Annotated in this window: 101 protein-coding genes, 1 tRNA gene and 1 other RNA gene (2 of these 103 cut by a window edge); 53 read left to right on the top strand and 50 right to left on the bottom strand. The window is 45.3% G+C overall.

Going from position 1 to position 115,343, the window contains the following annotated elements; genetic code table 11:
• The 4 genes from cysI to cobA form a co-directional block, all read left to right on the top strand.
• A protein-coding gene (gene cysI, locus ABUE30_RS16500) for an assimilatory sulfite reductase (NADPH) hemoprotein subunit (RefSeq protein ID WP_408624933.1) crosses the window boundary here: on the top strand, positions 1-566 show its final stretch. The gene continues 1,117 nt to the left of window position 1, outside the view; 566 of the gene's 1,683 nt are visible here — the last part of the coding sequence; its start codon lies beyond the left edge, outside the window; the stop codon is at positions 564-566.
• Positions 559-1,320 carry a phosphoadenylyl-sulfate reductase gene (locus tag ABUE30_RS16495; protein ID WP_408624932.1) on the top strand — a complete coding sequence of 254 codons (762 nt, stop codon included), beginning with the start codon at positions 559-561 and terminating at the stop codon, positions 1,318-1,320. Before cysI ends, ABUE30_RS16495 begins: the two co-directional genes overlap by 8 nt.
• A 265-nt stretch (positions 1,321-1,585) precedes the next feature.
• On the top strand, positions 1,586-2,554 hold the full coding sequence (locus tag ABUE30_RS16490) for a 2-hydroxyacid dehydrogenase (RefSeq protein WP_408624931.1): 969 nt from the start codon (positions 1,586-1,588) through the stop codon (positions 2,552-2,554).
• 131 nt (positions 2,555-2,685) lie between these two features.
• On the top strand, positions 2,686-3,630 hold the full coding sequence (gene cobA / locus ABUE30_RS16485; protein ID WP_408624930.1) for a uroporphyrinogen-III C-methyltransferase: 945 nt from the start codon (positions 2,686-2,688) through the stop codon (positions 3,628-3,630).
• Here cobA and ABUE30_RS16480 read toward each other — a convergent pair.
• Complete coding sequence (locus tag ABUE30_RS16480) at positions 3,572-4,465, bottom strand: TIGR03899 family protein (protein WP_408624929.1); 894 nt, start codon at positions 4,463-4,465, stop codon at positions 3,572-3,574. The two genes, cobA and ABUE30_RS16480, sit on opposite strands and share 59 nt — an antisense overlap.
• 596 nt (positions 4,466-5,061) lie before the next feature.
• Complete coding sequence (gene ppa / locus ABUE30_RS16475) at positions 5,062-5,592, bottom strand: inorganic diphosphatase (RefSeq protein ID WP_408624928.1); 531 nt, start codon at positions 5,590-5,592, stop codon at positions 5,062-5,064.
• Between the two features lie 94 nt (positions 5,593-5,686).
• Here ppa and mpl point away from each other — a divergent pair, with 94 nt between their 5' ends.
• On the top strand, positions 5,687-7,045 hold the full coding sequence (gene mpl / locus ABUE30_RS16470; RefSeq protein WP_408624927.1) for a UDP-N-acetylmuramate:L-alanyl-gamma-D-glutamyl-meso-diaminopimelate ligase: 1,359 nt from the start codon (positions 5,687-5,689) through the stop codon (positions 7,043-7,045).
• A gap of 69 nt (positions 7,046-7,114) precedes the next feature.
• Here mpl and ABUE30_RS16465 read toward each other — a convergent pair whose 3' ends face one another.
• On the bottom strand, positions 7,115-7,735 hold the full coding sequence (locus tag ABUE30_RS16465; protein ID WP_408624926.1) for a TetR/AcrR family transcriptional regulator: 621 nt from the start codon (positions 7,733-7,735) through the stop codon (positions 7,115-7,117).
• A 306-nt stretch (positions 7,736-8,041) separates the two neighbouring features.
• Here ABUE30_RS16465 and hpt point away from each other — a divergent pair, with 306 nt between their 5' ends.
• From hpt to ABUE30_RS16420, 9 genes are all read left to right on the top strand, one after another.
• On the top strand, positions 8,042-8,572 hold the full coding sequence (gene hpt, locus ABUE30_RS16460) for a hypoxanthine phosphoribosyltransferase (protein WP_408624953.1): 531 nt from the start codon (positions 8,042-8,044) through the stop codon (positions 8,570-8,572).
• 116 nt (positions 8,573-8,688) lie between these two features.
• On the top strand, positions 8,689-9,633 hold the full coding sequence (locus tag ABUE30_RS16455) for an ABC transporter ATP-binding protein (RefSeq protein ID WP_408624925.1): 945 nt from the start codon (positions 8,689-8,691) through the stop codon (positions 9,631-9,633).
• Positions 9,630-10,403 (top strand): ABC transporter permease, encoded by a 774-nt coding sequence (locus ABUE30_RS16450; protein ID WP_408624924.1) that lies wholly within the window; start codon positions 9,630-9,632, stop codon positions 10,401-10,403. Before ABUE30_RS16455 ends, ABUE30_RS16450 begins: the two co-directional genes overlap by 4 nt.
• A 331-nt stretch (positions 10,404-10,734) precedes the next feature.
• A complete protein-coding gene (locus tag ABUE30_RS16445; RefSeq protein ID WP_408624923.1) occupies positions 10,735-11,046 on the top strand; it encodes a hypothetical protein in 312 nt (103 codons plus the stop codon).
• A gap of 131 nt (positions 11,047-11,177) precedes the next feature.
• Positions 11,178-12,179, top strand: coding sequence for a protein-methionine-sulfoxide reductase catalytic subunit MsrP (msrP, locus tag ABUE30_RS16440; RefSeq protein ID WP_408624922.1), 1,002 nt, complete (start codon positions 11,178-11,180; stop codon positions 12,177-12,179).
• Between the two features lie 8 nt (positions 12,180-12,187).
• Positions 12,188-12,769, top strand: coding sequence for a protein-methionine-sulfoxide reductase heme-binding subunit MsrQ (locus ABUE30_RS16435; RefSeq protein ID WP_408624921.1), 582 nt, complete (start codon positions 12,188-12,190; stop codon positions 12,767-12,769).
• A gap of 160 nt (positions 12,770-12,929) precedes the next feature.
• Positions 12,930-13,535 carry a PadR family transcriptional regulator gene (locus ABUE30_RS16430; RefSeq protein WP_408624920.1) on the top strand — a complete coding sequence of 202 codons (606 nt, stop codon included), beginning with the start codon at positions 12,930-12,932 and terminating at the stop codon, positions 13,533-13,535.
• Positions 13,535-13,846: a DUF3861 domain-containing protein gene (locus ABUE30_RS16425; protein ID WP_408624919.1), complete on the top strand. Its 312-nt coding sequence runs from the start codon at positions 13,535-13,537 to the stop codon at positions 13,844-13,846. Before ABUE30_RS16430 ends, ABUE30_RS16425 begins: the two co-directional genes overlap by 1 nt.
• On the top strand, positions 13,839-14,258 hold the full coding sequence (locus tag ABUE30_RS16420; RefSeq protein WP_408624918.1) for a Fur family transcriptional regulator: 420 nt from the start codon (positions 13,839-13,841) through the stop codon (positions 14,256-14,258). The genes ABUE30_RS16425 and ABUE30_RS16420 overlap by 8 nt, the downstream gene beginning before the upstream one ends.
• Before the next feature lie 52 nt (positions 14,259-14,310).
• Here the strand turns inward: ABUE30_RS16420 and panD are convergent, their stop codons facing one another.
• The 9 genes from panD to thpR all read right to left on the bottom strand — a co-directional run bounded on the left by panD (position 14,311) and on the right by thpR (position 21,166).
• Positions 14,311-14,691: an aspartate 1-decarboxylase gene (gene panD / locus ABUE30_RS16415; RefSeq protein ID WP_408624917.1), complete on the bottom strand. Its 381-nt coding sequence runs from the start codon at positions 14,689-14,691 to the stop codon at positions 14,311-14,313.
• Between the two features lie 29 nt (positions 14,692-14,720).
• Positions 14,721-15,566, bottom strand: a complete 846-nt coding sequence (gene panC / locus ABUE30_RS16410) for a pantoate--beta-alanine ligase (protein WP_408624916.1) — start codon at positions 15,564-15,566, stop codon at positions 14,721-14,723.
• A gap of 5 nt (positions 15,567-15,571) precedes the next feature.
• Positions 15,572-16,363, bottom strand: coding sequence for a 3-methyl-2-oxobutanoate hydroxymethyltransferase (gene panB, locus ABUE30_RS16405; protein WP_408624915.1), 792 nt, complete (start codon positions 16,361-16,363; stop codon positions 15,572-15,574).
• A 13-nt stretch (positions 16,364-16,376) separates the two neighbouring features.
• Positions 16,377-16,907: a 2-amino-4-hydroxy-6-hydroxymethyldihydropteridine diphosphokinase gene (gene folK / locus ABUE30_RS16400; protein ID WP_408624914.1), complete on the bottom strand. Its 531-nt coding sequence runs from the start codon at positions 16,905-16,907 to the stop codon at positions 16,377-16,379.
• A complete protein-coding gene (gene pcnB / locus ABUE30_RS16395; protein WP_408624913.1) occupies positions 16,907-18,280 on the bottom strand; it encodes a polynucleotide adenylyltransferase PcnB in 1,374 nt (457 codons plus the stop codon). The genes folK and pcnB overlap by 1 nt, the downstream gene beginning before the upstream one ends.
• A gap of 99 nt (positions 18,281-18,379) precedes the next feature.
• Complete coding sequence (gene gluQRS / locus ABUE30_RS16390; protein ID WP_408624912.1) at positions 18,380-19,252, bottom strand: tRNA glutamyl-Q(34) synthetase GluQRS; 873 nt, start codon at positions 19,250-19,252, stop codon at positions 18,380-18,382.
• A 38-nt stretch (positions 19,253-19,290) separates the two neighbouring features.
• Positions 19,291-19,737: an RNA polymerase-binding protein DksA gene (gene dksA / locus ABUE30_RS16385; protein ID WP_408624911.1), complete on the bottom strand. Its 447-nt coding sequence runs from the start codon at positions 19,735-19,737 to the stop codon at positions 19,291-19,293.
• Positions 19,738-19,863: 126 nt separating this feature from the next.
• Positions 19,864-20,571 (bottom strand): DNA/RNA nuclease SfsA, encoded by a 708-nt coding sequence (gene sfsA, locus ABUE30_RS16380; protein ID WP_408624910.1) that lies wholly within the window; start codon positions 20,569-20,571, stop codon positions 19,864-19,866.
• Between the two features lie 55 nt (positions 20,572-20,626).
• Complete coding sequence (gene thpR / locus ABUE30_RS16375) at positions 20,627-21,166, bottom strand: RNA 2',3'-cyclic phosphodiesterase (RefSeq protein ID WP_408624909.1); 540 nt, start codon at positions 21,164-21,166, stop codon at positions 20,627-20,629.
• Positions 21,167-21,355: 189 nt separating this feature from the next.
• Between thpR and hrpB the strand changes: the two genes are divergently transcribed.
• Entirely contained in the window at positions 21,356-23,827 is a 2,472-nt protein-coding gene (gene hrpB / locus ABUE30_RS16370; protein WP_408624908.1) for an ATP-dependent helicase HrpB, read from the top strand.
• Here hrpB and lsrK read toward each other — a convergent pair.
• Together lsrK and ABUE30_RS16360 are read right to left on the bottom strand one after the other, a co-directional pair.
• On the bottom strand, positions 23,822-25,396 hold the full coding sequence (gene lsrK, locus ABUE30_RS16365; RefSeq protein ID WP_408624907.1) for an autoinducer-2 kinase: 1,575 nt from the start codon (positions 25,394-25,396) through the stop codon (positions 23,822-23,824). The genes hrpB and lsrK overlap by 6 nt on opposite strands.
• 28 nt (positions 25,397-25,424) lie before the next feature.
• Complete coding sequence (locus ABUE30_RS16360; RefSeq protein WP_408624906.1) at positions 25,425-26,390, bottom strand: sugar-binding domain-containing protein; 966 nt, start codon at positions 26,388-26,390, stop codon at positions 25,425-25,427.
• 243 nt (positions 26,391-26,633) lie between these two features.
• On the opposite strand from ABUE30_RS16360, the gene lsrA reads away from it, so the two are divergent.
• The 7 genes from lsrA (at position 26,634) to ABUE30_RS16325 (ending at position 33,258) form a co-directional block, all read left to right on the top strand.
• Entirely contained in the window at positions 26,634-28,133 is a 1,500-nt protein-coding gene (gene lsrA, locus ABUE30_RS16355; RefSeq protein ID WP_408624952.1) for an autoinducer 2 ABC transporter ATP-binding protein LsrA, read from the top strand.
• Positions 28,134-28,181: 48 nt separating this feature from the next.
• Positions 28,182-29,165, top strand: a complete 984-nt coding sequence (gene lsrC, locus ABUE30_RS16350) for an autoinducer 2 ABC transporter permease LsrC (RefSeq protein ID WP_408624905.1) — start codon at positions 28,182-28,184, stop codon at positions 29,163-29,165.
• On the top strand, positions 29,162-30,199 hold the full coding sequence (locus ABUE30_RS16345) for an ABC transporter permease subunit (protein WP_408624951.1): 1,038 nt from the start codon (positions 29,162-29,164) through the stop codon (positions 30,197-30,199). Before lsrC ends, ABUE30_RS16345 begins: the two co-directional genes overlap by 4 nt.
• A complete protein-coding gene (lsrB, locus tag ABUE30_RS16340; protein WP_408624904.1) occupies positions 30,180-31,205 on the top strand; it encodes an autoinducer 2 ABC transporter substrate-binding protein LsrB in 1,026 nt (341 codons plus the stop codon). The genes ABUE30_RS16345 and lsrB overlap by 20 nt, the downstream gene beginning before the upstream one ends.
• A gap of 12 nt (positions 31,206-31,217) precedes the next feature.
• Positions 31,218-32,102 carry a 3-hydroxy-5-phosphonooxypentane-2,4-dione thiolase gene (gene lsrF / locus ABUE30_RS16335; RefSeq protein WP_408624903.1) on the top strand — a complete coding sequence of 295 codons (885 nt, stop codon included), beginning with the start codon at positions 31,218-31,220 and terminating at the stop codon, positions 32,100-32,102.
• 117 nt (positions 32,103-32,219) lie between these two features.
• On the top strand, positions 32,220-32,525 hold the full coding sequence (gene lsrG, locus ABUE30_RS16330) for a (4S)-4-hydroxy-5-phosphonooxypentane-2,3-dione isomerase (RefSeq protein WP_408624950.1): 306 nt from the start codon (positions 32,220-32,222) through the stop codon (positions 32,523-32,525).
• Positions 32,518-33,258 (top strand): beta/alpha barrel domain-containing protein, encoded by a 741-nt coding sequence (locus ABUE30_RS16325; protein WP_408624902.1) that lies wholly within the window; start codon positions 32,518-32,520, stop codon positions 33,256-33,258. Before lsrG ends, ABUE30_RS16325 begins: the two co-directional genes overlap by 8 nt.
• A gap of 69 nt (positions 33,259-33,327) precedes the next feature.
• On the opposite strand, the gene ABUE30_RS16320 is transcribed toward ABUE30_RS16325, so the two are convergent.
• Complete coding sequence (locus ABUE30_RS16320) at positions 33,328-34,605, bottom strand: O-acetylhomoserine aminocarboxypropyltransferase/cysteine synthase family protein (RefSeq protein WP_408624901.1); 1,278 nt, start codon at positions 34,603-34,605, stop codon at positions 33,328-33,330.
• A gap of 351 nt (positions 34,606-34,956) precedes the next feature.
• On the opposite strand from ABUE30_RS16320, the gene ABUE30_RS16315 reads away from it, so the two are divergent.
• A complete protein-coding gene (locus tag ABUE30_RS16315; RefSeq protein WP_408624900.1) occupies positions 34,957-35,163 on the top strand; it encodes a type II toxin-antitoxin system YafO family toxin in 207 nt (68 codons plus the stop codon).
• A gap of 95 nt (positions 35,164-35,258) precedes the next feature.
• On the opposite strand, the gene ABUE30_RS16310 is transcribed toward ABUE30_RS16315, so the two are convergent.
• A complete protein-coding gene (locus tag ABUE30_RS16310; protein ID WP_408624899.1) occupies positions 35,259-35,732 on the bottom strand; it encodes a hypothetical protein in 474 nt (157 codons plus the stop codon).
• Positions 35,733-35,847: 115 nt separating this feature from the next.
• Positions 35,848-36,078, bottom strand: a complete 231-nt coding sequence (locus ABUE30_RS16305; protein ID WP_408624898.1) for a hypothetical protein — start codon at positions 36,076-36,078, stop codon at positions 35,848-35,850.
• Positions 36,079-36,191: 113 nt separating this feature from the next.
• Here ABUE30_RS16305 and mrcB point away from each other — a divergent pair, with 113 nt between their 5' ends.
• The 3 genes from mrcB (at position 36,192) to ABUE30_RS16290 (ending at position 42,040) form a co-directional block, all read left to right on the top strand.
• Entirely contained in the window at positions 36,192-38,531 is a 2,340-nt protein-coding gene (gene mrcB / locus ABUE30_RS16300; protein ID WP_408624897.1) for a penicillin-binding protein 1B, read from the top strand.
• Positions 38,532-38,735: 204 nt separating this feature from the next.
• Positions 38,736-39,455, top strand: coding sequence for an OmpA family protein (locus ABUE30_RS16295; protein WP_408624896.1), 720 nt, complete (start codon positions 38,736-38,738; stop codon positions 39,453-39,455).
• Between the two features lie 692 nt (positions 39,456-40,147).
• The gene (locus ABUE30_RS16290) at positions 40,148-42,040 is read left to right on the top strand and encodes a methyl-accepting chemotaxis protein (protein ID WP_408624895.1); all 1,893 of its coding nucleotides are present in this window, start codon (positions 40,148-40,150) and stop codon (positions 42,038-42,040) included.
• A 53-nt stretch (positions 42,041-42,093) separates the two neighbouring features.
• Here ABUE30_RS16290 and hemL read toward each other — a convergent pair whose 3' ends face one another.
• Positions 42,094-43,374 (bottom strand): glutamate-1-semialdehyde 2,1-aminomutase, encoded by a 1,281-nt coding sequence (gene hemL / locus ABUE30_RS16285; RefSeq protein ID WP_408624894.1) that lies wholly within the window; start codon positions 43,372-43,374, stop codon positions 42,094-42,096.
• A gap of 219 nt (positions 43,375-43,593) precedes the next feature.
• On the opposite strand from hemL, the gene erpA reads away from it, so the two are divergent.
• Complete coding sequence (erpA, locus tag ABUE30_RS16280) at positions 43,594-43,938, top strand: iron-sulfur cluster insertion protein ErpA (RefSeq protein WP_408624893.1); 345 nt, start codon at positions 43,594-43,596, stop codon at positions 43,936-43,938.
• A 401-nt stretch (positions 43,939-44,339) separates the two neighbouring features.
• Here erpA and ABUE30_RS16275 read toward each other — a convergent pair whose 3' ends face one another.
• The 5 genes from ABUE30_RS16275 to gltB form a co-directional block, all read right to left on the bottom strand.
• A complete protein-coding gene (locus ABUE30_RS16275; RefSeq protein ID WP_408624892.1) occupies positions 44,340-45,152 on the bottom strand; it encodes a cobalamin-binding protein in 813 nt (270 codons plus the stop codon).
• 20 nt (positions 45,153-45,172) lie between these two features.
• Entirely contained in the window at positions 45,173-46,129 is a 957-nt protein-coding gene (locus ABUE30_RS16270) for a cobalamin biosynthesis protein CobD/CbiB (protein WP_408624891.1), read from the bottom strand.
• The gene (mtnN, locus tag ABUE30_RS16265) at positions 46,126-46,824 is read right to left on the bottom strand and encodes a 5'-methylthioadenosine/S-adenosylhomocysteine nucleosidase (RefSeq protein ID WP_408624890.1); all 699 of its coding nucleotides are present in this window, start codon (positions 46,822-46,824) and stop codon (positions 46,126-46,128) included. Before mtnN ends, ABUE30_RS16270 begins: the two co-directional genes overlap by 4 nt.
• A 269-nt stretch (positions 46,825-47,093) precedes the next feature.
• Positions 47,094-48,506, bottom strand: a complete 1,413-nt coding sequence (locus ABUE30_RS16260; protein WP_408624889.1) for an FAD-dependent oxidoreductase — start codon at positions 48,504-48,506, stop codon at positions 47,094-47,096.
• A 21-nt stretch (positions 48,507-48,527) separates the two neighbouring features.
• The gene (gene gltB / locus ABUE30_RS16255; RefSeq protein ID WP_408624888.1) at positions 48,528-52,991 is read right to left on the bottom strand and encodes a glutamate synthase large subunit; all 4,464 of its coding nucleotides are present in this window, start codon (positions 52,989-52,991) and stop codon (positions 48,528-48,530) included.
• 384 nt (positions 52,992-53,375) lie between these two features.
• Between gltB and ABUE30_RS16250 the strand changes: the two genes are divergently transcribed.
• The 3 genes from ABUE30_RS16250 (at position 53,376) to arcB (ending at position 58,990) form a co-directional block, all read left to right on the top strand.
• A complete protein-coding gene (locus ABUE30_RS16250; RefSeq protein ID WP_408624887.1) occupies positions 53,376-54,296 on the top strand; it encodes a TIGR01212 family radical SAM protein in 921 nt (306 codons plus the stop codon).
• Between the two features lie 282 nt (positions 54,297-54,578).
• Positions 54,579-56,423: a sensor domain-containing diguanylate cyclase gene (locus tag ABUE30_RS16245; RefSeq protein WP_408624886.1), complete on the top strand. Its 1,845-nt coding sequence runs from the start codon at positions 54,579-54,581 to the stop codon at positions 56,421-56,423.
• 224 nt (positions 56,424-56,647) lie between these two features.
• Complete coding sequence (gene arcB, locus ABUE30_RS16240; RefSeq protein WP_408624885.1) at positions 56,648-58,990, top strand: aerobic respiration two-component sensor histidine kinase ArcB; 2,343 nt, start codon at positions 56,648-56,650, stop codon at positions 58,988-58,990.
• A gap of 68 nt (positions 58,991-59,058) precedes the next feature.
• Here arcB and ABUE30_RS16235 read toward each other — a convergent pair whose 3' ends face one another.
• The gene (locus ABUE30_RS16235; protein ID WP_408624884.1) at positions 59,059-59,973 is read right to left on the bottom strand and encodes a lysine exporter LysO family protein; all 915 of its coding nucleotides are present in this window, start codon (positions 59,971-59,973) and stop codon (positions 59,059-59,061) included.
• A gap of 679 nt (positions 59,974-60,652) precedes the next feature.
• Here ABUE30_RS16235 and ABUE30_RS16230 point away from each other — a divergent pair.
• A complete protein-coding gene (locus ABUE30_RS16230; RefSeq protein ID WP_408624883.1) occupies positions 60,653-60,955 on the top strand; it encodes a hypothetical protein in 303 nt (100 codons plus the stop codon).
• 70 nt (positions 60,956-61,025) lie between these two features.
• Here the strand turns inward: ABUE30_RS16230 and ABUE30_RS16225 are convergent, their stop codons facing one another.
• Positions 61,026-61,670, bottom strand: a complete 645-nt coding sequence (locus tag ABUE30_RS16225; protein ID WP_408624882.1) for a hypothetical protein — start codon at positions 61,668-61,670, stop codon at positions 61,026-61,028.
• Positions 61,671-61,806: 136 nt separating this feature from the next.
• On the opposite strand from ABUE30_RS16225, the gene ABUE30_RS16220 reads away from it, so the two are divergent.
• On the top strand, positions 61,807-62,940 hold the full coding sequence (locus tag ABUE30_RS16220) for a GNAT family N-acetyltransferase (RefSeq protein ID WP_408624881.1): 1,134 nt from the start codon (positions 61,807-61,809) through the stop codon (positions 62,938-62,940).
• Here ABUE30_RS16220 and ABUE30_RS16215 read toward each other — a convergent pair.
• Complete coding sequence (locus ABUE30_RS16215; protein ID WP_408624880.1) at positions 62,937-63,455, bottom strand: DUF2937 family protein; 519 nt, start codon at positions 63,453-63,455, stop codon at positions 62,937-62,939. The genes ABUE30_RS16220 and ABUE30_RS16215 overlap by 4 nt on opposite strands.
• Positions 63,456-63,637: 182 nt before the next feature.
• Between ABUE30_RS16215 and ABUE30_RS16210 the strand changes: the two genes are divergently transcribed.
• The 3 genes from ABUE30_RS16210 to ABUE30_RS16200 all read left to right on the top strand — a co-directional run bounded on the left by ABUE30_RS16210 (position 63,638) and on the right by ABUE30_RS16200 (position 68,170).
• Positions 63,638-65,065, top strand: a complete 1,428-nt coding sequence (locus tag ABUE30_RS16210) for an FAD-dependent oxidoreductase (protein WP_408624879.1) — start codon at positions 63,638-63,640, stop codon at positions 65,063-65,065.
• 611 nt (positions 65,066-65,676) lie between these two features.
• Complete coding sequence (locus ABUE30_RS16205; protein ID WP_408624878.1) at positions 65,677-67,278, top strand: EAL domain-containing protein; 1,602 nt, start codon at positions 65,677-65,679, stop codon at positions 67,276-67,278.
• A gap of 127 nt (positions 67,279-67,405) precedes the next feature.
• Positions 67,406-68,170, top strand: a complete 765-nt coding sequence (locus tag ABUE30_RS16200; protein WP_408624877.1) for a tRNA-uridine aminocarboxypropyltransferase — start codon at positions 67,406-67,408, stop codon at positions 68,168-68,170.
• Here ABUE30_RS16200 and ABUE30_RS16195 read toward each other — a convergent pair.
• Entirely contained in the window at positions 68,150-69,583 is a 1,434-nt protein-coding gene (locus ABUE30_RS16195) for a M17 family metallopeptidase (RefSeq protein ID WP_408624876.1), read from the bottom strand. The two genes, ABUE30_RS16200 and ABUE30_RS16195, sit on opposite strands and share 21 nt — an antisense overlap.
• Positions 69,584-69,670: 87 nt before the next feature.
• Here ABUE30_RS16195 and ABUE30_RS16190 point away from each other — a divergent pair, with 87 nt between their 5' ends.
• Positions 69,671-69,805 (top strand): hypothetical protein, encoded by a 135-nt coding sequence (locus ABUE30_RS16190; protein ID WP_408624875.1) that lies wholly within the window; start codon positions 69,671-69,673, stop codon positions 69,803-69,805.
• Here the strand turns inward: ABUE30_RS16190 and glgA are convergent.
• The 3 genes from glgA to gpmA form a co-directional block, all read right to left on the bottom strand.
• Positions 69,802-71,259 carry a glycogen synthase GlgA gene (gene glgA, locus ABUE30_RS16185; RefSeq protein WP_408624874.1) on the bottom strand — a complete coding sequence of 486 codons (1,458 nt, stop codon included), beginning with the start codon at positions 71,257-71,259 and terminating at the stop codon, positions 69,802-69,804. The two genes, ABUE30_RS16190 and glgA, sit on opposite strands and share 4 nt — an antisense overlap.
• 229 nt (positions 71,260-71,488) lie before the next feature.
• A complete protein-coding gene (locus ABUE30_RS16180) occupies positions 71,489-72,586 on the bottom strand; it encodes an FUSC family protein (protein WP_408624873.1) in 1,098 nt (365 codons plus the stop codon).
• A 162-nt stretch (positions 72,587-72,748) separates the two neighbouring features.
• Positions 72,749-73,504 (bottom strand): 2,3-diphosphoglycerate-dependent phosphoglycerate mutase, encoded by a 756-nt coding sequence (gene gpmA / locus ABUE30_RS16175; protein ID WP_408624872.1) that lies wholly within the window; start codon positions 73,502-73,504, stop codon positions 72,749-72,751.
• 381 nt (positions 73,505-73,885) lie between these two features.
• Between gpmA and ABUE30_RS16170 the strand changes: the two genes are divergently transcribed.
• A complete protein-coding gene (locus ABUE30_RS16170) occupies positions 73,886-75,526 on the top strand; it encodes a LytS/YhcK type 5TM receptor domain-containing protein (RefSeq protein WP_408624949.1) in 1,641 nt (546 codons plus the stop codon).
• 8 nt (positions 75,527-75,534) lie between these two features.
• On the top strand, positions 75,535-76,296 hold the full coding sequence (locus tag ABUE30_RS16165; protein ID WP_408624871.1) for a LytR/AlgR family response regulator transcription factor: 762 nt from the start codon (positions 75,535-75,537) through the stop codon (positions 76,294-76,296).
• A gap of 104 nt (positions 76,297-76,400) precedes the next feature.
• On the opposite strand, the gene ABUE30_RS16160 is transcribed toward ABUE30_RS16165, so the two are convergent.
• Complete coding sequence (locus tag ABUE30_RS16160; protein WP_408624870.1) at positions 76,401-77,636, bottom strand: L-lactate MFS transporter; 1,236 nt, start codon at positions 77,634-77,636, stop codon at positions 76,401-76,403.
• 438 nt (positions 77,637-78,074) lie between these two features.
• Here ABUE30_RS16160 and ABUE30_RS16155 point away from each other — a divergent pair, with 438 nt between their 5' ends.
• Entirely contained in the window at positions 78,075-80,303 is a 2,229-nt protein-coding gene (locus ABUE30_RS16155; RefSeq protein ID WP_408624869.1) for a methyl-accepting chemotaxis protein, read from the top strand.
• A 705-nt stretch (positions 80,304-81,008) separates the two neighbouring features.
• Here the strand turns inward: ABUE30_RS16155 and ABUE30_RS16150 are convergent.
• From ABUE30_RS16150 to lptF, 3 genes are all read right to left on the bottom strand, one after another.
• A tRNA-Leu gene (locus ABUE30_RS16150) sits at positions 81,009-81,095 on the bottom strand.
• A gap of 202 nt (positions 81,096-81,297) precedes the next feature.
• Positions 81,298-82,368, bottom strand: a complete 1,071-nt coding sequence (gene lptG / locus ABUE30_RS16145) for an LPS export ABC transporter permease LptG (protein WP_408624868.1) — start codon at positions 82,366-82,368, stop codon at positions 81,298-81,300.
• Positions 82,352-83,464, bottom strand: coding sequence for an LPS export ABC transporter permease LptF (lptF, locus tag ABUE30_RS16140; protein ID WP_408624867.1), 1,113 nt, complete (start codon positions 83,462-83,464; stop codon positions 82,352-82,354). The genes lptG and lptF overlap by 17 nt, the downstream gene beginning before the upstream one ends.
• Positions 83,465-83,638: 174 nt before the next feature.
• Here lptF and pepA point away from each other — a divergent pair, with 174 nt between their 5' ends.
• The 7 genes from pepA (at position 83,639) to ABUE30_RS16105 (ending at position 93,267) form a co-directional block, all read left to right on the top strand.
• Positions 83,639-85,144, top strand: coding sequence for a leucyl aminopeptidase (gene pepA / locus ABUE30_RS16135; RefSeq protein WP_408624866.1), 1,506 nt, complete (start codon positions 83,639-83,641; stop codon positions 85,142-85,144).
• Positions 85,145-85,191: 47 nt separating this feature from the next.
• Positions 85,192-85,629: a DNA polymerase III subunit chi gene (locus ABUE30_RS16130; RefSeq protein ID WP_408624865.1), complete on the top strand. Its 438-nt coding sequence runs from the start codon at positions 85,192-85,194 to the stop codon at positions 85,627-85,629.
• Positions 85,630-85,679: 50 nt separating this feature from the next.
• Positions 85,680-88,535 (top strand): valine--tRNA ligase, encoded by a 2,856-nt coding sequence (locus tag ABUE30_RS16125; protein WP_408624864.1) that lies wholly within the window; start codon positions 85,680-85,682, stop codon positions 88,533-88,535.
• A gap of 39 nt (positions 88,536-88,574) precedes the next feature.
• Positions 88,575-89,765 (top strand): 1-acyl-sn-glycerol-3-phosphate acyltransferase, encoded by a 1,191-nt coding sequence (locus tag ABUE30_RS16120; protein ID WP_408624863.1) that lies wholly within the window; start codon positions 88,575-88,577, stop codon positions 89,763-89,765.
• A gap of 370 nt (positions 89,766-90,135) precedes the next feature.
• Positions 90,136-90,867: a glycosyltransferase family 2 protein gene (locus tag ABUE30_RS16115; protein ID WP_408624862.1), complete on the top strand. Its 732-nt coding sequence runs from the start codon at positions 90,136-90,138 to the stop codon at positions 90,865-90,867.
• On the top strand, positions 90,864-91,538 hold the full coding sequence (locus ABUE30_RS16110; protein ID WP_408624861.1) for a TVP38/TMEM64 family protein: 675 nt from the start codon (positions 90,864-90,866) through the stop codon (positions 91,536-91,538). The genes ABUE30_RS16115 and ABUE30_RS16110 overlap by 4 nt, the downstream gene beginning before the upstream one ends.
• Positions 91,539-91,542: 4 nt before the next feature.
• Positions 91,543-93,267, top strand: a complete 1,725-nt coding sequence (locus ABUE30_RS16105; RefSeq protein ID WP_408624860.1) for an ArnT family glycosyltransferase — start codon at positions 91,543-91,545, stop codon at positions 93,265-93,267.
• A 37-nt stretch (positions 93,268-93,304) separates the two neighbouring features.
• Here the strand turns inward: ABUE30_RS16105 and ABUE30_RS16100 are convergent, their stop codons facing one another.
• Positions 93,305-94,312: an NAD-dependent epimerase gene (locus ABUE30_RS16100; RefSeq protein WP_408624859.1), complete on the bottom strand. Its 1,008-nt coding sequence runs from the start codon at positions 94,310-94,312 to the stop codon at positions 93,305-93,307.
• A gap of 311 nt (positions 94,313-94,623) precedes the next feature.
• Between ABUE30_RS16100 and ABUE30_RS16095 the strand changes: the two genes are divergently transcribed.
• Positions 94,624-95,184 (top strand): DedA family protein, encoded by a 561-nt coding sequence (locus tag ABUE30_RS16095; RefSeq protein WP_408624858.1) that lies wholly within the window; start codon positions 94,624-94,626, stop codon positions 95,182-95,184.
• A gap of 739 nt (positions 95,185-95,923) precedes the next feature.
• On the opposite strand, the gene ABUE30_RS16090 is transcribed toward ABUE30_RS16095, so the two are convergent.
• The 9 genes from ABUE30_RS16090 to clcA form a co-directional block, all read right to left on the bottom strand.
• The gene (locus ABUE30_RS16090) at positions 95,924-96,097 is read right to left on the bottom strand and encodes a DUF3545 family protein (protein WP_408624857.1); all 174 of its coding nucleotides are present in this window, start codon (positions 96,095-96,097) and stop codon (positions 95,924-95,926) included.
• A 368-nt stretch (positions 96,098-96,465) separates the two neighbouring features.
• Positions 96,466-97,467: a peptide antibiotic transporter SbmA gene (gene sbmA / locus ABUE30_RS16085; protein ID WP_408624856.1), complete on the bottom strand. Its 1,002-nt coding sequence runs from the start codon at positions 97,465-97,467 to the stop codon at positions 96,466-96,468.
• Positions 97,468-97,753: 286 nt separating this feature from the next.
• Entirely contained in the window at positions 97,754-98,179 is a 426-nt protein-coding gene (gene ruvX, locus ABUE30_RS16080) for a Holliday junction resolvase RuvX (protein ID WP_408624855.1), read from the bottom strand.
• Between the two features lie 9 nt (positions 98,180-98,188).
• Positions 98,189-98,752, bottom strand: a complete 564-nt coding sequence (locus ABUE30_RS16075) for a YqgE/AlgH family protein (protein ID WP_408624854.1) — start codon at positions 98,750-98,752, stop codon at positions 98,189-98,191.
• Between the two features lie 35 nt (positions 98,753-98,787).
• Complete coding sequence (gene gshB, locus ABUE30_RS16070) at positions 98,788-99,747, bottom strand: glutathione synthase (protein ID WP_408624853.1); 960 nt, start codon at positions 99,745-99,747, stop codon at positions 98,788-98,790.
• On the bottom strand, positions 99,744-100,481 hold the full coding sequence (rsmE, locus tag ABUE30_RS16065) for a 16S rRNA (uracil(1498)-N(3))-methyltransferase (protein ID WP_408624852.1): 738 nt from the start codon (positions 100,479-100,481) through the stop codon (positions 99,744-99,746). Before rsmE ends, gshB begins: the two co-directional genes overlap by 4 nt.
• 3 nt (positions 100,482-100,484) lie before the next feature.
• Positions 100,485-100,991 carry a SprT family zinc-dependent metalloprotease gene (locus tag ABUE30_RS16060; protein ID WP_408624851.1) on the bottom strand — a complete coding sequence of 169 codons (507 nt, stop codon included), beginning with the start codon at positions 100,989-100,991 and terminating at the stop codon, positions 100,485-100,487.
• Between the two features lie 56 nt (positions 100,992-101,047).
• Positions 101,048-102,199, bottom strand: coding sequence for a methionine adenosyltransferase (gene metK / locus ABUE30_RS16055; protein WP_408624850.1), 1,152 nt, complete (start codon positions 102,197-102,199; stop codon positions 101,048-101,050).
• A gap of 93 nt (positions 102,200-102,292) precedes the next feature.
• The gene (gene clcA / locus ABUE30_RS16050) at positions 102,293-103,723 is read right to left on the bottom strand and encodes a H(+)/Cl(-) exchange transporter ClcA (protein ID WP_408624849.1); all 1,431 of its coding nucleotides are present in this window, start codon (positions 103,721-103,723) and stop codon (positions 102,293-102,295) included.
• 738 nt (positions 103,724-104,461) lie between these two features.
• On the opposite strand from clcA, the gene tkt reads away from it, so the two are divergent.
• The 4 genes from tkt (at position 104,462) to ABUE30_RS16030 (ending at position 110,242) form a co-directional block, all read left to right on the top strand.
• Positions 104,462-106,456: a transketolase gene (tkt, locus tag ABUE30_RS16045; protein ID WP_408624848.1), complete on the top strand. Its 1,995-nt coding sequence runs from the start codon at positions 104,462-104,464 to the stop codon at positions 106,454-106,456.
• 576 nt (positions 106,457-107,032) lie between these two features.
• The gene (locus ABUE30_RS16040) at positions 107,033-108,196 is read left to right on the top strand and encodes a phosphoglycerate kinase (RefSeq protein WP_408624847.1); all 1,164 of its coding nucleotides are present in this window, start codon (positions 107,033-107,035) and stop codon (positions 108,194-108,196) included.
• Positions 108,197-108,303: 107 nt separating this feature from the next.
• Positions 108,304-109,380, top strand: coding sequence for a class II fructose-bisphosphate aldolase (fbaA, locus tag ABUE30_RS16035; RefSeq protein ID WP_408624846.1), 1,077 nt, complete (start codon positions 108,304-108,306; stop codon positions 109,378-109,380).
• Positions 109,381-109,564: 184 nt separating this feature from the next.
• Positions 109,565-110,242, top strand: coding sequence for an SIMPL domain-containing protein (locus ABUE30_RS16030; RefSeq protein ID WP_408624845.1), 678 nt, complete (start codon positions 109,565-109,567; stop codon positions 110,240-110,242).
• A gap of 43 nt (positions 110,243-110,285) precedes the next feature.
• Here the strand turns inward: ABUE30_RS16030 and serA are convergent, their stop codons facing one another.
• The 6 genes from serA to zapA all read right to left on the bottom strand — a co-directional run bounded on the left by serA (position 110,286) and on the right by zapA (position 114,470).
• Positions 110,286-111,518, bottom strand: coding sequence for a phosphoglycerate dehydrogenase (gene serA / locus ABUE30_RS16025; protein WP_408624844.1), 1,233 nt, complete (start codon positions 111,516-111,518; stop codon positions 110,286-110,288).
• Between the two features lie 234 nt (positions 111,519-111,752).
• Positions 111,753-112,406 (bottom strand): ribose-5-phosphate isomerase RpiA, encoded by a 654-nt coding sequence (gene rpiA, locus ABUE30_RS16020; RefSeq protein WP_408624843.1) that lies wholly within the window; start codon positions 112,404-112,406, stop codon positions 111,753-111,755.
• Between the two features lie 31 nt (positions 112,407-112,437).
• The gene (locus tag ABUE30_RS16015; protein WP_408624842.1) at positions 112,438-113,043 is read right to left on the bottom strand and encodes a 5-formyltetrahydrofolate cyclo-ligase; all 606 of its coding nucleotides are present in this window, start codon (positions 113,041-113,043) and stop codon (positions 112,438-112,440) included.
• 59 nt (positions 113,044-113,102) lie between these two features.
• Entirely contained in the window at positions 113,103-113,783 is a 681-nt protein-coding gene (locus ABUE30_RS16010; protein ID WP_408624841.1) for a DUF481 domain-containing protein, read from the bottom strand.
• A 198-nt stretch (positions 113,784-113,981) separates the two neighbouring features.
• A non-coding RNA gene (gene ssrS, locus ABUE30_RS16005) (6S RNA) lies at positions 113,982-114,162 on the bottom strand.
• Between the two features lie 5 nt (positions 114,163-114,167).
• Positions 114,168-114,470 carry a cell division protein ZapA gene (gene zapA / locus ABUE30_RS16000; RefSeq protein WP_408624840.1) on the bottom strand — a complete coding sequence of 101 codons (303 nt, stop codon included), beginning with the start codon at positions 114,468-114,470 and terminating at the stop codon, positions 114,168-114,170.
• 193 nt (positions 114,471-114,663) lie between these two features.
• Between zapA and ABUE30_RS15995 the strand changes: the two genes are divergently transcribed.
• The gene (locus ABUE30_RS15995; protein WP_408624839.1) at positions 114,664-115,233 is read left to right on the top strand and encodes a UPF0149 family protein; all 570 of its coding nucleotides are present in this window, start codon (positions 114,664-114,666) and stop codon (positions 115,231-115,233) included.
• Positions 115,234-115,244: 11 nt separating this feature from the next.
• On the top strand, positions 115,245-115,343 hold the beginning of the coding sequence (ubiH, locus tag ABUE30_RS15990; RefSeq protein ID WP_408624838.1) for a 2-octaprenyl-6-methoxyphenyl hydroxylase. 1,092 nt of this gene lie beyond the right edge of the window; the window shows 99 of its 1,191 coding nt (coding positions 1-99); the start codon lies at positions 115,245-115,247; its stop codon lies beyond the right edge, outside the window.

The raw sequence follows: 115,343 nt of genomic DNA, 5'->3' as shown, positions 1-115,343 counted from the left end.
CTAAAGTGCATCAAGGCGATCTGCGTATGAGTGCCAACCAAAATATTGTCATTGCTAATGTCCCTGAAACAGAAAAAGAATCGATTGATCAATTGGCGCGTGAGTATGGACTCTTACGCGATGATCTCACCTGGTTACGCAAGCTTTCCATTGCTTGTGTCGCGCTGCCAACCTGTGGTTTGGCAATGGCTGAAAGTGAGCGGTATATGCCAGAGCTTATTACTCGGGTGGATGCGCTGTTAGATAAACATGGATTGAGCGATCTGCCGATTGTAATGCGGATGACCGGATGCCCGAATGGCTGCGCCCGGCCATTTGCTGCTGAAATTGGCTTTGTCGGTAAAGGCCCTGGTCATTATAACTTGTATCTGGGAGCCAGCCCCGTGGGAACTCGTCTGAATAAGCTGTATCGAGAAAATATCGATGAGGTGACAATTTTATCCGAGCTCGATGATTTATTTGCTCGTTATGCTAATGAGCATGAGGGAGATGAAGCTTTCGGTGACTTTGTCGTGCGCGTTGGTGTCATCGCGCCAGTGCACCAAGGGAGAGATTTTCATGCTTGAGACACTCGCCAAGCTGCCAGAACATTGGCAGCAATTAGAACATCTAGAACGGCAGCGTTGGCTTAGCGATATCAATGAAAAACTTGAGCGGCTGACACCACAAGCGCGTATCGAATGGGCTCTTGAATCGTTACCTGAAGGGCATGTTTTGTCGTCAAGTTTTGGTATTCAGGCTGCAGTCTTACTCAACATGGTCACAAAAATTCGGCCCGATATTCCGGTGGTGTTAATTGATACCGGCTATCTATTTGCCGAAACCTATCAGTTTATCGATCACTTAACGGATCAATTAAATCTGAATCTAAAAATATATACCAATCCGCTGAGTAGCGCTTGGCAAGAGGTGCGTTACGGCAAATTATGGGAGCAGGGAGTCGATGGCTTAACCCGGTACAATCAAATGAACAAAGTTGAGCCGTTAGAGCGAGCCTTTAAAGAATTAGCTGTCACCAGTTGGTTTTCTGGGTTACGCCGAGAACAGGCTAAAAGTCGAGCACATTTACCGGTGTTACAACTGCAAAATAACCGTTTCAAATTATTGCCGATTATTAATTGGAGTAATAAGCAGGTCTATCAATACTTGAAAGAACATGGCTTAAGTTATCATCCACTTTGGGAAAAAGGCTATGTTTCAGTGGGTGATTGGCATACCTCACAACCACTTCAACCCGGCATGACTGAAGAAGAGACCCGTTTTTTTGGTCTTAAACGCGAATGTGGCATTCATGAAGAGCACAATGGCAGTGGTATATAGTCGTCAATGATCTTCACCTTTGTTAACGGTTCTTAGAAAGGGAATAGCCTACAAGTTTGGTGGATTATATTGACTTCACCGCGTTCTTTTTATCATCAACACATTGGTCGATAACGGGGGCGCATTTAGAATATGGCGCAGGTTCATCGTGATGCTCAATGTGCAACATCGGGGGCGATTAAACGGCTAGGGGCAGCGCTCAGTTGGGCCTTTGGATAAAATGGTGTATGGTAAAATACTGTGTTGCGCCTGCAAGGTATATTGTATGAAACCATCCCTGATTGTATTAGTCGCATTAAATGATAGTCAGCGCCAGCGCCTTGATGCGCTGTTTGAGGTTCACTCTGGTAAACAGCTGTGTGATATCCCAAGTGAGCAACTCAGTGTTGCCCAAGGGTTACTTGCCCATGGTGGATTGACGTTAGGTGAAGAGCAGTTAGCGCAGCTTCCCCAACTCAAAGCCATCTCAACTATATCCGTTGGTTATGATAGCTATGATATTGAAGCATTAAGCCGTGCAGGCGTGACTTTATCGCATACACCTGGAGTGCTCGATGAGACAGTGGCTGATTCAGTGTTTGCATTGATGCTAAGCTGCGCTCGGCGCATTGTTGAATTGGCCGATTGGGTACGTGATGGTCAATGGCAGGGGAGTCTACCCAAATCTTACTATGGCTGTGATGTCCACCATAAAACCATCGGGATTGTTGGCATGGGGCGAATTGGGATGGCTGTTGCCAGACGTGCTCATTATGGGTTTGGTATGTCCGTGCTTTATCATAATCGTCACAGTAAACCAATGGCCGAGCAGCAATTTGCCGCGCGCTTAGTTGATCTCGATGAGCTGTTGCAAACCGCCGATTTTGTGGTGCTACTGACGCCATTGACGACTCAAACATTTCATTTAATCGCTGCTGCGCAGTTGGCGATGATGAAACCATCGGCAATTTTAGTGAATGTGGCGCGCGGGGATGTTATCGATGAAGCTGCGTTGATTGAGGCTTTGCAACAAAAAACGATTGCAGGGGCGGGGCTCGATGTTTTTCATCAAGAACCGCTGGCGAATGATTCAGCATTACTGAAATTGCCACAAGTGGTTGCGCTGCCACATATTGGTTCGGCAACCACTCAAACTCGAGCGGCCATGAGCGAGCTTGCGGTGACCAACATGATTGAAGCGCTCACCTTGCGCCAGCTCAATCACTGCGTCAACCCCCATGCGTGGCATCGTTAGCGATTTTTGGCACGCAGGGTGATTCAGCCGTGGTGATATAGCTACTGGGTATATTCGATAGATAAAGGTTCTTTCGTATTTACCAAGGGGCTGGGTATAGTGCCAATAAGATTTTTTATCAAAGCAGATAGATGGCATTATTTTCCGTTTTTTCTCGGTCGGTTATTGCTGAGCCTCGAGTTCGAATGCGTCAAGTCATGCGTTGGGCGGCGCGCGTCACCCACGATGTTCAGCGCTTTTGGCCACACGCTCAAGCGGTGATCCCAAATTACCTTCAACTGAGCCCGTCGCTAGGTGCTGGTGAAGTTGCTTTGGTTGGTTCAGGCCCTGGCGGGGTTGAATTGTTGACGATGGCGGCATTTCAGATGCTGAATCAGGCGGATGTGGTCGTCTATGACCGATTGGTTAGCGATGAGATTTTGCAACTGATCCCTGCAAATATTGACACCGTCTGTGTGGGAAAAGCGGCTTCTTTTCATAGTGTCCCGCAATCACGGATTAACGAGATATTGATTGAGCGTGCTCAGCGTGGTCAACGTGTGGTTCGTCTCAAAGGTGGCGATAGTTTCATCTTTGGCCGAGGCGGTGAAGAGCTTGAGCAACTGGCAAAGGCGGGTGTGATATTTCGGGTAATCCCCGGGATTACAGCCGCTTCTGGTTGCACCAGTTATGCAGGGATTCCGCTGACCCATCGAGATTATGCGCAGGCAGTCACCTTTGTGACCGGGCATTGTCAACACAATGGTCAACCACCCGATTGGCATTCATTGGTGGCGAGCAACCATACATTAGTGGTCTATATGGGGCGATTGAGTGCGACTAGCATCCAACAGGCACTCCTTGCACAAGGCATGAGTGAGCAGATGCCGGTTGCAGTGATTGAAAATGGTACGCGCAGCGACCAGCGGATCTTTAGTGGTACACTGATACAACTAGCCAAACTTGCCGAACATGCCGCCTCACCTGCGTTGCTAGTGGTTGGTGAAGTCGTCCGGCTACACCAAACTTTGGACTGGTTTAATACTGCAGCTCAAAAAATTCCTCAAGCAACTCAGCTAAGTCAGTTTGATAATTAACGATTGGGGAAGGTTCAATTAATTGAGCGAGTTCATCACCAATCGGCGTGAGCCGGTAGTAGATGAGTTTGCATTGGCGATAACGAGGTCGTAATAACCACATTTTACCGGACTGTTCAAAACTGAGATCAAATTGTGCCGCAAAACTGCTTTCAAGTTCACGCTCATAGAGCAGTCCTAATTCGGAAAGTTGCATGATTTGATTAAAAGCCAAGCGGTAACGCCCTAATGACAAACGTCGCACGCGACGGCGTTGTAATCCCAATCTGGCTGGCATCCGAATCGCCCCAAGTAGCAGTTTATGGCTCTGCTCACCGCCCATTCGGCTGGCGATTTGTACGGCTCGTTGAAACCACTGTGCTTCGCGCTGGGTCATTATCGTCAATGTTTGCAATGCGCGAACAGAGAATCGTCCTGGAGTAACAACCTCCATGGCTAATATTTGACTCCACAGCTGTTGCATCGTTACGGTTTGGCTATTTTTAGCCAGCTCTAAATAGGCGCTAAACCAGTCAGGATCGACCCGACTCCCCGCTTCATCACCGCAGATCTGTTCAGCGCGCGCGAGGATTTGTTCAAGATTCTTTTGCGCGCGCGCTTGCTCAAGACGGAGCCTTGCGGCGGCCCGCTGCGAAAAGCTCGTTTGCGGATGAGGTTCTTCAATAAGCGTATGTAAGCCATGGCGTCGAGCCAGCTCTAAAGTGCGCTGCTTCGCCGAGATGACCGACGATGAGTCTTGCTTAATGGGTGGGGTGCTCATAGTGCTATCGACCAGTTCCTTAAAATGAATCACCTTGCTATCTCGTATCGAGTTAAAGTCTGATGGTTGAGGCACACAGACCCTTATAGCTTATATCGGTTCTCTCTCAAATAACTTAATAATTATTTATGTTGCTAAATAACTGTTCCAAATATAGATCACGGGCTTGTAACAAAAAAAGGGAACTCGGTGGCGTTTGAGCGATTTGATGCGTCGTCAAACATACAAATCACAACTGTTCGCGAGTTCCTATCCTCAAGCGTGGTACTTTTTAAAAAATTAATCGAAAGAAAGCAGACTAAACGAGAATATTTCTCGGTTACTTATATGTGGAATATAAATTCCAAGAGATAACAATGAGATGGGTGGTAAAGTCGATCTGGCATGTACTCAATGATAAATTGCAATATCAATCAAATGTGTTAAATTAGTTGCCATTGTAATTATTTTGTTATCAAGTTTTATCGTAAAGGTTATGATGTTAAAAACTATAAGACGGGCCTCCCGTTATGCTGGGACAGTTTGTTTAGTTTGCGCGTATTTCGCAGCGTTAGTTATTTTGGCGATATTATTTTAGATAAAACGTATTTTTTTGTCAGCTATGGTGACATTGACTAACGCAATACCACGAAAAAGGGCCGTTAGAGCCCTTTTATCGTATCAGCATACCATTATTTATTTTGTGCACGTTCAAATGACGACACAATTTCAGCTTCTGCTGCAGCCTTGTTTTCCCAACCGTCAACTTTAACCCATTTTCCTGCTTCTAACTCTTTATAATGCTCAAAGAAATGAGTGATTTGTGCTTTGAGAAGGGCAGAAACGTCATCAATGTCATTGATGTGATCATACTCTTTAGTTAGTTTGCTCACAGGAACCGCGATAATTTTGGCATCTTCACCGGACTCGTCAGTCATTTTCAACACGCCGACAGGACGACAACGGATCACGCTACCAATTTGCAGTGGATAAGGCGTAGGGACTAACACGTCCACTGGATCGCCATCGAGTGACAGCGTATGGTTTACATAACCGTAGTTCGCAGGGTAGAACATTGGAGCGGTCATGAAACGATCAACAAAGACAGCACCGCTGGCTTTATCAACTTCATATTTGATGGGGGAGGCATTTGCTGGGATTTCAATGATAACATTGATATCTTCAGGCAGGCTTTTTCCTGCGGGAACGTCGTTCAGGCTCATGAATTTTCCTTACCAATTAGATGGATTGAATCAGTGAGCTTATTATAACGACCTTCGCAATAATCACCAGTCGCACGAGGCGAGCAATAACAATATGCATATTCATATCTTGGGAATTTGTGGCACTTTTATGGGGGGCGTTGCCAAACTTGCCATTGAATCAGGCCATCAGGTTACAGGCTGTGACCAAAACGTCTATCCTCCCATGAGTACCCAATTGCAACAGCTTGGAATTACCGTGATTAGCGGATTCGATCCGAGCCAATTAGATGACGCGCCTGATTTGGTTGTCATAGGGAACGCCTTAAGTCGAGGGAATCCCTGTGTGGAAGCGGTCTTAGAACGAGGACTCGCGTATACTAGTGGGCCGCAATGGTTGCATGATCATGTCTTGCATGGGCGTTGGGTACTGGCTGTGGCTGGAACTCATGGCAAGACCACCACCGCTAGTATGCTTGCATGGATATTAGATGATAATGGCTATGCGCCGGGTTTTCTTATTGGTGGTGTGGCGCGCAATTTTGACCAAACGGCGCGCCTTGGGAAAACACCATTTTTTGTCGTTGAAGCGGATGAATATGACAGCGCTTTTTTTGATAAGCGTTCAAAATTTGTTCACTACAACCCCCGCACCTTGATTTTGAATAATTTAGAATATGATCATGCCGATATATTCCCTGATTTAGCTGCCATTCAGCGTCAGTTTCATCATCTGGTGCGCACGGTAGCCAATATTGGGCAGATTATTCGTCCAGCCGATAGTCAATCGCTGCAAGCGGTAATGGATATGGGCTGTTGGAGTGAACAGGTCTTAGCGGGTGATAATAGTCCTTGGCAGATCAAGGCGCGGAGTGATGATTGGCAGCAGTTTGAGGTATCTTATCAAGGCGTAGTGCAAGGCCGAGTGCAGTGGCCGTTGATTGGTGTGCATAATGCCCAAAATGCACTGATGGCGATTATCGCTGCGCGCCATGTCGGTGTACTGCCTGAACATGCCATCGCCAGTTTAGCCCAATTTGAAGCACCTAAACGGCGTCTTGAACAGTTAGCCGTCATTGCAGGGGTGACGATCTACGATGATTTTGCCCATCATCCAACTGCGGTGAAAGCAACTTTAAGTGCCTTACGTGCAAAAATTGGTGCAAAGGCTCGATTAACAGCCGTTTTTGAGCCACGTTCAAATACTATGAAGCTGGGCGTACACCAACACAGCTTGGTTGAGAGTCTGACCCTTGCTGACAGTCAATTTATCTACACGGGTGATACTCATTGGGATATCGCACAATTATTTACACGCTTACCCTCAGCCCATTGTTATCGGGATCTCAACGCGTTATTGGTCGATTTGGTGAGTCAGTGTCAAGCTGATGAACATATTGTCTTGATGAGTAACGGTGGCTTTGGCGGGCTCGCTCAAAAGTTGATACAGGCCTTAAATAAGCAGTCTATTTAATAGCGTTATTGAGGCATAAAAAACAGCGCCCGGTTGGGGCGCTGTTTAAGCTATGTTATGATCGCCGTCTTAGTTGAGAGGACGAAGTAATGATGTAACATAATCGTTGACAAAATCGATGACGGTTTCCCGTGAAGGTTGGTCAGGACGATTAACCATCTGTACAGCCAAGTAGAATGAAGCTGTCAGTGCTTGGGCTGCATTGTTTGCATCCATTGCGCTAGCCAGCTCTTTGTCTTCGAACCCTTGCTGCAATGAAGTGCCGATAATTTCGTTGATTTTGGTTTGAACGTTGGTAAAACGAGGCCAAATATCTTCGCGTACAGATGAGCTCCACTCTAACCAGATATGCACGATATCGGTGTCATTGTAGGTAGTATCAACCAAAGAGCTGACAAAGTCGCGAATACATTCCAAAGGAGATTTCTCTTGAGTGAATGTCGATGTGATTAATGTCAGAATGCGTTGTTCAACTTCGTTTAAGACTTCATCGACGAGATCTTCTCGAGTGTTGAAGTAATTAAAGACTGTTGCGACAGAAACATTAGCGAGTTCGGCAATTTCAGCATGCCCTGCACGGCCGATGCCGCGACGGGAAAAGACCTGGGTTGCACATTCCATTAACTGTTTTCTGCGAGCTTCGGGGGACAAACGTGTCCGGCGGCGTACACCATTAGTTGTAGTATCCATAATTATTTTCTCGTTTAGTTACTTTAATTGATTTATTTATAATTGGCTCTTAAAGGCCTCTATCTGAGTACGTTGTGGGACGATTATTACAACCTGTGGCTGAAATATTATTGAATCTCACTAGGTACGTTGCTAATGATAGATTATTCACTACAAAAAAAACAGAATGAAATCTTGTAAACTACATACAAATACAATAACTAACTGATCGCTCAAAAATTAATTATGGCGTCTTACGTGAAATTTACCGGCGATAACATAAATTGACAGAGCATTTACATTTTTTGATTGGAATTGACGCTTATGATGAAGCATTCTATAGAACTTTTAATCGACGCCTCGCAAATTGCTGACCAGGTGAAACAGATCGGTGCACAGATCAGCCAACGCTATCCTGATCCTGAACGTCCTTTGGTGTTGGTTGGATTGTTACGCGGCTCTTGTCTGTTTTTAGCCGATCTGTGTCGGCAGCTTGAGCGGCCGGTTATTCTCGATTTTATGAACGCATCTAGCTATGGTAATGCGATGCAATCCACACGAGATGTTCGTGTACTAAAAGATCTCGATGATGATATCGGTGGTGCTGATGTGGTGATCGTCGAAGATATTATTGATACAGGCTATACCTTAAGTAAGATTCGAGAGATGTTACTGTTGCGTCAACCCCATAGTTTGGCGATCTGTACATTGCTGGATAAACCTTCGCGGCGCGAAGTTGATGTCCCTGTGGATTGGATTGGTTTTTCTATCCCTGATGAATTTGTGGTGGGCTATGGTATTGACTACGCGCAGCGTTATCGCAATTTACCATTCATTGGCAAGGTCATTCCTGAGTAGCTTCTTTGTTTAGCTTGAATGGCGCTAATGTCGATCAGTGATGAATGTGAACTCATTGTGTGAGTCCACCCACCTCTTTATTTGTTGGTAATCATAAATTTCAATAAAGGAGTCATATGAGTAGTCCAGTGGAGCATGAGCCACAGGCGTTGGAGATTACATCTTTACGCAAAACCTATAAAGGTGGTGTTGAAGCATTAAAAGGATTAACTCTAACCGTTCAAAAGGGGGATTTTTACGCCCTGTTAGGTCCAAATGGTGCAGGTAAATCAACCACTATCGGAATTATTACCTCGTTGGTGAATAAATCTGCGGGTCATGTCCGTATTTTTGGATACGATTTAGACAGCCATTTGGAGTTAGCCAAGTCACAAGTCGGTCTGGTGCCGCAAGAGTTTAACTTCAATCAATTTGAAACAGTGTTACAAATTGTTGTGCAACAAGCTGGCTATTATGGTGTGAAGAGCAATATTGCTCATGAGCGCGCTAAAATCCATTTGACTCGTCTTGGCTTGTGGGAGAAGCGAAATCAACGTTCTCGCGATCTATCTGGTGGGATGAAACGCCGGTTGATGATCGCTCGCGCTCTGATGCATAACCCGCAATTGCTGATTCTCGATGAGCCCACTGCTGGGGTAGATATTGAGCTGCGCCGATCAATGTGGGAGTTTTTGCGTGAACTCAACGAGCAAGGGGTCACGATTATTCTGACAACCCACTATTTGGAAGAAGCTGAAATGCTGTGTCGGCATATTGGTATCATCGATAGAGGCTTATTAGTTGAAAACACAACGATGCGAGCGCTACTGAGTAAGCTTAGTAAAGAGACCTTTATTTTAGACTTGGCTGAGCCCACTTTCACTCCCGAGTTACAAGGATTTGAATGTCGCATGACTGATAACACCACGTTGGAAGTTGATGTGCTTAAAGGTTCTGGTCTTAATGCCGTTTTCCAGCAGTTGTCAGAGCAGGGGGTTCAAGTCATGAGTATGCGTAATAAAGCCAATCGGTTAGAAGAGTTATTTGTCGCCTTAGTTGGCAATGGAGGGCGCGTGGCATGAATGCAAAGATCTATTGGGTAGCTTTTTGTAGTATTTTGACTAAAGAGATCCAGCGATTTACCCGAATTTGGGTGCAAACTATTGTGCCGCCGGCGATCACCATGTCGTTGTACTTTGTGATCTTCGGTAACATTATTGGCAGCCGCGTTGGGCAGATGGCCGGGGTTGGCTATATGCAGTTTATTGTGCCAGGGCTGATTATGATGGCCGTTATTACTAACTCTTATTCGAATGTTGCATCGTCTTTTTTTAGTGCGAAATTTCAACGCAATATTGAAGAAATGCTGGTGGCGCCCATTCCCAACTATGTCATTATTTTTGGTTTCATTGGTGGCGGTATGGTGCGTGGATTGTGCGTGGGATTGTTGGTGACATTGGTATCGCTATTTTTTGTGCCGTTTCACGTTCACAGTATTTTGATCGTTGTTTTCACGGTGCTGTTTACCTCTGCGGTCTTCTCGCTCGGTGGCTTGATCAATGCAATTTACGCACAATCTTTTGATGATATCAGCATTGTACCAACCTTTGTGTTGACGCCTTTGACTTATTTGGGGGGCGTATTTTACTCCATCACCTTATTACCAACTTTTTGGCGGGGGGTCTCTCACTTTAATCCAGTGGTCTATATGGTGAGTGCTTTTCGGTATGGTTTCTTAGGGATCCAAGATGTTTCATTGACGTTTTCATTTGCTGTTTTATCCGCATTTGTGGTTGGCTTATTTCTATGGGCTTACATATTAATCCAACGCGGTTATGGGTTGCGTAGCTAATCATTACCACTCACGTCCGGTTGTTTCAACGCAGCCGGATATTCATCCGTGGTTGCTTACGCCGGTGGAGCGTAATCGTTTGCATGATTTCCGTCGACCGATTGCCGCGCTTGCCTATTCGCCGCAATGGCTATTCCACCTCTCCAAGTCAACCCATTAGTTTAGGTTCCTGTTGCAAGGTGGGGCAAAGCACGAGGCAAATTGCTGTGTTACCCAAACGCGCGAGCCATTAGCATCGGCAAATTGGCGGCGCGATTACCAAGGCTATACTAATGGGCAGCTCAACTCCCGGTTAACAATACGTGTGCTGCTTTGTGATTTATGGCAACTCATGACGCATGCTAACATCCGTTTAACACACTATTTTCTGTTCTATCCCAGACCTTGGCTCAAACCTAGACAAGTGCAGCGACGTAGGTATGCCAGTAATGCGCTCCTCGCTCTGGTCGCCTTAGACGATCGGTTAGAAGTGCGTAGCCATTGGCTTTTACATATTCGTAAATATGCCCAAGCGCTACACTGTCATGGTATCGATGCAGCCATTAAGCTGCTACCTTATCTAGCAGAGCCTTACACACCATTTGAACGTGAATATCAGATCAGTGATCAGGCGTTTTGGCTGTTAAGCGCTGAGTTATCCTAATCGATGACTAAGAGCAATTAGGGGGATCGATAAAAAGTAATGGGTCAGTGTAATAATTTCATCTGACTGACGACCAATAGATAAACCTCATCGATATGTTATTACAAACTACTTAAGAAAAGGAACTGACTATGTTGATTAAGAAATCTACTGATCTTACTGAAGCAGATGTAACGCCAGAATCGATTTATCGAGCTCGTCGTCAATTTATGAAAGGGTCATTATTACTTGGTGCAGGTGCTCTACTGCCGTTTAATACAGCGCTTGCAAAACCCACCCAGGAAGCGGGACAATTTGGGCATGACGCACCAGCTTGGCTTAAAGCACAAATTAATGCAGCCTTACCGAATCAAGAACCGATTCACTCTGATATAACCCCTTATAAAATCGTCACTAGTTATAATAATTTTTATGAATTTGGCTATAACAAAGATGATCCTCAAGCCAATAGTAGCCAATTCATGCCCTTTCCTTGGCAAGTGGAGATCGCTGGTGAAGTGGCTAAACCGGGCCACTATCATTTAGACGATTTACTCAAAGGGATGACGTTGCAAGAGCGTATTTATCGATTACGTTGTGTGGAAGCTTGGTCGATGGTTATCCCATGGATTGGATTTCCCCTATCGGCATTACTCAAGCGTTTTGAGCCTACTAGTCGGGCGAAATATGTCAAATTTACAACCGTGTTACGGCCCAAACAGATGCCCGCTCAAGACAGTGCCTTTAGCAGTATCGATTGGCCCTATGTGGAAGGATTGCGCATGGATGAAGCGATGCATCCATTAACGCTGATGGCCGTTGGTTTGTATGGCAAAGATTTACCCAATCAAAGCGGTGCGCCATTTCGATTAGTGGTGCCTTGGAAATATGGTTTTAAAAGTATTAAATCGATTGTCAAAATCGAATTAGTTGAACAACAACCGCTTAATACGTGGCAAAAAATCGCACCGAATGAATACGGTTTTTATGCCAATGTCAATCCGCAGGTGGATCACCCGCGTTGGAGTCAAAAAGAGGAGCGGCGCTTGCCATCAGGGTTATTTCATCCCAACATCATTCCCACTCAGATGTTTAATGGCTATGCAGAAGTTGCCAGTTTGTATAAAGGCATGGATCTACATAAGAATTTCTAGAGGTCTTTATGCCTATTTTAGTTAGACGATTGCTCATCTTTATACTGGGATGTTGGCCCGCTAGTACATTAGTGTGGGGAGCCGTGCAACAGAATTTGGGCGGCGATCCTGCTCAATATATTCTGCTACAAACTGGTTTTTGGGCGTTGCGGTTTTTATTGATTTCATTGGCTGTGACCCCATTGGCGCGCCTTGCTAAGCAACGCTGGTTAATGGTTCATCGGCGCATGCTTGGTTTGTTTGCTTTGTTTTATGGGATATTGCACCTGTTATCCTACTACCAATTTATTTTAGGTGGGAATCTTGAACGATTAGTGAGCGAGACGATCAAACGACCTTATATTCTAGTGGGGGCGCCCGCATTATTGATCCTTATCCTACTAGGCGTCACCTCAACCAGAGGTTGGATGCGTCGCTTAGGTCGGCATTGGCAGCAGTTGCATCGATTGGTTTACCTGGCGCTGATACTGGCGTGGATCCATCTTTACTGGCAAGTTCGCTCGAGCTATTTTGATGCGGTGCTCTACGGTGCCATTGGTTTAGTTTTATTGTCATTCAGAGCTCGTAACTATCTAATTAAACGAATATAAATCCTTGTCTCTTACTGTAGACATCTTATCTTTTGAGTATCTATAGGTTTGTTTTTTTTAATATCTTTTAATTTCGATATATCTAAGCTTGATCATTTTTATATCTTCGGTTAATTTAGATATATCTTTTTATAGATATATCTAAAACTGAGGATTTCAAATGAGAGATATACAAAATACACATCACCATGAAGGGCACTGTGGATGCGGCAAAGAATGTACTGAACGTGGTGAACATGGTGGCGGGCGAGGGCATGGCCGTCGGCATAAGCTTGGACGACTATTTGCGCATGGGGATTTGCGTTTAATCATCTTAGCCTTTATTGAAAACCATCCAAGCCATGGCTATGAATTGATGAAATCTATCGAAAAGGCCAGTTCAGCATTGTATTCACCTAGTGCTGGTGTTGTTTATCCAACCTTAAATATATTGGAAGATCAATTGTTAATCGCGGTTCAAGAAGGTGCTGAAGGTGGGCGAAAAATTTATCAGTTGACACAACTTGGCCAAGAAGAAGTTGATTCTCAGCGCCCCTATATCGATAAATTAAAAGACCGTCTGACCCAAATTGGCAAACCGCAGAATACCCAACAATATGATCAGCTGAGCGAATCCATGCACCGAATTAAAAAAGCGCTACGCCAGCAGATGTTAAATCAGCAACCAAAGATGGATTTTTCGGTGCATATTCAAATCCTGACCAAGACTGCTGAGCAACTCGAGCAACTGAACGAACAAAATGAAAGTAAAGAGGGCACAAATTAATGGCCGGATATCGTTACGAAATTACGGTTAAACCGATTGAAGATCGTAAGGGTCACCCGATAGATAAACCAATTTTGGTTTTTGAAGTCTCAAATCATGATGAAATTTTATCGATTGTGGAAAAAATTCAATCTCGTTCAGATCTCGATTTTCCTGATGAACAGAAGACTGCATTTGCTGTTGGGCTAAAACTGTTCTCGGAAGTCATGCTCGAACATCGTAAACATCCTATTTTTGCGCCACTTCATGATGCGTTCAAAAATTTTATGATGGGCCTGAAAAAGGGCAATGGAGGGCGCAAAGATGAGTGATCCAATGATGTTACTCAGGCAGGCTCAGTTAAAGGTAACACAGCCACGCCTTGAAATTTTACGGCGGTTTATGGCTGAAGATCATCCCCATCAAAGTGCTGAGCATATCTATCAGAGTTTTTTAAAGTCAAATCATCCAATTGCTCTGGCTACGGTTTACCGGGTTTTGGAGCAGTTGACTCAAGCTGGATTACTCAAGCGGCATTATTTTGATGGCAAAGTAGCCTTGTTTGAGTTAAATCAGCATAGCCAGCATGTGCACCTTATTTGTAGCCAGTGCGGTGAAGTGATTGAATTTGAAGATGATATTATTTCAACGCGGTTAGCGCAGATCGCAGCATCTTATCAGCTTAATATTGTCGATCAGGCCGTTTATATCTACGGCGAATGCAATCGCTCGCAAGAAGTATGAATGAATAAAAAATTATTACTCATCTTAGGGCGTGAAAGATGAGCAATTCAGTCTAGGCCATCTGCATCTGTATATGATCAGTGGTGCCTTTCATCGCATTATTCTCATCAAATAGAACAATTTTGGGATGATGATCTTTGGCATCAGTTTCGTCCATTGTGACATAGGTACAGATAATGAGTTTATCTCCAACCGCAGCTTTGCGGGCTGCCGCCCCGTTGACAGAAATAATGCGCGAGCCTGGTTCAGCAGAAATGGCGTAGGTTGAGAATCGTTCACCATTATCCACGTTATAAATATCCAGTGCCTGATATTCTAAAATTCCAGCTGCTTGTAAAAACTCTTTATCAATGGCACAAGAGCCTTCATAGTTTAGCTCTGCCAGAGTGACCCGAGCGCGATGTAGTTTCGATTTGAGCATAGTTAACTGCATCAATAACTCCTTAAATCTTTGCTTACAAATTAAAGTTTGACGACCAAATTATCGATTAACCGTGTTTTGCCTAAATAGGCTGCAGCCAGAATGACAGCTCGTTGACTATTGGCGTGCAGTGGGCTAAGTGAGTCAGCATCAACAATATCGATAGCGTCGGTCTTAAATCCTGACTCATTGAGTTTTTGTGTTGTATGAAGGCTGACTTGTTGGGCGTTTACCCCTTTGGCTAACTGCTCGCTAGCCCAGCGTAATGTTTGGGCGAGTATGGGAGCGGTGGCGCGTTCTGGTTCGCTTAAGTGGCTATTGCGTGAACTCATTGCTAAGCCGTCAGGGTAGCGAACAATTGGCACCGAAATAATCTCAATAGGCAGCAACAATTCATGGGTCATTTGGCGAATAATGGCCAGTTGTTGGTAGTCTTTTTCCCCAAAACAAGCAACGTGTGGCTGAATAATGTTAAACAGTTTGGTGACTACTGTGGTGACCCCTTGGAAATGTCCAGGGCGCTGTTTCCCTTCAAGAACTTCGCTTAAACCAGGAACATGAACAACGGTGGCTTGCATTAAACCCTCGGGATAGAGAGTTTGCTCTTCGGGCGCAAACAACAGATCGATATTGGCCTCGACTAACAGTTGGCAGTCTGCATCAAAGGTTCGCGGGTAACTGGTGAAATCTTCAGTGCGATCAAATTGCAATGGATTAACAAAGATCGAAACGACGACTTTATCGGCGATTTGTTTGGCATATTGCACCAATTTTAGGTGACCCTGATGGAGATGGCCCATCGTTGGCACCAAAGCTACTCGTTGCTGGTTGGCTTTCCACTGTTCAACGGCTGCGTGTAATGCACTAATTTGACTAAAAGTTTGCATACTGATCAACTAAATGTGTGTTGTTCTGAAGGAAACAAACCGCGGCGTACATCCGTTATATATCGGGTGACTGCTTCAGGAATGCTATTGCTTTGCGCTAAGAAATTTTTGGCAAATTTAGGCAGCTGACCTTGGGTGATACCAAGTAAGTCATGCATCACTAAAATCTGACCGTCCGTATCTACCCCTGCACCAATTCCTATGACTGGAATAGTTAATGCCTGACTAAGCGCTTTTCCCAGCTGTGCTGGAATGCACTCGGCGACTAACAGCTGCGCTCCTGCTTGCTCAACGGCTTTGGCTTGGTTGAGCATTTCAGCCATGTCTGCTTCACTACGCCCTTGTACTTTATACCCACCGAAAACATTCACCGACTGCGGTGTTAACCCCATATGAACGCATACGGGCACGGCCCGGCGCACCAAGGCTTGAATGGTCTCACACAGCCATGCTCCGCCCTCTATTTTGACCATCTGTGCGCCTGCGCGCATCAGCGTGGCGGCGTTTTGTAACGTTTGCTCAAGGGTAGGGGTGCTCATAAACGGCATATCAGCGACGAGCAATGCATTGCCGTTGCCACGGGCGACAGCCTGTGTATGGTAAGCGATATTCTCAATTGTCACCGGAATGGTTGAATCGTGTCCTTGTAGCACCATACCAAGCGAATCTCCCACCAGTAACATATCAATACCGGCCTTATCAAAAAGAGCGGCAAAACTGGCATCATAGGCGGTTAAACTGGCAATCTTCTGTTGATTACGCTTCATGTCCATGAGTTTGGTGGTGGTGATCGGCATGGTAACGTCCTTGCTAATTATCGATAAATGCAGCGCTAGTGCCATTGACCCATTGCTTAGCGCTTAGACTGCAATACAATCTGTTAGTCGGGATTCGGGTGGCTAATTCGCGGACACTTTTGCCATTAGGCAGCACCAATTCTGGCGCAATTTCAGCTAATGGTATCAGCACAAATTCGCGTTGTTCTAGGCCGTAATGTGGCACAGTTAAGCGGGGTAAGTCGAGCGTTTCTTGTCCAAACAAGAGAATATCGAGGTCTAACGTGCGTGGCCCCCAGCGCTGTGCTTTTCGGACCCGACCTTGGTTTTGTTCGATATGTTGAGTGGCATCAAGTAAGGCCAGCGGTGTCAGTGTTGTGTCTAAAGACAATACGGCGTTGAGATAATCAGGTTGATCCTGTGGGCCCATCGGCTTACTGGCGTACAGCCCTGAAACGGCGAAAATCTGGCATTGCTTAAGTTGTGCTAGCGCGGCAATTGCCGCGACTAACTGTTGATGAGGCGATGCCAGATTGCTGCCTAAGCCTATATAACAGCGCTGCATCAGCTAGTCTCACCACTACGACGTTTACGTGGTGCGGAGCGGCGGTTACTTGAGCGGCGATTATTCCCCCGAGGGCGGCCACTGCCAAGTACTTTGCTCATATTAAAGCGCTCTTTGTCATTGGCTTTTTGAAACTGGGTCCACCAATCGGTGAGCGCTTGAAGCTGCGGATCGCCACTCGCTTTGGCGCGCAGTTCCAAAAAGTCATATGCAGCGCGAAAGCGTGGGTGCTCAAAACAGTGTTGCGCCCGTTTACCTTGACGGCGTTTAAGACGCTCTTGCAACTCCCAAATTTCTCGTACTGCACTGGTAAAACGTCGTGGTATTGCGACACTTTTACACTGAGTATCAAGGACTTGATTCATCGCCATTGCTAAGGCATCAGAGGTTGGTAGCGATAGCTCGGTTAAGAGTTCTTGGATACGTATCTCTAAAATAGGGTAGAGTATGGCAGCAAAAACAAAAGCAGGGGTGACGCGCTGCTCATTGCGAACTCGATGATCCGTGCTGGCTAATGCGAGGCTGATAAAGTCTAGCGACTGATTATGGTCAGTATTTGCCAACAAGGGCTTAAGCTGCGGAAATAGCGGCGTTAACAAGCCATATTCACGCAATGTGCTGAAGGTGTTTTTCCCCTCACCGGCTAAAAATAGTTTCAAGCATTCTTCAAACAAACGCGCCGCTGGGATTTCACGTAATAAACTGGCTAAACGTGGGATCGGCTCACGGGTCGACTCGTTAATGCTAAAGCCCAATTTGACTGCAAAACGAATGGCGCGAAGCATCCGCACGGGGTCTTCGTGATAACGGGTGTCTGGGTCACCAATCAGAGCCAAGCGGCGAGCTTGAATATCATCGAGGCCACCAGCAAAATCGACTAAGCTAAAATCGGCGATGTTGTAATAGAGGGCGTTGATGGTAAAGTCGCGGCGCTGTGCATCTTCATCAAGGGAGCCATAAACATTGTCGCGGAGCAACATGCCCTGTTCGGATTGCTGATGATTTGTCTGCTCCTCATCGGATTGGCCTTGGTCGTGATGGCCGCGAAAGGTGGCAACTTCAATAATCTCTCGACCAAACAATATATGGGCCAGTCGAAAGCGTCGACCGACTAACCGACAGTTACGGAATAATTTTTTCACTTCATCCGGTGTCGCGTTTGTGGTGACGTCAAAATCTTTGGGTTTTTTCCCAAGTAATAGATCGCGTACCCCCCCACCCACTAAGTAAGCGTCATAACCAGCTTTGTGTAAGCGATATAAAACTTTCAGTGCGTTGTCACTGATATCCTGTCGGGAAATTGTATGTTCAGCTCGCGGAATAATGGTTTTCCCTAAACCTGTTTGTTCCGGCTCGTGTTGCTGTTGCAGCATTTGACTGCATACCTTAATAATTCGGCGAAAAATAGCTATTCCTCCCCCTATTTAAATAGGTCGCTAATATAGCCCAGCTAAAGATAAATGAAAATGATCTCAAGATGAATGCTCAATCACAATTGATTGTTTATCCCAGATCTGTGCCATTTTACCCAATAATTGCCGGGGTGAGTTTTGTTGCCAAGTGGGTGGAACCGGATGGCCTAAAAAAGCCAGCGCCGCATGTAATGTTGGTAATACGTTAGCTTTATCCAGCGCCGGGGCGTGATTTTGTTTACTCAGCTTTCGCCCTGTCGCATCGCAGACTAACGGGAGATGCAAATAATTAGGCTCTTTAGCGCCTAACATGCGATAGATATTACACTGTCTGGCAGTCGGTTCTAGCAGATCGCAACCGCGCACCACTTCGTTAATCCCTGCAGCTTGGTCATCAAGTACCACCGCTAAATTATAAGCATATAATCCATCACGGCGATAGATGATTAAATCTTCTTGCGCTAATTCATAAGCAAGCGGGTGATAGCCACGTAATTGATCATAAAACCCACTCGCAGGATGTTCACAGTGTAGTCTAATGGCTAAATCTGGCGCAGCGGTTAATCCAAGTGTGCGGCAATGACCATCATAGAGCCCACCTCGTGCTTGGATCTGCTTACGGGTACATTGACAATAATAGGCATGGCCTTGCGCAAGCCATTGCTCAATTTGTTGCTGATAGCGTGGATATTGCTGGCTTTGATAAACGATCGGACCATCCCAATCAAGGCCAAAATCGTGTAGCTGCTGCACAATCATTTGAGCGGCGCCACTGACTTCACGAGGAGGGTCAATATCCTCGATTCTCAGCAACCACCGCCCTGCTACGCTGCGAGCTTGTAGGAAGCTACCTACGGCAGTCACGAGCGAGCCAAAATGAAGTGGGCCGGATGGCGAGGGGGCAAACCGGCCGATATATCGACTATCTTTCATAAGTCAATCAGATAGCTTTACTACCTGATCATAGAAAATTAACCTGCCATCTGCTTTTCTTTAATCTCAGCTAGCGTTTTACAGTCGATACACAAATCTGCAGTCGGGCGAGCTTCGAGACGACGAACGCCAATTTCGACACCACATGAATCGCAAAAGCCGAAATCATCTTCATCGATTTTTTGCAGCGTTTTCTCAATTTTCTTGATCAGCTTACGCTCACGATCTCGGGTGCGAAGTTCCAAGCTGAATTCTTCTTCTTGGGCTGCTCGGTCAACCGGATCAGGAAAGTTTGCTGCTTCGTCTTTCATATGAGAGACGGTGCGATCAACTTCTTCGCGTAATTGACGACGCCATGATTCTAAAATCACTTTAAAGTGAGCCAGCTGGCGTTCGTTCATATATTCTTCGCCGGGTTGCTCCTTGTAGGGTTCAACGCCTGCGATAGAAAGTACACCTAGCGTCTTTTTTTTGCCTTCAGGCATGCCTTCTCTCCTAACCTCGTCTTCGACGTATCGTCGTCGAAAATCCAATGGCCGCTATCTATACCAGAAAGCGAACGTCTGCGCAATTGAAAAAATAAGATTAATGATAAGTTCTGCTGGCTTATCTCACAATGTGAAAGAAATGATTGAATCAACTTCAATTCTTTCTGGATGGGGGGCAAACCGCTGTGCGATGACTTCTACCCCTGCATCGATAGCTCGTTGCAGTAACTGGCCATATAGTGCATCTATATGGTGGGCGATCGAGACTTTTTCAATCCCTGAGTGCATCACGGCGAATAATAAAACTGCACGTTGGCCTGCTTGCGCGATTGTGGTGAGCTCGCGAAGATGTTTTTGGCCGCGGGTCGTGGTTGCATCAGGAAAAAGCCCAACACCGTCGTCGGTTAGTAATGTGACACTTTTGACCTCAATATAGCAGTCAACACGCGATGGATCGCAAAGTAGCAAGTCGATGCGGCTATTTTCTTCACCATAACGCACTTCACGAGTGCACTGACTATAGCCTCGGAGTGACTCAATTTGATTGTTATTGATGGCCTCTGTGACAACTTCATTGGCCCGCGTTGTGTTGATGCAGATATAATTGCCTTGCGCATTTTCGACCAACTCCCAGCTGTAGCGACATTTGCGTTTGGGGTTTTGACTATCGCGCAGCCACACCTGCCAGCCCGGTTCTGCACAGCCCGTCATTGCTCCAGTATTGGCGCAGTGCGCGGTGATGATCGAGCCATCGATGAGCTCAACGTCGGCTAAAAAACGTTTGTAGCGGCGAACTAAACGCCCCGCAATTAACGGCGGATTAAATTTCATGGTGTATACTCGAGATTGATTGTAAAGGCAAAAATGACAAAGACGCTGATGCCTCTCATCCAAGTGTTATCCTTTGCATGCGTTGATACGGTGTGCCGCTGCCATCAGAGTGATAGAGATAGAACGCATTAACCGACCACGATGCATCGGGAAGTGGAAGCTCAGGCAGCGCATCAGCTGACAAAGCCCGCAGTAAACTTATGTGCGGTTGCCAGCGCTCACTAACATCCAACTGCGCTGCTAATGATGTTAACGGCGTGGATGGCTTTACCCCTATCCAGCCGGTTTTAGCGCGCGGGAAATAGCCAAGGTTGGCTAATTGTAAGGTAAAGGATTGGGCGCAGATTTTCCTAGAGCGTTGTTGCCAATGGCTAAGTTCATCGTCACTTAATGGCCCTAAAAAACGCAACGTGAGATGCAAATTATTGGCAATAATAGGGCGCACTTTGTCGCTTTGTCGCAGGGTTGTTAACCAGCGTGTTTGCAGCTCAGTGAGCTTTTCTGCAATGGGGCCTTCGATGGCGATGGCAAAAAACCAGCGGCCAGTACGTGTGGTATCGTCCATTACGACCTTATTTAACATTGAAACTGCCATGAAAAGTCCTCATACAACGACGACTATCTTAATACATATAAACGATATCACAGCGTAGCCCTCCTAGCTGATGTTTGTCTATTCTCGCCGAAGCCAAGAGATGGATCATTGATTGAGTCAGGTTTGTGCTGCTTGTGTAGGTGCTTTTTAATACACTATGCAGCGCGCTATGACTGACGGAGCCTTAATATGAATAATCTCCCTGTAATGACCCTCATCAATCCATTGCTCGAGGCCCTGTCGAATCAACAGCATGTACTGCTAGCGGCCCCGCCCGGCGCAGGGAAATCGACCGCAGTGCCGCTGGCAATTTTGCGACAAGCCAATCTTCCCGGATTAATCGTGATGCTCGAACCAAGACGGTTAGCTGCTCGGCATATTGCCGGATTTCTAGCCCAGCAATTGGGCGAGACACTTGGCCAACAGGTTGGCTATCAAATGCGCGGCGAAGCCAAACGCTCCAGTGTGACCAAACTGCTGATCGTTACCGAAGGTGTATTGACGCGCATGTTGCAAGATGACCCGATGTTAGAGCAAGTGAGTTTGGTGATCTTTGATGAATTTCATGAGCGCAGTTTACCCGCTGATTTAGGGTTGGCCTTGTGCCAAGAAGCCTGTGAGGTCAATGAATCATTAGCATTATTAGTCATGTCGGCTACTTTGGACATCAGTGCGTTGCAGCAAACATTGCCACACGCCCAAGTATTAAGTTGTGAAGGGCGCAGTTTTGCTGTTGAGATTGAGTATTCGCCGCTTCGCGAGCCCCGCTATTTAGTTGAGGAATGTGCCGCGCGCATTGCGGCGCTATTAACGCAAGAGACCGGCAATATTTTGGTTTTTCTGCCTGGTGTGGCAGAAATTCATCGCGTCAGCGCCGCCTTAGCACGGTTCGATATTCAAAGTGATGTGACGATTCATCCTCTTTATGGGCAGATGTCTATTCAAGCGCAGCGCCAAGCCATTGTGCCGCCGCCGCAAGGACAACGTAAAGTGGTGCTCGCCACCAATATTGCGGAAACATCCTTGACGATCGAAGGAATACGAGTGGTGGTTGATAGTGGCTTAGAGCGCGTCGCGCAATATGATGGTGCTAGCGGGGTGACACGGCTGATGACCAAAATGATCTGCCAGTCATCAGCGGAGCAGCGTGCTGGGCGAGCGGGGCGCGTGCAGGCCGGGCGTTGCGTACGCCTATATAGTAGTGAGTTATTGAACCATCGACCACGCTTTAATGATCCACAAATTTTACGCAGTGATCTCAGTGGGTTGCTACTGCAGCTCAAACACTGGGGAAGTCCTGTCGCGGATCTGAATTGGGTGGATGAGCCAGCGCCAGCGGCAATAGAGCGCGCCAGCAGTTTGTTGCAACAACTCAATTTGCTCGATGAAAACGACGCATTGACGCCCATGGGAAAAATGACTGGTCAATGGGGCTGTGAACCTCGATGCGGGGCTTTGTTGGCTAAAGCGCTCGAGATGGGCCAAGCAGGGATGATCCAAGCGCCAGAGCGAGGTGCGTATTTGGCTGCACTATTAGAGCAGCGCTTACCGAGCGTCGCATCGGCGCGATGGAACGATGCGCTGCAGCAGCTCGATAGCCACGGGCGTCGACAAGTTCGTCAACAGGCACTGAGATATGCTCAATGGATGGGAGTGGATACACTGATCAGTGATGATGAGCATCCTCTAGATGGCGAGCTGTTGGCGGCTGCTTTGCCCGATCGCATTGCCAAGCGGCGCGCCCAAGGACAACGCTATTTGTTGGCCAATGGTTTTGCGGTGCAGACAGATACCGTGACTGATGAGCTGCTGGTGGCCATCGAAGTGGGGTGGCAGGAAGGACGGGCGAATGGCCGTTTGTTTTTATATGCACCGATCGATGAAACACAGCTGCGAGCTTGTTATCCAGATTGGTTTGTTTGGCATTCTGTTTGTGAATTTGATGCCGATCGACAAGGGTTTATGAGTGAGCGTCAGCAACGTTTGGGGGCTTTGATCTTTGCTCGCCAGCCACTGAATAATCGTGCCTCAGCCGCGCTAGCGGCAGCTTGGCTGCGCGAGATCCAAAAGCGCGGGCTGAGCTGGTTACCGATGAGCGATAACGCCCAAGCCTTTCGAGATCGAGTCCTGTGCTTGCAAACGTGGTGTCCTGAACTATCGCTGCCTGATGTGACCGATGAGGCACTACTGGCTAACGTTGAACTGTGGTTGATGGGGTATCTGGGCAATCTGACTCAGTTCAAGGCGCTCAAATCACTCGATTGGCTGGCGATGCTTAAAGGTCTGTTTGATTGGCAACAACTGAATTTAATCGATACGTTGGCTCCTACCCATTACCGCGCGCCATCTGGGCGAACAGTGGCCATCCATTATCAAGTTGGACAGATGCCGCGACTCTCGCTTAAGCTCCAAGAGATGTTTGGTCAGCCGCAAAGCCCGACCGTGGCACGGGATGTGCCCGTGACCTTGGAGTTACTGTCACCCGCGGGTCGCGTGCTGCAATTAACCCAAGATCTCGCCAGTTTTTGGCAAAATAGTTATGCACAGGTGCGCAAAGAGATGCGTGGCCGCTATCCCAAACACCCATGGCCGGAAGACCCGATTGCCAGCATTGCGACCCATAAAACCAAGCGACAGGTACGCCGCGATGAATCGCTATAGGCCAGGAGCTTTCCATAGTGAGGTGGTCAAACCACTATCAACCAGCTGAAGTTGTTTTTGATAAATATCCAGCCATTTTTGTTTATGGTGTTGGTATTGTTCGTGGTTTTGCTGATTGGGCTGATACACTTTTTCGATCTGTACAAATTTTTTGCTGGTCTCTTGCAGCGAGTCAAATACGCCAATACCCACCCCTGCAACAATGGCGCAGCCCAAGGCAGTCGATTCTTTGACTTTGGGAATATGAACTGCAAGCCCCGTTACATCGGCTAAAATCTGTGACCACAGAGCCCCTTGTGAGCTGCCACCAGAGAAAATGATAGAGTCTAATTTTACCCCAGAGAATGCTTCTACTTGCTCCAGATTACATGAAGCGACGATAGCCGCGTTTTCTTCGAGAGCTCTAAACAGTACGGCCTTGTTACATTTTTCGGGATCGATCGACATATTGATAAACGATGGTGCGGCGTGATACCACGATTTAAAATGCATCGCGTCGGAGAAGATTGGCACGACATCGTTTGAGCCTAGTGGCACTTTTTGGGCCATCTGTTCTAAAAGCGTATAGGGGGAGATCCCCAACTTTTTCGCAACTAGTTTTTCCTCTTCACAAAAAACATCTCGAAACCAGCGCATCGTGAGCCCAGTAAAAAAGCTGATGGACTCTGCTTGAACCAGTGACGGAATGATATGGGGATTGATGCGCACATTCATATTGGGATCAGTAATCGGCTGAGGAAGGTTGACGACCTGCTGCCAAAATGTTCCGCCAATAATGGCCGCTTGACCGGGTTCAGTTAACCCCAAACCAATACAGCCTAGCTGCACATCACCGCCACCGACAATAACGGGTGTGCCTTGGCGAAGACCCGTTTGTTTGGCGGCAAGGGCTGTGACTTCGCCGAGTGGGGTCGTCGACTCTTTGACCGGCGACAAGATATTTGATTTCAACCCAGCCATATTCAGTAATTCAGGCTGCCAATCTCGAGTCACGAGATTGAGCATGCCTGTGGTCCCCGCATTAGAGGGATCAACGGCTAACTGGTCGGTGAGCATAAATCCCAGCCAGTCACTAATCATCGAGATGGAACTGGCTTTACGATAGAGGTCACCTTGATAGTGAGCCAACCAAAGCAGCCTTGGAATAGCACTTAAGGCCAGCGTTTGCCCTGAAATTTGGTAGAGATAGTTTTCAAATTGATGCTCGCGCAGCTCTTTAAGCTCGTTGACCTCACGAGTTGAACGCGCATCAACATTGCCACATGCCCAAATAGGCACTCGATTATCGTCATATAGAACAATTCCTTCGCGCATCGAGCAGCTAGAAACGGCAAGAATCGCTTCGTTGCTGATACCACTTTCAGATAAAACCCCCTGAATGCAGCGGCAGCTTATCTCCCAACTATAGGGCAGATCAAATGTCATGGAACCGGGAATATCTGGATCAACGGGGTGAATCCATTCCTGTTGATGACTGGCGATCTGCTCGCCTTGCAGATTGAAAATTACCGCCCGCATACTGCCAGTACCGGCATCTAGCGCCATTAAATAACCATGTTTATTCATCATTTGATCCTTAGGGCGGTGGCTGCGACTGTTATAATGATTTCGTTAAAATAGCTCCGGCGGTTTTTTCATCGGTCACTAGTGCATTAATATGCTTGGCACGCAACGAAGCTAAGATAGAGTCAACCTTATCGGGACCACCGGCGACACCAATGACAATCGGAATATTGGATAACCGCTCCAAAGGCAGGCTGATTAACTCATCATGTATTTTAAAGTCATTTTTGACCGAACCCTGTTCATCGATAAAATATCCGAGAATATCGCCAACAGCACCTGCATTTTGATACTGCTCTAACTGCGCTGCGTTATTGATATAACCGGTCTTGATTAATGTGGAACCTTCTCTTTGACTCGTTGAACCGATACCTAATACTGCTAAATCTGCCCTCTGAGCGGCGAGCATCATGTCGTTGACGCTATTTTCTTTTTTAAACATGTTTGCAGCGTTCACGCTCGATGCGCGAAGTGGCGTTGGGATAATATTGATGCGACATGACTCTTCAAGTTGACCAATACCACGCATGTAAGGACCAACGCCGCCAGTCAGGGTAATAATCTTTAACTGACTATCTTTGAAAAAGAAACTGCAATGTTGCATGGTTCGAATGACTGTATCGCCAAAGCCAATTGCGAGCACCTGTTCCGGTTGAACGATTTTAGCCAGCAGCTGTGCGGCGCCGACACCTAATCGTTCATTAAGCATATTCCCCTCTAGATGGGGTAATACTTTAATATGCTTAAGCGAGAAACGGCGCTTTAGTGACTCCTCTAGCGCAAAACAACCGGTAAATTTCGAGTTGATATATACTTTGATAATGCCACTCTTGCGCCCTTTATCTAGCAGTCTTGATACTTTTAAACGAGATAATCCAACGATTTTACCAATCTCTTCTTGAGTTAAATTATCGTGATAATAAAACCAAGCCACACGAGCCAATAATTCCTCTTCTGACGACGATGCTTCACTGACTGAAATTTGCGATTCATTCACCATAATGATATGACCTATGAAAACTAAACAAATGATATATTATTTATCAATTGTTCATCATAACATCTTTTTCAAATCGTGAGCCAGATCGAATGTACAGATAAAATCGGCTAATTTAACGATATTTTTACAATCTAGTGATGGTTATGTGACAAAAATCTGATTATTTATCTTTTTGATCATCTATAAAATGAACATATGATTTTAATTGTGACCAAATTATCAAATGGTTGTAGGATGAATATGATTGATAGTAATCAAAATACTCGAGTCGAAGTTCTATCGTTGACGGATGTTAGTAAATCCTTCTCCGGTATTGACGTATTAAAAAATATACGGTTTAAACTTTACGCGGGTGAAGTGCATGCCCTGCTCGGGGGAAATGGTGCTGGCAAATCGACGTTGATGAAGATCATCTCTGGGAATCTATCATTTGACTCGGGCCTGCTGACTATCAACGGTGAGAGCCATGCGCGCTTAACTCCAACTAAAGCGCATCGATTAGGGATTTATCTGGTTCCGCAAGAACCGTTGCTATTTCCGAATTTGAGCGTGAAAGAAAACATTCTATTTGGCATTGATAAAAAGCATCAACATATCTCCCAGCTTAAAGCCATTATCGAAGAATTTAATATTGATATTGATTTGAACGCGAGTTGTGGAGCCCTTGAAGTTGCCGATCAACAGTTAGTCGAAATATTAAGGGGATTGATTCGCCGTTCATCGATCTTAATTTTGGATGAACCAACGGCCTCATTAACACCTAAAGAGTCGCAAAAACTATTTATCCAGATGAAACGACTGACCCAAAATGGGGTCGGCATTATTTTCATCACCCATAAGCTTAATGAAGTATGGGAAGTTGCAGACTATGTCTCGGTGATGAGAGACGGATTTATATCGCTCTCGGATACGCTATCAAACATTAAAAAAGAAGATGTGATTGCCTCGATCACACCCGACTATAAAAATAGCAAACTCAGTGATGAGCAAAGTTTGTGGCTAGAGATGCCTGATCTCAAGCATAAAGAGAATTCACAGGTTGTTTTGCAACTCAAGCAATTAACGGGTGAAGGCTTTAAGGCGATTTCACTTGATGTTCACTATGGCGAGATTGTCGGCTTAGGGGGGGTAGTCGGCTCCGGTCGAACTGAGCTTGCTGAGACCATCTATGGACTGCGTCATGTGTATGGTGGCGCCATCACCTTTTTGGGGCAAGACTACACCCATCGCCATGCGCGTGAGCGGCTGGCTTCAGGCATTGTTTATCTCCCTGAAGACAGGCAGATTTCAGGGCTTCATCTTGATGCCTCGATCCTGTGGAATATCTGTGGACTGAGCTATCAAAACGCCGGTATGTGGCGCGATGGCGCGCGTGAGCAGGGAATTTTAGAACGGTATCGACGTGCACTTGGAATTAAATTTTCAGATAGCCAGCAATCGGTTCGAACTCTCTCAGGAGGCAATCAGCAAAAAGTGCTGATCGCTAAATGTCTACAGGCCCGGCCCAAATTATTTATTATCGATGAACCAACTCGCGGCGTTGATGTGTCTGCCAGAGAAGATATTTACAACATTATTAAAGTGATCGCTGGACAAGGTGTCGCCATATTACTGATCTCCTCTGATGTTGAAGAGATTGAACTGCTCTCTGATCGCGTCTATGTCATGAATGATGGGCAGGTCAGCGATAGTCTGAGCGGTTTAGAGATTACTAAAAGCAATATTATGAACATGGCTTATTAATTTATGAATTAATATTTGTGATCCATAGACTCTATTACAGGTGACCCCATGCTTGATTTTTTTAAAGATAAACGCGAACTCACATTATTAATGGCGATTGCACTGCTTTTTATTGCGATTGTCATGAGTCGTTCATTGAGCGTGTCCGATCTATTTATTATTTACAATTCATCTCAAATATTAATGCTCCTTGCTATCGGGGCAACATTTGTCATTATTACTCGTAATATTGATGTGTCCGTTGGTTCAACCATGGGGCTTTCTGCCGTTGTCTGCGGAACATTAATGGTTCATGGCAGTTCCGTGTTTGTTGCCATTCTCATGGCATTAGTTGTTGGCCTTCTTTGCGGGATTTTTAATGGCATAGTCGTCGCTGTTTTACGCATACCCGCTATTGTTGCGACATTAGGAACACTTGGCCTTTATAAAGGAATTATGCTGCTGATCACGCAAGGGAAATGGATTGAAGACCTGCCGAATACGATTAAGGTTCTCTCTTATAATCTATTGCCAAATGTGAATATATCAGGGTTGTTTACACTCATGATGGGGATATTATTTTATCTGTTGCTCTCTCGCAGTGCTCACGGCAGAAAGTTTTATGCGGTGGGTGATAATCTGCAAGGGGCGCGCTTAATGGGCGTTAAAACTGAGCAAACGATTATTCTGGCTTTTGCTATCAATGGCATGATGGCCGCTATGGCAGGCATGGTGTTTGCCTCCCAAATTGGTTTTATTCCCAATTCGACCGGCAATGGTATGGAGATGAAAGCCATTGCCGCGTGCGTATTAGGAGGTATTAGTTTACTGGGTGGCGTAGGCAGTTTGTGGGGAGCGATCCTTGGGGCATATTTTCTAACTCAAATTGATACTATTTTGGTGTTATTAAAATTTCCGGCTTATTGGAATAACTTTATTGCAGGCTTAATTGTGATTATGGTGATCGTTCTAGATGGTCGGCTTCGAATGATGGTGCAAGAGAGTATCAAAGCGAAAAAATATTCTCGGTTTATTCACGGAGGTGACCAATAATGAAACTAAAAAATATAAGCTGGGAAATATGGTTGCTGATTATTATTGTTTTAGAGATTGTTCTATTTGGTTTGTTTAACTCCAGAATGTTTAATTTGAACGTCTTACTATATGGCACAAATGATTTTATTTATATTGCCTTTTTGGCTGTTCCCTTAACCATGATTATTGTCTCTGGCGGGATCGATCTATCATTTGGTTCGGTAGTAGGGTTATGTGCGATCTCATTAGGTGTTCTATATAAAAGCGATATGCCTTTTTATTTGGCTGTTATTGTAACTTTTATAATTGGAGCTAGCTGTGGATTGATTAATGCATTATTAATCATCTTAACAGGTGTTAACCCATTAGTGATCACCCTCGGAACAATGTATTTATATTCTGGCGCTGCATTACTGATATCGGGAACTGCGGGGGCGACCGGATATGAGGGAATTAGTGATTTTCCAGCTTATGTCGATAGCATTGCCAATGGCGCGGCTTTAGGTATTCCTTTGCCCATTATTTATTTCATTGGCTTTGTGTTTATTTTTTATATCGTTTTACATCGATTGAATTTTGGCCGAAGTATTTTCTTTATTGGTCAAAATCTACGCGCTAGTCGTTATAGCACCATCAATGTTAATCGCATCACCCTTATTAGTTATATGTTGATGGGTATAAGTTCAGCGGCTGTGGCCCTGATGTTGGTGTCTTATTTTGGTTCTGCTCGCTCCGATCTAGGCAGCAGTTTTCTGATGCCAGTGATTACGGCTGCCGTCTTAGGCGGAGCGAATATCTATGGTGGTTCAGGGTCGATTTTAGGCAGTGCTCTGGCCGCTTTCCTCATCGGTTATCTTCAGCAGGGGCTGCAGATGGTCGGTGTATCCACCGAAATGTCGAACGCGGTATCAGGCGGGTTATTGATCTGCGTATTGATTGTTAAATCGGTAAGTCACTACAGCGACACCATAATGCACTATCTAAAAAAGTCGTTTCGTCACGTAAACCGTGAGATCAAAGGGAGTAATGAGCATGTTTATAAAGAACAGTAAACGTATCGTAGTTTCGGCGCTGTTATCGACCAGCGTACTGCTATCACTGCCCGCTTGGGCACAAGATAGAGTCGCTTTTATTCCAAAACTTGTGGGGGTAGGTTACTTCACCAGTGGTGGCGATGGAGCCAAAGCGATGGGCACACAGTTGGGGCTCGATGTGACCTATGATGGGCCGACAGAACCGAGTGTATCTGGCCAGGTCAGATTGATTAATAACTTTGTGAACCAGGGATATAAAGCCGTTGTTGTCGCTGCCGTATCACCGGATGGCCTATGCTCAACCCTTAAACGGGCCATGCGTCGTGGAGTGAAAGTGCTTACCTGGGACTCCGATACACGTCCGGAGTGTCGGAGCTATTATATTGACCAAGGCACGCCTGACCAGCTTGGTTCAATGCTGGTGAATATGGCTGCTGATCAAGTTCACAAAAAGAATGCCAAAGTGGCCTTTTTCTACTCAAGTCCAACGGTAACCGATCAAAATCAATGGGTTAAGGTCGCTAAAGAAAAAATCAAAGCAGAGCACCCCGGTTGGCAGATTGTCACCACCCAATTTGGTTATAACGATGCGGTTAAATCACTACAAACTGCGCAAGGTATCCTCAAAGCCTATCCTGATCTGGATGCAATTATTGCCCCAGATGCCAATGCGCTACCCGCGGCGGCGCAGGCGGCAGAGAATTTAAATCGCAAGGGGGTCGCGATCGTTGGATTTAGCACACCGAATGTGATGCGTCCTTACGTCAAACGCGGCACGGTCAAAGAGTTTGGCCTGTGGGATGTCGTGGAACAAGGGAAAATTGCGATTGCCATTACCAATGAACTGTTAAAAGGTAAATCGCTGAAAGTAGGTGAACAGGTGAATGTACCGGGAGTCGGGATGGTAAAAGTCTCTCCCAATAGTGTTCAAGGTTACCATTACCAAGCCAAAGGGAATGGGATCATCTTACTGCCGAAACGAGTCGTCTTTACCAAAGACAATATCGACAACTATCATTTCTAACAGGGGGCAATCATGGCCGATCTTGATGACATCAAAGATGGTAAAAACTTTCATGTAGGGACACCACAGTCTAATCGTGCCTTCTATCTCAAAGGTGCGGGGGCACTGGATTGGGGGATGCAGTCTCGATTAGCTAGAATTTTTAATCCTGAATCGGCTAAAACGGTAATGTTGGCCTTTGATCATGGTTATTTTCAAGGGCCAACCACAGGGTTAGAGCGAATCGATGTCAATATTGCACCACTGTTTGATGAGACTGATGTGTTGATGTGTACACGTGGGATCTTGCGAGATGTGGTGCCATCACAGGTGCGCAAGCCGGTGGTGTTGCGAGCTTCTGGGGGCAACTCAATTTTAGGCGAACTGTCTAATGAAACGGTTGCGGTCTCTATGGAAGATGCACTTAGGCTCAATGTGAGCGCGGTGGCTGCGCAGGTTTATATCGGTTCTGAGTATGAGCATCAATCGATTAAAAACATCATTCAGTTAGTCGACCAAGGGATGCGTTATGGAATGCCTGTGATGGCTGTGACCGGAGTGGGCAAAGAGATGGCCCGTGATCAGCGCTATTTCTCCTTGGCAACACGTATCGCCGCCGAGATAGGCGCCCAGATCGTTAAGACCTACTACGTAGACGAAGGCTTTGAAAAAGTCACCGCAGGATGCCCCGTTCCCATTGTGATCGCTGGAGGTAAAAAATTGCCAGAAAAAGACGCATTAGAGATGTGTTATCGCGCGATTGACCAAGGTGCTCAAGGCGTCGATATGGGACGTAATATTTTTCAATCAGAGCAACCATTGGCGATGTTAAATGCGGTGAAGCGTGTTGTTCATCAAGGTGAAAGTGTGGAACATGCGTACCAGTTTTTCTTGGATCAAAAAAATTACCAGGCTTGATAGGTGCCGAGCACTCAGCCTGTCATTGCCGCGAAAGCGGTTAGGTATGGGGGATGGGTGCTTGGCAACGCAACGCTCGCTAAGCTAACTAGAGGTTCACATCTTGAGGAGATAAATATGTTCGCCATGCTGGTAGAAATAAATGTTAAAGAAGGCAAAGAATCAGAGTTTTTAGAGGTGTTTACCCGTAATCACTTAGGGACTCGAAGTGAACCTGGTAATGTGCGTTTTGACGTGTTGCGTGATCCTATCGTCAAGACGCGATTTTACGCCTACGAAGTCTATCAAAGTGAACAGGCGTTAAGCGCACATCGGACCACTGCGCATTATCAGCGGTGTGTGGAAGAGCTTGAATCCCTGATGAGCAGGCCGCGTTCGAAGCGGGTATTTAACTGGGTTTTGCCGGAGATCCCTGATGAGTAATGAGTGTAAAAATCAGCTGTTGCAACGCTTAAAACGTCAGCCAATGAGTGCGGCGATTCTTGCTTCAGCATGGCAAGATTTGCGGGCGACACTCGCACTGTTGCAACAGCATCAGGTCAACCTGCTACATTTTGATATTGCAGATGGTTACAACTGGCCATTATTTACGACCTCGGAGACTGCATTGTGTCAGTTTGACAGACATGTCTTTAAAGATGTGCATCTGATGGTTCGAAATAACCTTGAGATGGCGCAAAAGTGCTATCACAGCGGAGCAAATGCTATCACACTGCAAATCGAAAGCGATCAATCTCTTGATGCTGCACTGACATTTCTCAAAGATAAAACTGCCGAGTTTCAAGGCGTAAACTATCCACTGCTTATCGGGTTAGCGATGATGCCTGCGAGCCCAATAGAAGAGTTTGCTCGCTATCTTGACGATGTTGATCTGTTTACACTCGTCACCTTTGATTTGCATACGGGCGAGAAACTCAGTGCTGGCGAGCTTGCTGTGCGCGTACAGCAACTGGTGAGTTTACTGGGGGCGCGGCGTAAAGATAAGATCATCGCCTTAGATGGTGGGATCAGTGATGAGAGCCTTGCTCATCTAAGTCAGCTAGATATTGATATTGATTGGTTAGTGGCGGGCAGTGGGCTGTTTCGCGCAAATGGATTAGCTGAGCGGCTAAAGACTTGGCCAAAGCGCATACAAACCATGCAGCAGCGTACTTAAAGCTTGTGGGGAGCCCATTAAAGCGCCCTTGAAAAACCAAGGGCGGGAATCGTAATGATGGAAAGCAAGTTAGGCTTGACTGGCACTCAGTGCTTGCTCTAAATCAGCCAGAATGTCGTCGATATGTTCAATCCCAACGGATAAACGTAGCATTTCGGGGCGAACGCCCGCTTCGGCTTGTTCGCTGTCGCTCATTTGTCGATGTGTTGTAGAGGCAGGGTGACAAGCTAATGATTTTGCGTCCCCAATATTCACCAGCCGCTTGAATAAGCCCAGCGAATCATAAAATTTTACCCCAGCAGCATAACCACCTTTTAAACCAAACGATAAAATTGATGATGGGTTACCCTGCATATATTGCTGCGCGAGTTGATAATAAGGGCTATCGGGTAAGCCTGCGTAGCTCACCCAGCCAACTAGTGGATGTGCTTGCAAGTAGTTTGCGACTTTGTGGGCATTTTCACAGTGGCGCTCCATGCGCAGCGATAATGTCTCAAGCCCTTGCATGAGTAAAAACGCATTCATTGGGGCCAGCGTTGCGCCAGTATTGCGCAGTGACACGGTGCGTGCGCGCGCCGCAAATGCGGCAGCCCCGAACTCTTCACTATAAACAACACCATGATAAGCGGCTTCAGGTTGGTTAAACTGAGGGAATCGTCTTTTATCAGCGGTCCAATCAAATTTACCCGAATCGATAATCGCCCCACCTAATGTCGTGCCATGGCCACCAATATATTTAGTGAGCGAATGCACAACGATATCGGCACCATGTTCAATGGGTTTACACAGCGCAGGGCTTGCCACCGTATTGTCGACAATCAGTGGCACGCTATGGGCGTGTGCCGCAAGACTAATCGCTTTAATATCGACAACGTTCCCCGCTGGATTGCCAATACTTTCACAATAAACTGCTTTGGTTTTTTCATCGATAAGCGCTGCGATTGACTCAGCACTGTCATCTTTGGCAAAACGCACCTCAACCCCTTGTTGGGGTAGCATATGTGCAAATAGTGTATAAGTGCCGCCATATAACTGCGGCGTTGATACAATATTATCCCCTGCGCTGACTAAGTTTTGCACCGCATAGGTAATGGCTGCCGCGCCAGAGCTGACCACTAAAGCGGCCACCCCGCCTTCGAGCGCTGCGAGACGTTTTTCCAACACATCATTGGTGGGGTTCATTATACGTGTATAAATATTGCCCGGCACGGCTAGATCGAAGAGATCAGCGCCATGCTGCGCATTATCAAATTCATAAGCGGCGGTTTGATAGATAGGCACTGCTACTGATTTTGTGGTCGGTTCACTTTGATAACCACCATGAATGGCAATCGTTTCGTCTTTCATCTCAACTCCTTTGCAAACTGCTGTGTTTATTGCTTTTATAAATAGATTTAACTTTACAAGTTTTCTTAGCAAATATCAGGCGTTATTTGATTCAAAACCTTTTACAACGCGTTTGTTCTGCGCAGTAATATTGTGGCTACTTTGCCATTGTTGAAAGCGCGCCCATAGCGATAACCCAGGTCCGCTGGTGGATTGCAATGTTGATCAAAACGAGTAAAGTTAAAAACATATAAATCAATGAATTAGTGATCTTTAACAAGATGGGAAAATCGCCAAAAAGTTGGTGAAAAAATTTATAGTGAAAAACATCGTATAAAACAATAATCTTGAAGAAGAGAGTTCCCCACGCCCGTGGGGATAAACCGTCAGTGGCGTTCCAAATTAGATCAATATAATAAAACCAGTGATCACCACCTAGTCTATTGCCAAGGCGCATCCAATCTGATGATCTACCTATTAATGGCTATTTTACGCCCGGATGCTCACCAAAAATCACTCAACCGCAACATCATGTACAACTTGGGAGTTATGGCAGAGAAGTTCCGGCAAAAATATTAGTTAACTTGACTTGGACTGATATGGAAAAACTTCTATTAAATATATAGATATTAAATTAAAAAGCCCTAAAAAATAAGGGCTTAATATATATAAAATTAATTCGCAACCGAAACAATAAACTGATGGGTGTCTGATTGTGATAATCGATACTCACCCAGTGTTCCATTTTTCGCATTTTCATCTGCAGTCAGCTTGTCAGATGCTAAATGCCAATTATTTTTTGAGCCCTGATGGCCCTGACCGAGACAAATATTAAAAGAAGTTCCATTAATGTCTAATACGCCCTTAATAGCAAAATTCAGATCATGCGGTTTGTTATCGCCGCCGCCAGTATGGATCATACGCGAATAGTCACCATCTACAGAACTATTGAACCAATCAGCACAGCGGGATGTACCGTGGCGACCTGCTTTGATAGTAATAGTCAATACGTCACTTACTGACTTAGTCGTTACGCCGTCAAAGGGCTGTCCATCAGAGACGATATAATCATTGCCATAAGTAAAAGAAATAGCCAAATCAGAAGGTTGAGCTTCAAATAGAAACTCATTGTCATGTACTTTAGTCATTATTTTTTCCTTAATAAAAAGTAAATATGAACAACTAACAACAAAAACGTTAATAATTCTAGCTTATAATTTTTCACTCCATTGACTAATTACATATCTTTACAAATCGCATAGATTAAGTAACCAACCTCGCCTCCGCAATCTCTAACTGCATCCGTTGATCCATCGCCAGAACTGCGGCGGTGCGTTCGTTGGCAATCCACTCCACTAACGTATCCACATAAGGTCGATAAGATTCAAAGGCATCAAACGTGATCGGGAGCTGTTCGTTGAAGAGTTCCCCACGCCCGTGGGGATAAACCGTTATAGGAGGCTCTGATGATTGTTCATATCCCGAGTTCCCCACGCCCGTGGGGATAAACCTCTGCGCTGATGATTTATCCTAGCCATGGTATCTGGCTTGCGCTTTGCGTATGATATTGTTTTCCAATAACGCCCAAGCTTTATTAATCTGACCTTATGGCGAAAACTCCGCAAAAAAAATCAACATCATCTCGTGCCAAATCAGCGACTACCCGTCGCAGCGCACCGCGTAAACCGTCTTCATCGTCTAAAAAGCCGCCGTTATGGCGGCGACGGTGGTTCTCTTTGGGACTTAAGCTGTTGCTGGTCATGGTTGCCATCCTAGGGGCGTGGGGTGTGTATCTCGATAGTAAGATCCGCTACCGTTTTGATGGGCATAAATGGCAGTTGCCGGCAGTGATCTATGGTCGTGAATTGAGCTTATATCCGAATATGCGACTGACTCGCGATGAGGTTGAGCGTGAGCTGAAACAGCTGAACTATCGTAAGGTAGTGCATCCGATGTCATCGGGGGAATTTTCGGTCTCATCGTCTAAGATTGCGATGGTGCGCCGGCCATTTACATTCCCTAATGGCCGTCAAGGGGCGGTACCTGTTTTATTAACTTTTTCACCAACTAGGCTGCTAAAGATCCAAAATCGTGACACAGGTTCGCCGCTTGATCATTTGCGTTTAGATCCCATTTTAATTGACCGGATCTCAACAGGCAGCAGTGAAGACCGCTTATTTGTACCGCTCTCGCAGATCCCATCGACACTCGTACAAGCGTTAATTCAAACCGAAGATCGCGATTTTTATCATCATGATGGGATCTCTATTACTGGGATCGCCCGCGCGCTGATTGTCAATGTGATGGCGGGGCATACCGTGCAAGGGGGAAGTACCCTCACTCAGCAATTGGCAAAAAATCTGTTTTTAACCCAGCAACGAACGCTTTGGCGCAAGCTGCAAGAAGCTTATATGGCATTGTTGATTAGCTGGCGTTACTCCAAGCAAGAAGTGTTAGAAACCTACCTCAATGAAGTGTATCTAGGGCAAAATGGCAACCGCTCAGTACATGGGGTGGGGCTGGCGAGCTACTTTTATTTTGGTCGGCCAGTGTATGATCTCAGTTTGGATCAGCAGGCCTTATTAGTGGCATTGGTGAAAGGCCCTTCTTATTATGACCCTTGGCGTCATCCACAGCGGGCTATTGCGCGCCGTGATGTGGTCTTGCGTTTAATGCTGCAAGCCGGGCGCTTAGATGGTGCAACGTATCAACAGTTACTTCATCGGCCACTTGATTTAGTGGATCGCGGCGCTATGGGGTATCAGCGTATTCCGGGGTTTGTTGAGCAGGTTCGCGGCTGGTTGGATACCCATTTGCAAAATTGGCAAAGTGCTAGTGGATTGCGAATTTTCACCACGCTTGAGCCGATTGCTCAGCGCCAAGCGCAGCAAGCCGTCAGCCAGCGCTTACGAGCTATGCACCAGAAGGCGTTGCAGGCAGCGATGGTGGTGACCGACCGTCATAGCGGTGCCATACGCGCTTTAGTTGCTAGTCGAAATGGCGATGATACGGGCTTTAACCGCGCTTTAAATGCGCGCCGTCAGGTGGGCTCATTACTTAAACCGTTTATCTATTTAACGGCTTATGAACTTGGCCACACGCCTGGGGAGCTTCTCGATGATAGTCCGTTGAGTGTGAAGCTTGCCAATGGCCAAATGTGGCAGCCGAATAACTACAGTCGTCATTTTGGCCCGCCAGTGATGCTTTATAAGGCGCTTGCTGAGTCGCTCAATGTGCCCACGGTGCGACTCGGGATGGCATTAGGGGTGAATAAAGTCATTGATACGCTTCATCAAGCAGGGCTGATGCAACCGCTTAAGCCGTATCCATCATTGCTATTAGGTGCGGTTGGTTTGACTCCGATGGAAGTGGCCCAGATCTACCAAACCATCGATGGAGAAGGGGTGTATCGGCCATTGTATAGTGTGTCAGCGGTGGTCGATCAACATGATAAGGTCATTTTTCAGCATAAAGATATGCCGCAGCGCCGCTTTGCGTCACTCCCTATTTACCAAGTACTATTTAATATGATCCAAGTGAGTCGTATTGGCACGGCGCATTCACTGCGCTGGCGACTGCCGAATATCAGTATTGCTGGAAAAACCGGCACAACCGATGATCTACGCGATAGCTGGTTTGTTGGGGCGGACGAGCGGCAAATTGTTACAACGTGGGTTGGTCGAGATGACAGTCAACCGGCGAATGTGACAGGTGCCAGTGCTGCGTTGCCGATTGTGGCCAATTATTTAAAAGCGAATGGTGCGTTATCATTGCGTCCGCTAGCGCCGAATAATTTAGGCTGGCTGAGTTTTTCTCCCGCAACGGGGCAAATTGTCGATAGTCATTGCAAAGGGAGTGTATTATTACCCGTGCCAAGTTCGTTGCAAGGTCCTGTGCATAGTTGCAGCTCGAATGCGCTACAATCGTTTTTTAAGAAAATTTTCTAAATTGCAAATGGGCCAGAGCCATCGGCTCTTGCCTTTACTCGCAAGTTTGAGTGATTGCATCAGGCGTTTGTTCAAGTAGCCCCACATCTCTATAGACTTGTCTATACTTCATCTATCAATTGTGTTCATAAGTCCCTATATTCAAAACAAGTCTGTCGAGCTAAGCTAGTTATAGGGTGAATATAGGAATACATCGAGGTAGGAATGAATAAAAAATCAATAGCTGTTATTACTGGTGCGTTGGTTGCTACATTATTAACTGGCTGCGCGGCAAATCATAAACCACAAGGTAATGCGAAACTGTTATGTCCTTTAGGGGGCGCGGCGGTGGGAGCTCTGGCTGGCGGATTTGGTGCGGTCGCAGGGTTCGCGGGTGGTGCGGCTTATTGCCAATCCGGTCAAACGGATAAAGCGGCGTTGACGGCTGATAATGCGACCAAGGAACAACCGCAGGCTAAAGTGGTTGAGCCTGTTAAGTCGTCGCAACCAACCCCCACCCACCAACCTGAAAAGGTCAATCAAGCGGTGGCGGTGATCGCATTAAGTGGTCCACTGGCTGAACATGTTCATTTAAATGCGGATAAGAGCGCGATCGTGGGGCTTGATCCAGTTCATTTTGAATTAGATAAAAGTCGTTTGACGGTTCAAAATCAGGAGCTTTTGAACTACTATGCGGCGCTGCTAAAAGCACATCCAACTAAGCTGCTACTAACCGGTTATACCGACAATACGGGTACGGCAAAATACAATCAACGGTTGAGTGATCGACGGGTTGATCAGGTTAAGCAGTATCTGTTAAAGCAAGGTGTGGCTTTGAATATGGTTAGCGTGAAAGCGCTCGGTGAGAGCGACCCTGTCGCCTCTAATGCCACCCCTGAAGGGCGTGCGGATAACCGCCGAGTTGAATTGGTCGTGATTTCCTAAGATAAACTTGCAAGTGTGTTAGCACTATAAATGCCAGCAGCGATCTAAGCTGCTGGTTCATTAAATTAATGTCACCAGTTAGCTCGTATCCGTTTCCTGCTTTATTTTGCATTTGACTTCTTCTGCCCTTCTAAACCGTTTCGATTCTGCGATTATATTCTCATCATACTATGTAACTTTAAAATATATTATAGATGCATCCATTCACTGATAATGCAATCAATTGTGAAGCGTTGCCAGCTGATAACTATCGGAAAAAATGATTTATTTTGAATTTGTTTACGATATTATTTATAACCCTATTGATCTATAATACTGCTGCTTTTGACAGAGATTTCGTTAACTTTTTGGGAACTAGTTTGCATTTTATAGCTGCGATTTCCTCATCGCTCTGATCTGTTGTTCAGTACAGATTTAGACCTTAAGGGCATGAAATCGTCAGTTTAATGATATAAATCCTCTGATTGGCATATTCATGCTAAGGCGTGTTCATAAAATAGTCACCCACTGGCTAAAACCACTGCATTGGATAGATATCCAATACGATTCGGGAATTGATTCCTCTTGTTATTTAAACATAGTGAAGTTGATGCTTTATTGCACCTTCGCTGTGATGGTTAGTTCTGCCTCCACATCATCGACAGAATAAGTTGTCCATTTTAAAATACGATTATTCAAAAGGAGTTAATCGCATGCAGCGATTCTTTGAAAATATCTCAATGGGAAGTAAGCTTGCTTTGGGATTTGGTATGGTTCTCATGCTGACGATCATTGTATCGGGAACGGGGTTGTACGGGGTAACGTTATTAGTTGAGCAGTCCCACAGCCTGCAAACGTTTGATAAAATTGGTAATCAGATCCCTGATTTGAGGGAGTCTCGTCAGAATTTCTTTAATTCCCATAAGGAAAGTGAAGCAGAGATTGTTCTGACTAAATTAAAAAATTATAAAGCGATGCTTGGCTCCAATCGGGCTTTATTGGGAAAAAACGGTTATCAGAATATTTTTCAACAAGTAGAGAATTATCAAACGGCCTTTCAAGGGCTTCATGAGCAAATTAACAAAGCAGATGCCGTTCATAAAAATCTTAATCAAAATCTTGAGCAAATTGTGGCGATATTTCCTGAACTGATGCAAGAGTTCGCCAGTGTTAATGATCTGAAAAGTGTGTTGGATGTCAATAAAACTGAACGCATTTTTGCATTAATGGATGCCAAACTTCGCTCTGAAGGTGTGGCGAATCAACCCTTGTCTATTGCTATGGCACAGAGCCAAATTGCGCAGATCCAAGCGAACATCTCCAGCCTTAAGGCTTCCAATAGCATCGTGAGTACTCAGCTTGAGCAACTGCATTCGCTTATGGCCGCTTATTTACAATCAGCAGAGCAATATGCGCAGCTGATGCAGAAGGCGCTGACGCATCAGCAGAGCTTTAAGCAAATAGCGACCAAGATGGATAAAACGCTTTTCGCACAGCTTGATAAAAAACGCCAAGAGCAACAGGTAACTTCTAGTCATATATCGGCCTTGATGCTTATTGTCTCGCTTATAGCCATTGTATTGGGGACTTTCTTTGGTTGGATGATCCGCCACTTGACGGTTAAACCAATGACAAAAGTGGTTGCCTTAGCAAATTCTTTCGCGGCAGGACATTTGCTTAAGGTTGACTCGGTGACACGTAAGGATGAACTTGGTCAATTGCTGAATCTGTTTGCCAAATTAAGTCATAACTTACGGCATATGATTGGTGACATTATTGCCGGTGTTGAAGACTTAACGAGTTCCGTCGAACAGCTCTCGAATACTGCAGAACGCAATACTGAAAAAATGACACATCAGCATCAAGAGACGGATCAGGTCGCCACGGCAATTAATGAGATGGCCGCGACAGTGCATGAAGTGGCTAACCACGCCGAATCCACCGCCCAAACTGTGACTGAGACTGAACATAAGGTTGGCTTGGGCAATGAGATGGTTGTTGGCGCAGTTGCACTGATTCAACGATTGGCGAAAGATTTAAGTGAGACGACTGACGCGATGGAAGAACTGAAACAAGATTCTGATCGTGTTGGCACCATCTTAAAGGTTATTAAGGATGTCGCAGACCAGACCAATCTATTGGCACTGAATGCTGCCATTGAAGCGGCGCGCGCCGGTGAGGCGGGTCGCGGTTTTGCAGTGGTCGCCGATGAGGTGCGTAACTTAGCGAGTCGTACCCAGCAATCCGCTAAAGAAATTGATGATATAATTAATAGCTTGCAGGGGCGGGCTGATCGCTCGCTGAGTATGATTGTGACTAGCCGCGATCTATCGACTGATAATGCTGAAAAAGCGCAAGGCGTGCAGATTATCTTCAGTGAAATTAGCCAATCGATGGCGCATTTGCAAGATATGTCACTGCAGATTGCTACCGCTGCAGAAGAGCAGAGCAATGTATCCGAGGAGATTAATCAGCGGGTCATATCGGTACGTGATTTAGCTGATGAGACCACAGATGCCTTAGCTGAGTCGAAACAAGCGATTGTCGGTTTGAATCAGTTAAGCGTTTCGATGAAAAAGATGACGGATCGATTTAAATTGAATTAATGATTAGAAAGCCGCCAAAATAAAGGCGGCTTGTCATGACGAGAGTGGGTTGTTTATAGCTGTGCAAAGGCGCGATCAACGGCTTCTAATGTAGCCTCGATCTCACCTTGCTGGTGGGCCGTTGAAACAAACATGGCTTCAAAAGGTGAGGGTGCCAGATAGATGCCTTGCTCTAACATCAAATGGAAAAATTGGTTAAAGCGCTGACTATCATTGCTACATGCATCGGCAAAACAGGTGACCTCTGAGCGTTCGGTGAAGAAATATCCCATCATTGCACCAACTTGATTGACGACCAGCGAGATGCTGTGCTTAGCGGCTTTGTCTCTTAAGCCTTGAGCTAACTGAGCACTTGTTTGAGCTAATTGTTTATGGATATTTTCATCGCTTATTAACCGCAAAGAGGCAAGCCCAGCGGCCATCGCAACGGGGTTGCCAGAGAGTGTTCCTGCTTGATAAACAGGCCCATTTGGGGCGAGATAGTCCATCACATCGGCTCGTCCACCAAAGGCGCCTACTGGCATTCCGCCACCAATAATTTTGCCAAGCGTAGTTAGATCAGGGGTGACGTTATAGTAGGCTTGCGCGCCGCCACGCGCGACTCGAAAGCCGGTCATAACTTCATCAATAATAAGTAAGCTCTGGTGTTGATCACACAGCTCGCGCAGGCCTTGTAAAAAGCCCGGTTGCGGCGGAATACAGTTCATATTCCCAGCAACAGGTTCAACAATAATGGCGGCAATTTGTCCGGGATGCTGCGCAAATAAAGCTGCCACCGAATTTAGGTCGTTATACGTGGCCGTTAAGGTATGGCGGGCAAAGTCAGCGGGTACGCCGGCAGAATCGGGTTCACCAAGCGTTAGTGCGCCGGAACCTGCTTTGACCAATAAAGTGTCAGCATGACCATGATAACACCCTTCAAATTTGATAAATTTATCCCGACCAGTAAACCCGCGTGCCAAACGAATTGCGCTCATGGTTGCCTCAGTGCCTGAGTTCACCATCCTGATTTTTTGCATCGATGGCATTAGCTTATGGATCTGCTCTGCTACGATGGTTTCAATGGCTGTGGGCGCGCCAAAACTCAAGCCATGGCTGACGGCCTCAATAACAGCTTGACGAATCGCGGGGTGGTTATGGCCCATGATCATCGGGCCCCATGAGCCAACATAATCAATATATGCGCGACCATCGACGTCATAGATATAGGCGCCATCGGCGCGTTCGATAAATAACGGCGAGCCACCGACACTTTTAAATGCTCTGACAGGGGAGTTGACTCCACCGGGTATCAACGCCTGCGCTTGCTGGAACAATTCTGAAGAACGCGACATGAAAGATCCTTGATCTACGTGAATAAACCTCATCGATACAGTTGCACTACCGTGCTTGTTTGAATTGTCGTTGAGGTGAGCTAAGAATAGAAATGTCATCATAGCAAAATTTAACGCTTGGCTAAATGCACCTAGAAGTAATTGAACTGCGGCTAATACTTGAACTAATTAGTCAGGTATTAGATAATTTGGTCATATAAACAGTTTGAGGTAGTTAACGTGTCTGATTCCATGGTCGTGCCGATCCAGTTTTCTGAAGCTGCAGCGGCAAAAGTAAAAACATTGATTACAGAAGAAGAAAATCCGAATTTAAAACTCCGTGTATATGTCACTGGAGGAGGATGCTCGGGGTTCTCCTATGGTTTTACGTTCGATGAAAGTATCAATGAAGGAGATACCCAAATTGACAAAGATGGTGTCTCAATGCTGGTTGATTCGATGAGCTTGCAATTCTTAGTCGGCGGAACAGTGGATTATACCGAAGGACTAGAAGGTTCACGCTTTTTAGTCAACAACCCTAACGCCAAAACGACGTGTGGATGTGGCTCTTCATTCTCCATCTAGATCTCATCTGAAATTGATCAACAGCACCCCACCGATAGTTCGTCGGTGCTGTGCCATTTTAGTGCAAATGATTTGCTTCGGGGATCAATTACGTCACATTGGCCTCCTCATTGATGCTGCTTTTGAGCGCATAGTATTGTTTGTCTCGCATCATTGCCACAGTTTTTCAGACTGTATATCTATCCAAAATAGATAAAAATAAATTAATCTGACTAATTAATTTAAATTTAATAGTTATTTTGACTAAATAGTATGTTTTTTTCTAAACATGCTTATTTTTGGTACGTTATTTTCATTAGTTAAACTGTGGAATGCTTTCCACCGTTTCGGAATACGTCGAGCAGATGTATCTTGAAATGACATGGTTCTACCAAGAAGTGTTCTCGCTTCTCCTTTTGCTCTCACCCCGCTGGTCTCAGCGGGGTCTTTTTTTGCTTATTACGCACCGAATCTATCGACTCGCAAAGCTGTTGAACGCCTTTGATGAGTCTCGGGCCAAAGCGGCTGAGCCAATCGGGATTAATACTTAGAAGTGTCGGATGAAGCGTTGCTGATTGCCAATGTTGCCACAGCTGCCGACCTTGTTGGTCACGATTTGATAATATGATGGCTTGTGGGGCGCGACTTAATACCTGTTCAAGATTGACTTGCGGATAGGCTAGCGGACTATCCGCAAAGATATTCACTCCACCACACAGCGCAATGGCATCGTTGATCCAACTGTGATCCGAGACGGTGATTAGCGGTTGGTGCCAAATTTGGTAAAACACTCGAACGTGCGGCTGATGTTGATACTGAGCCCGTAGTCGTGTCAGCTCTTGGTGCAATTGTTTTGCGAGTTTTTGTCCTTGTTTAGGGCGATGAATAGCATCGCCTAGCCGTTGGAAAAACTCGGGGAGTTGGCGCAGGTGCTTGGGTGAAAAATCGGCCATGGGGATCGCAAACTGCTTTAAAGCATTGAGCCCTGCATTTGGATTTCCCGCCGACCAGCTCAGAACAAGAGAGGGACGCAAGGCAATGATCCGCTCAATATCAAGATGTTGATAATCGCCGACGACCGCTTTGGTTTGGGCTTGTGGCGGATAATCGCTATGGGCAATGACACCGACTAATTGAGATCCTGCGCCAAGCGCATAAACGGCTTCGGTTAAATTGGGCGCTAGCGCAATGAGTCGCTGCGATGCACCATAAGCGGTTCTGTTAAGGCATAGCATTAACCATATGCATGCTGCGATTAAAAACCGAAAACGAGATAGCGACATAGTAATATTGGATAGACAACCCATAATAGAAAACAGCAGGCGACAAAATAGCAGCGTTGACAGAGAAGACTAAAATCACGTGCTAATGGCGGATGATTTATAGGGCCAAACAGGGCCGATGAGCAAGCTTTACCCTGATAAAAGCGTTGTCCACCTAACTCTGCATTGAGCCAGCAGGCACAGATCCCCACGAGTTGGCCGCTGCTGGTGCGTTTCCAGCGAAATCCTAGTCGGCGCTGTTGCCAGTTTTTACCCATGGCCCCAAAACAACACATGAGCAGTGAAATGAGCTGGTCAGGTAACCAACAAAGCCATTGGTGGATGATATCTACGGGTTGGCCAAAATGGCCAAATGTTGGCTTCTTACGATTCCAACACTGATGTAAAATATCAATTAAACGATAGACTAAAGCGCCGTAAACACCCCCTAAAGCATACCAAAATAATACACCAAACCAACTGTGGGCAAGGTTTAATATCAATGATTCACTCGCTGCAGCGGTGATTTGCGCTTGTTGCAATTGATGGGTATCGCGTAGCACCCAAGCGGATAGTTGTATACGGGCAAGTGGTTCTTGCTGGTCGGCCAATTTTGCGACAGTTTGCTTGAGATCGCGCATAACGGGTCGCCAGCATAGCAAAAAAAACAGCAAAACCCCATTGAGCAACAATGGCATATCAGCCAGTACAGATAGCCCCCAATAGGTAATTACAGGTAAGCTGACCATTAACAAAAGGGATAAGTGACCGGCTAATCGCTGTTGCGATACCCCATTTTCAGGGCGGTTGACACGCTGAGCGATGAGCTCAGCGATAAGTCGAAAATAGTAGAGTGGGTGCCAGTATCCGGGAAGTCCAATTAACCATTCTGCGCTGATGGCAAATAATGGCAACAGCACCACCACCACACTCAACCATTGCTCATTCATGCGGTAAGTTCATCAAGCAGCACTTCAACCAAGGCACTGGAATGTTTTGCTGCTGTGACTAAGAATTCATCAAATGATTGCGGTGATTCTTGTCCGGCAATATCTGAGAGCGCGCGGATCACCACAAAAGGCACTTGCGCTAAGTGACAAACTTGCGCAATGGCAGCGCCTTCCATTTCAACCGCTTCCATCTCAGGGAAATGCTCACGAGCAGTTTGGATCCGTTCTGGTTGGCACATAAAGGTGTCACCACTGGTGATGAGTCCTTTGACAATCTGATGCGAGCTAACCTTTTTGGCGGCGCGCTCAGCGGCTGCAATAAGGGCTGAATCGGCTTGATAGCGGGCAGGGTTAGCTGGTAATTGACCGATTGCATACCCAAAGGCTGTGACATCTACATCGTGATAGGCTAATTCGCTGGAGATCACCACATCACCTACTTTCAGCGCTGGGTTGAACCCACCTGCAGAGCCGGTATTGATCACCGCGCTGGGTTGATAGCGTTGCAGTACCACACTGGTGGCGATGGCGGCAGCGACTTTACCAATGCCAGAGCGCGTGAGAACGACATCATGGCCGTTGAGTTTGCCCGCATAAAATTCACAGCCTGCAAATGTATAGGTGTCTAGATTTTCAAGTTTATCGCGTAAAGCAGTGACTTCTTGCTCCATAGCGCCAATGATGGCAATTGTCATAACGGTCTCTTGAGGTTGTAAATATAACTCGAATTTTAACAGGATGAGATCCGTTGTGCCATGCTGTATCAATGCGTACGCGTGGGTTTAGCCGATGTTTTATCACAATGTCAATGATATTGGAGTTTACTTGGATGGTTTGGGCTCATTCCGTTGGTTGCGAAGATGACGAACGAAGGTTCGATTATGGTGATGTGAATTGAAATAGCTTTGTGCATATAAAAAAATCCCTCGCACGGCGAGGGATTTTTATTCAGCTTAAGCTTAGCTTAAACCTCAAGATAATCGAGGATGCCGCCAGCTGCTTTGCGCCCTTCATCGATAGCGGTGACCACTAAATCAGAGCCTCGCACCGCATCACCACCGGCAAAGATTTTGGCATTGCTGGTTTGATAGGCAAATTGACCATCACTGGCCGCGCGGATCCGCTGCCACTGGTCAAGTTCAATACCAGCTTCGCTCATCCACGGTTTCGGATCGGGTTTAAAGCCAAAGGCCATGATAAGTGCGTCGCAATCGAGGGTATATTCACTGCCTTCAATGGGTTGAGGGCGGCGTCTGCCGTGGCTATCTGGCTCACCTAATTCGGTGCGCACGACTTCCACGCCACAGACTTGTTCGTCGCGCAGTGCGACGCTAGTTGGTTGTAAGTTCCAGAGAAACTCAACACCTTCCTCTTTGGCATTTTTAACTTCACGCCGAGAGCCCGGCATATTTTGTTCATCACGTCGATAAGCACAATAGACTTTGCGTGCTCCTTGGCGTACAGCGGTGCGAACGCAGTCCATAGCGGTATCTCCCCCGCCAAGAACCACAACAGTTTTACCACTTAGGTCCACATAAGGATAGCGCTCGGAGTCATAGCCGAGTAAGTGATTGGTACTGGCAATTAAAAAAGGCAGTGCAGCATAGACGCCTTTAGCGTCTTCGTTGAGCAATCCACCTTGAATGTTTTGATAAGTGCCTACACCAATAAAGACCGCATCGAAATTCTCGGTTAACTCGCTAAAGCTAATGTCAACGCCCACTTCGACACCGAGTTTAAACTCGATGCCCATTCCTTCGAAGATCTCGCGGCGACGCTGCATCACCGATTTATCCAATTTAAATGAAGGGATACCAAAGGTGAGTAGTCCCCCAATTTGTGGATGGCGGTCATACACAACGGCTTTGACACCACTACGTGCGAGAACATCCGCACAAGCCAATCCAGCAGGACCGGCGCCAACCACTGCAACCCGTTTATCGCTCGGCTCAACATCCGACAAATCCGGCGTCCAGCCCATTTCAAAGGCTTTGTCGGTAATGTATTTTTCAACATTGCCGATAGTCACTGCACCAAAACCGCTATTCAGTGTACACGAGCCTTCACATAGGCGATCTTGTGGGCACACTCGCCCACAGACCTCTGGTAAGCTGTTGGTTTCATGGCATAATTCAACAGCTTCTAGGATGCGTCCCTCATTGGCCAATTTAAGCCAGTTAGGAATATAGTTGTGTACTGGACATTTCCACTCACAGTAGGGGTTGCCACAGGACAGGCAGCGATCAGCTTGTTGCTGCGCTTGATTGTCATTAAATGGTTCGTAGATCTCAATAAATTGCTGACGGCGCACCGAAATTGATTTTTTCGGTGGATCAATCCGATCGACATCAACAAACTGAAAAACATTTTTACTCATGTGATGTTTATCCCCTGTTCGTTACTGCGCATGGAGCCGAAGCTCAGCCGCCGATTGGCTGGTATGTCCCAGCAGCGACTTCACATCAGATGACTTCGGTTTAACCAGCTTAAACATCGGTAGGTAATGATCAAAATCGGTTAAGATCGCTTCAGCTCGAGGGCTATTCGTTTCTTGCCAATGTTGATTGATGATGCCGCGCAGATGTTCCTGATGAATCGCCAGATCGGTCATTTCTAGTAGTTCGACCATGTCTGTATTGGTCCGTTTTTCAATATCACCGTCTTCATCGATCACATAAGCAAACCCGCCAGTCATCCCAGCTGCAAAGTTAACGCCCGTTTTACCTAAAATCGTCACGATCCCGCCAGTCATGTATTCGCAACCATTGTCACCGATGCCTTCAACGACCGCATGCGTGCCTGAATTACGCACTGCAAAGCGCTCGCCCACGCAGCCTGCAATAAACAAATGCCCACCAGTTGCACCATATAAGCAGGTATTCCCTGCAATCGTGGTTTCATGTGACTTAAAGGCAACCCCGATGTGAGGGCGGATCACGACCTTACCGCCAGTCATCCCTTTGCCGACATAGTCATTCGCATCTCCAGTTAGGATTAAATTCACCCCACCGGCATTCCACACGCCAAAACTTTGCCCAGCTGTTCCGTCTAAATTGATCTCAATTGGATCGCTGGCCATCCCTTGGTTACCGTAATGATTGGCAACCATACCGGATAACGTCGCCCCTACCGACCGATCGGTATTGCGCACTTCATAGCGCAGGCTTGCCCCTGTCTTTTGCTCGATAGCCACGCGAGCATCATTGGCGATCCGTTGGTTTAGCTGGCCGTTGTCAAACGGTGGGTTGTTACTTTGGCAAAATAAACCTGAACCTTGCGACACTTTTGGCTGGTATAAGATCCCGCTTAAGTCCAGTTTGCTTTGTTTACTCGTGTAACCTTTAATGGCTTGTAGCAAATCGGTGCGCCCGATGAGATCGGTTAATTTGCTCACGCCACACAGGGCCATCAGTTCGCGCACTTCTTCGGCAACAAAGCGGAAGTAATTCATCACCGCTTCTGGTTTACCGGCAAAATGTTTGCGTCGTAGCATCTCATCTTGGGTTGCAACGCCTGTAGCACAGTTGTTTAAGTGACAAATGCGCAGGTATTTACAGCCTAAGACCACCATGGGGCCTGTGCCAAAGCCAAAACTTTCAGCTCCTAAAATGGCAGCTTTCACTACGTCTAGACCCGTTTTCAGACCTCCATCGACTTGGAGGCGGATCTTATGACGGAGTCCATTTTCGACCAGTGCTTGCTGGGTTTCTGCCAAGCCTAACTCCCAAGGACTCCCCGCATATTTCACCGATGTAATCGGGCTCGCCCCAGTACCACCATCATAACCAGAGATGGTAATCAAGTCGGCATAAGCTTTGGCGACCCCAGTGGCGATCGTACCAACGCCTGGTTCGGACACAAGTTTGACCGAGACTAATGCTTTTGGGTTGATCTGTTTGAGGTCGAAAATAAGCTGCGCTAAATCTTCAATAGAGTAGATATCGTGATGCGGTGGTGGAGAAATTAAGGTGACACCCGGCACGGCATATCGCAATTTAGCGATCTCGACACTTACTTTATGGCCCGGTAGTTGTCCACCCTCTCCAGGTTTGGCTCCTTGTGCCACTTTGATCTGAATCACATCGGCATTCATCAAGTAGTGCGGAGTGACACCAAAACGACCCGAAGCAATCTGTTTGATTCTTGAATTGCGCTCGCTATGAAAACGATTGGGATCTTCACCGCCTTCCCCTGAATTAGACTGCCCGCCTAAGCGATTCATGGCAATGGCGAGGGTTTCATGAGCCTCACGCCCGAGTGCGCCAATAGACATGGCAGCGGTGTCAAAGCGAGGGAACAATGCGCTGGCAGGTTCAACCTCATCCAATGCAATACCTTGCTCTGGTGGGTTTAAACGAAGCATATCGCGTAAGGTCGCAACAGGGCGTTCATTGACCAATTTAGCAAACGCTTTGTAGAGTTGATAATCGCCACTTTGTGTAGCCGCTTGTAACGTGGTGACAATATCTGGGTTATAAGCGTGGTATTCACCACCATGGATATACTTGAGCAGTCCGCCAGCAGGTAACTTACGACGTTTTAACCAAGCTTGGCGAGAAAGATTTAATAGGTCTTGATGTAAGTCGTCAAAATCAGCGCCACTGATGCGACTGGCAACGCCATTGAAGCAGCGTTCAACCACTGATTCATGCAATCCAATCGCTTCAAAAAGCTGCGAACAGCGATAGCTTGCCACTGTCGAAATCCCCATTTTTGACATGATCTTGTACAAGCCTTTGTTGATCCCACTGCGATAATTATTGATTGCAGTGCGCAAATCATGGGGGATTGAACCATTATCCACCAACGTTGCCAGTGACTCATAGGCTAAGTAAGGGTAGATGGCGGTCGCACCAAAGCCGAGCAATACGGCAAAATGATGAGGGTCACGTGCTGAAGCTGTTTCAACTAAGATGTTGGTGTCACAGCGTAGTTGCTGTTGCAGCAATGCATGTTGTACTGCGCCAACCGCCATAGGGGCTGGGATTGGCAATGTATCCTTACTAATATCGCGATCAGATAGGACCAATAACACTGAGCCCATTTTCGCTGCGGTAACGGCTTCGTTGCAAACGCGAATAATGGCTGCTTCTAAACCTTCTTCTTGCGGGTAATTCAAGCTAATCACGGTGGAGCGGTAGTGTTCTTGATCAAGCTCTAAGAGCTGTTGTAAATCACTATATACTAATACTGGAGAGCTAAACGTATAGCGCGCTGCGTGTCCAGTGGTTTCACGAAAGACGTTTTGTTCTCGGCCAATACAGGTAGCCAGAGACATGACGTGTGCTTCACGCAGTGGGTCAATCGGCGGATTGGTGACTTGTGCAAATTTTTGTCGGAAGTAATCATAGATAATGCGGCTATGGCTAGAAAGAACCGCCATCGGGGTATCATCGCCCATTGATCCGACCGCTTCTTGGCCATTTTCACCTAGTACACTGATTACCTGTTCGAGCTCTTCTTTGGAATAGCCGAATAGTTTTTGGTAGGTTAACAGCTGTTTGTCATCAAAGCTGCGTTCACCGATGTAGTCATCAGGCAGCTCATCAAAAGGTTTGATGCGGTGGAAGTTTTCATTGAGCCATTGGCGATAGGGATGGCGCGCTTTGAGATCTTGATCGATGGCAAACGAGGTCCACAATTTGCTGGTGTAGGTGTCTATCACCAACAGTTCGCCTGGGCCAACGCGTCCTTTTTCAATGACTTCATCGGGAGAGTAATCCCAGATCCCAACTTCGGAGGCCAGCGTAATTAGTTTATCGTTGGTGATCACATAACGCGCCGGACGTAGTCCGTTGCGATCTAAACCGCAGGCGGCAAATCGGCCATCGCTCATCACGATCCCAGCTGGCCCATCCCAAGGCTCCATATGCATGGAGTTAAAGTCGTAGAAGGCTTTGAGATCGTCATCCATAGCCGGATGATGCTGCCAAGCAGGTGGGACGAGCAGACGGAATGCTCGGAACAAATCCATGCCGCCGGCTAAAAATAGCTCTAACATATTATCCAATGAGGATGAGTCAGAACCGTCTGTATTGACAAAAGGTGCAGCGCTTTGCAGGTCAGGCAATAGTGGTGAACTAAATTTGTAAGAACGCGCTTCAGCCCATTGACGGTTACCGGTGATGGTATTGATTTCACCGTTATGCGCTAAAAACCGGAATGGCTGTGCTAGTGGCCACTTCGGCGATGTGTTGGTTGAAAACCGCTGGTGGAACAAACAGATACTACTTTGCATCCGAATGTCCGCTAAATCTGGATAAAACCGCGGTAGATCCGCAGGCATACAGAGCCCTTTGTACACGGTCACTAAGGTTGACAGTGAAGCAATGTAGAACTCTTTATCAGTTTTCTCTAATTGTTTTTCAATCCGCCGGCGTGCAATGTAGAGTCGGCGTTCTATATCCTTGGCGACCCAGCCTGCAGGCGCATTAATGAAAATTTGCTCAATTTGTGGGCGGTTTTGTTTGGCAATGTCACCGAGTACGCTGTCCTCAATTGGGACTGCTCGCCATCCAACGACTGTGAGCGTTTCTTGTTCGAGCTCTGTGCGGATTACTCGCCGCGCATTTTCGGCCAAGATCGGGTCGGTATTTAAAAAGACCATCCCAATGGCGTATTTGCGGCCAAGGTTCCAATTTTTTTCTTCAGCAATTGCCCGGAAAAAAGCATCTGGTTTTTGCATTAACAAACCACAGCCGTCACCTGTTTTGCCATCGGCTGATATGCCGCCGCGGTGCTGCATACGCGTAAGGGCTGATATGGCGACACGAACGAGTTTATGGCTTGCTTCACCCTCCATGTGGGCGATTAGGCCAAAACCACAGTTATCTTTTTCCAGGGTCGAGTCATAAACTGACATGACACTTCTCCTTGCACTTCCCTTTGATGGTTGCTGTTGTTGTGAATGGGGAGGTGAATTAATCGTTATAGTTATAGGTTATCGCTAACCTTATTTGAGTTAAGGCTATTGGCGAACTTACCAAACTAGCGAGAATCTTCACTAAGGTCAATTATCAAATGACAAGTCATGTTAAATCCCCCTATAAAATGCTAAATAATCTGCGATTTTTCCCCGTTATAGTGGTCAAATATGCCGTTTATTTTGAAAAACCTAGCAAACTATTTGGTATAACAGGTTGAATCAGAAAAAATATTTTGATTTCAAATGCGCAGGTTTTGATCTAAACAGGTCGATTTGTGGTCGAAGTGGATTAAACTGCAGTTTTTTATTTGAGGTATTGCTGTGCAATTAACCGATTACGTGCATACGTTAGGGCAATATTGGCGTGAACGTTATGGTTGCCGAGTCAGAAAATTAGCGATAGATGCGCATTTTAGCTGCCCGAATCGGGATGGTTCAATTGGCCGTGGTGGTTGTAGTTTTTGTAATGTTGCGTCATTTGCCGTTCCCGCTCATTCTGAGTCTATTGCTCAGCAGCTACAAGCACGTAAGGCGGAGATGAAGCATCAGGATATTGTCTATATGGCTTATTTCCAAGCATATAGTAATACCTATGGTGAGTATCAACAGCTTCAAATACTTTATCAACAAGCCTTAGCTGACCCGCAAGTGATGGGATTATGTATTGGTACTCGTCCTGATTGTGTCAGTGATGAAATTTTGCAACTGTTAGCGGATTATCAAGCGCAAGGCAAAGAAGTTTGGTTAGAGCTCGGGCTGCAAAGCGCTCAAGATCGAACGTTAAAGCGTATTAATCGGGGTCATGATTTTGCCTGTTATCAAAATACAGTGGAGCGCGCTAATGCTTATGGCATTGCAATTTGTACGCATCTTATCATTGGACTACCTGGTGAGCAGATGTGTGACTATCAAAATACATTGCGCCGTGTGCTTGCTCAAGGCGTACAGGGAATTAAATTGCATCCATTGATGGTCGTTGAGGGAAGTCTCATGGCTAAAGCTTGGCGAGCCGGAAAGGTGTCGATGCAAAGCTTGGATGACTATGTAAAAGTGGCGGGGCAGCTCATTCAAATGACTCCCCAAAAGGTGATCTTTCACCGCGTCTGCGCTACTGCTCGCCCTCCGACCCTATTAAGTCCTGATTGGTGTGCCCAGCAATGGCCACCCTTGACCGAGATAACACGTTATTTGGCAACTTATGGTGGGCAGGGAAGTCAATTACAGGGCCAATTGGTGCATTGACTTTATCAATATCAACCGCGTTTGAATTGAGCTATATCTTGTAAGAACCGCGCGTCAGTGAGTGCCGATTACTGTATATAGGCTACGCTAGATTAAAAGTATGAGCGCTAATTTCACCTTAAATAGCTATTCACATCCTTTCAAGAGTGTGGAAAATGGGGGACGTTATCCTTGGTCGTGAAATGCAATGGCTCTTCGAGGGATTTTGTGACGATTGCCCATATCTACAATGAATACCAATAATGATGTGAATCAACACTAATAACCGCACGGGATATGTTAATGGACCAACTTTCAATATTAGTTTTTCCACTGTCTTGGTTGTTAGGGGGTGGGAGCTTTAGCATTGTTGTTATCTTACTGATTTGGTTGAATATTCGACGTGGAGTTGATGCAACCTCGCAATCATTCGCGCGAAATAGTATCAGTGCTATGCTCATTATTAATGAGCGAACGCAACATATTCTATTTGCTAATCCATACGCACAAGAGCTGTTGCCCCTTATGCGCCAAGGGCGCCATTGGGAGTTTGTGCCCAATGAGTTGGTGGACTCTTTGTTCGCTGTGCTCAACGTGAGTGAGGAACCTAGCAAAGGTGTGCAATGGCTATTGCCCAAGGGAAAGTCTTCACAAGTGGTTCGTTTGTATGCTTGTCAGGGGCGTTATCTTGGCAAAAAAGTGTGGTTTATCAGTGGGTATAATGATGATGTGGCGTATCAACAAAAAACAGCGTTAACGAAACAGGTTAAGCAACTGTATGACGCGTTTAATTCGCTACCTAATTTTACCTACTATCGTGATCTCGATGGTCGTTTGTTAGGATGCAATCAAGCTTGGGCCCACTATCGGGGTTTATTGCCACAAGATGTTGTCGGTAAGTATTTGGCTGATATATTGACCCAAGATGAATTGCAATATGAGCAGAGCCATGCCAATCGAGTTTTAGAAGGCGATACTCAAGCGGTGCAAGATTGGCTCGTGATGGAAAATGGGAAGCGTTGTTTGATTGAAACCAACTATTATCCATTGCGTGATGGAAAACAGAATTTACGGGGGATCTTGAGTGTTTCTACCGATGTCACCAATTGGTATCAACTTAATCAAGCGCTTGAGCAAGAGAATCAGCAGCGATTATTAACCGAAAAAGCCCTCAATAAACAAAACAATCTGATACGTTCTGTATTTAATGCCTCGCCAGATCCGATAGGTTTCATTGATGATCACGGAGTGATCACCGGCGGCAATCAGCCATTTGCGCAGCTTTTTAATTTAGAGCAAAGAGAACTGATTAATCGAAGCTTAAGTGAGCTGTTACCTGTTGATGATGCAACTTTTCATCTTGAACAAAACCTTAGTTTATTTCATACCGGTGCGAGTGCTCGCTATGAGCAAATGATGGAAATACCATCGACAGGAGAGACGGCTTGGTATGAGATCTGTAAAGCGCCTTACCATGACCGCGTCAGCGAAGAACGTGGCATCGTGATTATTGCTCGCGATATTTCAGAGCGCAAAAAAACTGAGAAGAAGTTGGCTGAAGCGGTGACCCAACTTGAAGCATTGAGTTTTCTTGACGGATTAACCCAAGTCGCTAATCGTCGCAGCTTTGATGAGCGCTTACCAGAACAGTGGAATATTCATCAACGAGGCGAACAGCCATTGTCGTTATTGATGATCGATATCGATTGTTTTAAAGAGTATAACGATAATTATGGTCATCAACTTGGTGATGATGTTTTACGGCAAGTTGCCAATATGGTCAAAACAAACGTTAAACGTAACAGTGATTTAGTGGCTCGTTATGGCGGTGAAGAGTTCGTGGTATTAATGCCACAAACTGATCTAGATGGCGCAATCCTCATTGCTAAGCGGTTATTAGCGCAGACTGAAGATCTGGCGATTATTCATGAATATTCACAAGTGACCGAGCGTCTTACGATTAGTATCGGCGTTGCATGTGCGTCATCGTATGGCAATTATCAACCTGCTGATTTGCTGCAAACCGCTGACCTTTGTCTATATCAAGCAAAACGAGAAGGGCGAAATACGTATCGAGCCAGTCAACTGAAGAATGTTCGAAATTTACCTTCTTTTTCATCACGTGGGAAAAAGTCTGCTGATGCTTAAATAATTCGCCTATCTATCAATACGAAAGCTGCCATGCTTTGTGCTTGTCGTCTGTAAAAGAGCAGCTTTGCGGTGTAAGTAAATGCAAGCAACGTGCAGTTTTATGGTACTGCGATGCGCTAAAGCATGTTTGTCTGTCTTTTGCTTTGGCATAATATCCCAACGTATCGGTAGAATATGCTGCTGTATTTGTTTGACTTGCTCTGAACCTATGGGTAACCCTTATGGATGATAATTTGATCGTTAAGCCACTGCGTAATTTAGCACATTATTATGTGCATTTATTATCCCGTCTGGGCCTAGTTAAATTCACACTTAGTTTGGCCAGTTTAATTATTGTGGCAGCTCTTGCGATTCAGATGTTGTTCACGTTTATATTGACGGGTTCTGTTTCTCAAGTTGATGTGGTTCGCTCGGTTTTTTTTGGTCTGATTATTACCCCTTGGGCCGTTTTTTTTATGACGGTGGTGGTTGATCAATTAGAAGAGTCTCGTCAGCGTCTCACGAAGATGATCCGCAAGTTAGAGAAGATGCGCTCGCGTGATCTTGAACTTAATAAAAAACTAAAAGAAAACATTAGCTTACTCAATAATGAGATTAAGGTGCGCACCCGCGCCGAGCAAGCATTGCAAAATACCATGAAGGAACTTCGCCAAGAAGTGCGAATTCGTCAACAAGCACAGGATGAATTAGAAGAACGTAGTGCGCTGTTACGCAGTTTTCTAGATACCTCTCCAGATTTGGTTTTTTATCGTAATAAGGCTGGAATTTTTTCTGTCTGTAACCGAGCCATGGAAAAACTGACGGGTAAAACAGAGCCGCAGATGATCGGATTAACTCCGATGGAAGTCTATGATGAGGATGTGGCGCACTTTGAAATAGAAACCGATCAAACGGTTTTCGCCAGCGATGAGAGCATGACTTATGCGCAGTGGTTAACGTATCCTGATGGGCGAAAAGCTTATTTTGAACTACATAAAGTGCCATTTTATAGTGCTGATGGCAATCGTCTGGGGTTATTAGGGTTTGGCCGTGACATTACTGAGCGCAAACACTATCAAGAGAATTTAGAGAAAGCCAGTCGCGAGAAAGCGGAATTTATTTCAACACTGAGCCATGAGCTGCGAACCCCTTTGAATGGTGTTGTTGGGTTGAGTCAAATTTTGCTTGATAGCCCATTGAACTCAGAGCAGCGCCAACAATTACAAACCATTTATATTAGTGCTGTAACCCTTGGCAATATCTTCAATGATGTTATCGATCTGGATAAGTTAGATCGACGCCGTTTTAGCGTTGCTAAGGTGCCCATGGAACTGCCATCTTTTATTCACGATCTTGAGCACCTATCGACATTGCAACTTGAAGCTAAAAAGCTCGTTCTTACAATGGATTACCCAGAGAATCTTCCCACTTGGGTTGAAACTGATGCAACCAGATTGCGCCAAGTGCTGTGGAATATTATTAGTAATGCTGCCAAGTTTACCGAGAAAGGTGGGGTAACGGTGCACATTCGTGTGGAGAATCGCAGCGCGACCGCTTGTGAACTGGTATTTGCCATTGAAGATACTGGAATTGGCATCCCACAAGATGAGCTAGGAAAGATCTTCGCTATGTACTATCAGGTTGAAAATAGCCGTCAATCCACGGGAACGGGTATTGGTTTAGCCGTGTCCCAGCAGTTTGTCCAAGCGCTTGGCGGTGAGCTCACTGTAACCAGTCAAGTAGGGGTCGGCACTTGTTTTACCATTCACCTGCCAATGACTATTTGTGATGCAGAGGTCATTAATGAAGATGATGAATTGCCACCATTGCATTTATTACTCGTCGAAGATGTCGAATTGAATATTCAGGTAGCTCAAACCTTACTGGAAAAACAAGGGCATGAGATACAGGTCGCTAGAACAGGACAACAAGCGCTTGATTTAGTCGAGCAGAATGATGATTTCGATGTGTTGCTGCTCGATATTCAACTCCCTGATATGACGGGGTTAGAGTTGGCCGATAAGTTGCGAGCCCGTTTTGGTAAAAGGCTTGCTCCTATGTTGGCGTTGACCGCTAATGTGGTGAACCGTAAGCAAGATTACTTACGCCATGGAATGGTTGATGTGGTACGTAAACCGTTATCAGTGAAAGCGATAAATAAGGTGTTTAACCGTTTGTTTTCGCTTGATGCAAATACTGAAGAGCGCTTCGATGATGCGCTGCAACCAGAAAAACTCAGCGAAGATGGGATCTTAAATGAAACCTTGCTTGATGAATTTTGTGATGCCTTAGGTGCAGACGGCATGCTACAAAATGTTGAGTTGTTTGAGCGCACCATTGACAGTTACCTTGATGTATTAAAGTCGAACTTAGTGGCGCAAGATCATGATGGCATTGTCAGTGAAGCGCATAAGATCAAAGGAGCTGCCGGTTCAGTGGGGTTGGCGCGGATGCAGTATGTGGCCAATCAAATGCAAAGTCCCGATTTACCAGCGTGGCAAGATAACTTAAACCGTTGGTTTGATGAGCTCTGTGATGCTCGGCAGCAAGATATTGATGTATTGCGGCAGTGGCTTAACCAATGAGCGGGGCACACGTCATTCAAGGGCATTTGAGTTACAGTCATCAAAGCGCATGGGATTAAATGCCGTTGCTATGGATGATAAAAAGATAACCAGATAGCTATTAATGCCGGACACGCCAACGATAGAATAAAACCGCTGACAATGGCGACCGGCACACAGCGTGCGCCACCCGTGCGAGAAATAATAGGCAAAGTAAAATCCATCGAGGTAGCCCCGCCATAACCAATGGCGCACGCCGCAGAAAAGGGCATGAGCAGCGGGATCAAGAATATCGCTAGCAATTCACGGAATAGGTCGATAAAAAAAGCACTACTGCCCATCAGCGCATTCACTTGCCCACTAATTAAAATGCCTGACAATGAATACCAACCAAAACCACTGCCCAGCGCTAACGCTAATGGATGAGGCAGATCTAAAATCCAACCTGCTAGAAGCGTGGCTGGAATAGTGCTAATAATAATCGTTAGCGCAATCAGTATGCCTCGGTGATCCAATAAAATCTGTCGCAAGCTGAGCTCACTGGCGCGAAGCTGTAAGCCAATGAGTGCCAGTAACAGCATTAAAATATAATCGCTCAGCTGAGCTTGATAGGGCAGATGCCAATGACCGATGAGACCGACAATAAAACCGAAGGCGACTAATCCCACCATGAAGAGTGAATCTTTAAACATTTGTGGGCTAATGCGTACTTTTTGCGATTGCGATACGTTCACAGGAATGACTAAATAGCGATGCATCATCGTGAGCGCGCTAATATTAAAAAGGCTCACTAATCCCACAAATACGCCACAGATCATGCTTAGACGAGTTAAGTTAGCACTTAAATGATCAATAAAAGCTAGGTTATAGCCCATTAATGTTAAGATAAGATAAATCATTTTGCTGCAAGCGCGATTCACCCAATTGATTAATCGAGTCTGCTTGATTGAAATAGCATAACCAATAAATAATGGCGCGAGTATGAATGTAATATTTAGCAGCATCAACTTTCCTAGTGCAGTGGTTCATCAATGACAAGGTGAGTGTGTTTCGACCTGGGGAAAAGCCGCTTTATCATACGTGATGCTTATGAACTTTCAATCATGGTTTCTATTCTAAAGCGATATAGTGGGCCTAATGATTAGTCGTCAATCAATTTATATTCATATCTTTTGGATAGTAAGCCCTCACAATTAGTGAAATTATCGAATTATTAGCTATTTGACAGAGTAAAATATATATTTATAAAAAAATACAAGATAATCAAATTTTTTAACTTTAACCAATAGTATTCACAGATAAAACTTGTTAAATTATCTGCTAATTACTTATCTATTTAAACAGTTTAACGGGGGCTTATATGACAACTTCAATGATGCATTGCGAATCCCCGACTCAAACTGTTTGTCCATTACAAGTCGATGCGAAAGTCTCTATATTGATGGTCCTCATGCCAAATGATGACCAATTATGATAACTCGCGACGCTTTATTCTCTCAAACCTTTTGCGTCAGTGCGCAAACCGCCAAACCTACCCATACCTGTAATCAGCCAGATTGGTTGACTGTGAGCTCGTAAGTAGTGTTTGTATCACGGGCTGCGCAGTTGTAGCGTAGTTCGTGTTTCTATATACATCTATCTGCATCTGTGCTCCCTAATTAATCATAATTATAGGGATGTATCATGTTAGCTATTAAACTCAAATTTGTTCAATGGTTACTCGACTTTTTATTAGGCTATCAAGGTCGTTTGGAAACGCGGCGGTGGTTAAAAGAGCTTCGTTCAATGCAATATTCTGCACCTAAAGGTTTGAGCTCTCATCTTTATCAAGATATAGGGCTGAATCTTCCGGGCGAGCCGAAAGCTGCGCCAACTAAACAACCTCAAGCTGCGCCTTTACGTAAGCATCAACGTCGCACAAGCATCAATGCTCGCCTGCATCTGCTACGTTGGCCGTCAACGCGACGAAGGTCGAATATTCGTTAATTGATTGTGTCTTAGCAAATCAAAAAAGCCCCCATGGGGCTTTTTTTGACGATAAAGACTTATGCGTTAATCAATGGGTGATATTTAACCACAATAACGATTGATGATTCGCTAGTGGAATATGGCCACTGGCACAAATAGGCAGCCCGCGGCTAAATAGCGACTCATTCGATTGACTTTGTTGACGTTGGTAGCCTGTCCCTTTAATTATTTTTTGTGAAAGTTGTCCAGCTAAAATGACTTGCTGGCGCTCTTTTAAGATGTTTTGTTTTAAGAGTAACTGCGGCGAATAATGGCCTGTAATGGTCGTGACCAATGTGATGGATTGCCCATTCCCTTGGGCGAGGACCACCCAAACATCCGGATCTTTCCCACTGGATTGGTTAAATGCCCCTAATGCATTAAATTGTGGCGATTGCCAGATTAAGGCACTGACATATCCGTGAACTGGCCGACTGAATTTGTGTGGCCACGGGGTGATGTTTAGTTTTTCTTGCAGTGCTTGAAGTTGTGCTTGGGCTTGATGTGCGTTTAAATGTGTAATGATCAATGCATTAGAGTGCTTAAGTCGGTCGGTGACCTGTGATGAAAAATGGGCTTTAAGGCTTTTTGCCTGTAACAGACTGAGTGTTAATGCATCGCTTGGGCAATCATCAAACTGCAGGTCATTAGGCGATAATCCCAAAGTCTTCACATCATCGCTAGCGTAGCTCATAACAGGCTGCATGAGAGCCAGTATGACGAATAATTTGAAAATATTTTGATAGTTCATAACGCGTTTCATTGGCCAATAGAGTGATAGGATAGCCTGATAGTGAGAATCAGAGCAACTTGAAATGTGGGAGCCCCCAATGCAGTCTGTACACAGTCAATGGATTACACAGCTCAGTACGTGCCCACAGGTTTCTTGGCAATTACTACAAGGTAGTGAACAGCCGTTTACCTGTTATAGCTATTTGAACATTCTAGAGCAAACCCATTGTGTAGGCCAAGGTACGGGGTGGAAACCGATGCACTGGTTGTTATGGCAAGGTTCCCAATTGTTAGCCGCTGTGCCTGGCTATTTAAAGCTGCATTCCTTTGGTGAATATGTATTTGATTGGAACTGGGCAGAAAGTTATCAGCAGATGGGGCTTGATTACTACCCAAAATGGATCAGTGCCATCCCTTTTACGCCTGTGACAGGCGCGCGATTATTGTTGGCCGCTGGGGTTGATGAACAAATTGTCTGGCCCTATTTACAAACGGCTTTAAGTGAACTCGGTGAGCAATTTAAACTCAGTGGCAGTCATTGGTTATTTACCCCCAGCGAGCAACGCACTCCTCAGCCGTGGCTTCGCCGACAGCACTTGCAGTATCATTGGCACAATCGTAATTATATGCAATTTAGTGATTTTTTATCCCAGCTGACTTCTCGTAAGCGAAAGATGATTAACAAAGAGCGCCGAGCCGTTGCCGAGTATGGTATTAGCATCCGCTGTGTGGAAGGGCGCGATTTGACTGAATCAATGTGGCAATGTTTGTTGGCGTGTTATCAGCAAACCTATTTAGAACACAGTGGTCATGAGGGCTACCTTAATGCGCAGTGGTTTACTCAGTTACGCCAGCAGATGAGTAAGTACATCATGGTGTCATTCGCTGAACATCAAGGGCAATTGATTGCCGCCAGTCTATTCTTTGTGGGCAGAGATACCTTATATGGCCGTTATTGGGGCTCTCTGGCCTATGCAAAACTGCTACATTTTGAACTGTGCTATTATCAAGGCATTGACTATTGTATCACCCATCAATTGGCGCATTTCCATGCCGGTGCACAAGGCGAGCATAAGCTGCTACGAGGTTTTGAGCCAACTTATTGTGACTCCTTCCATTATCTTAGTGATCGCCGTTTTGCGGGGGCTCTTGCTTCGTTGCTTGAGCAAGAGCAGCGACAGGTGCATGAGCAATATCAACATGCACTGAGCGTATTACCCTATCATCGCTAACGCAGCGGATTGGCGTTAAATAAGCGCCGTTTGCGGTGAAATAGCTGCATGAGTAGGTTCTTGATCATCATAAGAAATAGTGCACTAATCAAGCCGCACAGTAATGCTGAAGAGCTTAGGGCAATACCGAGTTGAAAATGCTCAGCGGTTGCCCACATCAGTTGTGGTTGAGGATAGCGAATGAGCGCCCAGACTTGCTGATATAAAAAAGGTTGATTGAGGGCACTGACGGTTGCGCGGAGGCTCTCATGAGTCGCTTGAGTGTTGCTGATGAGGGTGGCAGTTTTACGACTGATGCTCTGTTGACTCTGGCGTAATTGAGTTGTTAGTTCAGTTAATGAGCTTAACTTTTCATCGTTAGCCATCTGTTGAAACTGGCCTAGTAACGCTTGATTGGCTTGCAAAAAGCCTTCGACGCGTTGCTGATAAAGGCTGATAAATTGCGGAAGTTGCATCGCAAAGATAAACATAGCAATAAACAATAAACGGTCAACAATTCCGTATAAAAAACGCATAGCAACTCCCTTAAAACGACTATTAGGCTATCCAATAGCGAAAACGACCCATATGGTCATTCTTTTATCATAGAAATGGGGCGTAAAAATAGTATTAAACCGATTACCGCAAAATTTGTCGGGTTTATTTTATGCAGAGGCGGATTACAATAGCTTTATCGTTTGTAATAAGTGGTAGAAATATGCGAAACCCCAAGCCTTTTCGAGTCGCTATTATCGGTGGTGGTGTTGCCGGTAGCATTTGTGCGCTGCGATTAGTGGAAGCTGGTCTTTCTGTGAGTTTATTCGAACAAGGGCCTGAACTGGTTAATGGCCCGCCTATCTGCCATTTACATGCAGGTGGCAGCCTATATCGAGAGCTCAGTGACGCGCAGTGTATCACCCTGTTAGAACAATCCATCACCACTGCCCGAAGTTTTCCTCAAGCACTGCGAGCGCGACCTACTTTAATCGCTGTACCGAAGCGCGATCCCGGTCGGGTGGAGGACATTATTCCACGTTTAGATGGTCTAGTTGCCCATTATCGACACCTCATTGAATGCTGTCCAGCTAACCAAGTATTAGGCAAGCCTGAGCATTATTATCAATTGTTTAGCCGCAGTGAAGCCGAGCAATTGGCCCGTCAGAGCGTGCCGCGTGAAGCGAAACAGGCCCAAGATTGGTTGATCAATGCCGTGCAACGCTTAGATCTTGATAAACTTAAATTTCCCCTTGTGCTAGTGCAAGAATATGGTGTCAGTTTATTTAGAGTAGCGGCGTGTATTGAACAAGCGGTTCGCCAACTGACTCAGTTTGATGTGCATTTGAATAGCGCTATTGAGCAGATCGAACCTACCTCGGCTGGTTTTTGTCTGCATTATCGACAGTTGCAACAACGCCAGCATATGGAAGTGGATTATCTGATTAATGCAGCAGGATATCGCAGTGGTGACATAGATGATCTATTAGGCATACATAAACAGCGCTTAGTGGAATTTAAAGCAGCCTATTTGGCGAGGTGGGCACATTTTAGTGGTCCATGGCCTGAGATTGTCATCCATGGTCAGCGTGGTACTAAAAACGGGATGGCCCAGTTGACTCCCTATGGGCAAGGTGTGTTTCAACTACATGGTATGGCACCTGGTATTACGTTATTTGAACAAGGGGTGGCCCGCAGCAATGCACAAAGTGCCCAGCCGCAGTTGCCTACTAACTTAGCGCCTTTAGCACAAGGCTGCTGGCCTGAGCCATTAGCTGCTGAGCGCACGCAAGCTGCGATTGCTCATCTGGCAGAGTTTTTACCTGAATTTGCCAAGGCTACATGGCTTGCTAAGCCGATGTCTGGAGCTCAGCAAATTCCGGGGGAAGACCTGAATCAGCGGGTAAGTGGAGCTAGTTTTGTTGGTGAACGGTATGCACGCAGTGAAATTGTGAAGTTTTCCTCAGCATTAGCCGCGGCCGACGATATTTTGAGTGCACTAAGTCAGTTTACCAAGTGTTCGATGGCGCACCTTGGTCAACCGTTAACGATACCAGCCAGTTACAGTAGTGAGCAGATCAATCCACTCGCGAGGATAATTGTCTCGAGGCGTCATTATCCAGAGGCTTTGGCGGCGCAGATACTCGCTTAATTGGATGTAACTACTACGCTTTGGCAAACAGCAAGAGCCATTGCGTAGCAATGCCTGGATAGATATTTTACCTGTTCAGGCAAGTGATCCCATTGTTTGGCTTTTTAGCTTGCTCTGGTTATTGCTTTGCATTCCGTCGTAACTTGGGTGCAATGATATTCACCATTACTGCATTACCCTTCTATTTGCAATTGAGCGCTTGTGTGCGCAACATCGTGTTAATTAAATCAAATCATATTTACAGCGTTTATCAGACCTAACTTACAAATAAAAACAAACAGATAACATGTACTAATTATAAATAATTAAGTCTTTTTAAAAAGAATTAATTGATCAGATTTAATACTCATATTAGTATGTTTATCAAAATGATACTTGGTTCGATGCTGCAAGTGCTGTGCAAAGAAGATGACCATATAAAACAAACTAAGACAACGATTTGTTTTTATATGAATTATTTAATATTTTTTTGTCAAAATATTCGAATTTTTTCAGTCGTATTAAGCGGTGATGATGACTTGGTATGTTTGTCTCAGAAGGTTATCAGTAATTTTTAGGGACGAAACAAATATGAGAATTATTCTTATTTCTAGCATCAGGTGAAAACTTATATGGATTTAGACCATCGGCCGTCTGGAACGTTTCAGTTTGACGACCAGCATATGCGGGATTTGTTCGAACAGTGTTTAGCGCCCTCATTTATTTGTGATACAGCTGGAAATATTCTGTGCAGCAATCAAGCGGCAATGCCTTTGTGTGCTGGGCGGCGAACACATCTCAGTGCATTATTTGAGATGACTCAACACGAATGGCAAAGTAGCAGTAAACGGGTTGTTATGGTCAAGCCGCCTTACCAACAATATTATAAGTTTAGAAGCCAGCCACTTGAAAGTAACCCAATTGTTTGGTTAGTTCAGGTTTGCCCACAGATTAACTCCTTTGACAACCTCAACCGAGAGCTGCATCGCACTCTTTATTGCGATTCATTGACTCAATTGCCAAATCATCAAGCATGGTTTGAACGTTCGCGATCCGACAGTTCATCCCCAAGCGCCCTGGTACTTTTGAAACTCAATAATATGCGTACGCTCAATGTACAATTGAGTTTTTCTACTGGCAATGAACTGTTGCAGCGCATCAGTGCCGGTTTAGTCGCTGAGTTGGGAGCAGATATAAAGATTTATCGATTCCCTGGCGCTAAGTTTTTACTGGTGTTAACCAACCCTTGTCTTGATTTATCGATTTGGATGGAACACAAGCTTAGATCATCATTACCTGAAGCAATATCTGTCGCTGACAATGGTATGGTTTATTTGGACTGGAAGTGTGGCGGCACCTATTATTGTCCGTCAACACTTGATCAAGCGCTGTTAGAAGAGTGTGCTATTGCGTTAGGACATTGTTCAGCAGGCTCTATTTTTCAGGTTTATCAACGTCAGTATAGTCGTATCATTGCTCAACGAAACCATCAACAAGAGCGGATTTATGAAGCTCTTGATCAGCACCGTCTCGAGCTATGGTTGCAAGCACAAAGCTCTTATGAGGGAAATGTAGTCGGCTATGAGGGACTGGCCCGTTTAATTGACGCTGATGGTAACGTCATGATGCCCGATGATTTTTTACCTTATATTGATGCCAATAACTGGCATTGTTGGTTATCTCGGCAAGTTTGGCAGCAAGCAACGCAAATGCTTGAGCACTGGCCTGATCAGCATTCCATCGTACCTTTATCGATTAACTTGGCAGGCCCTGAGTTACTCGATGATACTTTTTTCAGCCTGATGCTGCATGCTTATCAACAATCTCCCCGATTGCGTAAACGTTTATCGATAGAATTGACTGAAACATCTAAGGTGGGGCAACTGAGTAAAACCAAACAGCGTTTGACGATATTGACTGAGCTTGGGGTAACCGTATTTATCGATGACTTTGGTACCGGACATGCCTCGCTTGCTCAGTTGGTGGATGTGTCAATATCAGCATTAAAAATTGACCGTTTGTTTGTTTCACAAGTGATCCACTCACCTAAACACGCGTGTATTATTAAAGCATCCGTCCAACTCGCCCAAAACCTAGGACTTAAAGTGATCGCCGAAGGCGTGGAAAACCAGCAACAGTTAGAGGCTCTTTCATCTCTTGGATGTGTTATTTTTCAAGGCTTTCTATTTAGTCGTCCGCAGCCTTACCATAAACTCTGTGCTAATCTGTATTAATAGTAAGCATTTTTTATTCATGTGATTGGACGTTGAATGTTTCTCACGGATAATCGTTATGTTTTACTTTCATAGCTTGTTGTAACATGCGCTTTAATCAGTCTTGTCCCTAAGGTCAAATCAATCCATGGCATCTCATTTTCCTCATGCTGTTCAGCAACTTTATTTGCAACGACTCAGTATGAGTACTAGGCCCTATCTGGCTCGAGGACATCAGATTGTCCGTTGTCCAGATTGCCGTTTAGCGGTTCAGTTTTGTCAATGTCATCTGCGCCAACTCGTGCCCTCAGATTGTGCATTTTGTTTGGTGATGTATGATGCTGAAGTGCTAAAACCCAGCAATAGTGGTCGGCTGATCGCCGATTTAATTGAGGACACGCATGCTTTCACCTGGTCCCGAACACAGCCGCCGTCAGCATTGCTTGCGCTATTGCAATCACCACAGTATCAACCCATTGTTATTTTTCCTAAAGCCAATGCTCTTGAAGCGCAACCCATGGTTGAGCCACAACATCTTAAGTACTGTTCAGGGAAAAAACCGCTATTTATACTGCTTGATGGTACTTGGCGTGAGGCGCACAAAATTTATCGTAAAAGTCTTTGGTTACACCATTTGCCACTCATGTCGTTTGATCTGAAAAGTGCTCCCACAGAGTATAGTTTGCGACGGGGACGCCGTGACTTTCAATTGGCAACGGCTGAAGTTGCCGCTTTGGCTCTCGCGCAAGCCGGTGAACAGCACAATGCTGAGGCTTTACTGCACTGGTTTGAGGTTTTTTGTGAAGCCAGCTTGCTGGCGACGACCAAGATCCCTTTGATCACGCGCCAACCTTTAGCACTATTGCAGCAAAATTATCAACATGCTGTCGCCTTAGCCCAGCAAGGTAGGTAACTGCGCGAGTAAGCGTTGGGTATAGCGTACTCCAAAACCGGTGGCGCCGGGGCCTTGTTGAGCCAACCCATTTTTAACATGAAAACTTGATAGGTCGATATGGATCCAGCGATCATCCACCCCAATGAATCGCAGCAAAAATCGAGCCGCATGGATATGATCAGGTCCAGGGCCCGCGGCGCATTGAGCGATGTCGGCAATATCACTTTTGAAATCATCATCATAATCAGCATCGATAGGTTGTGGCCAAATGCGTTCACCGCATCGCTCACCGATTTCAAGTAATGGCATGAGCCAATTGTGTTGATTGCTCCAGAGCCCACTGCGGTTATGACCTAATGCACGTTTGCAAGCGCCTGTTAAGGTGGCGTAATCAATCATTAAATCAGGTTTCTCGCGGCTGGCTAAGGTCAGGGTGTCAGCAAGTACCATCCGCCCTTCTGCGTCAGTATCAATGATTTCAATCGTTGTGCCATTGAGAGCGGTTACCACCTCGGCCGTTTTATAAGCATTCGGGCCAATGTGGTTCTCCGCGATGGCAAGGTAACAGTCGATTTGATAGGGCAGGTTTTGCTCGGTTGCCGCCAACAAACTGCCAAGAGCGACCGCCGAACCTCCCATATCCATTTGCATCCCTTGCATATCTTTTTTCAGGTTATAGCCACCTGTATCAAAACAGATCCCTTTGCCGACCAACGCAACCTTATGCGTTGGCTGGGTAGGGCGATAACGTAATCGAACAATGGCCGACTGATGCGCATCACCGCGGCAAACTGCTAAAAAGGCTCCTGCGCCCATTAATGTGAGAGTATCGCGATCGTACACGGTGATATCCCAACCATATGTTGTGGCCAGCGACTGAGCGATCTTTTGGTAGCTTTGAGGCGTAAGTTCTCCGGCGGGCAGCCATGCCAAATAGCGGGCGAGAGCATTTCCTTTAGCTTCGGCGCAAAGTGCGTAGATCTGTGCTTCATTGAGCTTGGGTGTGTGCAAATACAAATATCGGCGTTGCAATTTAGGGCGGGTTCCCGGTTTTTTATAGGTGGGCAATTGATAGGCTTGGGCAAGCCAAGCACTGACGAACGCTTCTTGAACTTGTTTACTACCACCGACCAGCTCGAGTGATTCAGCAGTCAGCGCATCATTTTGCAACCATTGGCGAGCCTGCGTGAGATACGCAAAACTGCAAGTTAGTACGGTTGTGGGGTTTTTAAGTAGCACCGCCGGATAAGGGTTCGTCAGTTGCCATGCGGAGTTTTGAGGAAAATGCGTCTGCAGTGCCGCAAAATCGGTTTGAAGCGCAGGGCTTGCATATTGAGCAAGCGTCTCTTCAAAATAGACGTGAGTGACCGATGATGGCTCATCAGCCGACTGGCAAATAATGTGTAATTCAGGGTAATTAAATGTATTCATCAAAGGATCACCTTATAAATAAAGTGAGAGATTAACATGCTTTTGGATACGGCTGAATCAGCAGCTAGGGCAAAGAGTTATCTTAATATGACCAGAAGGATCTCAATCGCTCATCCATCGTTATCTAAGATTAGTCGTGAATCCTGTAACTGGGCCAATCCCCCGAGTATGGACGGGGGGATTGTGGAGCACTGTTTTGCTGGGGAAGAGGCTTATGGTTAGTTCAGAACATCCATATAGAGTTGATTATATTGCTCGGCTGCATCTTGCCAACTAAATTGACGGTGCATACCTCGCTGTCGCATCGCCATCACCTGTTCCGGCTCTTCTAAATAGAGCAGTAACGCACGGCGTAAGGTATTGAGTAATTCACTGGAATCGGGTTGATAGAAAATCAAGCCATCTGCATCATCACTTTGTTGGTCATAGTCAATGACCGTGTCCTGCAAGCCTCCAACGCCGCGCACAATCGGTAAGGAGCCGTAGGCGAGACTATACATCTGGTTGAGGCCGCAAGGCTCGAATAATGATGGCATTAAAAAGAAGTCACTACCCGCTTCAATCAGGTGTGCCAGTGTGTTGCTGTAGGTATTGATAAAACGGAATTTGTCACCGAAACGCTGCTGTAGTTGATTCAACTGCTGAACAATTTGGCTGTCCCCCGTACCAACAATAACCACTTGGATGCGATGACGCAAAAATTTTTCCAGCGCGGGGAGTAGCAAATAAAATCCCTTTTGCTCGGTCAATCGACAGACCATACCAAAGATTGGAATTGAGGTTGATTGACGCAGCTCTAATTGCTGTTGCAAAGCTAATTTACACTGCCATTTACCCTCTAGGTTTGTTTGGTCAAAATGGGCCGGAAGCAGTGGGTCAGTTGCAGGATTCCAATCACTATAATCACAGCCATTGAGAATGCCATGCAGATCACTATGGCGCTGCTGGAAAAATTCATGCAAGCCATGGGCTCCCAAACGAGTTAACAACTCTTTGGCATAATTCGGACTGACGGTGCTGAGTTTGTCGCTAAAGCGAATTCCTACTTTGAGCATATTGATACACTGATAGCCATCGACCAGATAGTCAACTAACGGCGTCATCAGATCGCCGAACATGGCAAACTGTCCCCGCTCAAACTGTCCTTGGAATAAGGCGTTATGGATAGTGAGGACCGTTTTCACCTGCGCTAATGATGGATGATTCGCATAGTGGGTTTTAAGTAAATAGGGAATAAGGGCCGTATGCCAGTCATTACAATGAATAATATCGATATTTAGCTGCAGGTATGCGGCAATCTCAAGAGCTGCAATATTAAAAAAAGCAAATCGCTCACCATTATCAGGATAGCCGTATTCACCTTCGCTATAGGGTTGGGCTCGGTCATAATACTCAGCTTGTTCAACGCAATAAACGGGGATCCCATCTAGCATTAATTGCCACACTCCAATAGTTTTGCTAAAACTTTGGCCAATATTGATCTGAATATTGTCAATAAATGTGGCTTCGTCGCGTCTAGCCATCGTGCGATAAAAGGGCATGATAAGACAGAGATGATGCCCTTGGGATTTTAGGGCAATAGGTAGGTATTTAGCCACATCGGCTAGCCCACCTGTTTTTAATAAACCTTCTATTTCCGAGGCCACAAATAAAATAGTTGATGATTTTGTGCTCACCCATGACTCCTTTTGACTATCGATACTGCGTTCGATTGTCGAGTGTTGTTAATCCATCTTGCCTGAGCTTAGCAAAACGCCGATGTGTTAGCAGTGCTTACTAACGACGAAAAGCCCGATTAGCGCATATTTAAGCGGTTAACTCAACTATTATCGGCTAAGGTGTACAGATGTTGAGTGATCACTATAATTTGGCTAATTAGGGCGATTTTTTGACCGAACGATGTCGTTACGATGACTGCTCGGCAGCTATGAGATGCGGATCATCTACTAGGATCATTTTATTAATTAATTGCTCTAATTCTATGAGTTGTTGGCCTATCTGTCGACTGAGCCAAATATAGCCATAAATCGATGAAATTGCATCAGAATGGTAATTTTGGGTTTCAGGCGTGAACTTATTTAACTCATCTTTCAGTTCACTCATCAGGGTAATATTATGCTCATCAGCTCGACTACTGCCTTCGAGCAGTAAGATCGAAAGATGTTCTAGATTCGCTTGGATCATTTTGCGGGTTTTACGCAAAACTTGCGCATTTAGCATCCAAAAATGGCCATCACGCGAGCCCCAGTAGCTTTCAATCAAGAGTTTAAGTGTGCCAATTAAATCGCGGCAGACTGTATGCAGCTCATCAAAATACGCATTACTGATATGGGTTTCACGACTGGCTGCATTGATAAATGTGCGCATTGTGATGATACGACTGAGTTCTTGATGAAGTTGTTTAGATAGATTTGGCCGTTCAATTAAGTTAATCGATGTGTAGGCGCCATACATTTTCGCCAGCGAACCCAGTGCATCGCTCATCTGTAAACGCCAATGGATAAAGGCTCTCTGTGGATAAATGCTGGTCAGTAGCAATGCCATGATGGAGCCTAAAATGACATCGGCTGCACGCCACAGAGCTGTATGCATATCGCCGGGTGCAGCGCTGCCAACAACCGCTAAAGTAATGCCAATTAGCAGCGCCATATAAGGACGTTTACCCAGTGCCATGTAGCCGGCAAAAAACATGACTAGCGCGCACCAAGCGAGCATGGCTGGTAGTGAGTAAATTTCTATATATAGGGCAAGTAAACCTGATGCAGAGCCGACCACTGTGCCTAAGATCCGATGCAATGAACGTTGTTTGACATTTCCCCAAAACGACATTGGACCCAGTAATACAACCAACGTGATTAATGGCCAGCTACCTTCGGGGATATGGCTAAAACGGATTGCCAAAAAGGTGATAACAAAAGACAAGGCAATGCGAATACCATGCGCGACGCGATAATGGCGGTAAATGACGTTTTCAATCGATCCAATTTTATGGCTTAAAGACACGACACGTTGATTCCGTATTAATAAGGAAGTTAGACGATGCAATAACAAGGTGGGAAGTGTAACCAACTCATCTGTAACATAACAGACTTTATATCAATGAATTTGTAGATTTCATCGCGTGACAGACAGATAAGTGAGATACGCTTATCTGTCTGAAATGCGTTACGCTTTAGCGCTACCTTGTTTGGCAACCGCTGCCATTTTTTGTTCAAGCTCAGATTGGTCGCCAAGGTAATAATGGCGTAATGGTTTGAGGTGTTCATCAAACTCATAAACCAAAGGGACGCCTGTTGGAATGTTCAGACCAACAATATCTTCTTCAGAGATCCCATCTAAGTATTTCACTAATGCTCGCAAACTATTCCCATGTGCGGCAACCAATACTTTTTTACCGGCTCTAAGATCTGGGGCAATGACCTCTTCCCAGTAAGGTAGGACCCGTTCAATGGTGGTTTTTAAGCTCTCAGCTTTGGGCCATTGTGATGGGTCAAGATCCTGATAACGAGGATCATTGCCAGGATAGTAATCACTACTTTCATCTAAAAGAGGGGGTAATGTGTCGAAACTGCGCCGCCAAATCAGCACTTGTTCATCACCATATTTTTTGGCTGTTTCAGCTTTATTTAGTCCTTGCAGTGCGCCGTAATGACGTTCATTCAAACGCCAACTTCGATGGACCGGGATCCACATCAGATCCAATTCTTCAAGGGCTAACCAAAGCGTTTTAATCGCACGTTTTAATCGTGAGGTATAAGCCACATCAAAACTAAACCCAGCCTCTTTAAGTAACTGTCCACCTGTTTTAGCTTCTTCAATACCCTTGGCCGACAAAGGTACATCTGCCCAGCCTGTAAAGCGGTTTTCTTGATTCCATTGGCTTTCGCCATGACGAACCAATACTAATTTTATCGGGGCCATTATTCCTCCTCATGAGGGGTTAAAATGTGTATACGCTTGTTCCTGATCATCCTTGATAATTTTGAGTGCGGTGCACTGCCGCAAATGTTATTTGTGAGGTTATCATCGTTGGCTAAAGAGCATCCGTCAAGTTCTGCGGTGTTTGAGGACTGATTGACAAGAAGCATCTACCAGCATGAAAGCGATTAATGATCGTTAATCCGATGCATGGCGTGTGGTGTCCGTTTAGGCTGGAGTACTTAGCTTGGATATTTGTGTACCTTAGCTTAGACGAAATTGGGGCGGCTCAGATCAAGATCTTAACAGGACTTTTACGTTAAACTATCTGCCATTAAAAAAGGAATATTCATTGAGGTCAAATTGTCCTTTTATCAACAAGTCATGATGTTGGTCGGCGTTTTTGAGCGTGCTGCTCTAATTTTAATGGTGCTTTTTTTACTCACCCGAACCAATCATTTTCAAAGCCTTTTCCGTAAGCAAAATCATCACCCTAAAGAGTCCGTAAGCATAGCTTTGTTATTCACTCTGTTTGCGGTGCTGAGCACTTATACGGGGATCCACGTGGATGGTTCGCTGGTGAACGTGCGTATTATTGCGATTATGTCAGGCGGGATTTTATTTGGCCCTGTGGTTGGGATCCCTGCGGGAATAATTGCTGGGTTGCATCGCTATTTAATTGATATTCATGGGCCAACGTCGCTGCCGTGTCTAATTACCAGTATTTTAGCTGGGGGATTATCTGCGCTCATTCATATTCGCTGTCGTAAAGCAAACTACTGGATTTGGGGGATCGCAGCGGGCATTTTGTGCGAAATACTGACGATGCTGCTGATTTTGTTCTTTGTGAAAAACAGCCATCAAGGTCTATTAATTGTCAAAACGATTGCACTGCCGATGATTATCGGTGAAGTGTCGATTGGGTTGATGATCCAACTAGTGCAAAGTTTAGATAATGAAAATGATCGCGTTGCGGCCACACAAGCCAAACTTGCCCTTGATATTGCCAACAAAACCTTGCCGTTTTTTCGGGAAAGTAGCCGTGATTCAATGCGGCAAGTGTGCGCGATTATCCGCCGTGATATTGATGCCGATGCGGTGGCTATCACCGATCGCCAAGATGTCCTCGCGTTTGTTGGAGAGCATGAGCAAGCATACTGGCAAAACTATAATGGGATGAGCCATTATACACGCCAAGCGCTACTTAAAGATGATATTCTAATTCATAACGAAGCTGATTTTGATGGGTTTCATTCGTTGCTTATTATTCCTTTGCATGAGTCTGGGCACAGCACGGGTGCACTCAAAATCTACTATAAGCGGCGTTATCGAATTACCAATGCGCTACGGGAAATGGCGGTGGGGTTGTCGCATGTGATCTCTACCCAGATGGAAGTGGCGAAAGTTGAAAAACTCAAGCAAGCGGCAACCAAAGCTGAATTTTCAGCACTGCAAAATAAAATCAATCCGCATTTTTTATTCAATACGCTCAATGCTATCTCATCGTTAATTCGCATGCGCCCCGATGAAGCGCGCGAGCTGATTGGCCGATTGGCCGATTTTTTACGCTATAACTTAACGCACAACGAGTCTCTGATCCCTATTGAAGAAGAGCTTGCGCAGGTTCGAGATTATATTGCTATTGAACAGGTACGTTTTGGCCGTAAGTTAGCGGTGCGCTTTGAAGTCGAACCACTTGCGATTAAGATCCCCAGTTTGATGATTCAGCCTTTGGCTGAAAATGCCATTGGCCATGGCATTCAACCTAAAAAGGGGCCGGGGGAGCTATTAATTCGAGTACGTCGCATAGAATCACCTGCGCGAGCTGAAATCACCGTTCAAGACACTGGGGTCGGAATTAAGCCTGAGGTCATCGAGCAACTGCGTGATGGTACTATCGGGAGTAAGCATATTGGCTTGAGTAATGTTGATCAGCGGGTACGTATGCTTTACGGCCAGCCGCTACAAGTCACGCGCTTAGAGCAGGGAACTGAAGTGAAATTTTTTGTACCATTAAATGGGTAATCAAGAACATGATGCGCGCAATTATTGTTGAAGATGAACCGTTAGCGCAGCAAGAGCTGACATTTTTAATTGAAAAATATAGCCAAATTTCGATGGTTGGTTGTTTTGAAGATGGGCTGGAAGCATTTAAATTTTTACAGTCTAACGAAGTGGATGTTGCCTTTTTAGATATCAATGTGCCCTCTATTGATGGGATGCTGCTAGCCAAAAATATTCATCAGTTTGCCCGTCGCCCCCACATTGTGTTTACCACGGCTTATAAAGAGTATGCAGTCGATGCATTTGAACTAGAGGCTTTTGATTATCTACTTAAGCCGATTAGTGAGAGTCGAATTAAGGGGCTTCTCAAAAAGCTCGAACAGAGTCAAAATCAATCATCGCCAGTTGAATTGATGACTGACAATACCGAGCATCATGAAGCAAGCTTAAGCCCGTCTGCGACGTTAACCGTCTCGGCGCAAGAACGTATTCACGTGGTGAAAGTGGCGGATGTTTGCTATCTAGAAGCACGTGAAAAGGTGACTGAAGTTGTGACTCAACGCGGTCGTTATGTTCTCAACCAAATGCTCAGCGATGCACTGCGCCGTTTACCTGAACAAAACTTCTTCCGTTGCCACCGCTCGTATGCGGTTAATTTAGAGCAGATAGCTGAAATTATCCCGGGGTTCAATTACACCTATCAATTGCGTTTGCAGCACTGTGAATCATTGATTCCCGTGAGCCGTTCTAACTTAAAACAGTTCCGTGAGCGGATGCAGATCACTCGGTAGTGGGCTAATTGTAAACCTGACAAGCAGGTTTGTGAGAGTGCTTTAATCATGTAAAACCGCTGTCATAAGGCAACGGTTTTTATACTTCGATTACTTGATGTGATTTACTGCGCGTGTTGCAGCGTCTGGTCATGGTAGCTGAACGACTCAACAGCTGACGGTTTATGCACTAACAGTGACAATACCAGTGAGAGGACTAACAGCGATAGAATTAAATAAAAAGTTGGAATAAATCCACCTAATAAGCTTGATACCATCGATGCGCCAAGACTGCCTAGCCCAAAGCCCAGATAAATTGCCCCATAGTTTTTTGTTAAGTTATTCATCCCGAACAGATCGCTCACCAGTGATGGGAATACGGTAATCGTGCCGCCAAAACTAAAGGCAATACAGCCAATCGCAATGTAGAAACTTACATCGCTAGTCGCGCCAAAGAGCAGCAGGGAAATACCGATTAAACTTAATACTAATGCGATAGAAACAACCCGAATCCGCGCCATTTTATCGGATAAAACCCCAAGGATTAAGCGACCTAGTAAGTTCGCTAAGGCGATTACTGCAACAGATTGTGTCGCCGTTGCTAAAGACAGATGGATTAAATTAGTGCCAATATCTTTCGCAACCCCAATGACGTACAAGCCGCTCATACAGACGGTTAAAAAGATGACTGCCAACATCCAAAACTGCGGGCGAGCCATTGACTGCGCCAAGGTGAAATTATCTGAGCTGGTTGCGGTAGTATTATTGTTAGCTGAAGCCTGTTCACTAGTCGGGGCATCAACCATCATCAAACCACCCACTAAGATAATCAGTAGGCAGATAACGCCCCAAATTTGAAAGGTCTGTGCCAGAGGGAAGTGGTTAAGCAGGTACATATTAATAAACTTAAAGCCCAAACTCCCCAAACCATAAGCGCCAATAGATAGTGCTGAGATGAGCCCTTTACACTCAGGGAACCATTTCACACAGTTAGAGAGCGTCATTAAATAGCCTGTCCCATCAGCAAAGCCAAGGATAATCCCCGCGCATAGATACAGTGACCAAAGATTAGAGCTCATCGAGGTTAGCATTAATCCTGCGCCCATCAGCAATGCTGCGGCAATTGTCACGTTACGTACGCCAAAGCGCTCTTGTAGTTTGCCTGAGATGGATGAAGCAACGGCTAACGCTAAACTGAGTAAGCCAAACGCAAAGGCGACTTGGTTAACGGGTTCATGTAATTTTTCGGCTAAGCCTGAATTAAATAAACTCCATGTGTACACAGAGCCTAAAGCGAATTGCGCCATGATTGTGCCAATAAGCGTCATGACCCGCTGATTTTGTCTGATATGAGCCATCATTGTCTCCTTGAGATACCATTTCAAATTCGTTGTCTGAGGTTAATAAAGCGCGAATTGAAGATGGCTTCAATAGCTGGCGGCAAAGATAAAATGAGTGGTCTGGTGGCTGGAATGAATGGCAGTTATAAGGAATGAATGACAAGTCATTTTTAATGATAAAATTTAGTAAAATCAATTATTTGATATAGATCAATTTTCATCTTCTCAACCATCCCACCCGATCCATCCTAAGCTGCAGTGGGCGTACCCTTGTGTTCGGGCGCTGAGTCATTTGCTTCATCGAAGCAAGTCATGCCTGTCGTCCCGTGCTTGCGGGGCTTATTTAGCCGCTGCTAATGATGGTTTAGATATTAATGTTATTAAATTAATCAGCAAGACTGAAATGTTCATCTATTATTTTTTTAAGGAACAAATATAAATATATAGATGAGGTCATCGATGAGCTTTAAGCGTCAGATGCTACTGCTACTTGCAAGCGTGGGTTTAATTCCCATGTTGGTTGTGGCCGGATGTATGATTTGGGTGGCAACAACAGAGATGCAGTCCCAATCGTTTGCTAAATTAGGTGCTGTGCGCGAGATTAAATCCGCCGCGCTGACCGGTTATCTAGATCGTCTTACCAACGAAGTTGAGCTCTTATCTGTTGACCCTGAACTGCGCCGCACATTGAAAGGGTTTGATCATGCCTATCAAACGGCATCCCCATCCCAAGCGACTATTGAACAAGACAAATTGCTGCTGCTCGATTTTTATCAAAAAGAGTTTATTCCTCGTTTAAAAATCAATCGGCCTGATATAAATAGTAACTATGCCCGCGAATTAATTAGCCAGCTAAACAATAAAGATATTTGGTTCCAATATCGTTATTTAGTGGCAAATCCACATCCTGTGGGACAAAAAGATAAGCTGCAATTCTCGGGAGTAAATGATGAATATGATCAGTATCACCAGCAGGTTCAAAACTATTTACAGGCGATTCAAGCTAAATATGGTTTCTATGATGTATTTTTGATTAACTCACAGGGTGAAGTCCTCTATAGCGTGTTTAAAGAGATTGATTATGCTACCTCACTGACGAATGGGCCGTTTAAACAGTCGGGGTTAGCTGATGCGTTTCGCGCTGCGAATCAACTCAGTACCAAAAATGTGATTATGGTCGACCTCAAAAACTATATCCCTTCGTATGATGTGCCGGCGGGCTTTATCGCCGCCCCCATTTTTGATGATCAGGGCCTGCGCGTTGGCGTGATTGCTGCGCAATTTCCCATCGCGTCACTCAATAACTTGATCAACCAACGTAAAGGGATGGGCCAGACAGGGGAAACCTTGCTCGTGGGGCCCGATCGGTTAGTTCGTAATGACTCGTATTTGCATCCTGAGCGTTACTCTGTGCAGCTATCTTTCTTGCATCCTGAAAAATCAATGCTCAAAACAGCGTCAATTGACCGTGCATTGGCAGGAGAAACCGGGGAAGCCATTTTACCTGATTATACTGGGCATGATGTATTAGCGGCTTATGCGCCGTATAAATATAAAGGGCTAAATTGGGCGTTGTTGGTAAAAATGAACAAAAAAGAAGCTTTGGCCGCTTCTTATCATTTATGGTATATCGGGGCTGTTATTATTGTGATCAGTATGATCGTGGTAATTATTTGTGCCGTTGTCTTTACTCACCGAATTCTTAAACCGCTGGGGGCAGAACCTGCTCTGATGCAGCGTATTGCGCAAGCAGTTGCCGACGGGGACTTAACCATTGCCGTTCCTGACGCTAATGCGCAAAGTGTGATGGGCACACTTTCAATGATGAAAACAAGTTTGCGCGATATGGTCGCGGAGATCACCCAGCAAACCCATCAACAGCATCTGATTGCCCAAGAGCTTGCCAGTGCCAGTGAGCAAACCAATCAAGCGTTGCATGATCAAGCGTCCCATACCTCGATGGTTGCTACATCAGTGGTTCAGATGACCGAGAGTTTTCGCGAGGTAAGCGAAAACATTCAACATGCAGCGGCTGCCTCAAATCAATCCAAAGAGCAGATCGAAGAAAGTACAGCAGAGGTTGTTGAAGCTTCGAACTCGCTGCATGACGTTGCTGATGACTTTAAAAATAGTGCGAAAACCGTCGATGAACTAACCAATCACGTGGCAAAAATTGCTTCAGTGCTAGAAAGCATTCAGTCCATCGCGGATCAAACCAATTTACTTGCCTTGAATGCGGCCATTGAGGCTGCACGTGCTGGCGAAAATGGCCGAGGGTTCGCCGTCGTCGCGGATGAAGTGCGCTCGCTGGCCCTAAATACCCAGCGTGAGACAGAACAAATCTCAGAGATTATTCAATCGTTAAAAAATAGTTCATCGAGCACACAACAACAGATGCATGTCTGTGTTGAGCAAGCGGAAAAAGTGTGTGAAGAATCGAACCTAACAGCAAAAAAACTGCGTGCAGCGGCCACTTCACTCGAAGAAGTGGCGCAGATGAACGAGACTATTGCCAGTGCTTCAGAGGAACAATCTCATGTCGTCACTGATATTAGCGCCAGTGTTGAGTCATTGAGCAGTTCTATTACGCAAAGCGAACAAGCGATGAATGAAATAGCTCGCTCGAGTAGTCTAATTGCCAGTAGCTCTAATGAGCTACAAAACTTGATTAAAAACTTTAGGGTGTAATCAAGCATTCAACCACCGCTGCATAATTTAACCTGTGCAGTCCATGTGGTTGAGCTCATTAAAGTGATACTCGTTGGATTTTATTGCGCTTAAAGTCCGCTCATGATGTGAGTATCGTCTTGATTATAGTGGTGCTGTGCACTTAGCTTAACTAGAGAGCAATGTCATTGCAGTCTTATGAGCTGAGCGTTTTTTGCTGCAATGATTATCGTTGCAAAAATAAATTATGGGAGAAGCGCAACGCGCATGGCAACAAGTAGCAGGCTTAATAAGATGAATGGCATGGTGAATGGAACAATCGTTTTTAATGGTTGAAAAATAATAGTAAGCATGAATTCCTTAAATCAATGATACACATGGATAAACGCTTATTGGTGCAATTATCCCCTTGGTTCGTTCAGCGATGAATACGAGGGAAATATCTATCCCTTAAAACATGTGATGAGGGCAATTAATTGAGCAATACTAACGCGGCTCAATCAGCCTATCTGCCAAACTGGTTAGCTATTGTACCACAAAAAACGCCTCAAATGGAGTTGGATATTGATTCTTTACGCTATAATCGCGCTGAGTGATGTGTTAATGAGATAGCGAAAGTGTGAGTCAGCCGTTGAGAGTGATAGCTAGATGTAAACGTTGCTAGCTAGGAGAGATTGAGTCAATCAGCAACGCAAAAAGCCGACCTAAGGTCGGCTTTTCTAAATTTGGTACCAGTGGGCGGACTTGAACCGCCACGCCCGCAAAGGCAACGGATTTTGAATCCGTCGTGTCTACCAATTTCACCACACTGGCATTACTGTTAGCTGATTTGTCTGACTCAGCGAGACGCAATTATAAGGACGAATGACTGATTAGCAAGTTAAAAATAACAATTTGTGACAAAATTAAGTGTGTTTGCCTAATTACTACACAGCTACATTACCATTGTGGCAGATTTGTGCTGCGGCGAGTGAATGAGCCTCCTTATTTTGTCGAATGAAAAGAGGCTCCTTGTTTAGTTGCTGCGCCGGTTGATCATATACAGCGCTAAAACTAAGAACATTAAACTTGGAACGACAGCGCCTATTATTGGCGGCATTTTGTAAACTAAGCTCAAAGAGGCCAGCACCTGATTTAATACATAGAAACTAAATCCGGAGATGATCCCCAAAATTAAACGAGCGCCCATACTCACACTTCGTAGTGGACCGAACACGTAAGACAGTGCCAGTAACATCATAATAATTACGGTTAATGGCATCATGAGCTGTCGCCACATTGCCAACTCGTAAGGTGCGGCGTCCTGATTATTCTGCTTCAGATAGTGAATATAGGAGTAGAGCCCCGAAATGGGTAAGTTCAGCGGTTGGATCACCACGACACTCAGTTTTTGTGGCGTCAGTGACGAGTACCAACGATAGTCCCCGAGCTGTTTACGCTGAATTTGGTTATCGCTAAATAATGTCATGGACGCGTCGCGCATCAACCAACTGTCTTGTTGATACGATGCTTCCGGTGCCTTCAACACCTGGTAGAGGCTTTGGTTTTGATCAAAGTAGTAGACGATGACTTGGCGTAGTTCTTTACCGTTACGCACCTGACCGATATTCACAAAGCTGTTTTTGTCTTTCGCCCAAACGCTATTTTGTACGGCAATCAAGGCACTGCCCGACTTTTTGGCTGAGCGCATGGTTTTAGCCATCAATTCAGCTTTTGGGGCGACAAATTCACCGAGTAACATCATGATAATCATCATGGGTATGGCGGTTTTCATCACAGCACTGGCAATGTTGCTTTTTGATAGACCAATTGATTGCATGATCACCAACTCGCTGCTTGTTGCCAAATTACCTAACCCAATTAATGCGCCAAGCAGTGCTGCCATTGGAAAGAAGAGCTCGAGTTCTTTGGGAATCGATAAAATGACATACCAAAGTGCATCTAGCATGTCGTAATTCCCTTTACCAACATCACCAAGTTGGTCAACAAATTTGATAATAGCGCTTAGGCCTTGCAATGTGACTAACACAAGGGTCGTTGTTTTTAAAATGGTTCGGCCGATATAGAGATCAATAATCCGAAACACGACGGTCCCCTTTTAATCTTGCTTTCACAGTTAAAAACTTCTCGCTTTGCAAAAATAAAAATATGCTGGCGATGACCAACATGAGAATGTGTACAACCCAAATGCCGATATACCAAGGTAAATGACCATCTTCAATCGAAGATCGTGCAGCACTCATGAGTAGGTAGTACCCCAAATAAAGCATAATCGCCGGGAACAGTTTGGCATAGCGGCCTTGTCGAGGGTTAATGGTCCCTAATGGCACAACGAGTAAGACCAATATAATGACCGATATTGGCATGGCAATACGCCATTGTAGTTCAGCTATTTTAGCCAAGTTATCGCTACCGAAGAGCTTGGCTGTTGGCATTGAACGTATTTTTTCTCGCTCTTGATAGTCATTGCGATCTTTGAGTTGTACATTGTAATGGCCAAAGCGCATAACGCGAAAATCCAAATTGTTTAAGCTGCCTTCATAGCGGGTGCCTTTATCAAGCTCTAACCACTGTGAACCATTCGCTTTGTCTTCTAAATTACCTTGCGTGGCCATCACAACCGATGGCCGCCCTTTATTCGGTGGGGGGTTATGGGCAACAAATACCTTTTCTAAATGTTTACCATCTTGAGTGATATTTTCCACAAATGCCACCGCTTGGTTACTCAGCTCAACAAAACGTCCGGGAGTGATACTTGAAAGACCGCTATCGGCCTTAATGTTGGCCATAACTTGCTGTTCAATGCTGTTAACATAGGGCGTTAGAAACAGGGAGTTACCTGCTGACAATAACAAGGTGATTCCCCCCACAGCAGCCGTGATTCCTAAGACCTTATTGGGGCTGTAGCCACACGCAAATAGAACGCTCATCTCACTGTCGGCGTAGAGTCTACCATGGGCAAATAAAACCCCGATAAAAAAGCTAATAGGTAGAATCAAAATAGCCAAATCAGGAAGATTGAGCGTTAAGATTTTGGCGACAAATGCGCCAGGAATATGGCCATCGGCTGCATCACTCAGAATACGCACGAACTTTTGGCTGATAAAAATCAGCATCAACACCATCATGACCGCAAACTGGGTTTTGATGGTCTGTTTGAACAAATAGCGAAAAATTAACACCGGCGACCCACTTTAATCGTTGTTTTTTACTGGAAACGCGTAACAATTGCGATAAACTTTTTGTTTTGCGAACTTTACTTGTATTTGCTGGTAGGTAAGTGTACATCTACCGATAAAAGAATATTCTAACAAGTTCACTATATTAACGCAGTTTATCTGATAGTAGGAGTCTTCATGGAGTTCAGTGTAAAAAGCGGTAGCCCAGAGAAACAGCGCAGCGCTTGTATCGTTGCCGGAGTTTACGAACCTCGACGTCTGTCACCGGTTGCCGAACAGCTTGATAAAATTAGCGATGGATATATCAGTGCACTGTTGCGCCGAGGTGATCTTGAAGGCAAAGCCGGTCAGGTTCTGTTATTGCATCATGTTCCTAATGTATTGAGTGAACGCGTCCTATTAGTCGGCTGTGGCAAAGAGCGCGATCTTGACGAACGTCAGTATCGCCAAATTATTGAAAAAACTATCGCAACTCTCAATGATACCGGTTCAATGGAAGCGGTTTGTTTTCTACCTGAGTTGCATGTGAAAGCACGTAGCACCTACTGGAAAGTTCGCCAAGCGGTAGAAACAACACTCAACTCACTGTACACCTTTGACCAGCTTAAAAGTAAGCCTAATGAAGTGCGTCGTCCGCTGAGACGATTAGTGTTTAATGTTTCAACGCGTCGAGAATTAGCCGTTGGTGAAAAAGCCATTTCTCATGGGATGGCGATCTCAAAAGGTGTCAGTCATGCTAAAAATGTGGCTAATATGCCACCTAATATTTGTAACCCTGCGTATTTAGCGCAGCAAGCAGAGCAGTTGGCGGCACATTCTGAGATCACCTTTACTAAAGTCGATGAAGCCAAGATGGCTGAACTGGGGATGAATTCCTATCTAGCCGTTGGTCGAGGTAGCGCCAATGAATCGATTATGAGTATTGTCGACTATTGTCCAAAAGGCCAAGAAAAGAGTAAACCCATTGTTTTGGTGGGTAAAGGTTTGACGTTTGACTCCGGTGGGATCTCACTTAAACCTGGCGCAGGTATGGATGAAATGAAGTATGACATGGGCGGGGCCGCTAGTGTCTATGGGACCATGCAAGCGCTGGTTGAGTTGCAATTGCCTATCCGCGTGATTGGCGTGTTGGCTGGGTGTGAAAATATGCCATCGAGCAAAGCATACCGACCAGGTGATATTTTAACGACTATGTCAGGGCAGACCGTTGAAGTGCTTAATACCGATGCCGAAGGGCGATTGGTCCTATGTGATGCCCTAACCTATGTGGAACGCTTTGATCCAGAATTGGTGATCGATATTGCAACCTTAACAGGTGCATGTGTGATTGCACTGGGTCACCATACTTCGGGGATGATGAGCCCTCATAATCCACTTGCGCATGATCTGATTGCGGCCGCTGAACAAAGTGGCGATAAAACATGGCGTTTGCCATTGGGCGATGAGTTTGATGAGCAACTGCAAAGTAACTTTGCTGATTTTACCAATATTGGTGGTCGCCCAGGCGGCGCGATTACGGCCGGGTGTTTCTTGTCCCATTTTGCCAAAAAATATACATGGGCACACCTAGATATCGCCGGTACAGCTTGGCAATCAGGTAAGAGTAAAGGAGCTACAGGCCGCCCTGTGCCTCTGCTGACCCAGTTCTTGATGAATAAAGCCGGTGTTGCGCTCGAAGATTGAGTGCTCAACGTGTAGAATAGGGAGCCTTCTGGCTCCTTTTTTACTATATGAATGCCATAAAATTTTATATTATGCCCAAATCTGCAACATCAGGAAGCGATGCACTGCTGGATGTTGTTTGTCAAATTATTGCCCGGCACTATGATCAAGGTGAACGGGTTTTTGTGCTGGCTGGCGATCAGGCTCAAGCTGAAGCATTAGATGAGCGGCTTTGGCAATTTGAACCGCAAGCTTTTGTCGCACATAATCTGGTGGGGGAAGGCCCGCGTGGTGGAGCGCCTGTTGAACTGGGCTGGGAACTAGGGCAAGGTCGCCGTCAAACGTTGATTCATTTGCAAGCAAATGTCGCGGCGAACCATCAACAGTACCAGCAGGTGATCGATTTTGTTCCCGCTGATGATGCGGGGAAAGAACAAGCGCGTGAGCGCTATAAAGTATACCGGCGGTTGGGTGTAATGCCTCAGACCGAGCCTTTTCAAATTTAAGTCGCGTTGTGGCCTAAACCAAAACGTATAACAGTTAGAGTTCGTATCCAATGGAAAAAACGTATAACCCGCAATCTATCGAACAAGCGCTTTACCAACACTGGGAATCGCAAGGATATTTCAAGCCGCATGGCGACACCAGCAAAGACTCATATACGATTATGATCCCGCCACCGAATGTCACTGGTAGTTTGCATATGGGCCATGCGTTTCAGCAAACCATTATGGACACATTGATTCGTTATCAGCGGATGCAGGGTAAAAACACTTTGTGGCAAGTTGGGACAGACCATGCGGGAATTGCCACGCAAATGGTTGTTGAGCGCAAAATTGCCGCTGAAGAAGGCAAAACTAAGCATGATTATGGCCGAGATGCGTTTACCGATAAAATTTGGGAATGGAAGCAACAGTCTGGTGGTGCGATCACCCAACAGATGCGTCGTCTTGGCGACTCGCTCGACTGGGAACGTGAACGTTTTACCATGGATGCAGGTTTTTCAAATGCTGTTCAAGAAGTTTTTGTGCGCCTGTTTGACGAAGGACTGATTTATCGTGGCAAACGGCTCGTTAACTGGGATCCGAAACTGCATACGGCGATTTCAGATCTAGAAGTGGAAAACAAAGAACAACAGGGCAAAATGTGGCACCTGCGTTATCCGTTAGCCGATGGTGCAACAACGTCTGATGGGCTGAGCTATTTAGTCGTCGCCACCACACGTCCTGAAACCATGCTTGGGGATACCGGGGTCGCTGTAAATCCAGACGATCCGCGTTATAACAATTTGATTGGTAAAGAGGTCTTATTGCCGCTGGTCAACCGGCGTATCCCAATTATTGGTGATGAACACGCCGATATGGAAAAAGGCACGGGGTGCGTCAAAATCACCCCAGCCCATGACTTTAATGACTATGAAGTGGGTAAACGGCATCAGTTGCCGATGATTAATGTGTTGACCCTCAATGCTGATATTCGCCAGCAAGCGGAGGTATTTAATAGCAACGGTGAACCGTGTGATGCCTATGATAATGTGATCCCCGAAGTTTATCGAGGTTTAGAGCGTTTTGCCGCTCGTGATGCCATTGTTAGTGCCTTTGAGCAAGCGGGTTTATTGGTTAAAATTGAAGATCACCCCAATACCGTCCCCTATGGGGATCGCGGTGGGGTTATTATTGAACCGATGCTGACTGATCAATGGTATGTGCGCACTCAACCACTTGCTGAAGAAGCGATTCGAGCTGTTGAAGACGGCGAAATTAAATTTGTACCGCAGCAATATGAAAATATGTATTTTTCGTGGATGCGGGATATTCAAGATTGGTGTATTTCTCGCCAACTTTGGTGGGGACACCGCATTCCTGCTTGGTATGATGACGCGGGCAACGTGTATGTGGGTCGCAGTGAAGACGAAGTGCGTAGCAAACATCATTTAGCCCAAGACGTATCGCTGCGCCAAGATGATGATGTGTTAGATACGTGGTTCTCCTCAGGGCTTTGGACCTTTGGGACTTTGGGTTGGCCAGAACAAACACCTGATCTGGCAACGTTCCATCCAACTGATGTGCTAGTGACAGGCTTTGATATCATCTTTTTCTGGGTCGCACGGATGATTATGCTGACCATGCACTTTATGAAAGATGAAAATGGTAAACCGCAAGTGCCGTTTAAAACCGTTTATGTGACTGGATTGATCCGCGATGAAAACGGCGCCAAAATGTCCAAATCCAAAGGGAACGTTCTTGACCCATTGGATATGGTTGATGGTATCGATCTGGAATCACTGGTTGCTAAACGTACGGGTAACATGATGCAACCGCAACTGGCGAAACAAATTGAAAAAGCAACGCGCAAAACGTTTACGAATGGGATTGAAGCCCACGGTACGGATGCAATGCGTTTTACTTTGTCTGCCATTGCCTCGACCGGACGTGATATTAGCTGGGATATGCAGCGTTTAGAAGGGTATCGTAATTTCTGCAATAAGTTGTGGAATGCCAGTCGCTATGTCCTGATTCAGGCTGAAGAGCAAGATTGTGGCCAGCAAGGTAGTGAAATGGTCTTCTCACTCGCGGATCGCTGGATCCAAGGACAATATCAGCTCACCGTCAAAGCCTTCCGTGAAGCGCTCGATAATTATCGCTTCGATTTAGCCGCCCAAACGGTCTACGAGTTTACATGGAACCAGTTTTGCGATTGGTACTTAGAGTTGACCAAACCCATCTTGTTCAAAGGGAATCCAGCCAGCCAATGTGGGACACGTTTCACGTTAGTCAATGTGTTGGAAAGCTTGCTACGTTTAATGCATCCGATTATGCCTTATATCACAGAAACGATTTGGCAACGGGTGGCACCATTAGCAGGGCAGTCTGGTGACTCGATTATGCTGCAGGCATTCCCTGAGTTTGATGAACAAAAAGTGGATGCAACAGCGATGGCCGATCTTGAATGGCTCAAACAGTTCATTTTGGCCATTCGTAATATTCGCGGCGAAATGGATATTAGCCCGAATAAGCCATTATCCGTGCTGTTACGTCAAGTGAATGCCACAGACCAGCGTCGATTAGATGATAACGCGGCATTTTTAGCATCCCTTGCTAAGCTTGAACAAGTGCGTGTGTTAGAAAACGATGAGCAAGCGCCAGCAAGTGCTACAGCGCTACTTGGTGAGATGGAGATTTTAATTCCAATGGCCGGACTGATTGATAAAGAGGCTGAGCTTGCTCGAATAGAAAAGCAATTAGATAAAGCGAGCCAAGATTTGGGACGTGTGAAAGGCAAACTTAGCAATGCAAGTTTTGTTGATAAAGCCCCAGCCGCAGTAATTGATAAAGAGCGTGCTAAACAAGCAGAGTTGGAATTGACTGTTGATAAGCTGCGCCAACAACAAGCTACAATTACTGCATTATAAAAGAGACGAGGTGGCCCATAATGGCCACCTTTGTCACGAATGAGTCGGATTATTCAAACCATTATGACCAAAGCAGTTTCTAGTGACGATATCTATCAAGATATTCGTCCATATCACGATCATGAAGTGCCAGATGTACTCAAACGTCTCGCCAATGATCAACGTTTAATCAGTGCATTAGCCCAGTTTAAGTTTCCTCGCTTGAACCGGTTTTTGTCGGTGTTCACACATTATGTGATTCGGCGTTATCTCAATGGCTACGTGCAAAAAGTCAAAGGGGTTCATGATGTACAAATGCGTTTGGCTTCTTATATTGAGCGCTCAATTCAAACATCAACGGATTCGTTCACGTATGAAGGGTTAGGGCAGCTTGATCCGAATCAAGCCTATTTGTTTATTTCAAACCATCGCGATATTGTAATGGATCCGACGTTTGTGAACTATGCCTTGCACCTGGAAGGTTTTCCAACCGCGCGTATTGCCGCAGGTGATAATTTACTCTCCGAACAATATATTGAAGATCTGATGCGCTTAAATAAGACCTTTATAGTCAAGCGTTCGGTAAGTAACCGCCGTGAAAAGCTGGCATCCTTAACGTTGCTCAGTGAGTACATTGCAAGCTCCATTAAAGATGACTGCTCGATCTGGATCGCCCATCGTGAAGGCCGCTCTAAAGATGGAATTGATCAAACTGACTCAGCGGTTTTAAAAATGTTGCAATTGGGACTACGTCAACAAACTAAGTCGTTTGCAAGTGCTATGCAACATTTACATATTGTGCCTGTGGCTATCTCTTATCAATATGACCCTTGTGACGCCATGAAAGCCCACGAATTGGCGGTTAAAGCGCAAACTGGTGATTACCAAAAGGCGCCTGGGGAAGATACGCATAGTATTGTCACTGGGATTATGGGGCATAAAGGGCAAGTGCATGTTGCATTTGGCCAGCCGTTGTCACAGTTTAGTGAGGATGCCGGCGAGATGGCATTGATTATTGATCAAGCTATTCACCAACTCTATCGTTTACATGACACCAACTATGCGGCGGCCGATCTGCTTCAAGGCAAACCATGTGAAGCCCTTAACGCTGAAGCGCTCAAGCATATTCAAGGTCGCTTGACTGGCTTAGTCGAAAGTGAACGTCAACAACTGCTGGGTATGTATGCGAACCCAGTGTTGCAAAAACAGCTCTCTGAAAGCACCATGGCTGTTTGTGATCAAGCCGTATAATGAACTTTTCCCTTATTCATTGGAATAAGGGAGTTAGTGCTAACTTACTTGTTATATTTTAAACTTTACACGACATCTACTAACTCGCTTTGGGTCAGTAGATGTCGTGGTATTAACTTAATTTGGCTAACGCAATTTTAAAAAAAAGCGTCTTAGTTCGTGAATATCCCTTTTACCTTTTGTTATTTATACCTTGTAAAGTCAGGTAATAATCGTGATATTTCACGCGGCTTGCGTCTCCTAAGTTTGCATTGATGTGTTACAATCCAGCCCTAATTGATCCATCTAAAATTGGGTCACCAGAGAGGTTCACCAATAACGAAATACGGTGGAACTTAGTGCAAAGGATAATCTTCCAAAAGAGTTATACATGACAGTACAAGTATCAGTGGCCATTCCAGCTAAAGATGAACAGGGTAATATTGGCCATTTAATTGAAGAGATCCATGCGGCTTTAAATGAACGTTATACATTTGAAGTTGTTCTGACGGATGATGGTAGTCGTGATGGTACAGTCGCAGAAGCACTGTCAACGGCTGAATCACTGGGGTTAAGTTTACAGGTCGTTTGCCACGCCCATAGCTGTGGCCAAAGTACCGCATTACATAGTGCTGTTCGTCATAGCCAAGGCCAATGGATTGCGACCTTAGATGCTGATGGACAAAATGATCCAGCAGATATTCCAGCAATGTTGGCACAAGTTGAGTTAATCGATAATCCCCATTTTTGTATCGCGGGCTATCGTAAAAATCGTAAAGATACTGCTTGGAAACGATTCCAATCGCGTTTGGCGAATCGAGTTCGTCAGCGGCTATTACATGATGGTGTGCCTGATTCTGGGTGTGGTTTGAAGGTATTCCCTAAAGCCACCTTTATGATGCTACCTTATTTTGATCATATGCACCGTTTTTTACCGGCGTTGATCTGTCGTCTGCAAGGTCAAATTGTCGTGCATGAAGTGAACCATCGTGACCGTCAGGCTGGCGTGTCGAAATACAATGCATGGAACCGTGCGTGGGTGGGCATTTCCGATACCATTGGGGTGATGTGGCTGATTAGGCGTGCTAAACACCCGCAGATCCGTGCGGTTGAATCTAGATGAATCATGTTGTTAAGCAAGGGATCAAAATCACCTTGTTGTTGTTGATCCTCGTTGTGGTGTTGAACGAAATTGACAATCCGATGTGGCAACATGTCGCTGATCATCGTTGGGTGGCGAGTTACATTCATCAAGGTGGTGCTGGTGCGTTGATATCCGTGTTGATCTTTGGCATGATTTTTACGGGAATCGGTGGGCCACGGCAGTTGTTAGCCGCTATGCTTGGTTATGTTTTTGGCGCGACTGTTGGTGTTATCACCAGTTTGTTTTGCAGTTTGATGGGAGCCAGCTGTGCGTATGGTGTGGCTCGATTTGGCTTGCAGTTGGTGCTACATCGGCGCTTTGGTAATAAGCTTAATAAATTTCATCGCTTTGTTTCACACCAACCATTTTTAAAAATTTTACTGCTACGTCTTTTACCCGTTGGCAGTAATGTGGTGACTAACTTGTTATCGGGCTGTGTCGCTCTGCGCTATTTGCCTTTTTTAATGGGTAGTTTGATTGGTTATCTGCCACAAACGATCATTTTTGCTTTGGCCGGTTCTGGATTTGGTAAAGCTAATCGCTACCAATTAGCGATAAGCATTAGCCTCGGTATTATTAGTTTGATCGTCGGTGGACTCTTATACCGTAGTCATTTACAGCGTAATGTTGAAACTGTGATTAAGGATTAACGCTATGCGGTTGAACAGCTTCAAAGTCGAGCTCAACGATGATTATCGTAAAGCTCTGACGTTGATTCTCATTTTTTTTGCCATTGTGTTATTGGTTGGTGTTGGGCTTCGTTCTCCATGGCCTGCTGATGAACCTCGTTTTGCTGAGGCTGCGCGCGAAATGGTCGCAAGTGGCCATTGGTTCTTTCCTTTGCGCGGCGGGGAGCTCTATCCGGATAAACCCCCCGTCTTTATGTGGTCGATTGCACTATTCTATGCGCTGATCGGAAATATGAAGATCGCGTTTATGCTGCCTAATATTTTGGTGTCGCTCGTTGTCGTTTGGTGCGTTTTTGATCTCTCATATCGATTTTGGAATGTTCGAACCGCTTCTTTTGCCTGTCTAGGGCTTTTGATTGCTCCGCAATTTATCCTGCAAGCTAAGTCTGCGCAGATCGATGCGATGGTGTGTGCTTGGATTACCATTGCGATGTATGCACTCATGCGGCACTTTTTTATTCGCCCCAGTTGGCGCTGGTATACGTTGGCATGGGCAATGATGGGGCTGGGTATTATTACTAAGGGTGTCGGTTTTTTACCGATATTTGTGCTGCTACCTGTGTTGTTTTACCATTTTAGCAAACGTTATGATTTTGCTGGTGCGGTGAGTTGGCGGCTATGGTTCGGACCAGTTGCGATGTTGGCGGTTGTGTGTTGTTGGTTGGTCCCTATGGTCTATATTGCTAACCATAGTGGCAACCCCGATTTTATTGCTTACAAAGATAACATTTTGTTTCGACAAACCATGAAACGTTATGCTGACTCGTGGACACACCTACAACCGTGGTATTACTTTTTATTTAGTTTCCCTCTGTTATGGTTCCCATTGCCGTGGCTATTGCTGAATAAAACATTCTGGAAGAAAGTGGTTGATATACGGGTGATCACGTTGCTGACCTGGATTGGCTGTGTATTGGCCTTTTTTAGTGCAAGTCCTGGCAAACGTGAAGTGTATATTTTACCCGCGTTACCGATGTTAGCTGTTGCCGTGGCCCCTTATATGGCTCGTTTTGAACTGCGCCGCTGGCTGCAATGGCTGATTTTAGGCTTACTGGCTTTGGTCGCTGTGATCTTAGTTGTTACGGGCGGATTATTATTTTGCCATTTTCAGCCGCTATTGCAGGTGTTGGCAAAAAAAGGCGGTGGTATGGATGTCATTCAGCCGCTTATCACTGGGTTCGCCGCATTATTGTTCTTTGGCGGGTCTGTGGCATTGGCGATATTATTTTGCTTGCGCAAATATAATGCAGCCATTCGCTTCGGCGCAGTGAGTGCTTGGGGATGGTTCTGCTTTGGCTTGATAGGGTATCCATTATTAAATCCTATTCGAACCCCAGCGGGGCCTATCATGCAAGCCGCAGCGCAGCGCATAGGCCAAAATGGCCAGTTAGCGCTGGTGAATTTAAAAGAGCAGTTTCTGCTGGCATCGCCTATTGCTCTGACTCAATTTAGTTACCTCTCTTCACGCGATGAGCAGCTACGTAATGCTTGGTTGTGGATGAGTGAAGCGCCTCAGCGTTATGTATTGCTGCCAGCGAATCAAGGTACGTCAGTTGCTTGTTTTAATATGTCGAAGGGCGTTATTTTAGGACGCGGTTATCGGCAAACGTGGTGGCTGTTAGACCGTAGTGCACTCGCGCAAAGTTGCCCTAAACCCAAGGTTATTCAGCGTTTTCATATGACAAAGTAACTCATTAAGAGGCTAAATAACCCCTACTGCTGTGTGATTAGCATTGATAATAATTGCGATACCATGAGACAAAGGCGTTCACACCGTTCTGTACGGACGTTTTGGGCTGATAACCAACCGCTTCAAACAAGTCTTGGGTATCAGCCCAAGTCGTATGAACGTCGCCTGCTTGCATTTCTAACATGTTTTTCTTGGCTTCTATCCCTAACGACTCTTCTAATGCGCGAATAAAATCCATCAATTGCACTGGACTACCGTTGCCAATATTAAACACTCGATAAGGTGCCGAACTTTGCGCGGGTGTACCGTGTCGTGCATCCCAATCTGGATTGGCAGTTGGAATTTGCTCTTGGATACGAATCACCCCTTCTACAATATCGTCAATATAAGTGAAATCACGGCTGAGGTTACCGTAGTTATAGACATCAATTGCTTCGCCAGCGAGAATCGCTTTAGTAAATTTAAATAGCGCCATATCAGGGCGTCCCCAGGGGCCATAAACGGTGAAAAAACGTAGTCCGGTGGTGGGAATACCATAGAGGTGCGAGTAACTGTGGGCCATTAATTCACTCGCTTTTTTAGTTGCTGCATAAAGTGATATTGGATGGTCAGTCGCATCACTCGTGGCAAATGGCATTTTTTGATTCAGGCCATAAACTGAGCTGGATGACGCATACACTAGATGTTCAATTTTATGTTGGCGGCAGCCTTCGAGAATATTAATATAGCCTACTAGGTTACTGTCGGCATAAGCTAATGGATTTTCGAGTGAATAACGGACACCCGCTTGTCCTCCAAGATGGATGACCCGCTGAATAGGCTCTTTAGCAAATAGTTCGGTGATGGCGTTGCGATCGGCAAGATCGAGTTTAATAAAGCGAAAATGCGCTTGTTGTAGCAAAGGCGAGAGGCGAGCTTGCTTTAAGGCGACAGAATAATAATTATTTAAATTATCAATACCGACAACCTCATGACCTTGCTTAAGTAAAACCTCACTGACTTTTGCTCCAATAAAACCAGCTGCTCCCGTGACTAAATATTTCATGCTGCTCTCTTTGATGTAATAATGGTAGTAGATTTAAAATGACGAAGTCCATTAAGGACTAACTCTGTGTCTGTTACATATGCCTTCAAAGAACGATCTTGTGTTAGTGCAGTAGTGAAGGCTTTCTAGCCTATGCGTTCAATATGCTTATCTGCTGATATAACGTCGTTTTGTGGGAGCAACAGACGAGTGCCATCTATTTCCTTACAAGTCAATTTGTCACTTGTGTCCAGTCGTGCTCATTATAACCTAAGCGGCTGTTTAGGGTAAATTAGTACTATCATTATCATCATTTGTGTTAGAGGTCGTTTGTGAATTGGCAAGAATTGATTGCTCATTATGGCTATTTGGCTATTGTTGTAGGGGCTTTTTTTGAAGGGGAAACCATTTTAGTACTTGGGGGTATCTTGGCTCATCAAGGTTATCTTGGATTGTGGGAAGTGATGGGTTCAGCATTTATTGGCACATTATTTGGGGACCAACTTTACTATTATATAGGTCGCTATAAAGGGATGCAGTTTATTGAATCTCGGTCACGTTGGAAAAGTAAATCACAAAAGATTTTCTCCTTACTTAATCGCCACCAGACGTTACTTATTGTTGGCTTCCGGTTCTTGTATGGGATCCGTACTGTGACGCCGTTTGTCCTCGGTGCGGCAGGCATCCGCCCTAACCGTTATATTCCATTAAACGTATTGGGAGCACTAGTCTGGGCGATCGGCATTGGCTTTTTAGGTTATAGCTTTGGCCACGCTGTCCAGTTGTTTTTGGCGCAAGTGCACCATTATGGGAAGTGGTTTGTGAGCATTTTTGCCATGGTGCTTGTCATTGTAGGGGTTATTATCTATCGCAGAACGCAGCGTCAGCGTTGAGGTGACAAAGCCGATTTGTTCACGATGGCGTGCCGAGCAGAGCGTTAATATGTTAATGGCATAAAAAATAGATTGAAAGACCAATATCGTATCAAAATTGTTAGTTGCCCCGGTTTAAATCCAATAGGGAAAGTGTGTAAAATAACCGTATATTTGTGATGGATGTCGCATTTCACAAAGTCAAGCTTTAATCAGGTAAGCCGCAATATGTGGCAAATTTTATGCATAACTCAACTTACATCGGCGTGTTGGAGAAATAAATGGTCAAATCATGTTTTCGCGGAGCATCGGGCGCATCAGTCGCAGTTCGTCCTTGCTCACAATCGGCAAATGCTTCTAAAAGTGCTCTACCTGTATTAGGTACGCATATGTGCAAAAAGGCGCAGGTAAAAAAGTAATGAGCAGTTCAGATGAAGTGGGACCTGACGCGTCGCAGGTTGAAACCATTGAAGCTGAACTGAGTTATGCCTGATTAAATTTATACCTCATGACTGATAGCGGAGTGTTTAGCTCCGTTTTTTTTGCTCATTATTCCCCCTTGGCGTGATTGCAGAAGTTACGTCTGTCGACTTACCTCGCCAATGATGAAAATTCGCCTCGAATGCTCTATCGTCGTCTAATATTTGTCGAGTAATCTTATCTCATCGTAGGTATGAGAAACTAAAATTACTGATAATAGACTCGCTTCATGAGGCAATGTTTAACCCGTTTAACATGAAGCGAGTCTATAATAGAAAAGTTATAGGTCAAACTCGTTGTCAAACTCTATTGTTGAATCAATGGATAATAGTTCTTGCCTCAGTCGCATCCGTTCTTTAATGGTCTCAATTTCGCGCCAGCGTCTTTTTTTGCTATTTTTAGACGCTTTGGCAGGTTCATTTATGTCAAGCACATCAAAATCTACACGTTCCATAGAGCACCTCTGCAAGCTAATGGTGATTAATTAATTACCACAGTGATAACTAAAGTAAAGGCCTTTGTTTGCAGAAATTTGACAGTCAATAAATATTTTCATTAAAAATTGCTCTTTTGCATGGCGGACCGGCTTGCCAGTGCTATCTAAAATCTGGTGTTAACCATCATTTTATTTTTATAAAGAGGTAATTAGCTCACTTGGGTAAGGTAGAACATAGGATCATAACGTTTTTTTCAGAATAAAATATTTTCACCTCAATATGGTAAGGCTGCACGCTTGTGTGGCGAAAGGATTAGATCTTGTCAGGTATAAATTCACAACGAAATCCCCGAGAAAGTCATAGCTAACTGTCTCGGGAGAAATCTTTAGTCGTGAGTTTGCTCTGCTGTTTGTAACGCCAAACTGATTTGTTGTTCAAATGCTTTTAAACGTTTATAGATTGAGATAAGTTCAACGACTGTTGTCCAAGAATTCACCAAGAACTGAAATGAACTTTCAACCTGCCCAAATGCTCTTAAGATCTGTTGCAAAATGCCTAATGTGATAACCCCTGAAATAATCGTTGGCGCCATGATGACATAGGGTAAAATGGTTGTGTATTGGAGGTAAGAATATTTCGCGACATTAAAATAAAGATAATGTTTGTAGAGTGTAAAGTAGTTTTGCCGCACGTTTTTAAATAACTCTTTGACAGTCATTGGTGCTGCGCGTGCGATGTTGTCTTCACCTAAAACAAGTTCTTTACGATAGGCTGCTTCAACCCGTTGATTTTTAAATTCGAGCCCTGGCAATCTGATCCCCACCAGTGCCAATAAGGCGGTGCCAAATAGTGCCGATAAGATAGCCAAGTAGATGAGAGCATGTGGGACGGGGCCAAACCATGGGATATCTTTAACATAGGCTGAAAGTTCCCAAAGAATGGGTAAAAAGGCGCCTAGTGTCATGATTGAACTAATCAAACTTGAACCGAGCCCTTCCATGATCCGTGCAAAGCGCATCGTGTCTTCTTGGATACGTTGAGACGCACCTTCGATATGATGGATTTGTGGCCAGAATTGCATATAGTAGTCATTCATGGCTTGGCGCCAGCGAAAGACATAATGACTGATAAAAAAGTCGAGAAGAACTGCAATAATGATGTAGATGGAAACAATGTTGAAGAACTCTTTGCACCCCAATAATAACTGGTGCATGGTGATCGCGTGTGGTTTGCTGAGTGCTTTTTGGATTAAGTTAAAAAATGTACCAAACCATTCGTTGATTTTGACATTTATTTCGACTTGGTACCAAGTAAACCCCAAAATAACTAACGTGCCCAATATTGACCACAGCAACCAGCGCTTGTTTAAAAAGAATGAACGAAACATTCTAAATCCTATGTTGTGTTAGTAAATTTATAATTAAATAGATGACTATTGGATGGTGATTATCTAAAAAAGTTCTACAGCGATGTAAACAACGCGTCTATGGATTAAACGTCGCGCTATTATCTCGTGCTGAGCCGATTAGAGTCCATAGCCGATCCGTTTTAGAGGGCGTTCCTTTGCCAGTATCGATGGCGCTTTTAATCGTACAAAATAGTCAGCGATGCTATGACTTGTCTATTGGGTTCCATATGAGCGCCGCGATGTTGAGCCATTCGCACAGTAAACATTATGATTGAGGTTGCCGTTGTAATTCATACCAAGATTCGATGATAACGACCGCACTTGCGCTATCTATGGCACCTTTTTTGAGTGCCTTGTATCCCCCTCTAGCAAATAGGGTGGCTTTCGCATCGACTGTGGATAGGCGCTCATCTTGAAACTCAACCGGCAAGCCAAAGCGACCATGTAATCTGTTACCAAATTTACGGGCCCGTTGGGTGATCGATTGTTCACTACCATCCATATTCAGAGGCAAACCTACAATGAGCCGCTGGGGTTGCCATTGATGCAATAGCTTGGTTAACTCATCCCAATTGGGCATGCCGTCACGCGCTTTTAAAGCGGGGAGGGCACTGGCACTTTGAGTGACGGGGTTGCCAATCGCAACTCCGATACTGAGCGTACCGAAGTCAAAACCTAATATCGATTCCATAAAACCTCTTTAAGCATGACCTATGTCAGCGGTGAGCTGCCATGGCTCAAAGCCAAGTTGCCGAGTCGCAGCTTCCCAACGTTGGTGGGGAGGGGTATTAAATATGATCTCGGCAGTAGCTGGAATATTCAACCAAGCATTATCAGCAATTTCTTGTTCTAACTGGCCTGTCGACCAACCGGCATAACCTAAGGTGAGTAGATAGTGCTCGGGTTGTTTTGCTGTTCCGAGCGTGGTCAAAATATCCTTAGAGGTCGTTATCATCAACTGACTGCTCAATGCTAAGCTGCTGCTAAACCCCTCTTGCGGGGTGTGTAAGACAAAGCCGTGCTCTTGTGCGACAGGGCCTCCTTGAAAGACTTGATGGCCCGCTAACTCTTTCAGGTCTTGTTCTGCATCCATCATATTGATCTGTGTTAGCAAATTATCAATTGTCAGCTCGACAGGCATATTAACCACCAAGCCCATGGCGCCCTCATCATTGTGTTCACAGACATAAACGACCGATTGTTTAAAAAAGGGATCGATAAATCCAGGCATAGCAATTAAAAACTGATTTTTGAGATTTTCCATTGCGCCTCCTCTTAGGTCGTCTGTTGGCTTAGATGTTATCGAGTTGAATCACTGAGTCTGCGCTCGATGGCTTGCATTAAATGTTCAGCAATATCTAAGCCAAAAGCTGCCTGAATTTCACGAATACAGGTGGGACTGGTTACATTGATTTCAGTGATATGCTCACCAATTACATCTAAACCAACAAAAATGAGCCCTTTTGCTTTGAGCGTCGGGCCGATAGCTCGAGCGATCCGCCAGTCTGATTCTGATAAAGGCCGCGCTTCACCGCGTCCGCCTGCGGCCAAATTCCCTCGGGTTTCACCTTGGGGTGGGATCCGAGCGAGACAATAGGGCATTGGTTCGCCGTCTACAATCAAAATTCGTTTGTCACCATCTTTGATTTCGGGTAAGTAGGTTTGTGCCATGCAATATTGGCTTTGCTGCGCGGTGAGTGTTTCAATCACGACTGATACATTGGCATCATCTGGTTTGAGACGAAAAATAGATGTGCCACCCATGCCATCGAGGGGTTTCATAATGACATCTTGATGCTGTTGGTAGAATGCTTTTAAGCGTGCTGCATCACGAGTCACGAGAGTTGGTGGCGTAAACTCGCTAAACCATGCGGTAAAGAGTTTTTCATTCGCATCACGCAGGCTTTGCGGTTTGTTGACGATTAACGTGCCATAGTCTTCGGCGCGCTCAAGCATATATGTGGCGTAGATAAACTCAGTATCAAAAGGGGGATCTTTACGCATTAAAATCACATCAAGTTCACGTAATAGTTGAGCTTTGCTCTCACCCAGTTGGTAGTAATCATCAGGGTTGTCAGCCACCGTCAGTGGGCTCATCTGCCCATAGGCTTGACCATCTTGCATGAACAGATCATTCATCTGCATGTAATACAGTTCATAACCGCGGCGCTGAGCGGCCAGTAGCATCGCCAGACTGGTATCTTTTTTGAAACTGATCGATTCGATAGGATCCATGACGATCCCAAGTTTTATAGTCATTGTGCTAAATCTCCAAACTGACATTGCAGTGCGCTAATGGCGGTGAGTGCTGCAGTCTCAGTTCTTAAAATACGTGGCCCAAGTTGGATCTCAGAAAATGCCAATATGCTACAGCGGTTGATTTCATCGTCGCTTAATCCGCCTTCAGGGCCGATTAAAAGACGGATACCGTGTGTAGGTGTCGGCATGCTCTTGATGGTATATGGGGCCTTTGGGTGTAAATTCAACTTCAGAGCCGGCGTTGGTTGGGCACTCCATTGTTCTAAACTTATCACCTCATGGACAATAGGTACAACAGCTCGACCACACTGTTCACAAGCGCTAACCACTACTTTTTGCCATTGCTGACGCTTTTTCTCAAGCCGTTTTTCATCAAGTTTGACGCCACAGCGTTCACTCAGTAATGGGGTGATAGCAATAACGCCCAGCTCCACTGATTTTTGAATGGTAAAATCCATCTTATCGCCCCTTGACATGACTTGTCCGAGATGGATATTCAAAGGCGATTCTAAATGATGTTGGTCTTCTCTAGTATTGATTTGGACACTGACCGAACGTTTTGTGAGTTCGAGTATTTCACCATGATAATCATAACCATCCCCGCAAAATAGGGTAATGGGATGACCGGTCGTTAAACGAAGTACACGGGCGACATGGCCAGCCCCATCGTCACTGAGATCAATTTGATCATGGTCGCGCAGCGGCTCGGGATGATAAATTCTGGGAATACGCATCGTTCATTCCTTTATAAAAGTCGTCTGAATCGGCAGTAGTGAATGGGTGGCTAGTGTTAATGTCCCTTGACATGCTCGGCAACAGTAAACGAGGCCTTTTTGTATGGCTTTATGGCGCCGCTTTGTCAGTTGATGCGTGCGGCAGTGACAGTGATACGTATAAGTTGGACCGATAACTGACTGCGTGTTGTAATGGTGCAACCTCTCGGCGCGAAGGTCAAATACATCAGTCATAATTTGTTGCCATTCTCGGCCATGAGCGCGGACAGAACCATACAGACTATAAGCAATCCAGTGGGCTACTTCATGGCCAACTGTATGGCGTAAAAAGTGCTGACGGTTCTCTTGATAGAGAATTGGATTAAAACGTAGTAATGCCCGGCTCAAATTAGCCTGACCTGCTGCCTGCCCGCGTAAATCCACACGGATTTGTGGGCGCAGAAAAGACCGCTCAAAGTAGTCTTCAGCGCGTTGACAATAGGTGTCACAAGAGTCAATAATTGCTTGCATAATGTTAAAAAGGCGCTTAAAAGCGCCTTTTCTCAATGAGGGCTATTAGGGTAATTCTACAGACCCGCCGCATCTCGTAGCAAGTCAGCTTTATCTGTTTTCTCCCAAGGGAACTCATTGCGGCCAAAATGACCAAAAGTAGCGGTTGGCTGATAAATTGGTCGTTTAAGGTCAAGCATTTCAATTAATCCATAGGGACGTAGATCAAAATGTTCACGCACTAGCTCAACTAAGCGTTCATCCGATACGCAACCGCTGCCAAAGGTATCGACACTAATTGATGTCGGTTCTGCAACCCCGATGGCATAAGACACCTGGATTTCACAGCGTTTAGCAAGACCTGCCGCCACGATGTTTTTCGCGACATAACGCGCTGCGTATGCGGCGCTGCGGTCAACTTTAGATGGATCTTTACCTGAGAAAGCCCCACCGCCATGGCGCGCCATCCCACCGTAAGTATCAACGATAATTTTACGCCCTGTGAGTCCGCAATCGCCCATTGGGCCACCAATGACAAAGCGTCCGGTTGGGTTAATGAAAAATTTAGTTTTTGCGCTGAGCCATTCACTAGGTAAAACCGGTTTAATAATGGTTTCCATTACGGCTTCTTGCAGATCTTTTTGATTGATGGCTTCGCTATGCTGTGTGGATAATACCACTGCATCGATGCCTTTGATCTGGCCATCTTCATAGGCAAAAGTCACCTGACTTTTGGCATCAGGGCGTAGCCAAGGTAGCGTGCCATCGCGGCGCACTTGCGATTGGCGTTGTACTAAGCGGTGTGCATAGGTGATTGGAGCTGGCATTAATACGTCGGTTTCATCACTTGCATAACCAAACATTAACCCTTGATCGCCAGCACCTTGAGATTTCGGATCTTCGCGGTCAACCCCTTGATTAATATCAGGAGATTGCTTACCAATAGCATTTAATACGGCACACGAATCAGCATCAAATCCCATCTCCGAGCCAGTATAACCAATTTCGCGGACCGTTCGTCGAGCTAAGTCTTCAATATCAACCCAAGCTGAGGTAGTGATTTCACCACCAACAAGCACCATACCTGTTTTGACATATGTCTCACAAGCAACGCGCGCCATTGGATCTTGTTTTAAGATCGCATCAAGGACTGCATCAGAGATCTGATCCGCGATTTTATCGGGATGCCCCTCTGATACAGATTCGGATGTAAATAAGTGTGTAGCCATGGAAAACTCTCTTATCAACCAGTAATAATGGATGTATGACCATCTGGACGTCTATTCTAATTGAGTTTGAGAAATTTTCCAGTGTTTATTTTGTCACTCAATTTTTGTTGCTGTTGAACTGGCCGCAGGTTTAACCATATCTTTGGCTGCTGGTTGACGGTTTTCTTTATTGAGCAGCGATTGTTTTAACAATGCTGAATAAAGTGGACTGCCGCCTAGAGCCTGCGCAATAAAGGTCGCCCCTAAACAGGTCATTAATAGTGGCAATATCAACTGATAGTTGTCGGTCATTTCCACCACCAGGATGATCCCAGTAACAGGAGCACGCACGGTTGCCGCAAAAAGGGCCCCCATTCCAGCCACTGCATAGATACCAGGTTCAGCAACCAGCCCAGGAAAGAGGTGAGCGGCGATGGTACCGTAAGCAAGTCCTAGCAACGTGCCTAAAGTGAGCATAGGCGCAAACACGCCGCCTGGTGCGCCAGATGAGAAACAGCCTAATGTGGCAACCAGTCGTAAAACGAATAAAAAGATTAATAACCACAACCCCATTGGTTCACGAACAAATTGAGTGATATGGATAATGCCACCCATCGCTAAAGAGGGATAATACAGTTGGAAAAAAGCAAATATACCGCCAAATAATGCGCCGGTCATGGTCATCCGGAGTAACCGATTACGGTGATAACGTTTAAAATAGCCAGTTAAATGGAGTACGGCGTCGTTAAACTTGATCCCCACCACCCCAAAAATAATACCGAGCAGCAAAAATAGCCACAGTGATTCTAGCGGCGGCACTTTAAAGCTTGGAATATCCATGATCGCTTGTTGACCATGGAAATAGCGCAGCACAATCGTTGCCATTAGCGTCGCGAGCGTGACACATTTAAACGAGGTGATGTTATAGCGAAACTGAGGACGCATCTCTTCGATGATAAACAATATCCCCGCAAGTGGCGCATTAAACGCAGCGGCCAGCCCTGCAGCTGCACCCGCCGCCGTTAATATGTGAGTTGCATGTTGATAGCGTTTTGCCGCGCCAGCGCACATCCGACCAACAGCCCCGCCAATCTGTACGGATGGGCCTTCGCGTCCCAGTACCATCCCAGAACTTAAGGTGCAGGCACCAGCGATAAACTTAATCGGCAACACTCGCCACCAACGGATATCATGTAGTCCATCTAATGCCCCTTCGATGTGGGGGATACCACTGCCAGATACTTCGGGAGCAAACCGTGCCGTGAGCCAAAACCCTAGAGCCGCGATTGCCGCACCGCTTAAAATAATTAAAATGGCCGTAATGAATACTGGCCAATGCAATTGATCAAATAGGTGTATTCGATAATCGGCCACCACATTAATGGTCTTTTCAAACAGGGCGACAATTAAGCCGGAGATAGAACCGACGATTGCCGATAATCCGAGCAAGACCATATAGTCTGATTGGGTTGTAAAAATCTTTGGAGTCACCCGATGTTTAAGGATGCCTCCTTGAAAGAAACGAAAGTTTGGAGATTTGGGCATCTGGCCTGAACCTAAAGTTAATTTGTGAGATAGATCAACAATTGTGTTGTGGCGACTAGCTTATGGAAGCTGTACTTTTATGCTATGACAAACATCAAGGAATCTGTGGTCTTTGTCATGTTTTATCGCGGGCTAACTAAAGATCTGTGTATGTAGGTATAGGCTAACTATCTTTTCTATCAGATCGTCAGATTGACTGGTGTAGTTGGGTTACAGGATGACTTATGTCCGGTCAAAAGACCGTTCTATAACGCCTACCAAGCAGACAAAGAACCTAGAATACACAAACTTTATAGATGATTTTTAAGGTAATTTCCGAGTGAACCAGCGATTGTTTTGGCAACACATACATTCAGCTTTCTGACTGCCGTCAGCGCGTATAAGGATACAAACAACCTGGTTAGGAAACAAGCAATATCACGTAATATGTGGGGATATAAATAGATTGCCGATGAAATATTTCAGCGATCACTATTATCTGAGCACTTAATAAAAAAACATGTACGATATTGGACTTGTATCATCCTGGTCGCTTGACCATTTTGCATTGAACAGAGTACAAGCAGCAGCGTAGTGTAATAGCTAAATCCGCCAGATACTTGCAAAGTTTCGCTAACTGGACGATTTTGCTACCGACAAAGCATTTTCCTGATATAAATATTGAGTCACTGGAGCTAGTTTGTGACAATGGACTCATTCTGAGTTTTATTCTTATAAGCAAATCATCAGGAGAAACCAATGTCTTCCCGTAGACAGCTTGCAAATGCAATTCGAGCTTTGAGTATGGACGCGGTCCAAAAAGCCAAATCTGGTCACCCAGGGGCCCCCATGGGGATGGCTGATATTGCCGAAGTCCTATGGCGTGATTACCTTAAGCATAATCCGAGTGATCCAAAATGGGCCGATCGTGATCGGTTTGTGTTATCCAACGGCCATGGTTCGATGCTACTGTATTCTCTACTGCATCTAAGTGGTTATGATTTACCTATTGAAGAGCTCAAACAGTTTCGTCAATTGCATTCTAAAACGCCCGGCCATCCTGAATATGGATACACCGCAGGTGTAGAAACGACCACCGGCCCACTTGGCCAAGGGATTAGTAATGCAGTTGGTATGGCGCTTGCTGAGAAGACCTTGGCGGCTCAGTTTAACCGTGAACATTTTCCAGTTGTTGATCATTATACCTATTGCTTTTTAGGCGATGGCTGCATGATGGAAGGCATCTCACATGAAAGCTGTTCGCTCGCTGGTACTCTTGGGCTTGGCAAACTCATCGCGTTTTATGATGATAACGGCATCTCTATTGATGGTGATGTTAAAGGGTGGTTTACTGACGATACAGTGAAACGTTTTGAAGCCTATGGCTGGCATGTCATTGCTGATGTTGATGGCCATGACAGCGACGCGATTGCCAACGCTATCGATGCAGCTCGCAGTGAACAAAATAAACCGACGTTGATCTGTATGAAAACAGTGATTGGTTTTGGCTCGCCGCATAAAGCTGGGTCTCATGAGGCTCATGGCGCGCCTTTAGGGGATGATGAAATTGCTGCGACGCGTAAACAGTTGGGTTGGAATTATCCACCATTTGAAATTCCTGATGACATTTATGCGCAGTGGGATGCCAAAGAAAAAGGGACTCAATCACAAGCACAGTGGAACCAGCTATTCGCCGATTATCAAGCTCAATATCCAGAGCTAGCAGCTGAATATACACGCCGTATAAAAGGCGAACTGCCGGCTGATTGGACTGAATTTGCTGATCATTACATCGCCCAATTGCAGCACTCTCAAGAGAAAGTTGCCACCCGTAAGTCCTCGCAAATGGTATTAAATGTGTTTGGTCCCAAATTACCTGAACTGCTCGGTGGTTCTGCTGACTTAGCGCCGTCTAATTTGACGATTTGGTCTGGTTCTCAAGCCATCACCCATGATGATGCGTCAGGTAACTATATGCATTATGGCGTGCGTGAATTTGGTATGTCAGCGATAATGAATGGGTTGGCTGTACACGGTGGTTTAGTCCCTTATGGCGCAACTTTCCTAATGTTCATGGAATATGCCCGTAATGCAGTGCGTATGGCGGCGTTGATGAAAGCGAAGTCGATTTTTGTCTATACCCATGACTCCATTGGTTTAGGCGAAGATGGCCCAACTCACCAAGCCGTTGAACAAACATCGATACTGCGCTTAACACCTAATATGCAAACATGGCGTCCGTGTGACACGGTTGAATCGGCCGTTGCTTGGCGAAGTGCTATTGAGCGCAATGATGGCCCAAGTGCACTGATTTTCTCGCGACAAGGTTTAGCCCCGCAGGATCGTGATGCAACGCAATTGCACAATGTAGCCTGTGGTGGATATGTGCTCAAAGATTGCCAAGGTGTCCCTGAGCTTATATTGATTGCAACAGGTTCTGAAGTGGAGCTGGCAGTTGCAGCGGCAAATATACTCACTGAGCAAGGTCGTGCTGTTCGCGTCGTTTCTATGCCATGTACAGAGTTATTTGATAAGCAAGATGCAGCTTATCGTGAAGCGGTGCTGCCGTTTGCGGTGCGTAAACGTGTTGCCATTGAAGCGGGTATTGCCGATTTTTGGTATAAGTATGTTGGTTTTGACGGTGTCGTTGTTGGCATGACAACCTTTGGTGAGTCAGCGCCAGCAGAACAACTGTTCGAAGAATTTGGCTTTACTGTTGAGAATGTAGTGAACCAAGCGAATGCGTTGAGTTAATTGTTCCACTCGTTGATTTGAACTTTAAAACCCGATGAATTATTTCATCGGGTTTTTTTCTGACGATTATAAAGCATTTAGTCGGCTGTAAACGACCGTGGTATTTCACGTCTGCTGAAGAAAATGTGGTAGTATTACTACAAATGATCGCTTGATGCGGGAAAATAAATAAAATTGGTTATCGTGCTTGAGATTCATTTGAGCCAAATGCTGAGACGATCTATCATCGCGTTATGAGTTGAGTCGATGCGGCTAAATGAGCCGAATGCGAACACCGATTGACCCACATGTTGTTAGGTGCTCAGTAGTCATTTAAGCGAAATATGTGTTGGATAATGTAAAAAAGTTACAGTTTCTGATGTAAATCAAGCCTTATTGGGGCGCAATCGCGGTACATTAGTTAAAGGCGGGATTGATCACAATAGAGTGGAGTTGGTGACGGTGTCTTTGGCGCTAAAATGCGACATTAATTAGATGACATATTAAACTCTATCGGATGGTATAAATTAAAGCAGCTACTTGCAGCTTAAGTAAGTGAGCTGAGCGGTTTACTTTTAAACATAAAGAGGACTGATAATGGCAATTATCAAAATGACTGATCTGGATCTAAATGGTAAACGAGTTCTGGTTCGTGAAGATCTGAACGTTCCAGTTAAAGATGGTAAAGTCACTTCAGATGCGCGTATTCTTGCATCAATTCCAACCATCAAACTAGCCCTTGAAAAAGGTGCAAAATTGATGATTACTTCACACCTTGGTCGTCCAACTGAAGGTGAATATAACGAAGAATTCTCTTTGCAACCCATTGTTAATTACCTCAATGACGTTCTTGATGTTCCTGTTCGTCTGGCAAAAGACTATCTAGATGGGATTGAGGTGAATGCCGGTGAAGTGGTTGTGTTAGAAAACGTTCGCTTTAACAAAGGCGAAAAGAAAAATGACGAAGCATTAGCCAAAAAAATGGCTGCATTATGTGATGTGTATGTCATGGACGCATTTGGTACCGCTCATCGTGCGCAGGCGTCTACCCATGGTGTGGGTCAGTTTGCTGATGTTGCCTGTGCAGGTCCGCTGCTGGCTGCTGAATTAGATGCTTTAGGTAAAGCGATGGATCATCCTGCACGGCCAATGGTTGCCATTGTTGGTGGTTCAAAAGTATCGACTAAATTGACCGTTTTAGAATCATTATCCAAAATTGCCGACCAGCTTGTTGTCGGGGGTGGGATTGCGAATACCTTTATTGCAGCAGCAGGTGGCAATGTAGGTAAATCACTGTATGAAGCCGATTTAGTTGACACTGCTAAAGCATTGATGAGCAGTGCCTCTATCCCTGTTGCAACGGATGTGGTCGTTGGTAAAGAGTTTTCTGAAACGGCCGTTGCTACAACGAAATCGGTAGCGGATGTAGTTGATGACGATATGATCTTTGACTTAGGTCCTGATTCATCAGCGAAGCTGGCTGAAATTTTAAAAAGTGCCAAAACGATTTTGTGGAATGGCCCTGTCGGTGTGTTTGAATTCGATCAATTTGCTGAAGGCACCAAAGTTATTGCGCAAGCGATTGCACAAAGTGATGCTTTCTCAATTGCTGGTGGGGGTGATACACTGGCTGCTATTGATAAATTCGGTATTAAAGATAAAGTTTCTTATATTTCAACTGGCGGCGGCGCTTTCTTGGAGTTTGTGGAAGGCAAGGAATTACCAGCGGTTGCAATGTTAGAAGCAAGAGCCAAAGGTTAACCGAGTGATTGGCGCGCTCTTCGAGCGCGCTAATAGCCAGCAATGGCTAATTTATTTTGTTACAATTAATTTATATTTTTTAAAGAGATGAGACGGGAAGCCTAGCTATGTCTAAGATTTTTGATGTGGTCAAACCGGGTGTTATCACTGGTGATGACGTACAAAAAGTATTCAAAATTGCCAAAGAAAACCATTTCGCACTGCCAGCAGTCAACTGTGTTAATACTAACTCAGTCAATGCCGTGCTTGAAGCTGCTGCTAAAGTAAAATCACCTGTTATTATTCAGTTCTCTAACGGTGGCGCTGCTTTTTTTGCTGGTAAAGGTGTTAAATTAGAAGGGCAACAACCACAGATTTTGGGTGCAATTAGTGGCGCGAAACATGTTCACAACATGGCAGAACATTATGGTGTTCCTGTTATTTTGCACACTGACCATGCAGCGAAAAAATTACTACCTTGGATTGATGGTCTGTTAGATGCCGGCGAAGAATACTTTGCGCAAACAGGTAAGCCATTATTTAGCTCTCATATGCTTGATCTTTCTGAAGAGCCTTTAGAAGAAAATATTGAGATCAGTGCCAAATATTTAGCGCGTATGGCTAAGATGGATATGACGCTGGAAATCGAATTGGGTTGTACGGGTGGTGAAGAAGATGGTGTTGATAACAGCCATATGGATGCATCATCATTGTATACTCAGCCTGAAGATGTAGCTTATGCCTACGAAAAACTCAATGCAGTTAGCCCACGTTTTACCATCGCAGCTTCATTTGGTAACGTACATGGCGTGTATAAACCAGGTAACGTCGTTTTGACGCCAACCATTCTACGTGATTCACAAAAACACGTATCTGAAAAACACAACTTGCCAGAAAATTCACTAAACTTTGTTTTCCATGGTGGTTCAGGTTCTTCTTTAGAAGAGATTCGTGAAGCAATCGGCTATGGCGTGATCAAAATGAACATCGATACTGATACTCAATGGGCAACTTGGGAAGGTATCTTAAATTACTACAAAGAAAATGAAGCGTACCTGCAAGGCCAGATTGGTAACCCTAAAGGCGATGATCAGCCAAACAAAAAATTCTATGATCCTCGTGTTTGGTTACGCAAAGGTGAAGAATCAATGATCAAGCGCTTAGAAAAAGCATTCAATGATTTGAATGCAATTGACGTGCTTTAACCACTTAAATGTAGCGTTTGATAAACCGGCCTATCGGCCGGTTTTTTTGTCTTTGGCGATTGTACTGCAGTTCATTGATTATGCATTTAGCCTTTGCCAGATAAGTTTGTAGGCTGGCGATTACCTGTAATGAGTACTAAGATGAATTGATGCTGCTTTAATGGGTTACTAATCAGGAGAGAATATGAAGAGTGTCGTGCAAGTCATCAGTGTGTTGATTATTTGGGTGGCTAGCGTCGCATGGGCTATGGCTACGGTGCTAACAGTAACGGGACAAGCTGAGATTCAAGTACTCCCTGATCAAGCGCAAGTTACTTTCACGGTATTGGCACAAAGCGACACGGCTGTTAGTGCCAAGCAACAGGTTGATAAGAACGTAGAGAAGATCCAGCAGGCCTTGGGTGCTCAATTTAAAGGCTTAAAGCTGACCAGCGGGCAATTGCAAGTGTCACCTATCTATGCATCTAAACCTGATCAAGCTCCTCAGCTGACAGGCTATAAGGCCAGCAGGCCGGTGCGCATTGATATCGTCGATTTATCACAATTGAGTGTGATTCTCGATAACGCTTTTCAGCACGGAGCTGATTCAATGGCACAGATCCGTTATCAGAATAGTCATGCTAAACAATTGGCTAGCAAAGTTCGTCTAAAAGCATTGCATAACGCCCAGCAATTAGCAGCGCAGTTTGCTAATGCATTAGGTAAAAAAGTCGCATCAATTGATTCTATCGAATACAGCGGTGTTAATCCACGACCATTAATAATGCTCCGTGAAAGCAAATTAATGGGGGTCAGTAATAGCTATCGCAGTGAACAGTTAACGCTTAAAGATTCAGTGTTTGTGCATTTTACGCTGCACTGATAGATGATGTAGCCATGAAAGTATCCCATGGCTACATAAAGGACTAATACAAGACGCGAGCACGGATAGTGCCATCAATCGCTTTGAGTTTCGTTAACGCTTCATGGCCATGTGTCGTTTGTACATCAATCACGACATAGCCAATACCATTGGCTGTTTGCAGATATTGCGCTGCGATGTTGAATTCATCATCTGCAAAAATTTGGTTGATTTTGGTAATGACCCCTGGCTGGTTATGATGGATATGTAGTAATCGACTTGCTCCATCCGTATTGGCTGGCAAGGATACTTCAGGGAAGTTAACCGCCGAGAGTGTTGAGCCATTATCGGAGTATTTCACCAGCTTTGATGCAACCTCTGTCCCGATGTTTTCTTGCGCTTCTAAAGTGCTCCCTCCGATATGCGGCGTGAGTAACACATTATCAAATTCGCGCAGTGGTGAGACAAATTCTTCTTTGTTTGATTTAGGCTCAGTTGGGTAAACATCAATCGCAGCTCCCGCGATTTTACCACTATCCAGATAGCTCGCTAATGCCTCAATATCGACCACACTACCACGCGATGCATTGATGAGCATGGCGCCTTCTTTCATCGCTGACATCTCTTTGGCTGTGAACATCAATTTGGTTTGTGGTGTTTCAGGAACATGTAAACTGATCACATCACTTTGGCTGAGAAGTTCGTTTATGGTGTGTACTTGCTGAGCATTCCCAAGCGAGAGTTTGGGTTCAATATCGTAATAAAGTACATTCATCCCGACAGTTTCAGCTAAGATCCCTAATTGCGTGCCGATATGACCATAGCCAATGATCCCCATCGTTTTACCGCGGGCTTCGAACGAATTATTGGCTGATTTTTGCCATTCCCCACGATGAGCTTTCGCATTACGTGCTGGGATGCCACGTAGCAGTAAAATGGCTTCAGCGACAACGAGCTCAGCAACACTGCGCGTGTTGGAAAAAGGTGCATTGAAGACAGGAATACCTAATTGACAGGCAGCGCCTAGATCGACTTGATTGGTCCCGATACAAAAACAACCAATAGCGACCAATTTTTCGGCGTGGCTCAACACTTCTTCGGTGAGATGAGTGCGTGATCGTATCCCGATAAAGTGAACGTCTTTGATTTTTTCAAGCAAATCAGCATGGCTTAATGACGTTTTCACCTGCTCGATGTTAGTGTAACCGGCACTGTGAAAAGCATCTACCGAACTAGGATGAAGACCTTCAAGCAGGAGAATTTTGATTTTATCTTTATCGAGTGAAAATTTTGACATGGCGTAAATGAGCTCCGAGTATGCTGCAAAATCAGATGTATTAAACTAGCAGAAAAGTGATCGGGGTGGAATTGATGTTTTATTCAATGAATTCACCGAACAGAGCTTTGTATGGCAGATATCGCTTACAACGTGAAGAAGCCTTACGATCAACATGTTAAACTGCACTTTTATGTTATAAATCTGACGAACTATAGAGAGAAAAAAAGCCACACAATGTGTGGCTTTTGATGACTATCGTTCAATCACACCGTTAGGCGTGCCGATAATCACTTTGTCGGCCCCTCGCAGTGCGAAGATGCCGTTGGTGACGACCCCTGCAATGTTGTTGATCGCTTTTTCCATCGCGATGGGGTCGAGAATTTCGAGATTATATACATCAAGAATGACATTACCGTTATCGGTGACCACCCCTTGGCGATACTCAGGCATCCCACCCAACTTCACCAGTTCACGGGCAACATAACTGCGGGCCATTGGAATGACTTCAACAGGCAGTGGAAAGTGGCCGAGAAGATCGACCTGTTTTGATTCATCGACGATACAAATGAAAGTTTTAGCGACCGCCGCGACGATTTTTTCACGGGTCAGCGCCGCGCCGCCACCTTTGATCATCGCATTATGTGCGGTGATCTCATCGGCGCCATCAACATATAAATCTAACTGACTAACGCTATTGAGATCGAATACTTCAATGCCTAACTGGCGAAGCCGCTCAGCCGATTGCACTGAACTGGATACGGCCCCTTCGAGTTGTCCTGCTATGGAAGCCAAGGCGTCAATAAAATAGTTCACAGTTGAGCCGGTTCCAACGCCAACTATCGTCCCGGGTTTAACATATTTTAACGCCGCTGCGCCGACAGCTTGTTTCATTTCGTCTTGGGTCATGAGTGGCTTCTCTAGTTAGCTTGTATAAGTATTATACGCTTTTAGCTGGCCATTCAAAGAGCTCTGATGGCGTGAATATACGGTTTAATGGTTGATCCCAAATAGCCGTGGGAAGTTTGGGGTAGCATTGCAAGTCATGGGCAATACCGACTCGCTGCACATGGGACCCTAGATGCGAAAAGGTGCGATCATAGAAGCCGCCGCCCATGCCGAGCCGATTGCCTTGTCGATCAAATGCGACCAATGGCGTGATCACCATATCCAGTTGATTGACAGGATGTACCTCAGAGCAGTTTAACTGAGGTTCGTTGATACCGAGTCGATTGGTGACTATGGTCGTGTGGGGTTGATAGCGTTGAAATAACAAATGACCTTTACAAAAAGGATGTAAAACGGGAAGGTAGAGCTGTTTTTTAGCTTGCCAACAAGCTTCAATGAGCGGTGCTGTTGATAGTTCACCATCGACACTTAAATACAGTGCAATGGCATGAGTGTTGGCAAAATTTGGATGCGCAGTAAACCGTGAGCACACAGCTGTTGCTGCCTGTTGTTGCTGTGTATCTAAGAGCGCACGGCGTCTCTCACGAGTTTGATGACGAATGGTTTGGCGCAGATGTTGGCAGCTCGATTCGGACATAACGCGAATTCTCGAAAAAGTGAGAGAGTGATTATTGCAAACTCATTGCAACTATTCACTCAGAAGCTATAAAGCAGTGTGATTGCTGTCACAGTATCAAGATGTTTAGGCGTTGGATCATCATCATTTGTCGGTGTGGTTTGATGAGTCAATGTCACGCTCGTTTTTAATGCCAATGGCCCCCAAATATTATTGGTCAAAGAGCTGACCGAGCGACTCATGGTATTGGTATTGCCGATATCACTTGAAAAGGTTTGGTGAAAAGCGGCACTGGCACTAATATTCCAGAGATAATCTAATCCAATATGAAAAATGGCTTCGTTTTGACTCGCACTGGATTCATTGTGTCGCCAACCCGGACCGATTTCAATATCCATGGTCTGAGTATCTCGACTAAAGGCTTGGTAACCGTAACCTAATGATGTGGTCAAAGTATTATCTAGGCCATTAAAACGGTCATTTTCATAGGTAATTAAGCCGTAGGTGTAGCGGTTTTGGTTCCAATCGCGATTGATCTTATAGCTGGCGTAGTAGCGCTCAGCGCTTACTTTTCCTGAATCTTTCGCATAGTTTGCTTCAAAATCAGTATTGTGTCGCCACTTTCCATAGAAAAAATCCATCACTAAACGGCCATGACCACTAGAGGTATCGGAATTCCCCGTCGAGAGGTTCACTCCAGCTTCTGCCTCTCCGGCATAACCCTTTTTTTGTAGATCAGCATCTTTAATCTCAAATGCCATCACATGTGTTGAGACTAAAAGTACCCAAAAGGCACTCAGTGCAGCTTTGTTCAGAGCTAACCTCCAAAGATGAGAGTATGTGTGATTGCCGTCACATTGTAACGGATAGCAGTGTAATGCTCATCAGCGATTATCAGCAATGTAGGTAAGATTTATCTGATGATGGTGATAGATAATCGGAAGCAGTGGTGAACGATAGAGGTACCCAGGGTGGCGCTGTCGAGTTTTTCCCTTGAACCGAAAAGTTCAAGGCGGGTTATAAATTTATCCACCGTAGGCTTCTCAGTAAGCTCTGAGCATGCACAATAGCAGTAAAGTATATCCCTCGTATCAAAATATCGGCAGAGGAGTAACCAACCGACGCTCACCCCAGGTATTAAAAGTTTAACGTTTTATTGAACTATTTTCCAATAAAGCTTGCTCAATTGTACGTTGCAACGACTTGATTCGTTCATCCATACTTTGAGTATACTCTGTATTTTTATGTTTTTCAGATAGAAGTTCATAACTGAGATTCAGCGCAGCCATCATGGCTAAATGTTCGTTGTTGGCTGCACTTTTCGACTTCGCTTCATCAAGACGAGCCGCGAGTACTGATACGGCCTCATGCAAGGCATGTTCTTGTCCTTCAGGACAAGCAACGCGATAATTTTTTCCTAAGAGTAGGATATCGACTGCTTTACTCATCTTGATGGTCCGATCAAGGTTAATTGCGCTGACTATATAGCGCGATGGAGGTGGTTGCAAGTCTATGACCCAGTTTGGATAACTGTTTGTTGTTCAATTGAGCAATATCCTGAATTTTTGTGCCGATGTAACATAGTGCAAATGCGTCAGCAGTGATAGGATCATAGCTCCATTGAGCATATAGGCTAACATCGTGAAAGAATTGACCTATCCTGATTACGCCAACTTTGGCGAGCTTTTATCCAAACATGACGTGATGGCCACTCCCGCGGAGGTTCACGGTTTATTGTGTGGCTTGCTGGCGGGTGGATTGCCCGTGGACGATCAAAGTTGGCCGGTGCATTTAAACGATCTATTTAATGATGGTTTTGCACTTCCCAGAGCCTTGCAAAAGAAAATTGAGAAACTAATTGAGGTGAGCGAATCGTTGTATCGTGATAATCAGTTTATTTTTTATCCATTTATTCCTGGGGATAACGATCCGCTTGATGAGCGCAGTGAAGCCATGGCGCAATGGGTACAAAATTTTTTAGTTGGTTTTGCCCTCGTTTGTCAAGAACTCAGTAAAGCCCCCGATGAAATCCAAGAGCTGATCAACGATTTTAATCAGATTGCACAATTATCACTTGAATTTGATAGTGAAGATGAGATCAATGAACAGGCCTTCTTTGAAGTGTTTGAGTATGTTCGTGTTGGCTCTATGGCCTGTTTTAATCATTATGCGCTACTCGCAACGCACTCGTCTTCACCGACTTTGCACTAATACGGTAACACATGGATACTGATGATTTTGATGTTTTAATTTGTGGCGCAGGGATGACTGGCGCCACGTTAGCGTTGTTGCTGAGCCGTTATGCGAAAGTGCACCACAAA

Origin of the sequence: Celerinatantimonas yamalensis (assembly GCF_046054155.1) — a bacterium.
In the GTDB taxonomy this organism is placed as follows: Bacteria; Pseudomonadota; Gammaproteobacteria; order Enterobacterales; family Celerinatantimonadaceae; genus Celerinatantimonas; species Celerinatantimonas yamalensis.
The sequence above is the reverse complement of the archived record's forward strand: the minus strand, read 5'-3'. Positions and strand labels throughout refer to the sequence as shown.

What these genes read in the sequence shown, in the direction of transcription:
- ABUE30_RS16495 (WP_408624932.1), top strand. Translation starts at nt 559, where the DNA reads ATGCTTGAGACACTCGCCAAGCTGCCAGAACATTGGCAGCAATTAGAA.
- ABUE30_RS16490 (WP_408624931.1), top strand. Translation starts at nt 1,586, where the DNA reads ATGAAACCATCCCTGATTGTATTAGTCGCATTAAATGATAGTCAGCGC.
- cobA (WP_408624930.1), top strand. Translation starts at nt 2,686, where the DNA reads ATGGCATTATTTTCCGTTTTTTCTCGGTCGGTTATTGCTGAGCCTCGA.
- ppa (WP_408624928.1), bottom strand. Translation starts at nt 5,592, where the DNA reads ATGAGCCTGAACGACGTTCCCGCAGGAAAAAGCCTGCCTGAAGATATC.
- mpl (WP_408624927.1), top strand. Translation starts at nt 5,687, where the DNA reads ATGCATATTCATATCTTGGGAATTTGTGGCACTTTTATGGGGGGCGTT.
- ABUE30_RS16465 (WP_408624926.1), bottom strand. Translation starts at nt 7,735, where the DNA reads ATGGATACTACAACTAATGGTGTACGCCGCCGGACACGTTTGTCCCCC.
- hpt (WP_408624953.1), top strand. Translation starts at nt 8,042, where the DNA reads ATGAAGCATTCTATAGAACTTTTAATCGACGCCTCGCAAATTGCTGAC.
- ABUE30_RS16455 (WP_408624925.1), top strand. Translation starts at nt 8,689, where the DNA reads ATGAGTAGTCCAGTGGAGCATGAGCCACAGGCGTTGGAGATTACATCT.
- ABUE30_RS16450 (WP_408624924.1), top strand. Translation starts at nt 9,630, where the DNA reads ATGAATGCAAAGATCTATTGGGTAGCTTTTTGTAGTATTTTGACTAAA.
- ABUE30_RS16445 (WP_408624923.1), top strand. Translation starts at nt 10,735, where the DNA reads ATGACGCATGCTAACATCCGTTTAACACACTATTTTCTGTTCTATCCC.
- msrP (WP_408624922.1), top strand. Translation starts at nt 11,178, where the DNA reads ATGTTGATTAAGAAATCTACTGATCTTACTGAAGCAGATGTAACGCCA.
- ABUE30_RS16435 (WP_408624921.1), top strand. Translation starts at nt 12,188, where the DNA reads ATGCCTATTTTAGTTAGACGATTGCTCATCTTTATACTGGGATGTTGG.
- ABUE30_RS16430 (WP_408624920.1), top strand. Translation starts at nt 12,930, where the DNA reads ATGAGAGATATACAAAATACACATCACCATGAAGGGCACTGTGGATGC.
- ABUE30_RS16425 (WP_408624919.1), top strand. Translation starts at nt 13,535, where the DNA reads ATGGCCGGATATCGTTACGAAATTACGGTTAAACCGATTGAAGATCGT.
- ABUE30_RS16420 (WP_408624918.1), top strand. Translation starts at nt 13,839, where the DNA reads ATGAGTGATCCAATGATGTTACTCAGGCAGGCTCAGTTAAAGGTAACA.
- panD (WP_408624917.1), bottom strand. Translation starts at nt 14,691, where the DNA reads ATGCAGTTAACTATGCTCAAATCGAAACTACATCGCGCTCGGGTCACT.
- panC (WP_408624916.1), bottom strand. Translation starts at nt 15,566, where the DNA reads ATGCAAACTTTTAGTCAAATTAGTGCATTACACGCAGCCGTTGAACAG.
- panB (WP_408624915.1), bottom strand. Translation starts at nt 16,363, where the DNA reads ATGCCGATCACCACCACCAAACTCATGGACATGAAGCGTAATCAACAG.
- folK (WP_408624914.1), bottom strand. Translation starts at nt 16,907, where the DNA reads ATGCAGCGCTGTTATATAGGCTTAGGCAGCAATCTGGCATCGCCTCAT.
- pcnB (WP_408624913.1), bottom strand. Translation starts at nt 18,280, where the DNA reads ATGCTGCAACAGCAACACGAGCCGGAACAAACAGGTTTAGGGAAAACC.
- gluQRS (WP_408624912.1), bottom strand. Translation starts at nt 19,252, where the DNA reads ATGAAAGATAGTCGATATATCGGCCGGTTTGCCCCCTCGCCATCCGGC.
- dksA (WP_408624911.1), bottom strand. Translation starts at nt 19,737, where the DNA reads ATGCCTGAAGGCAAAAAAAAGACGCTAGGTGTACTTTCTATCGCAGGC.
- sfsA (WP_408624910.1), bottom strand. Translation starts at nt 20,571, where the DNA reads ATGAAATTTAATCCGCCGTTAATTGCGGGGCGTTTAGTTCGCCGCTAC.
- thpR (WP_408624909.1), bottom strand. Translation starts at nt 21,166, where the DNA reads ATGGCAGTTTCAATGTTAAATAAGGTCGTAATGGACGATACCACACGT.
- hrpB (WP_408624908.1), top strand. Translation starts at nt 21,356, where the DNA reads ATGAATAATCTCCCTGTAATGACCCTCATCAATCCATTGCTCGAGGCC.
- lsrK (WP_408624907.1), bottom strand. Translation starts at nt 25,396, where the DNA reads ATGATGAATAAACATGGTTATTTAATGGCGCTAGATGCCGGTACTGGC.
- ABUE30_RS16360 (WP_408624906.1), bottom strand. Translation starts at nt 26,390, where the DNA reads ATGGTGAATGAATCGCAAATTTCAGTCAGTGAAGCATCGTCGTCAGAA.
- lsrC (WP_408624905.1), top strand. Translation starts at nt 28,182, where the DNA reads ATGCTTGATTTTTTTAAAGATAAACGCGAACTCACATTATTAATGGCG.
- lsrB (WP_408624904.1), top strand. Translation starts at nt 30,180, where the DNA reads ATGTTTATAAAGAACAGTAAACGTATCGTAGTTTCGGCGCTGTTATCG.
- lsrF (WP_408624903.1), top strand. Translation starts at nt 31,218, where the DNA reads ATGGCCGATCTTGATGACATCAAAGATGGTAAAAACTTTCATGTAGGG.
- lsrG (WP_408624950.1), top strand. Translation starts at nt 32,220, where the DNA reads ATGTTCGCCATGCTGGTAGAAATAAATGTTAAAGAAGGCAAAGAATCA.
- ABUE30_RS16325 (WP_408624902.1), top strand. Translation starts at nt 32,518, where the DNA reads ATGAGTAATGAGTGTAAAAATCAGCTGTTGCAACGCTTAAAACGTCAG.
- ABUE30_RS16320 (WP_408624901.1), bottom strand. Translation starts at nt 34,605, where the DNA reads ATGAAAGACGAAACGATTGCCATTCATGGTGGTTATCAAAGTGAACCG.
- ABUE30_RS16310 (WP_408624899.1), bottom strand. Translation starts at nt 35,732, where the DNA reads ATGACTAAAGTACATGACAATGAGTTTCTATTTGAAGCTCAACCTTCT.
- mrcB (WP_408624897.1), top strand. Translation starts at nt 36,192, where the DNA reads ATGGCGAAAACTCCGCAAAAAAAATCAACATCATCTCGTGCCAAATCA.
- ABUE30_RS16295 (WP_408624896.1), top strand. Translation starts at nt 38,736, where the DNA reads ATGAATAAAAAATCAATAGCTGTTATTACTGGTGCGTTGGTTGCTACA.
- ABUE30_RS16290 (WP_408624895.1), top strand. Translation starts at nt 40,148, where the DNA reads ATGCAGCGATTCTTTGAAAATATCTCAATGGGAAGTAAGCTTGCTTTG.
- hemL (WP_408624894.1), bottom strand. Translation starts at nt 43,374, where the DNA reads ATGTCGCGTTCTTCAGAATTGTTCCAGCAAGCGCAGGCGTTGATACCC.
- ABUE30_RS16275 (WP_408624892.1), bottom strand. Translation starts at nt 45,152, where the DNA reads ATGCTATGCCTTAACAGAACCGCTTATGGTGCATCGCAGCGACTCATT.
- ABUE30_RS16270 (WP_408624891.1), bottom strand. Translation starts at nt 46,129, where the DNA reads ATGAATGAGCAATGGTTGAGTGTGGTGGTGGTGCTGTTGCCATTATTT.
- mtnN (WP_408624890.1), bottom strand. Translation starts at nt 46,824, where the DNA reads ATGACAATTGCCATCATTGGCGCTATGGAGCAAGAAGTCACTGCTTTA.
- ABUE30_RS16260 (WP_408624889.1), bottom strand. Translation starts at nt 48,506, where the DNA reads ATGAGTAAAAATGTTTTTCAGTTTGTTGATGTCGATCGGATTGATCCA.
- gltB (WP_408624888.1), bottom strand. Translation starts at nt 52,991, where the DNA reads ATGTCAGTTTATGACTCGACCCTGGAAAAAGATAACTGTGGTTTTGGC.
- ABUE30_RS16245 (WP_408624886.1), top strand. Translation starts at nt 54,579, where the DNA reads ATGGACCAACTTTCAATATTAGTTTTTCCACTGTCTTGGTTGTTAGGG.
- arcB (WP_408624885.1), top strand. Translation starts at nt 56,648, where the DNA reads ATGGATGATAATTTGATCGTTAAGCCACTGCGTAATTTAGCACATTAT.
- ABUE30_RS16235 (WP_408624884.1), bottom strand. Translation starts at nt 59,973, where the DNA reads ATGCTGCTAAATATTACATTCATACTCGCGCCATTATTTATTGGTTAT.
- ABUE30_RS16230 (WP_408624883.1), top strand. Translation starts at nt 60,653, where the DNA reads ATGTTAGCTATTAAACTCAAATTTGTTCAATGGTTACTCGACTTTTTA.
- ABUE30_RS16225 (WP_408624882.1), bottom strand. Translation starts at nt 61,670, where the DNA reads ATGAGCTACGCTAGCGATGATGTGAAGACTTTGGGATTATCGCCTAAT.
- ABUE30_RS16220 (WP_408624881.1), top strand. Translation starts at nt 61,807, where the DNA reads ATGCAGTCTGTACACAGTCAATGGATTACACAGCTCAGTACGTGCCCA.
- ABUE30_RS16215 (WP_408624880.1), bottom strand. Translation starts at nt 63,455, where the DNA reads ATGCGTTTTTTATACGGAATTGTTGACCGTTTATTGTTTATTGCTATG.
- ABUE30_RS16210 (WP_408624879.1), top strand. Translation starts at nt 63,638, where the DNA reads ATGCGAAACCCCAAGCCTTTTCGAGTCGCTATTATCGGTGGTGGTGTT.
- ABUE30_RS16205 (WP_408624878.1), top strand. Translation starts at nt 65,677, where the DNA reads ATGGATTTAGACCATCGGCCGTCTGGAACGTTTCAGTTTGACGACCAG.
- ABUE30_RS16200 (WP_408624877.1), top strand. Translation starts at nt 67,406, where the DNA reads ATGGCATCTCATTTTCCTCATGCTGTTCAGCAACTTTATTTGCAACGA.
- ABUE30_RS16195 (WP_408624876.1), bottom strand. Translation starts at nt 69,583, where the DNA reads ATGAATACATTTAATTACCCTGAATTACACATTATTTGCCAGTCGGCT.
- ABUE30_RS16190 (WP_408624875.1), top strand. Translation starts at nt 69,671, where the DNA reads ATGACCAGAAGGATCTCAATCGCTCATCCATCGTTATCTAAGATTAGT.
- gpmA (WP_408624872.1), bottom strand. Translation starts at nt 73,504, where the DNA reads ATGGCCCCGATAAAATTAGTATTGGTTCGTCATGGCGAAAGCCAATGG.
- ABUE30_RS16170 (WP_408624949.1), top strand. Translation starts at nt 73,886, where the DNA reads ATGATGTTGGTCGGCGTTTTTGAGCGTGCTGCTCTAATTTTAATGGTG.
- ABUE30_RS16165 (WP_408624871.1), top strand. Translation starts at nt 75,535, where the DNA reads ATGATGCGCGCAATTATTGTTGAAGATGAACCGTTAGCGCAGCAAGAG.
- ABUE30_RS16160 (WP_408624870.1), bottom strand. Translation starts at nt 77,636, where the DNA reads ATGATGGCTCATATCAGACAAAATCAGCGGGTCATGACGCTTATTGGC.
- ABUE30_RS16155 (WP_408624869.1), top strand. Translation starts at nt 78,075, where the DNA reads ATGAGCTTTAAGCGTCAGATGCTACTGCTACTTGCAAGCGTGGGTTTA.
- pepA (WP_408624866.1), top strand. Translation starts at nt 83,639, where the DNA reads ATGGAGTTCAGTGTAAAAAGCGGTAGCCCAGAGAAACAGCGCAGCGCT.
- ABUE30_RS16130 (WP_408624865.1), top strand. Translation starts at nt 85,192, where the DNA reads ATGAATGCCATAAAATTTTATATTATGCCCAAATCTGCAACATCAGGA.
- ABUE30_RS16125 (WP_408624864.1), top strand. Translation starts at nt 85,680, where the DNA reads ATGGAAAAAACGTATAACCCGCAATCTATCGAACAAGCGCTTTACCAA.
- ABUE30_RS16120 (WP_408624863.1), top strand. Translation starts at nt 88,575, where the DNA reads ATGAGTCGGATTATTCAAACCATTATGACCAAAGCAGTTTCTAGTGAC.
- ABUE30_RS16115 (WP_408624862.1), top strand. Translation starts at nt 90,136, where the DNA reads ATGACAGTACAAGTATCAGTGGCCATTCCAGCTAAAGATGAACAGGGT.
- ABUE30_RS16110 (WP_408624861.1), top strand. Translation starts at nt 90,864, where the DNA reads ATGAATCATGTTGTTAAGCAAGGGATCAAAATCACCTTGTTGTTGTTG.
- ABUE30_RS16105 (WP_408624860.1), top strand. Translation starts at nt 91,543, where the DNA reads ATGCGGTTGAACAGCTTCAAAGTCGAGCTCAACGATGATTATCGTAAA.
- ABUE30_RS16100 (WP_408624859.1), bottom strand. Translation starts at nt 94,312, where the DNA reads ATGAAATATTTAGTCACGGGAGCAGCTGGTTTTATTGGAGCAAAAGTC.
- ABUE30_RS16090 (WP_408624857.1), bottom strand. Translation starts at nt 96,097, where the DNA reads ATGGAACGTGTAGATTTTGATGTGCTTGACATAAATGAACCTGCCAAA.
- sbmA (WP_408624856.1), bottom strand. Translation starts at nt 97,467, where the DNA reads ATGTTTCGTTCATTCTTTTTAAACAAGCGCTGGTTGCTGTGGTCAATA.
- ruvX (WP_408624855.1), bottom strand. Translation starts at nt 98,179, where the DNA reads ATGGAATCGATATTAGGTTTTGACTTCGGTACGCTCAGTATCGGAGTT.
- ABUE30_RS16075 (WP_408624854.1), bottom strand. Translation starts at nt 98,752, where the DNA reads ATGGAAAATCTCAAAAATCAGTTTTTAATTGCTATGCCTGGATTTATC.
- gshB (WP_408624853.1), bottom strand. Translation starts at nt 99,747, where the DNA reads ATGACTATAAAACTTGGGATCGTCATGGATCCTATCGAATCGATCAGT.
- rsmE (WP_408624852.1), bottom strand. Translation starts at nt 100,481, where the DNA reads ATGCGTATTCCCAGAATTTATCATCCCGAGCCGCTGCGCGACCATGAT.
- ABUE30_RS16060 (WP_408624851.1), bottom strand. Translation starts at nt 100,991, where the DNA reads ATGCAAGCAATTATTGACTCTTGTGACACCTATTGTCAACGCGCTGAA.
- metK (WP_408624850.1), bottom strand. Translation starts at nt 102,199, where the DNA reads ATGGCTACACACTTATTTACATCCGAATCTGTATCAGAGGGGCATCCC.
- clcA (WP_408624849.1), bottom strand. Translation starts at nt 103,723, where the DNA reads ATGCCCAAATCTCCAAACTTTCGTTTCTTTCAAGGAGGCATCCTTAAA.
- tkt (WP_408624848.1), top strand. Translation starts at nt 104,462, where the DNA reads ATGTCTTCCCGTAGACAGCTTGCAAATGCAATTCGAGCTTTGAGTATG.
- ABUE30_RS16040 (WP_408624847.1), top strand. Translation starts at nt 107,033, where the DNA reads ATGGCAATTATCAAAATGACTGATCTGGATCTAAATGGTAAACGAGTT.
- fbaA (WP_408624846.1), top strand. Translation starts at nt 108,304, where the DNA reads ATGTCTAAGATTTTTGATGTGGTCAAACCGGGTGTTATCACTGGTGAT.
- ABUE30_RS16030 (WP_408624845.1), top strand. Translation starts at nt 109,565, where the DNA reads ATGAAGAGTGTCGTGCAAGTCATCAGTGTGTTGATTATTTGGGTGGCT.
- serA (WP_408624844.1), bottom strand. Translation starts at nt 111,518, where the DNA reads ATGTCAAAATTTTCACTCGATAAAGATAAAATCAAAATTCTCCTGCTT.
- rpiA (WP_408624843.1), bottom strand. Translation starts at nt 112,406, where the DNA reads ATGACCCAAGACGAAATGAAACAAGCTGTCGGCGCAGCGGCGTTAAAA.
- ABUE30_RS16015 (WP_408624842.1), bottom strand. Translation starts at nt 113,043, where the DNA reads ATGTCCGAATCGAGCTGCCAACATCTGCGCCAAACCATTCGTCATCAA.
- ABUE30_RS16010 (WP_408624841.1), bottom strand. Translation starts at nt 113,783, where the DNA reads ATGGCATTTGAGATTAAAGATGCTGATCTACAAAAAAAGGGTTATGCC.
- zapA (WP_408624840.1), bottom strand. Translation starts at nt 114,470, where the DNA reads ATGAGTAAAGCAGTCGATATCCTACTCTTAGGAAAAAATTATCGCGTT.